Here is a 112,253-nt window from a genome sequence, read left to right as displayed (position 1 = left end):
CTCGATCAGTTGCGCAGCATGGGCGGCACCCGTTTTGTGGTGACGCTGAATGACAAACCGCTGGGCATGGAGGTGTTGCCGGTTACACCGCGCAAGGCAGCGGTGCTTCAAGCCGTGGATGAAGTGCTGCGTCAGTCCCTGGGCCAGGACACCGACATTCTGGTGACCTTCGTCAGCCCCGATGACCTGCGTATCTTCAACGCCGGGTTGAAACTCGACGAGTTGCCACGCTCCTGGGCGCATTACGCGCTGACCCTGGAACCGGTGAATCCGCCGGTGCTGGTGACCCAGATCCAGTTGGCACCCGGTGAATGGCTGTACATCGCCTCGCTGTTGCCCGAGCCCTACACCAGTCTTGAAGAGCAGGGCCTGCCGACCCAGCAGGTGTGGTTCATCGTGTTCACCAGCGGTTTTCTGTTGCTGTTCATCGGTCTGCTGGTGCACTGGCAGAGCCGGCCGCTCAAGCGTCTGGCGCGGGCGGCGCGGGACTTGTCGCTGGGCGCCGACGTCGAGCCGGTGGCCGAGGGTGGTGGCAGTGAAGTGGTGGAAGTGGGCCGCGCCTTCAACACCATGCGCGAGCGCATCAGCCGTTACCTGACCGAGCGCAGTCAGTTGTTCAGCGCGATTTCCCATGACCTGCGCACGCCGATCACCCGTCTGCGTCTGCGGGTCGAACTGCTGGAAGACGAACAGCTGCAAACCAAGTTCGGCCGTGATCTGGATGAGCTGGAGCTGCTGGTCAAAGGCGCGTTGCAATGCGTCAAAGACACCGACATCCACGAGAACATCGAGCCGGTGGATCTGAACCATGTGCTCGACTGTCTGGTGGAGCCGTATCTGGCGCCCAACGGCAATGGTCGCGTGACCCAGCAAGGGCGGGCGCTGGCGGCGTATCCGGGCAAGCCATTGGCGCTCAAGCGCTGCATCGGCAACCTGATCGACAATGCGCTGAAGTACGGGCAGAACGCTCATTTGCATATCGATGACGACGAGAGTGCGTTCGTGCTGCATGTCGACGATGAAGGGCCAGGTGTGCCGGAGCAGCGGCTGGAGCAGGTGTTCGAACCGCACTTCCGCTTGGCGGGGCAGCAGCAGGGGTATGGGCTCGGGTTGGGGATTGCCCGCAACATTGCCCATAGTCATGGGGGGGAAGTGACGTTGCAGAATCTGCGTGAGGGTGGATTGCGTGTGACCCTGCAATTACCGCGTTCGGCGGATTGATCTGAATGTCACCGGTCGGTGACAAAACCTGCCCCCTTCGTTACAAGCCAACCCCGGCCCGTTGTTTAGACTGCCAGCAGTCATAACAACAAAAAAGGCCTTCCATGGATCACTTCAATCCGGGCTTCAGCAGTTGGCTGAATGCCCCTGCCCACCAGCAATGGCTCGCCGACGAAGGCCTGCGCCTGCTGGCATTTGCCAAGGCTTCACGGTTGCCCGAAGGCTTCGGCAATCTCGATGAGCGCGGCCAGCTCCAGGCCGGCGCACAAGCCGAAACCATGAACACCGCGCGCATGACCCACAGCTTCGCCATGGCCCACATTCAGGGCCTGCCGGGGTTTGCCGAACTGGTTGATCACGGCATTGCGGCCCTGCGTGGTCCACTGCGTGATGCACTGCATGGCGGCTGGTTCGCCGTCGCCGAACACCGCGACGGCAACACCGGCAAGAACGCTTACCTGCATGCTTTCGTGGCCCTTGCGGCCAGTTCCGCTGTGGTCGCGCAACGTCCCGGCGCGCAGGCGTTGCTGGATGACGCCATCGACATCATCGACACGTATTTCTGGAGCGAAGAAGAGGGCGCCCTGCGCGAATTCTTCAACCGCGACTGGCGCGAAGAAGAAGCCTATCGCGGTGCCAACAGCAACATGCACGCCACCGAAGCGTTCCTCGCGCTCGCCGACGTCACTGAAGACCCACGCTGGCTGGTGCGCGCGCAACGCATCGTCGAGCGGGTGATTCACGGTCACGCCGCTGCCAACGATTATCTGGTGATCGAGCACTTCGACCGCGACTGGCAGCCGCTGCGCGAATACAACCAAGACAATCCTGCCGACGGTTTTCGTCCCTACGGCACCACGCCGGGCCACGGTTTCGAGTGGGCGCGGCTGTTGCTGCACCTCGAAGCGGCGCGGGTCCGGGCCGGCATGCTCACGCCGGGCTGGCTGGCCACCGATGCGCAGAAGCTGTTCGAGAACAACTGCCGTCATGGCTGGGACGTCGATGGCGCCCCGGGCATCGTCTACACCCTCGATTGGGACAACAAGGCCGTGGTGCGCCATCGCCTGCACTGGACCCACGCCGAGGCCAGCGCCGCCGCCAGTGCGTTGCTCAAACGCACCGGCGATGCGCAGTACGAATCCTGGTACCGGCTATTCTGGGAATTCTGCGAAGCGAATTTCATCGACCGCTGCGACGGCAGCTGGCATCACGAACTCGATCCGCAGAACCGTCCAAGTGCCGATATCTGGGCGGGCAAACCGGATCTGTATCACGCCTGGCAGGCGGTACTGATCCCGCGTCTGCCGCTGGCGCCGAGCATGGCGACGGCGCTGGCACAGTTGTCCCGGCCCGTTCCTGTGTAACCATGCGGTGACATTTGCGCGTCCCTTCGTTACCTGCGAGGGGAAACGTCCTGTTTAAACTCGTGTGCAGCGCAAGCACCAGACTTGCATGCATAACAACAAGAAAGGTACATCTCAGATGAATGCGATTTCTCGCCTCGCTACTGTCATTTCTGTCGCCTCCCTGTTCCCGCTCGCTGTGCTGCCCCTGAGTGTTTCCGCTGCCGAATCCAAAGGTTCGGTGGAAGTCGTGCATTGGTGGACGTCCGGTGGCGAAAAAGCCGCCGTCGATGTACTCAAGGCACAAGTGGAAAAAGACGGTTTCACCTGGAAAGACGGCGCTGTCGCCGGTGGTGGCGGTGCGACTGCCATGACCGTGCTGAAAAGCCGTGCCGTCGCCGGCAACCCGCCGGGCGTCGCCCAGATCAAAGGCCCGGACATCCAGGAATGGGCATCCACCGGTCTGCTCGACACTGATGTGCTGAAGGACGTTTCCAAGTCCGAGAAGTGGGACAGCCTGCTCGACAAGAAAGTCTCCGATACCGTGAAGTACGACGGTGATTACGTAGCCGTGCCGGTGAACATTCACCGGGTGAACTGGCTGTGGATCAACCCGGAAGTCTTCAAGAAAGCCGGTATCGCCAAAGCCCCTAACACCCTCGAAGAATTCTACGCCGCCGGCGACAAGCTCAAGGCTGCGGGCTTCATCCCGCTGGCCCACGGCGGTCAGCCTTGGCAGGACAGCACCGTGTTCGAAGCGGTCGTGCTGTCGGTGATGGGTGTTGATGGTTACAAGAAAGCCCTGGTCGATCTGGACAACGCTGCCCTGACCGGTCCGGAAATGGTCAAGGCCCTGACCGAGCTGAAGAAAGTCGCGACCTACATGGACGTCGACGGCAAAGGCCAGGACTGGAACCTGGAAGCGGCCAAGGTCATCAACGGCAAGGCCGGCATGCAGATCATGGGTGACTGGGCCAAGTCCGAATGGACCGCCGCCAAGAAGGTCGCCGGCAAGGATTACGAGTGCGTAGCCTTCCCGGGCACCGACAAGGCGTTCACCTACAACATCGACTCGCTGGCCGTGTTCAAGCAGAAGGACGCGGGCACCGCGGCCGGTCAGCAGGACATCGCCAAAGTCGTGCTGGGTGAAAACTTCCAGAAAGTCTTCAGCATCAACAAGGGCTCGATCCCGGTGCGCAACGACATGCTCGCCGACATGGGCAAGTACGGTTTCGACTCCTGCGCCCAGACCGCTGCCAAGGACTTCCTGGCAGACGCCAAGACCGGCGGCCTGCAGCCGAGCATGGCGCACAACATGGCGACCACGCTGGCCGTACAGGGTGCGTTCTTTGATGTCGTGACCAACTTCATCAACGACCCGAAAGCCGACCCGGCCGATGCTGCGAAGAAACTCGGCACCGCCGTCAAGGCTGCCAAGTAACACCGGCGTAGAGCAGCTGCCAGCTTCAAGTCGCGCATCGGCTTGAGGCTGGCAGCTTGCAGCGGTCCTTCATCTTTTTACTGGATCTTCCCATGAGTTCTGTTGCTGTGTTCAGCAAGGCCTCGCCGTTCGACGCATTGCAGCGCTGGCTACCGAAACTAGTGCTGGCGCCGAGCATGTTCATCGTTCTGGTGGGCTTCTATGGCTATATCCTCTGGACGTTTGTCCTGTCGTTCACCACGTCGACTTTCCTGCCGAACTACAAGTGGGCAGGGCTGGCGCAATACGCGCGGCTGTTCGACAACGACCGCTGGTGGGTGGCGAGCAAGAACCTGGCCGTGTTCGGCGGCATGTTCATCGCCATCACTCTGGTGATCGGCGTGACGCTGGCGATTTTCCTCGACCAGAAAATCCGTCGCGAAGGCTTTATCCGCACCATTTACCTGTACCCGATGGCGCTCTCGATGATCGTTACCGGTACCGCGTGGAAATGGCTGCTCAACCCGGGCATGGGCCTGGACAAATTGCTGCGGGACTGGGGCTGGGAAGGCTTTCGTCTCGACTGGCTGATCGACCCGGATCGCGTGGTGTATTGCCTGGTGATCGCGGCGGTCTGGCAAGCTTCGGGCTTCATCATGGCGATGTTCCTCGCCGGTCTGCGTGGCGTCGATCAATCGATCATCCGCGCCGCCCAGATCGACGGCGCGAGCATGCCGCGCATCTACTGGAAAGTGGTGCTGCCAAGCCTGCGTCCGGTGTTCTTCAGTGCGGTGATGATCCTGGCGCACATCGCGATCAAGAGCTTCGACCTGGTAGCGGCCATGACGGCCGGCGGCCCGGGTTATTCCTCCGACCTGCCGGCGATGTTCATGTACTCGTTCACCTTCAGCCGTGGGCAGATGGGCATGGGCTCGGCCAGTGCGATTCTTATGCTCGGTGCGATCCTCGCGATCATCGTGCCTTACCTGTACTCCGAGCTGAGGACCAAGCGTCATGACTAGTCTCGCCTCCAAACCGGCCATCAGCCTGAGCCGCATCGCGATCTACGCGGTGCTGATCCTCGCGGTCCTGCTGTATCTGGTGCCGCTGGTGGTCATGCTGTTGACCAGCTTCAAGACCCCGGAAGACATCTCCACCGGCAACCTGCTGAGCTGGCCGACCGTGGTCAGCGGCATCGGCTGGGTGAAAGCCTGGGCCACCGTTGACGGCTACTTCTGGAACTCGATCAAGATCACCGTTCCGGCCGTCATCATCTCTACCGCCATCGGTGCGTTGAACGGCTATGTGCTGTCGTTCTGGCGTTTCAAGGGTTCGCAGCTGTTCTTCGGCCTGTTGCTGTTCGGCTGCTTCCTGCCGTTCCAGACCGTGCTGCTGCCGGCGTCGTTCACCCTCGGCAAGATGGGCCTGGCGAGCACCACCACCGGCCTGGTGTTTGTGCACGTGGTCTACGGCCTGGCGTTCACCACGCTGTTTTTCCGTAACTACTACGTGAGCATTCCGGATGCACTGATCAAGGCCGCACGCCTGGACGGTGCCGGGTTCTTCACGATCTTCCGGCGGATCATCCTGCCGATGTCGACCCCGATCATCATGGTCTGCCTGATCTGGCAGTTCACCCAGATCTGGAACGACTTCCTGTTCGGCGTGGTGTTCTCCAGCGGTGATTCGCAACCGATCACGGTGGCACTGAACAACCTGGTCAACACCAGCACCGGGGCCAAGGAATACAACGTGGACATGGCAGCGGCGATGATCGCCGGGCTGCCGACCCTGCTGGTCTATGTGGTCGCAGGCAAGTATTTCGTGCGCGGGCTGACGGCCGGCGCAGTCAAGGGGTAATCATGGCTACGCTCGAACTTCGCAATGTAAACAAGACCTACGGTGCCGGCCTGCCGGACACCCTGAAGAACATCGAACTGTCGATCAAGGACGGTGAGTTCCTGATCCTTGTCGGGCCATCGGGCTGCGGCAAGTCGACCCTGATGAACTGCATCGCCGGCCTCGAAACCATCACCGGCGGCGCGATCATGATCGGTGACCAGGACGTCAGCGGCATGAGCCCGAAAGATCGCGACATCGCCATGGTGTTTCAGTCCTACGCGCTGTACCCGACCATGAGCGTGCGCGAGAACATCGAGTTCGGTCTGAAGATCCGCAAGATGAGCCAGTCGGCGATCGACGAAGAAGTCGCCCGCGTGGCCAAGCTGCTGCAGATCGAGCACCTGCTCAATCGCAAGCCGGGCCAGCTCTCCGGTGGTCAGCAACAGCGCGTGGCGATGGGCCGTGCGCTGGCGCGTCGGCCGAAGATCTATCTGTTCGACGAACCGCTGTCCAACCTCGACGCCAAGCTGCGCGTCGAGATGCGCACCGAAATGAAACTGATGCACCAGCGCCTGAAAACCACCACGGTCTACGTGACCCACGACCAGATCGAAGCGATGACCCTGGGCGACAAGGTGGCGGTGATGAAGGACGGCATCATCCAGCAGTTCGGTACGCCGAAAGAGATCTACAACGACCCGGCCAACCTGTTCGTGGCGAGCTTCATCGGTTCGCCGCCGATGAACTTCATCCCGCTGCGCCTGCAACGCAAGGACGGCCGTCTGGTGGCGCTGCTCGACAGCGGCCAGGCCCGTTGCGAATTGCCGATGGCGATGCAGGACGCCGGTCTCGAAGACCGCGAAGTGATTCTCGGCCTGCGCCCGGAGCAGATCGCTCTGGCCAACGGCGAGGGCAATGGCCTGCCGAGCATCAAGGCTGAAGTGCAGGTCACCGAACCGACCGGTCCGGACACCCTGGTGTTCGTCAACCTCAACGACACCAAGGTCTGCTGCCGTCTGGCGCCGGACGTGGCGCCGCAGGTGGGCGAGACCCTGACCCTGCAGTTCGATCCGTCGAAAGTGCTGCTGTTCGACGCCAAGAGCGGCGAGCGTCTGGGTGTGGCGGGGCTGCCGAAGACCGAAGCGCACAGCGCCAATGTCGCTCAGTTCAAGGGTCGGTAAGAAATCAATGTGGGGATGAGCCTGCAACAGGCTCATTTCCGCAGGGGATGTAAACCGCGTTGGAAAAAAACAGTTAATAACAATAAAGACGAGGATGTAGGGATGAAAAAGAAACACGTCAATGCCCGGTTGATCTGCCAAGTGTCAGCCGCGGCCGCATTGGTCATGGCCGGCAATGCCATGGCCGCCGATGCATTCAGCTCCGATTCCAAGTGGATGACGGGCGACTGGGGTGGTGAGCGGACCAAGCTGATCGAGCAAGGCATCGACATCAAGGCTGACTACGTCGGGGAAATGGGCGCCAACCTGCATGGCGGCTACAACGACGACAAGACCGGCCGCTACAGCGACCAGTTCGGTCTGGGCGTGGCCCTGGACCTGCAAAAACTCTGGGGCTGGGACAACACTCAGGCCAAGATCCAGCTGACCAACCGTAACGGTCAGAACATTTCCAACGACCGCGTTGGCGACCCGCGTGCCGGCACCCTGTCTTCCTCGCAGGAAGTCTACGGTCGTGGCCACATGGTGCGTCTGACCCAACTGTGGATTCAGCACCAGTTCTTCGACAACAAGCTCGACGTCAAGGCCGGTTACTTCGGTGAAGGCGAAGACTTCAACACCTTCCCGTGCGAATTCCAGAACCTGGCGTTCTGCGGCTCGCAGGTCGGTAACTGGGCGACCAACATCTGGTACAACTGGCCCGTCAGCCAGGCCGCGATCCGCGTGAAGTACAACATCAACGACGAGCTCTACGCGCAGATCGGCGCGTACAACCAGAACCCGTCGCAGCTGGAACACGGCAACGGCTTCAAGCTCAGCGGCAGCGGCACCGCCGGTACGGTGCTGCCGGTCGAGCTGGTCTGGTCGCCGAAGGTCAACAGCCTGCCGGGCGAATACCGCGTCGGTTACTACAAGAGCACGGCTGATGCCGCCGACGTCCGCGAAGACATCAACGGCAACGACGCAGCAACCACCGGCAATGCCTACCGCACCCACAGCAGCAAGCACGGCTACTGGTTCGTTGCGCAACAGCAACTCACCAGCCACAACGGCGACGCTTCCCGTGGTCTGAACATCGCGGCCAACGCCACGTTCCACGACAAGGACACCAACTTCATCGACAACTACCAGTCGGTGATGTTTGTCTACAAAGGCCCGTTCGACGCCCGTCCGAAGGATGACGTCGGCATCGGCGCGGCGCGTATCCACGTCAACGACGACGTGAAGAAAAACGCCGAGCTGCTGAACGCTTCCAACGGTGTTTCGGACTACGACAATCCGGTGTTCTCGCCGATTCGCGAGACCGAATACAACTACGAGATCAACTACGGCTTCCACGTCACCAACTGGCTGACCGTGCGTCCTAACCTGCAATACATCACTCACCCGGGTGGCGTGGATCAAGTGGACAACGCTTTGGTCGCTGGCCTGAAAATTCAGTCTACGTTCTAACGCGTCTGCGATAAGCTCCTCTCTATGTGCGCATATTTGCGGACAGCCCAGGCTGTCCGCTTTTTTTTGGAAAGGGGTGTCGCAGCCCATGAAAGTTGAATCTGGAACCGTGGCCCATGCATGAGCATCCGCTGCAACGCTTCTTCAAATCCCTGCGCGAACGGCCGGTGTTCGCCTGGGAGCGCTATCAGATGCGCGATGTGCTGGTGATTGACCATCCGCTGTGTCAGGCGGTGTTCAGTCGTCAGGGTGCGCAGTTGCTGCACTTTCAACCGCGCGGGCAAAAACCGTGGCTGTGGTGCGCGGCGAAGTGGCCGCATGTCGGCGCGATCCGTGGCGGTGTGCCGGTTTGCTGGCCGTGGTATGGCCGTCACCCGAGTGAAAACGCATGGCCGTCCCATGGCTGGGCGCGACTGCTGGACTGGAAACTGCTCGACAGCAGCGCCGCCGATGACGGCGTGCGCCTGCATTGGCAATTGCAGCTGTGCGACTGGCAGGTGGACCTGCACGCGCACCTTGGCGAACGCATGGAATTACGCCTGAGCACCGAGCATCAGGACGACATGCCGTGCCAGCTGAGCCAGGCTTTACACGCTTACTGGCGTATTGGCGACGTGAGTGAGATAGCGCTGTCTGGGCTCGAGGGGGCGCAGGGTTACGACCAGTTGAACCGTGAAGTCTGTCAGCAGGAAGGCGAGTTGCGGGTCGACGGCGGCTGTCAGCGCGTGTTCCAGCACGACGGCGAATTGCAGCTGAAAGATCACGCCTGGCAGCGCGAGTTGTGCATCGATACCGGTGAGAGTGCGGACACGGTGGTCTGGCACCCGGGGGCGCGGCCGTTGTTGGGCGTGACCTGGGATGAGATCTCGGAATTTGTCTGTGTTGAAGCGGCGGCGGGGGGGACCGACAGCCTGCATCTGGCACCGGGGGAGAAGGCGCATTTGAGTTTGCAGGCGTGGGCTGCTGCTTAGTCATCGCTCCCACGCGCAAGCGTGGGAGCGATCAGTGCGAACTAGTTGAACTCGTCACCCACCGGATACCGGCTAGCATTCAAGCTCTCTTTGATCTTGCGCAAATGCGGCTGGAAATCCACCCCACGACGCAAGGTCATCCCCGTCGCCAGCACATCCAGCACCGTCAACTGAATGATCCGCGAGGTCATCGGCATGTAGATGTCGGTGTCTTCCGGCAGCGGAATGTTCAGGCTCAGGGTGCTGGCCTTGGCCAGTGGCGAGTTCTCGGCGGTCAGGCCCAGTACCGAAGCGCCGTTCTCCCGGGCGATGCGCGCCACTTCCACCAGCTCGCGGGTGCGGCCGGTGTAGGAAATGATCACGAACAACTCGCCGGTGTGCGCCACTGAAGCAATCATGCGCTGCATCAGCACGTCGGCGTGAGCGGTGACCGCCAGATTGAAGCGGAAGAACTTGTGCTGCGCATCCAGAGCCACCGGGGCCGAGGCGCCGAGGCCGAAGAAGTGGATCTGCCGGGCCTGGATCAACAGGTCGACGGCGCGGCTGATCAGGTTCGGGTCCAGCGCCTGGCAGGCGCTGTCCAGCGAGGCGATGGCGCTGCCGAAAATCTTCTGGGTGTAGGCTTCGGGATTGTCGTCGGCTTCCACTGCGCGGCTGACGTAAGCCGCGCCGCTGGCCAGGCTCTGGGCCAGTTGCAACTTGAGTTCGGGGTAGCCGCTGACGCCGAACGAACGGCAGAAACGGTTGACCGTCGGTTCACTGACCGAGGCGGCCTGGGCGAGGGCGGCGATACTGAAGCGGGTGGCCTGCTGCGGGTTGAGCAGGATCACTTCGGCGACTTTGCGTTCGGCCTTGTTCAGCTCTTCAAGGCGACTCTGGATCTGTTCCAGTAAATTTCGCACGCGGTCCATAAGAATTCCTAGATTCACCGGCGCCGATAAGCGCGCGGCTATGCAAATTGGGCCTTTGATGTGGCCCGTGACGGTGGCCTATCCTACTGATGGCTCCGACCGACCACCACTCGGAATCTGTATTTTGCGAAAATGTTGTGGTTATTACTACATTTTCCCTTGAGTGATGCCTTGAAAAAAGGTATTTGTAGCTTAACTTGATAAAAGAACAAACATCATGCCTTCGATTACGGTAGAACCGTGCACCTTCGCCTTGTTCGGCGCCTTGGGCGATCTGGCCCTGCGCAAGCTGTTTCCTGCCCTTTATCACCTGGATGGCGCCGGCCTGCTGCACGAGGACACGCGTATTATCGCGCTGGCCCGTGAAGAAGGCACCGAGCAGCAGCACATGGCATTCATTGCCGCCGAACTGCGTCGCTATGTGGGCAAGGAACTGGACGAGGTCGTGGCCGAGCGCTTTCTGGCGCGCCTGACCTATCTGCACGTCGACTTCCTCAAGGCTGAAGATTACGCGGCGCTGGCCGATCTGGCCGGCACCAAACAACGCATGATTGCCTACTTCGCCACCCCGGCGGCGGTGTACGGCGCGATCTGCGAGAACCTGGCGAAGGTCGGTCTGGCGGAAAACACCCGAGTGGTGCTGGAAAAACCGATCGGCTCGGACCTCGAATCTTCGCGCAAGGTCAACGACGCCGTGGCGCAGTTCTTCCCGGAGAACCGCACCTACCGCATCGACCATTACCTGGGCAAAGAGACGGTGCAAAACCTGATCGCCCTGCGTTTCGCCAACAGCCTGTTCGAGACTCAGTGGAACCAGCATTACATCTCCCACGTGGAAATCACCGTGGCCGAGAAGGTCGGCATCGAAGGCCGCTGGGGCTATTTCGACAAGGCCGGCCAGCTGCGCGACATGATCCAGAATCACCTGTTGCAACTGCTTTGCCTGATCGCCATGGACCCGCCGGCCGACCTGTCCGCCGACAGCATCCGTGACGAAAAAGTGAAAGTGCTCAAGGCCCTGGCGCCGATCAGCCCGGAAGGCCTGACCACTCAGGTAGTGCGCGGTCAGTACATTGCCGGCCACAGCGAAGGCAAATCCGTACCAGGCTACCTCGAAGAGCCGAATTCCAATACCCAGAGCGACACCGAAACCTTCGTCGCCCTGCGTGCCGACATCCGCAACTGGCGCTGGGCCGGCGTGCCGTTTTACCTGCGTACCGGCAAGCGCATGCCGCAGAAGCTGTCGCAGATCGTCATCCACTTCAAGGAACCGTCGCACTACATCTTCGCCCCGGAGCAGCGCCTGCAGATCAGCAACAAACTGATCATCCGCCTGCAACCGGACGAAGGGATTTCCCTGCGGGTGATGACCAAGGATCAAGGCCTGGACAAGGGCATGCAGCTGCGCAGCGGCCCGTTGCAACTGAATTTCTCCGACACCTGGCGCAGCGCGCGGATCCCCGACGCCTACGAGCGGTTGTTGCTGGAAGTGATGAACGGCAATCAGAACCTGTTTGTCCGTAAAGATGAAATCGAAGCCGCGTGGAAGTGGTGTGACCAGTTGATCGCCGGGTGGAAAAAATCCGGTGACGCGCCCAAGCCGTATGCGGCCGGGTCGTGGGGGCCGATGAGCTCCATTGCATTGATCACGCGGGACGGGAGGTCATGGTATGGCGATATCTGATGTGAAACTGCCCGAGGGCGTGAATGCCCACGAGTTCAAGAGCCCGGTGCTGCTCGCCGAAGGCCTGGCGCTGAATGTCGCCAAGCAGTTGAGCGACGCACTGGCGGCGCGCGGTAACGCGGTGCTGGTGGTGTCCGGCGGTCGCAGCCCGGTGGCGTTTTTCCAGCACCTGGCCAAGCAGGAGCTGGACTGGTCGAAGGTCGTCGTGACCCTGGCCGACGAGCGCTGGGTGCCAGTCGAGCACGCCGACAGCAATGCCGGGCTGCTCAAGCAGTATCTGCTCAAGGGCCCGGCGGCCAAGGCGCAGTTCCTCAGCCTCTACAGCGCGGCGGCCAACGTCGAGCAGGCGGCGGAGCAGGCCGATCGTTTGCTCGCCGAGTTGCCGCCGATCGACGTGCTGGTGTTGGGCATGGGCGATGACGGTCACACCGCGTCGCTGTTCCCGGACAGCCCGAACCTGGCTGAAGCCCTGCAAGCCGACGGCACCCGTCGTTGCTGGCCGATGCTGGCGCCGAGCGTGCCGCGTCAACGCCTGACCATGAGCCGGGCGCTGCTGGCTTCGGCGAAGCACAAGATTCTGTCGATTTCCGGTCAGTCGAAACTGACCACCCTGAATGCCGCACTGGCATCCAACGACGTCGCCGCCATGCCGGTTCGCGCGTTTCTGCAACCTACGTTAGAGATTTACTGGTGCCCATGAGCCAAGGAACAGCCGCTATGACAACCCCATCCCCGACCGTTTCCATGGCGGACAAAGTTGCCCTGATCGACAGCCTCTGCGCCAAGGCGCGGATCCTGCCGGTGATCACCATCGCCCGTGAACAGGACGTGCTGCCGCTGGCCGACGCCCTGGCCGCCGGTGGTCTGACTGCGCTGGAAGTGACCCTGCGTTCGCAGTTTGGCTTGAAAGCAATCCAGATCCTGCGCGAGCAGCGTCCGGAACTGGTGACCGGTGCCGGCACCGTGCTCGACCGCAACATGCTGGCTGCGGCCGAAGCGGCCGGTTCGCAATTCATTGTCACCCCGGGCATCACTCGTGATTTGCTGGAAGCCAGCGTCGAAAGCCCGATCCCGCTGCTGCCGGGCATCAGCAACGCCTCCGGCATCATGGAAGGCTATGGCCTGGGTTATCGCCGCTTCAAGCTGTTCCCGGCTGAAGTCAGCGGTGGCGTCGCAGCCATCAAAGCCCTCGGCGGCCCGTTCGGCGAAGTGAAATTCTGCCCTACCGGCGGCGTAGGCCCGGCCAACATCAAGAGCTACATGGCGCTGAAAAACGTCATGTGCGTGGGCGGTAGCTGGATGCTTGATCCGGAGTGGATCAAGAACGGCGACTGGGCCCGCATTCAGGAATGCACCGCCGAGGCGCTGGCGCTGCTGGACTGATCGCTTCACCTGACACTTCGTTGTGTGTTCTACGGCTTTAACGGTGCGCTTGGTCGGTGCACCGTTTTTTTTTGCCCAAAAAATCCTTCGTTATCTCGAGATACATAGTTACCGCACCCGGCTTGGCGTGTGGCGTTAACCTGCGTTCATCTTATGGAAGAGAGAACGCGTCATGGACAACCAGCCTTCAGCTCCATCGGTGTATCAACTGGCCCCCGAGCAAGTCGCCGGGCCGTATTTTCGCAATCCCAAACTGCTGCGTCGCAACATCAGCGAAGGCGCCGAGGGCTTGCCTTTGCTGCTGCGCCTGACCATCGTCGATGCCATGACCGCCGAACCGGTCAGCGGCGCACTGGTGGATATCTGGCACTGTAACGCACGTGGTGCTTATTCCGGGTGGAGCCGGGTCAACCCGGATCAGGAAGTCGACGTTGAAGACATCGGCTCGATCCCGCGAACCGACGACGACACGTACCTGCGCGGTGGTCAGTTCAGCGATCACAAGGGCAGGGTGCGCTTCACCACGATCTATCCGGGGTTTTATGCCGGGCGCGCCCTGCACATTCACGTGGCGGTGCGCATCGTCGCCGGCAATGAATACCTCGATGAGCGCAATGTGGCCTGGGTCGGACAGTTGTATTTTCCTGAGGTGGTTTCTCGCGGGGTGCTCAACGCCAAGGCTTATCGTGGGCGGGCGTCCTCACCGCTGAACAACTGCCAGGACCACTACTACACCCGGATGGGCGGGGAAGACTCGACGCTGACGGTCTGGCCGATCGGCCGGGACTCCCACGAGGACGGTTACTTCGGTCACCTCACGATCGGCATCGACACCTTTGCGGTGTCGTCGCAGATCAAGCCCGAGGATTTCGACAAGTACACGGTTTAACGCAGTTCATTCAGCGCCAGAACCAGCGACTGAATCTCCGCCGCCGTCGTGGTCAACGACGGCGTGATGCGGATGCACGGCCCGCAGGCCGCGCCGTTGCGCACCACGGTGAACAGGTTGTAGTCGTTGAGCAGGCGCTCGACCATCGCTTGCTGGTCGGCATGTCGGGTAAAGCGCATCGAGGTGATGCCGCAATACAGACGAGGATCGTCCGGGGTGGTGACCTCGATACCAGGCAGGTTGCGTACGGCGCTGACCCACAGGTTGCGCAGGTAGTTCACCCGTGCACCCTTGGCCGCCGCGCCACCGAGTGCACGGTGTTCCTCGAATACCAGCGGCAGGGTCATCAGCGCCGGAATGTTCGGCGTGCTGTAAGGCGTGCGCGAGCGAATGTCGTTGAGCGGGAAATGCATCTCGCCCATGTCCGGATCGATGTCGGCCAGACGCTGCGGAGCGATATACAGAAAGCCCAGGGTCAGCGGCGAGCCGATCCATTTGTGCAGGTTGTACCCGGCGAAGGCGATGCCCAGCGCTTCCAGATCGAACTCCATCTGGCCGAGGGCGTGGGCACCATCGAGGATGATATCGACGCCATGCTCTTTGGCCAGCGCGGCGATGGCCTGCACCGGCATCACCAGTCCGGTGCGGTGGGTGACGTGGGTCAGCGCCATCAGCTTGAGCTTTGGATAGCGAATGAAGGCTTCGCGGTAAGTCGCCAGCAGGCTGTCGAAGCTGGCCGGGTGCGTGTGTTCGATCTCGATCACCTCGACCCCGCGATGGCGGGCCAGCCAGCGCATCGCGCCCTTGACCGTGTCGTATTCCAGATCGCAGATCAGCACCTGATCGCCAGGCTCCAGACGGTTGTAGTTGCGGATCAGCGACTGCAGGCCGGCGGTGGCGTTCTGGGTGAAAGCGATGCTTTGCGCGCGCACGCCGATCAGCTCGGCCAGTTGCGCGCGGATGTCGAGGCTGTCGTGCTGTTCGAAACGCTGGCGCACATAGATCGAGTTGCTGTTGTTGATCTGTTCGATATGGCGCTGATAGTCCTCGACCACGGTGCGCGACATGCGTCCGAAGTAGCCGTTTTCCAGGTTCACGGGGCCCGGATGGCGGTCGTAACGGTCGGCGAAGGTTTGCCAGAAGGCTTCGTCTCGGGCGCGGCGGGTGTTATCGGGCATGGTCGACTCGGATCAGGATGCGCCTCAGTGGCGCGGGGCGGGTTTGCCATGTTTGGCGCGCAGCGGTTCCAGCAGCTCCGACAGGCCGTTGTGATCGATTTCCTGCATCAGCGCCAGCAGGCCGCCGAGTTCGCCGTGGGGGAAACCTTCCCGGGCGAACCAGTTCAGGTACGGCCCGGGGAGGTCGGCAATGATCCGTCCCTTGTACTTGCCGAAGGGCATTTCGCGGGTGATCAGCAGTTCGAGTTTTTCGGGGTTCATCGCAAGGGTCGTCTGAGTTCGTAACGGTCTGGAAAATACAGGCATTCTGCATGCAGGCCAAATGACAGATCATGCAAATAACAGGCATACAGATTTCTGCTTTGTTTGTAACTCATTGAAAATTAACGAATAAATTCTTTTTAAGAAGCTGGCACGACCACTGCAACACTCCTTGCATCTTTCACCCACGCAAGGAATTGAAAAATGACTGACATGAATAAAGAAGCCATCTCCGTCCTCAACGACCTGATCGAAACCAGCAAGGACGGTCAGGAAGGGTTCAAGACCTGCGCTGAAGACATCAAGCACCCTGAACTGAAAACCCTGTTCGTGAAACGCTCCGCCGACTGCGCTACTGCTGCCGCAGAATTGCAGGCGACCGTGCGCTCGATGGGTGGCGATCCGGAAACGTCCACCAGCGTCAGCGGTGACCTGCATCGTCGCTGGGTCGATGTCAAAGCCATGTTCACCGGCAAGGACGAAGAGGCAGTGCTCAACGAAGCCGAGCGCGGTGAAGACCACGCCCTGAAGGCCTATCGTGAAGCGATCGAGAAGATCAACAAGCACAACCTGGTCGGCATTCGCGATCTGGTCGAGCGCCAGTACCACGGCGTGCAACGCAATCATGATCAGGTGAAAGCGCTGCGTAATCAGGCGCGTGCCCGCTCGTAAGCGATCAACGCCCACAAAAAACGCCAGCTAGTCTGGCGTTTTTTATGTCGAGGACAATCAGCCGATGCTGATGGCCGGCAAGGTCGGCAGGGTAACGGTCTGTTGTTTACGCGGCGCCAGGATTTCGGCCTCGCCATCCACCACCAGCTCATCGCGCTGGTTGAATACGCGAGTGGCAATACGCACGCGGAACTTCGGCAGTTTCTCGAGGATTTCCAGGCGCACGGTCAGGGTGTCGCCGATCTTCACCGGCTTCTGGAAGCTCATCTGCTGGCCGATATAAATGGTGCCCGGCCCAGGCAGCTCGCACGCCACCGCTGCACTGATCAGCGCGCCGCTGAACATGCCGTGGGCGATGCGTTCCTTGAACATGCTGGCGGCGGCGAACTCGGCGTCCAGGTGCACCGGGTTGTGATCGCCGGACATCGCGGCGAACAGCTGAATGTCGCGCTCTTCGACAGTCTTGCTGTAGCTGGCGGTCTGGCCGACTTCGAGGGCTTCGTAAGGGATGTTGGTAACCTGGGTCATCGGTCTTGATTCCTGTGACGGATTAAATGAATCCACAAAAAATTATTCGCTGCGGTGAGGGCGGCGATGGCTGAGCGCCTGGTCAATCCAGGTCAGCACATCGGCGGTCACTTCGTCGCGGTTGGTCTCGTTGAACAATTCGTGCCGCGCCTGCGGGTAGATCTTGAGTTGCAGGTTCTGACTGCCGGCCGAGCGCAAGGCATTGGCCAGATCAGTCAGACGCTTGCCTTCACTCACCGGATCACATTCGCCGCCAATCACCAGCAACGGCAGGCCCGGGTCGATCTGGGCGAGATTGGACGCTTTGCTGATTTGCTGCAACCCGCCGAGCAGGTCGATCCATAGCTGGTTGGTGCAGCGAAAGCCGCACAGCGGATCGCTGGCGTACTTGTCGACTTCGGCCGGGTCGCGACTCAGCCAGTCAAACGCAGTGCGCGCCGGTTTGAATTTATTGTTGAACGAGCCGAACGACAGCCATTCGATCAGCGCGCTGCGACCCTTGGCGCCCTGGCGCAGCTTTTCGAACCGGGCGATCTGCCGGGCTGCGCGGTACAGCGCAACCGGCTGGAAATTCGAGCCGCTGAGAATCGCCCCGTGCAGGCTGGCGCTGTGATGCAGCAGATAAGCCTGCGCGATGTAGCTGCCCATGCTGTGCCCGAGCAGCACGATCGGCACGCCGGGATGGCGCTGGCCGATGTGCTGGTTGAGGTTCGCCAGATCACCGACCACCTTGCACCAGCCATCGTCGTCGGCGAAATGCCCGAGCGTCCCATGATCGGCAGTTTTGCCATGGCCGCGTTGATCGGGCGCATATACACCGTAGCCTTCGGCGCAGAACGATTCGGCCAGTCGCGCGTACCGAGCGCTGTGCTCGGCCATGCCGTGGGCCAGCAGAATCACCGCCTTCAGCGGCGCGTTCGGCAGCCACTGGTTGACGAAGAGGCGACTGCGGTCACTCGCGTCCAGCCAGAAAGTGTCGTGGATCATGGCGATTCCTTTTGCGGCATGCTTTTGTTGCAGGGGATTGCAGAGATTGCATTGTATAGCGCGTCCGATCAGCTCACGCCACGGCAGGAAGATTCACACGATCAATGAGGACGCTGCCCATATTTGCCTGATTGACCATAGCTGCTAGTGTCCGTGAAGCCCCGCTTTTTGCTTTCGGCTTTTTCAAGGACAAGAGAAAAATGACAGCGAAGCGGCCCCGGATCGGCTCAGGTAAAGAGGACAAGAACAATGCAACCTGATTTCTGGAATGACAAACGCCCGGCGGGCGTACCCCTGGACATCGATGCGAATGAATTCAAGTCGGTGATCGAGGTGTTCGAGCGTTCCTGCAAGAAATTCGCTGACCGCCCGGCGTTCAGTAACATGGGCGTGACCCTGACCTACGCCGAACTCGAGCGCCAGAGCGCCGCGTTCGCCGGGTATCTGCAAGCCCACACCGATCTGGCACCGGGGGATCGCATTGCGGTGCAGATGCCCAACGTCCTGCATTATCCGATTGCCGTGTTCGGTGCCCTGCGCGCCGGGCTGATCGTGGTCAACACCAACCCGCTGTACACCGCGCGGGAGATGCGTCACCAGTTCAAGGACTCAGGTGCCCGGGCGCTGGTATACCTGAACATGTTCGGCCAGAAAGTCCAGGAAGTGCTGCCGGACACCGACATTCAATATCTGATCGAAGCGAAGATGGGCGACCTGATGCCCACCGCCAAGGGCTGGCTGGTCAACACCGTGGTCAGCAAAGTGAAGAAAATGGTGCCGGTGTATTCGCTGGCCCAGGCCATTTCCTTCAAGAGCGCGTTGCGCATGGGCCGGGGCCTGGGCATCAAGCCGCTGAAGGTCGGCCTGGACGACATAGCCGTGCTGCAATACACCGGCGGCACCACCGGCCTGGCCAAGGGCGCGATGCTCACCCACGGCAATCTGGTGGCCAACATGCAGCAGGTTCGCGCCTGTCTCGGTCAGTTCGGCAGCGACGGGCAGCCGTTGTTGCGCGAAGGTCAGGAAGTGATGATCGCGCCGCTGCCGCTGTACCACATCTATGCCTTCACCGCGAATTGCATGTGCATGATGGTGTCCGGCAACCACAACGTGCTGATCACCAATCCGCGGGACATCGGCGGCTTCATCAAGGAGCTGAAGAACTGGAAGTTCTCGGCACTGCTGGGGCTCAACACCCTGTTCGTCGCGCTGATGGATCATCCGGACTTCAAGACCCTGGATTTCTCCACGCTCAAACTCACCAACTCCGGCGGCACTGCGCTGGTCAAGGCCACCGCCGAACGCTGGGAGCAGCTCACCGGTTGCCGCATCACCGAAGGTTACGGCCTGACCGAAACCTCGCCGGTGGCCTGCACCAACCCCTACGGCGAGCTGTCGCGGATCGGCACGGTCGGCCTGCCGGTGCCGGGCACCCGTCTGAAAGTCATCAATGACGACGGCGTCGAGCAGCCTTTGGGCGAGCGCGGCGAACTGTGCATCAAGGGCCCGCAGATCATGAAGGGCTACTGGCAGAAACCCGAGGCCACCGCCGAAGTGCTGGATGCCGAGGGCTGGTTCAAGTCCGGCGACATTGCGGTGATCGACCCGGACGGTTTCGTGCGCATCGTCGACCGCAAGAAAGACATGATCATCGTCTCCGGTTTCAACGTGTACCCGAATGAAATCGAAGACGTGGTGATGGCCCATCCGAAAGTCGCCAACTGTGCGGTGATCGGTGTGCCGGACGAGCGTTCCGGGGAGGCGGTGAAGCTGTTTGTGGTGGCGCGGGAAACCGGGGTCAGCCTGGAAGAGCTGAAGGCCTACTGCAAAGAGAATTTCACGGCGTACAAGGTGCCCAAGCACATCGTGCTGCGTGAGTCGTTGCCGATGACGCCTGTCGGGAAGATTCTGCGGCGGGAGCTGCGTGATATCGCATAGGTCAGCTTGAAGTAAAAAGATCGCAGCCTGCGGTAACGCCTCCAGGAAACACGTTTCCGGTTCCGGAGCTGCCGCAGGCTGCGATCTTTTGCTTTGAAGGCCCGGTAAACCGGGACTTTCAGGGTGTTATAGGATTTTTGCTCTAAAATGACTGCCAATAGTTCTTGAGTCATTAAAGTGACCATGCGGGCCACTTTTGGCTCTGGTCGACCCTTGGCAAAGCTGCTACTCTCGGCGCGCTTTGTGACTTCTCGGCCTGATAAAAAGCCAGATTCACCAATACAAAACAAACACCAATAATAATCGCATCAAATGCGGTGCTGAATTCGCGTTGCTGAGGAGTGGGCTTCCATGATCGAAGACTTTTGGAAGGATAAGTACCCCGCTGGAATTGCTGCCGACATCAATCCAGACGAGTACCCGAATATTCAGGCAGTGTTGAAGCAATCCTGCCAACGCTTCGCCGACAAACCGGCGTTCAGCAACCTGGGCAAGACCATCACCTACGGTGAACTGTACGAATTGTCCGGTGCGTTTGCCGCTTATCTGCAACAGCATACCGATTTGCAGCCCGGTGATCGAATCGCCGTGCAACTGCCCAACGTGTTGCAGTATCCGGTCGCCGTCTTCGGTGCCATCCGTGCCGGGCTGATCGTGGTCAATACCAACCCGCTGTACACCGCGCGGGAAATGGAACACCAGTTCAATGACTCCGGTGCCAAGGCACTGGTGTGCCTGGCGAACATGGCGCACCTGGCCGAAGCCGTGGTACCGAAAACCGGCGTCAAACACGTTATCGTCACCGAAGTCGCCGACCTGCTGCCGCCGCTCAAGCGCCTGCTGATCAACAGCGTCATCAAGTACGTGAAGAAAATGGTTCCGGCCTATCACCTGCCAAAAGCCGTCAAGTTCAACGACGTGCTGAGCAAGGGCCAGGGCCAGCCGGTCGCCGAAGCCAACCCGAACAGCGGCGACGTCGCCGTGCTGCAATACACCGGCGGCACCACCGGCGTGGCCAAGGGCGCGATGCTCACTCATCGCAACCTCGTCGCCAACATGCTGCAGTGCAAGGCGCTGATGGGCTCCAACCTCAATGAAGGTTGCGAGATCCTGATCACCCCGCTGCCGCTGTACCACATTTATGCGTTCACCTTTCATTGCATGGCGATGATGCTGATCGGCAACCACAACATCCTGATCAGCAACCCGCGCGACCTGCCGGCGATGGTCAAGGAACTGTCGAAGTGGAAGTTCAGCGGTTTCGTCGGCCTCAACACGCTGTTCGTGGCCCTGTGCAACAACGAAGGTTTCCGCAAGCTGGATTTCTCGGCGCTGAAAGTCACCCTGTCCGGCGGCATGGCCCTGCAATTGGCCGCCGCCGAACGCTGGAAAGCGGTCACCGGTTGCCCGATCTGCGAAGGCTATGGCATGACCGAAACCAGCCCGGTGGCCACGGTCAACCCGATCCAGAACATCCAGATCGGCACCATCGGCATTCCGGTGCCGTCGACCCTGTGCAAAGTCATCGACGATGCCGGTGTCGAGCAGCCGCTGGGCGAAATCGGTGAGCTGTGCGTCAAGGGCCCGCAAGTGATGAAAGGCTACTGGCAGCGTCAGGAAGCCACCGACGAGATGCTCGACAGCGACGGCTGGCTGAAAACCGGCGACATCGCGGTGATCCAGCCGGACGGCTACATGCGCATTGTCGATCGCAAGAAAGACATGATCCTGGTCTCCGGTTTCAACGTGTACCCGAACGAGCTGGAAGACGTACTGGCGACCCTGCCGGGCGTGTTGCAGTGCGCAGCCATCGGTATTCCGGACGAGAAATCGGGCGAGGCGATCAAGATCTTCATCGTCGCCAAGCCAGGCGTCACGCTGACCAAGGAAACGGTGATGGAGCACATGCGCGCCAACGTCACCGGCTACAAGGTGCCGCGTTCGGTGGAATTCCGCGATGCGCTGCCGACCACCAACGTCGGCAAGATCCTGCGCCGCGAACTGCGCGACGAAGAACTGAAGAAGATCAAGGCGAAAAGCGCCGCATAAAACAAAAAGCCCCGCAGATGCGGGGCTTTTTGTTGGTACAGAGCCAGGCTTGAATTAAGCGGTGAACCTGCCCCTCACCCCAGCCCTCTCCCGAGGGAGAGGGAGCTGATCGCGTGTAATTCAAAACCTGAGTTCGACTCGAAATTTCAGGTCGGCGTAACTTGCCCACGCGCCTCGGTCGGTCCCCTCTCCCCTGGGAGAGGGCTAGGGTGAGGGGGAAAAGCGGCTCCGCAATCTTACTGGCGGAACGGCGCAAAGTTCACATTGGTCCCCGCCGGACGCATGTCCTGCAGGTACGAGTCCTTGTCGGCGCTCAGTTCCAGGCTCAGGGCTGCCTTGCGCTTACCTTCGTTGCGGATCACCAGGCCTTCGAGTTTCTCGCGCAGAAACACCGTCGGCACTTTCAGGTGCAGCAGTTCGTCGGTGGCCGGGGTGTGCATCAACAGGTGAATCCACTCGTACTGACCGATGGCCAGACGCGACACCGGCAAGTCGAACCACCAGATGTTGCGGTTGCGGTTCAGTTCGGCGAAGTGGCAGTTGTTGGTGCCGAGCACGGCACCGCCCAGTTCCTGGTTGCGACGGGCGATGGCCTGCTTTTTATCGAGTTTCATAACATTCCTGCGGGATCGGTTCTGTGGCGCCTGGCGCCCTTATGGTGGGCATTCTCGGGGCTACGCTCGCAAACATAAAGCGCAACCTGCACGCCGCGACGAAATGAAGCCCTGAAAATAAATGAAACTTGGCGCAAACCGGGCCAGTCAATCATTACGTACTGACTTTTCCCCTTCAATGCACCAAGGAGAAACACCATGAGTAGCACAGGCGATAAAGTAAAAGGCATGGCCAACGAAGCAGTCGGCAACATCAAGCAAGGTGTCGGTAAAGCCACCGACAACACCAAGCTGCAAGCCGAAGGCAAACTGCAAGAGAAGAAAGGCGAGGCCCAGCAAGCGGTGGGCAAAGCCAAGGACGCGATCAAGAAAGGCGTCGACAAGGCTTGATCCAGCCTTGAACGAAACACCGAAGCGGCCATCCAAGGATGGCCGTTTTTGTGTGTCGTTCACATGCAGTCACGGATCACAGTGTTTCAGAGTCGCCAAGTAGGCTACTTTGATGAGAGAAAACGGCCCCTGAGTCGCCACGACTTCAACCTGTTTTGCGGCGAAAGGAGACGCGAATGATTTTCCCCGACATGAAAGGCCTGCCCCTGCACCGGGTCATCGTGCGTACCGTCACCGAGTTCATGGAAGACGAGATGTCGACCTATGCCTCGGCACTGGCCTACCAGATGCTGTTCTCGCTGTTCCCGTTCATTCTGTTCCTGATTGCCCTGATCGGTTTCCTGCACCTGCCGGACTTCTTCTCCTGGCTGCGCCTGCAATCGGAGCTGGTGTTGCCGCCCCAGGCGCTGGAGCAGGTCAATCCGGTGATCGACCAGTTGCAACAGTCCAAGGGCGGCCTGCTTTCCGTGGGTATCGTCATCGCCCTGTACACCGCATCCGCTGGTGTGCGCCTGATGATGAGCGCCATGAATGCCGCCTACGATGTGGTCGAGGGCCGGCCGATCTGGAAGCGCTTCCCGCTGTCGATTTTCTACACCGTCGGCATTGCCGGCATGTTGCTGGCCGCTGCCGCGCTGATGGTGCTTGGGCCGCAGGTGATGGGCTGGATCGCCGGGCAGTTCGGGCTGGAAGATTTCATCGTCACGGTGTGGACCATCGCCCGCTGGCCGGTGATCGTGATCCTGATGATGGTGGCGGTCGCGTTGATCTACTACGTGATGCCCGACGTCAAACAGGAGTTCCGTTTCATCACCCCGGGCTCGGTGCTGGCGGTGGTGGTGTGGATTGTCGCGTCCCTAGGGTTCGCGTTCTACGTCAAGACGTTCGCCAACTACAACGCCATGTATGGCAGCATCGGTGCGATCATTGTGCTGCTGCTGTATTTCTACATTTCCGCCGCGGTGCTGTTGCTGGGCGCGGAAATGAATGCGGTGATCGAACATATGTCCAGCGAGGGCAAGGACCCGGGCGAGAAAGTCCCCGGCGAACTCGATGAACATCCCAAACAACACGTTTCCGGCCTGGGGCGCGATCAGTCGCTCAAGCCGAACACTGACGAAGCCTGACCATGATCCGTGAAATCCTGAAGATGGGCGACGAGCGCCTGCTGCGCATTGCCCCGCCGGTGCCCGCCGAAATGCTCGACGGCCCGGAGCTGTGGCAACTGATCGACGACATGTTCCAGACCATGGAAAGCGTCGGCGGTGTCGGCCTGGCCGCGCCGCAGATCGGTGTCGACCTGCAACTGGTGATCTTCGGCTTCGAGCACAGCGAACGTTACCCGGACGCCGAAGCCGTTCCGCAGACGATCCTGATCAATCCGCTGATCACGCCGCTCAGTCCGCTGATGGAAGAGGGCTTCGAAGGCTGCCTGTCGGTACCCGGCCTGCGGGGCGCGGTGGATCGTTATCAGCAGATCCGCTACGAAGGCGTCGACCCCAAGGGCGAGCCGATTGTGCGTGTGGCCTCGGGCTTTCACGCGCGGGTGGTGCAGCATGAATGCGATCACCTGATCGGGCGCCTGTACCCGTCGCGCATCACCGATTTCAGCAAGTTCGGTTTTACTGAAGTGATGTTCCCGGATCTCGATCCCAACGCTGACGACTGATCAGCCAGTGCGCGGCGCCAGCTCCATGGCAATCATCGGCTTGCTCCGCGCGTAACGGCTCAAACGCTCGGCCATGGCCTGGGGCAGGGCGGGGTCGAAGGTGAACCCGCGCCGCTCGTAGAAACCACGCAGGTCCGGGTGGCAGAACAGCCACACCGGCGTCTCCACATCTTTCACCGCCGCCGCAATCAAATGCGCGGCAATGCCCTGTTCGCGACAGGCCGGATCAACGAAAAGCCCGGTCAGCCAATGCCCGCCGAACACTGGCCGAAGGCACAGCGCAGCCACGATCTCCTCGCGCCGCGCCACCCACAATTGCGCCTCGCGCACCGCTTTCATCGACGATTGATGCTGGCGGTAGAACTTGTTCATCAAAGGCCAGGACAGGTCGTCGAGCTGGCTGTAGCGGGTGTCGGTCATGAATCGGACTGCCGGTGCAAAAGTCGCGGATTATAAAACAACGTACTCGCCGGGATAGGTGTATACCTGATCTCACATCCCCTTCAGAGGAGTACGCGTCATGTCCAAAAGTATGGATGCGAAGAAAGCTGCGAAGAAGAAACCGGCCAAGACCGCCATCGAGAAACGCCATGAGAAAAGGGCGAAAAAAGTCGACATTTTTGGCCATTGATACCGTTCCTCGGGAGCCCGCTTTTCGGGCTCCTTTCTTCTCTGCAAAAAATAATCTGCAAGATTTCCCACTGGTGTTGCACAGAACGATCAGACCTTCGTTCCGAGCCACGCCATGCCCCACTATTTCGACGATGCCCATCGCCAACAGATCGAAACCCTGTGTCAACGCTTCACCGCCCGTACCGAGTGGCCGACCTGGCTGTTGCTGATTGGCGTGTATGCCGGTTGGTTCTCCGTAATGCTCGGCAGCGAATGGCTCGGTCTCTGGTGGAGCACACTGCTGCTGATTCCGTTGCTGGTGTTGTGGCTGTCGGTGCAGCACGAATTGCTCCACGGGCATCCGACGCGCTGGACCTTCATCAACAAAGTCCTCGGCTACGCGCCGTTTGCGGTGTGGTATCCCTACACCCTCTATCGCGACAGCCATCTGCAGCACCATCGCGACGAAGACCTGACAATCCCCGGCGTCGACCCCGAAAGCCGCTACCTGAGCGCCGAGCGCTGGCAGGGCAGTTCGCTGTTCAAACGAAACCTGCATTGGCTGAACAAGACCGTGCTTGGCCGATTCATCCTCGGCGCGCCGCTGGCGTTGCTGGCGCTGGCCGGTGAGGAACTGCAACGCCTGAAAAGCGGTGAACGCCAGGCCTGGCTGATGTGGTTGACCCACGGTGCCCTGACTGTGCTGATGCTGGTGTTCATCGCCCGCTACAGCGTATTGCCGGTCTGGCATTACCTGCTGCTGATCAGCATCCCGGCGCTGTCGATTGCGATGGTCCGTTCTTACTATGAACACCGGCCGCACACACAACCGGAGCAACGCACGGTGCTCAACGAAGCCGGATGGCCGTGGCGCTGGCTGTTCCTGAACCTGAATTTCCATCTGGTGCACCACGATCTGCCGAAGCTGGCGTGGTATGACTTGCCCAAGGCCTACCGCATGCGCCGGGAGCAATGGATTGAACGCAGCGGCGGATTTCTGGTGCAGGGCTATGGGCAATTGTGGCGCCGGCACGGCATCAAGCCGATCGACAGTCCGCAGCATCCGTTTATTTGAGGCGACCATGACGTCAGGTTACGCAGAGCTGTTGATGTACATCGCACCTGAGACGATCCGCGCGGCGAACGAACAGTGGCTGGCGCGGATTCTCGAACACCTGGGCCATTCGCGGCTCAGTGCCGAAGGCTTGTCGCTGCCGGAACTCTGGCTGTCGCCGCAACTGCTGCTGACCCAGACCTGCGGCTATCCGCTGATGACCGCGTTGCGCGGGCAGGTCAGGCTTGTCGGGCGCCCGCGCTACGAATTGCCGGACGCCACGGCCGGCAATCATTGCAGCCTGATCCTTGCCCGCGCCGATGATCCGCGCCGCAGTCTGGCGGAGTTCTTTGACAGTCGCGGGGTGATCAACAGCGAGGACTCCAACAGCGGCATGAACCTGTTGCGCCAGCGTCTGGCACCGTTGCAGCGGGACGGCCGTTTTTTCGCTTCGGTCGGCCTCAGTGGCGGTCACCGCGAGAGCCTGCGCTGGTTACGCGAAGACCGCGCCGATCTGGCGGCCATCGACAGCGTGACCTTTGCCTACCTGGCGCAACACGCACCCGAAGAGGTCAGCGGCGTGCGGGTGGTGGCGCGCAGTGCGTTCAGCCCGACCTTGCCCTTCATCACCGCTGCCTGCACGACGGACCGGCAGATCGAGCAACTGCGCCGGGCCATGAACCGCAGCCTGCAAGACTTGCCGGATGTGGCCCGTGTCCTCGGTCTGCCCGAAGTCTTGCCGGCCAGCGAAAGCGATTATCTCGTCCTGCTGGATTACCAGCGCGAGGCCGAAGAATTGGGTTATGGCCGCTTGCGCTAGCGGCTTCGGCTAATTCACAAATGGAATATAAAAATTCTTTTTAAGTATTTTTAACGCATAAGGCACCTTGCTAGGATCGCGCCACCGGACGACCGGACATTCAGCGACCCTTTTCCAAGGAGCCCCCATGTCCGGCGCCGACGCATCCCATCGCAATCATGTAAACACGTTGTTTCGCGACCATTACCAGTGGTTGTGCGCACGCCTGCGCCGGCAATTGAATGATGCAGCCAGCGCCGAAGACATCGCCGCCGAAACCTTCGCGCAACTGCTCGAAGCACCAGGCCTGACCGCCATCCGCGAACCTCGCGCCTTGCTCACCACCATCGCCCAGCGCCTGTTGTATGAACGCTGGCGGCGGGGCGATCTGGAGCGTCGGCATCTGCAACAACTGCAACAGAGTGACCTCGATCACGCGCCGTCCCCCGAAGAACTGGCAGACCTGTCGCAGAGCCTCAAGCACCTGGACCGGACGCTCCAGCGCCTGCCGGGCAAGGTGCGCTCGACCTTTCTGCTGGCCCGCATCGACGGCCTGACCTACCCGCAAATCGCTGCCGAACTGGGTATCTCCCAGCGTTCGGTGAGCCTGTACATGACCCGTTCCCAGGCCCTGTGCAACCGCCACAGCGCCAACCAAACCCTGATTTCCTCCCAGAACAAGAGGTCCGCATGAGATCGATCAAAACCCTGCTCGGCAGTTCGCTGCTGGCCCTGACCCTGACTGCCGGCCACGTTGTCGCTGCGGAAACAAAAGCGCCGATCCACTTCGGTGACATCACCTGGGAAAGCGGCAGTTTCATCACCGAAGTGCTGCGCCTGATCGTCGAGAAAGGCTACGGCTACCCGACCGACACACTGCCGGGCAGCACCGTCAGCCTCGAAGCGGCGCTGGCGAAAAACGATATTCAAGTGATCGGCGAAGAGTGGGCCGGGCGCAGTCCCGCGTGGGTAAAGGCCGCTGCCGAAGGCAAGGTATTCGGCCTCGGCGACACGGTGAAGGGCGCCACCGAAGGCTGGTGGGTGCCGGAGTACGTGATCAAGGGCGACCCCGAGCGCGGGATCAAACCGCTGGCACCGGAGCTGAAATCGGTGGCCGACCTGCCGCGTTACAAGGATGTATTCAAAGATCCGGAAGACCCGAGTCGCGGGCGTTTCCTCAACAGCCCGACCGGCTGGACTTCGGAAATCGTCAACAGCCAGAAGCTCAAGGCCTATGCGCTGAACGACAGCTTCGTCAACTTCCGCACCGGCTCCGGCGCGGCGCTGGATGCCGAGGTGGCGTCGTCGATCAAGCGCGGCAAACCGGTGCTGTTCTACTACTGGTCGCCGACACCGTTACTCGGTCGCTTCAAACTGGTGAAGCTGGAGGAGCCGCCGTTCGACGCCGAAGCCTGGAAAACCCTGGCCGACGCCAACAACCCCAACCCGAAAGGCACCCGCTCGATGCCGGCGAGCCTGGCGATTGGCGTGTCGGCGCCGTTCAAGGCGCAGTACCCGGAACTGGTGACGTTCTTTGAGAAAGTCGACTTGCCGATTGATCTGCTGAACCAGACCCTGGCCGGGATGAGCGAAAAGCGCCAGCAGCCACGTCAGGTGGCCGAAGCATTTCTGCGCGATCAACCACAAGTCTGGAAACCATGGGTACCGGGTGAGGTGGCGAATAAAATCAGCGGCAGTCTGTAGTTCTTTTCCGATTATTGTGTCGCTTCAAAAGTTGCCATTGCGAGTCGGTCGCAATGGCAACAAACAACCCGCCCGCTGAACCGATTCTTGTCCGTTTTTTGTCCTTAATCCCCGTGGTACTGGCCGACTAGTGGCCTTGCGCAAGGCTTTGCGCTGTCTATGCTCACACGTAACTAACTATGTCGACCGCCATCCAAAGCGCCTCGATGGCAATCGGTTAGCCGAGAACAAAGCTGCCAGAGTGCGCAATCCAAGGCACCGACACTTAACCGGCAAGGAGCATGTTTTTTAAATGGAAGTTCTTCTACACGTTAGGAATGGCCCGTTCGCGGGCTATCAAGAGAAGGATGTCTTGATTAGAGCGTCGCTGCATGGACTCTTTGATTAATCATCGTTTATCACCTGACAACTTCCTCCCGTGGAGGAATGCGTGTGCCTGTTCTGTGGAACGTAGTGGTGGATTCTGAAAGACCTGAACTTTCATCAAATCAAAAGACCGCGCTCAAGGTGATAGAGACATGTTCAACCTACATCACAAGGCTGACCTGCAGGAAATCGAACGCTTCAGCTGTGCCCTGACCGAAGCCAATGCCAAGCTGGAGGCGATCAGCCGTTCGATGGCGATGATCGAATTCACCCCAGACGGCATCGTGCTGGATGCCAATGACAACTTCTGCAAGACCATGGGCTACAGCGCCGAGGAAGTACGCGGCAAACATCACCGGATCTTTTGTGAGGAAGAGTTCTATCGCAGCGAGGAATACGCCAAGTTGTGGCGTGACCTGGCCCGAGGCGACCCCCTCAGCGGGACATTCCTGCGCCTGAACAAGCGTGGCCAGGAGATCTGGCTGGAAGCGAGTTACATGCCGGTGTACGGCCCGGACAAACAGGTTCGAAGCGTGATCAAAGTGGCCTCGGACATTACCGCGCGAGTGAACAAGGAAAAAGAAGAGGAAAGCATGCTCGCGGCCATCAGCCGTTCGATGGCGGTGATCGAGTTCACCCCGGAAGGCAATGTGATCTCGGCCAACGATAACTTCCTCAAGACCATGCAGTACTCGCTCAACGAAATTGTCGGCCATCACCACAGTCTGTTCTGTCACCGTGCGGAAGCCGAGTCGGCGCAGTACAAGGCATTCTGGGCTTCGCTCAATCGCGGCGAATATCACTCGCACCGCTTCGAACGCAAGAACAAGTCCGGGCAGACCGTGTACCTCGAAGCCTCGTACAACCCGTTGTTCGATGCCAAGGGCCGCTTGTACAAAGTGGTGAAGTTCGCCAGCGACATCACCCACCAGATGACGACCTTGCAGACCGCTGCGGAATCGGCCCACAGCACCTCGGTACAAAACGACGCCTGCGCGCAAAAAGGCTCACAGGTCGTGCAGCAAACGGTGCAGATCATTCAGGACATTTCCCGCGACCTCAACGAAGCGGCGCTGAGCATCGATGCGGTGAGCAAGCAGTCGGACATCATCGGCACCATCGTCCAGACCATTCGCGGGATTGCCGACCAGACCAACCTGCTGGCGCTCAACGCGGCCATCGAAGCGGCGCGGGCGGGTGAACACGGACGTGGTTTTGCGGTGGTGGCGGATGAGGTGCGCAGCCTCGCGGCGCGAACCAGTCAGGCGACCCTGGAGATTGTCGATGTGGTGCGCAAGAACCACGAGTTGTCATTGAGTGCGGTGTCGAGCATGCAGTCGAGCCTGAGCCGCACCGGGCTCGGGGTGGAACTGGCGAACGAGGCGGGGGACGCGATCCGCGAGATTCAGCAGGGCTCGCGGCATGTGGTGGATGCGATCAGCCAGTTCAACGAGACGTTGCAGTTGAACTGACGGCTTTACGGCTGAAAAAAAAGGATCCCCGTGGGGATCCTTTTTTCATTGCGCCGTTCGTTAGAGCGAGGCGAGGAACTTGTCAGCCGACTGGTCACTGAGCTTGACCGAGTTGGCGTCCTGTTTGTTCTGCTTCTCGGCTTCGGCCAGCTTCATCTTGTCCTGCAGGCGATCGGCGATCTCTTTGCCGATGGCCAGTTGTTTCTCCGGCGGCATGGCTTTGATGTCGTCCTCGGTCAGACCCATTTCCTTCAGGATACTGTCGCGCAGGCGCTGTTCCGGCGACTTGCTCATGTAGTCCTTGAATTCGTCCGTGGCGGAAGTGCCGGTGGTCTTGGTCGACGTGGCATCGGTCGCTTGCAGGTTTACACGCGTCTTGGCGAACGCCTCGTCGACGTTGTCGCTGATGCGCGTGGCTTCGCTGACTTGCTGGGTGGCGAGTTGCGTGGCCGAGCTCTGCACCTGATTGGTGGCGTCGGTGGTTTGCGCCTGCGCCTGGTTCTGCAGGGTTTGCAGCATGGCGCCGTGAAGCCCGCCTTGCAGGCCGGCCGCCGCCGTGGCGGTTGCGTCATCGGTGATGCGCTTGGGCAGATGAATCAGATCCGCTTGTTTCGAGCTGACCAACATGATGGAGGACCTTGTGGTAATTGCTGTCGGCGGTAAAACAGCAATTACCGTGCCTGAAGGCTAAACCCCATAAATTCAACAGGTTGACGCCATATGAACTCTGGTAGCGGTCATCCTTTGCCGTCCGGCGGCAGAAGATGACCGTTGTCCGTCAGCGATGGGCGATGTTTTCCAGCGCCAGGTTGCGGGTTCGAGGACCGAAGTAGCCGATGGTCAGCATCACGATCAGCATGCTGGCGACGATGAACGCCAATACGCCCGGCGTGCCGAAGTGGTCGAGGAACAGGCCGATCAACAGGCTGCTGAACACCGTCGACAAGCGACTGAACGAATAGCAGAACCCCACCGCCCGGGCGCGGATGTTGGTGGGGAACAGTTCGCTCTGATAGGAGTGATAACTGAAGCTCAGCCAGGCGTTGCAAAAGGTGATCATCACGCCGCAGAAGATCAGGCCGAAGGCGCTGGTCTGCAACGCGAACAAGGTGCCGAAGGTCATGGCACCCAGGGCTGAGCCGACGATCTGCCATTTATTCTCGAAGCGGTTGGCGAACTTCACGAACAACAGCGGCCCGAGCGGGTAGGCGAGGGTGATGATGAACGCGTACATCAGGCTGTGAGTGACACTGACACCCTGACCGGAAAGCAGCGCCGGCAGCCAGTTGCCGAAGCCGAAGAAGCCGATGGCCTGGAAGATGTGGAAGACGATCAGCATCAAGGCCCGACGACGGTAGGGCGGCTGCCAGATGTCGGCAAAACGGCCCTTGCCTTCGACATCCACCGCTACCGCTTCCGGTGCGTCCAGTGGTTGACGATGATCCTTCTCGCAGCGTGCCTCGATGCCGTCGAGAATCCGGTTCGCCTCGTCGAAGCGACCATGCTGGGCCAGCCAGCGCGGCGACTCCGGCAGGCGTTTGCGCAACCACCAGATGAACAGCGCAAACACTGCACTCGCCAGCACCACCCAGCGCCAGCCGGACACCCCGAATGGCGCCTGCGGCACCAGCCACCAGGACATCAGCGCCACTGCCGGTACTGAAAGAAACTGCACGAAAAACGCGAAGGCAAACGCCGAACTGCGCATGCGTTTGGGCACCAGTTCCGAGAGGTAGGCGTCGATGGTCACCAGCTCGATGCCGAGGCCGATGCCCACCAGAAAACGCATGCAGATGATCCCCAGTGCCGAACTCTGCACGCCCATCAGCACCGTGGCCACGGTGTACCAGACCAGCGCGAAGGTGAAGATCGCCCGTCGCCCGAAACGATCCGCCAACGGACTGAGCAGACTGGCACCGAGAAACAACCCGAGGAACGTCGCCGAGGCGAACGCGGCCTGATCGGAGAAACCGAACACGCCCTGATTGCCGGTGGCGAAGATGCCGTCACGGATCAGGCCGGGGCTGATGTAGGCGGTCTGGAACAGGTCGTAGAGTTCGAAGAAACCACCAATCGACAGCAACGCCACCAGCCGCCAGATCGTGGCGACTGCCGGCAGGCGGTCGATGCGGGCGGAAATCTGTGCGGCGCGTATCGGGTCGATGCCGTCGCGTTGCGCGGCGGCGGGGGCGTGTGCAGTCATGGGCCGATCCATTTTTTTATGATGGAAAAGCTTAGCCTGCTATCGGAAATCAAGGATTGCTTATATCGGCGGCTTACGCAGGAAAACCGCCGATTTCTTGCAATATCCGCTTACCAATCAGCGATTCATGCTGCGGGTGCCGGATCCGGCAGCGCCGAGGCCGGCAAACCGAACACCTTATCGAACAGCCAGTTGAAGGCGAAGGTGTAGCAGGGGATGAACACGATCAGCGCCAGATCCAGCAGAAAGGCCTGCACCAGGCTGATGCTCATCCACCAGGCAATCAGCGGAATCAGGAACACGATCAGCGTCAGCTGGAAACCGACGGCGTGGGCGATGCGCCGTTTGACCGTGCGGGTGCGCGAGACCTGACGGCTTTCCCAGCGCTCGAACAGCGAGGTGTAGATGAAGTTCCAGGTCACGGCGATGGTGGTGATGATCACTGCCAGCGGGCCGGTGCTCCCTGGCGAGGTGCCCGACAACAGGGCCAGGCCGAGGGCCGAGAAGGTCATGCCGATCACTTCATAGAGCGACACGTAGACCAGTTTACGTTTGACGCCTTGCATGGGGAATTGCCTCTTTCTTGCGACTTGTGGCCAACGGGGCTGGCGAAGGCGACGAAAGATAGCTTCAATGGAGGTGACAGAAAAAGTCAGCAGCTTTCAGTTTTATTGATAGGTAGAAGATGTGAATTTCAACAGCGAAAGCATCGAACTGTTTCTCGCCGTAATCGAGCGCGGTTCTTTTTCCGCCGCTGCCAGGGCGTTGGGCAAAGTCCCGTCAGCGGTAAGCATGGCCATCGGCAATCTGGAGGCCGAACTCGGCTACCCGCTGTTCGACCGCAGTCACCGCGAACCGCAACCCACGGCCATGGCGCTGTCGCTGGTGCCCCATGCGCGATTGATCGCCGATCAGCTCAAGCAATTGCAGGTGCATGCGGTGCAGTTGTCGTTGGGGCTGGAGAGCAAGTTATCGATCGGCGTGGCGACGGATATCGATCGCCGACGGTTACTGGCGGCCATCAAGGAAATCAGTGAGCGCCATCCGCTGCTCGACATCGAAGTACTGACCGCGCCGCAGGATGACGTGTTGGCGATGCTTCACAGCGGTCGGGTCAGCGTGTGCCTGGCGTTCGCCGGGTTGAGCGTGAATGTGCTGGAGCGCTTTCAGTTTGTCGGTAGTGAACGGATGATCGCCACGCTGGCGGCGGACAGTCCGCTGTTGCAGGGGCAGGATCTGTTTCTCGAAGATCTGGTGCATGTGCGGCAGATTGTCGTCGGCAGTCGCGACTTGCCGATCAGCGAAACCCGGCCGCTGGTAGCCGAATCCCACTGGCGCACCGACAGCCTGGAGACGGCGCTGGAGATGGTCGAGGCGGGGCTGGGCTGGGGCAATTTTCCGCTGTCGGTGGTGCAGCCATGGCTCGATAGCGGACGATTGAAGCGGCTGAATTTCCGCAACATCGAAAACGGCCTGGTGCTGCCGGTGCACGCGGTGTGGCTCAAGAGCCAGCCGTTGCAGAAGGGGGCGCTGGCTCTTGTGGAGTTGCTGGGCGGTTGAGTCAGGTGCTTTCGCGGATTTTCAGTTCGAAGCCCATGTCCTCCACCGGACGCGCCACGCTGTTGCCGGCCATCAGCGTCAGCATCTGCTCCGCCGCACGCCGTCCGATGGCCTCGCGCGGGGTGTTGATGCTGCTCAGGCGCGGCACCATGTGCTCCGACATCGGCAGGTCATTGAAGCCGAGGATCGCCACTTGCTCGGGGATCCGGATCCCGTTGCGCAGCGCCTCGAGCAGGGCGCCCTGGGCCAGGTCGTCGTTGCCGAAGAAGATCGCATCGACGTCCGGATGCGCCGCCAGCAGTTGCAGGAACAACTCGCCACCCAGGCCCACGGACGAAGAGCGCGGGGTCAGCACTTCCAGATCCGGGTCGTAGCGACCGGCCTTCTGCAGTGCCTTGCGAAAGCCTTCACCGCGCAGCAGGGTGCGCTGATCGAGCTGCGCGCCGATATAGGCCAGACGCTTACGGCCACGGGACAGCAAATGCTCGGCGGCGGTTTCCCCGGCGCTGAGCTGGGAGAAGCCGACGCAATTCACGCCGGCGGCGCTGTCCAGTTCCATCATGTACACGCAGGGAATGTTGCTGGCCTCGATCATCCGCCGCGAGGTTTCGGTACGGTCGAAGCCGGTCAGCAGCAGACCCCGTGGCTGATAGGCCATGTAGTTGCGCAGCAGGTTTTCTTCTTCATCGCGGGAATAGTGGAAGTTGCCGATCAGCACTTCGAAGCCCTTGGGCGTGAGCACCCGATGAATGGCTTCCAGGGTGTCGATGAACAACAGGTTGGCCAGCGAAGGCACCAGTACCACCACCGAATGGCTCTGGGCCGAGGCCAGGGCGCGGGCGGCGGGGTTGACCACGTAGTTGAGTTCCAGCGCGGCTTTCTGGACTTTTTCCACCAGTTCGGTGGCGACGGTGCTGACCCCGCGCAAGGCGCGAGATGCGGTAATCGGACTGACGCCGGCCAGCCGGGCAACTTCATTGAGGGTGGGACGGCCGGTGGTGCGGGTGTTTTTATCGTTTTTAGGGGTGGTCATCGGGCGGCTTGCCAAACAAAAATCAAGGCACTAAGGTAGCGCTGTCCTTATGCAGCTGCAAATGCGTGAGCGAGGTCCTGCCTGATCCTCGCTTTTTGGCGTTGGGACAAAACCTGCTGCAACCCAAAAAAACGACAAGAAGGCGTCGGCAACTTCTGCCTGTGCACTAGAGTCATAGCTAGCAAAGGTAGCGCTGTCTGCGCGCTGAGGTGTTACATGAATCATCCCATCACCGCCCTGGTCATCATGGGCGTTGCCGGTTGCGGCAAGACGTGCGTCAGCGAGGCCCTGTGCCAATTGAGCGGCGCCACTGCCATTGAAGGCGATACTTTCCATCCGGCCGCGAACATCGAAAAGATGAGCGCGGGGATCCCCCTGAACGACGAAGACCGTGCCGGCTGGCTCGACAGCCTGTGCGATGAGCTGCGTCGTGTTGACGCTCTGGGCGAACGCCCGGTGCTGACCTGCTCGGCCCTCAAGCACATTTACCGCGAACGTCTGCGCAGCGCTTTGCCGGGCCTGGGCTTCGTGTTTCTCGAATTGACGCCGGAAGTTGCCGCCGACCGCGTGTCCCATCGCCCGGGCCACTTCATGCCGGCGACGCTGATCGAAAGCCAGTTCGCCACCCTCGAATCGCCGGTCGGCGAGCCGTTGACCCTGGCCCTGAACGCCTCGATCCACAGCGTTGAAGAACTGGCGTCGCAAGCCCACGTCTGGTGGCAGGCCCATGGCCTGAAACAGGCGGTATGAGTGTGATTGTGAAGATAGCGCTGTCCTTTCGACTTCTGATTAACCCGCTTTAATAACAACAACAAACCAGGAGACACCCCCAATGTTTGGCATGTCCCATGACGCCTACCTGCTGCTTGATGCAGTAGTCACGGTGATCGGGCTTATCGTCCTGATCACCAAGTTCAAGATTCACCCCTTCATTGCCCTGACCATCGCCGCCGCGTTCCTCGGCCTGACGTCCGGCATGCCGATCGGCACCATCATCAAGGCGTTCCAGGACGGCTTCGGTGGCGTGCTCGGTTTCGTCGGCATCATCCTCGCGCTGGGCACCATGCTCGGCAAGATGATGGCCGAATCCGGCGGTGCCGATCAGATCGCCCAGACTCTGATCCGCGCGTTCGGCAAAGAGCGCGTGCAGTGGGCCATGATGTTCGCCGCGTTCCTGGTGGGCATTCCGCTGTTCTTCGAAATCGGCTTTGTATTGCTGATTCCGCTGGTGTTCATCGTTGCTCGCCGCACCGGTGTGTCGATCATCAAGATCGGCATCCCGCTGCTCGCCGGCCTGTCCGCCGTGCACGGTCTGGTGCCACCGCACCCGGGCCCGCTGCTGGCCATCGGCGTGTTCGGTGCCGACATCGGCAAGACCATTCTCTATGGTCTGATCGTCGCGCTGCCGACCGCCATCATTGCCGGTCCGATCTTCGGTACGTTCATCGCCAAGCACATTCCGGGCACGCCGAATCAGGAACTGGTCGATCAACTGGCCCGTGAAACCGATTCGACCAAGCTGCCAAGCTTCGGCATCACCCTGGTCACCGTGCTGCTGCCGGTGTTCCTGATGCTGCTGAAAACCTTCGCCGACGTGGCGCTGCCGGACGGTCATTTCTTCCGCACCTGGATGGACATGATCGGTCACCCGATCTCGGCGCTGTTGCTGGCGTTGCTGCTGTCGCTGTACACCTTCGGCCACAAGCAGGGCATCGGTTCCCAACAGATGCTCAAGTGGCTGGATGCGAGCCTGGCGCCTACCGCCGCGATCATCCTGATCATCGGTGCCGGCGGCGGCTTCAAGCAGATGCTGGTGACCAGCGGCGTGGGTGACGTGATCGGCCACATGGCGGTCAGCGCGCAGATCTCGCCGATCTTGCTGGCATGGCTGGTGGCGGCGGTGATCCGCATCGCGACCGGTTCGGCCACCGTGGCGACCATTACTGGCGCAGGCATTGTGGTGCCGGTAGTCGGGATGATCCCGGGCGTGAACCGTGAGCTGCTGGTGCTGGCCACCGGTGCTGGTTCCCTGATCCTGTCCCACGTCAACGACGCCGGTTTCTGGCTGGTGAAGCAGTACTTCAACATGACCGTGGCCGAGACCTTCAAGACCTGGACCGCGATGGAAACCATCCTGTCGGTGGTTGGCCTGGGTTTCATTCTGTTGCTGTCGCTGTTCGTCTAACGGCGAATCGCAGGCACAAAAAAACCGCAGCGATGCGGTTTTTTTGTGGGTGATGACTTTTCACGGAATCCACAAATCTTTGTGGGAGCGAGCTTGCTCGCGATAGCGGTGGTCCAGTCGACGTCTTTGTTGCAGTGACGACCTCATCGCGAGCAAGCTCGCTCCCACAGGTTTTGCGTCAGCCGCTTGTTTTCTGTACCAGGCCATCCGCCCGGAACATCCCGCGAATCCCGCGTACCGCCTGACGAATCCGGTCCTGGTTTTCGATCAGCGCGAAGCGCACGTGATCGTCGCCGTATTCACCGAAACCGACACCCGGCGAGACGCAGACCTTGGCCTCGGCCAGCAGCTTCTTGGCGAATTCCAGCGAACCGAGGTGCGCGTAGGCTTCGGGAATCTTCGCCCAGACGTACATCGAAGCTTTCGGGTTCTCGACCATCCAGCCCAGCTCATGCAGCCCTTTGACCAGCACGTTGCGGCGCTGGCGATACTGCTCGGCGATGTCGCGCACGCATTGCTGATCGCCTTCCAGCGCAGCAATCGCGGCCACCTGCAGCGGGGTGAAAGTGCCGTAGTCGTGGTAGCTCTTGATCCGCGCCAGGGCGCTGACCAGCTCCGGGTTGCCGACCATGAAACCGATGCGCCAGCCCGCCATGTTGTAGCTCTTGGACAGGGTGAAGAACTCCACCGCGATGTCCTTGGCGCCCGGCACCTGCATGATCGACGGGGCTTTCCAGCCGTCGTAGACGATGTCGGCGTAAGCCAGGTCGTGGACCACCAGTACGTCGTACTGTTTGGCGAGGGCGATCACCCGCTCGAAGAAATCCAGCTCCACGCACTGTGCGGTCGGGTTGGACGGGAAGCCGAGGATCATCATCTTCGGCTTCGGGATCGAACCGCGAATCGCCCGTTCCAGCTCATCGAAGAAGTCCACGCCCGGCACCAGCGGCACCGACCGCACCTGGGCGCCGGCAATCACGGCACCGTAGATGTGAATCGGGTAGCTCGGGTTCGGCACCAGCACGGTGTCGCCCTGATCCAGGGTCGCCAGCATCAGGTGCGCCAGGCCTTCCTTGGAACCGATGGTGACGATGGCTTCGCTTTCCGGGTCGATATCGACCTCGTAGCGGTCCTTGTACCAGTTGGAAATCGCCCGGCGCAGGCGCGGAATGCCTTTGGACGTGGAGTAACCGTGGGTGTCTTCGCGTTGTGCAACCTGCACCAGTTTTTCAACGATGTGCGGCGGCGTGGCGCCGTCGGGGTTGCCCATGCTCAAGTCGATGATGTCTTCGCCACGACGTCGGGCGGCCATCTTCAGCTCGGCAGTGATGTTGAAAACGTAAGGGGGGAGTCGATCTATGCGCGCAAAGCGGCGCGGCGAACCTTGTTCAGCCATTGTTGCCTCGGATAACGTAAGCGCCCGGAACCGTCCGAGCGACGCTGGTCACTGCGGTGACCTGTGGCGGAAGATAAGGGCAGCGATGGCAGACTGTCCAGCGTGCACGACAACAATTTTTTCCCAAGGAAAACGGTCAATGGAATTCACCAGCGGCTTCTTGCTGAGCCTTTCGCTGTGCCTGGACATCGGCGTGGCCAACATCGCGATGATCACCCTGGCCATGCAACGCGGCTATTTTCAAGGCTTTGCCCTGGGCCTCGGCACCTGCGTCGGTGACCTGATCTACGCGGTGCTGGCCCTGGCCGGAATGACCGTTCTGCTGCAATACGAAACCGTGCGCTGGGTGCTGTGGATTGGTGGTTCGGCGCTGTTGATCTACTTCGCGGCGAAGATGATCTATTCGGCGATCCACCACGAAGCGCAACTGGCAGCGACGGCAGAAGTCGGCCAGAACTCCCATCGCAAGGAATTCTTCCGCGGGATTTTTCTCGCCATGTCTTCGCCGAGCGCCATCCTCTGGTTCGCGGCGGTGGGCGGCACGTTGATCGCCCGTTCCGGTGGCGGCGGTCCGCTCAGTTCAGCGTTGTTCCTCGGCGGCTTTCTGTGTGCCGGGCTGCTGTGGTCGGCGGGGCTGTGCTTTGCCGCAAGCCATGGCGGCAAACTGCTGGGCGACAAGCTGTTGCGCTATTCGTACATGGCATCTGCAGCGATCTTCTGCTATTTCGCGGTCTACGTGATCGTATCCGGCTATAACGAGTTCGTCGGCTCCGGCGCCGCCGAGGCCCTGCATACGCTGTAAATGTGCGAATCGGGTTTGGCTTCTATACTCCCAGCCGAACCCACTTTTTTCGTTCCAAGGAGTCGAGTCATGGATGAGCAAAAACGCGTCGAAGTGGCTGAACCTCGCTTCGAACATGGACACTTCCTGCTGATTGCAGGTTTTCGCGATCGCTTTACCAAAGAGACCGTCCAGGACATCCCTGCGCTGTGGGAAAAACTCATCCCGCACATCGGAAATATTCCGGGGCAGAAGGGCGAAGTGACCTACGGCGTGTGCAGCAATTTCGACGGCAACGGCGGTTTCGATTACATGGCCGGGGTCGAAATCAGGAAGCTGGATGACTTCCCACAGGAAAAGTATCCGTGGATCGAAATCCTTCCGCGCCAGTACGCGGTGTTCGAACACAAGGGTTCGCTCGACCTGCTGCCGAAGACCCTTGAGTACATCTACAAGACCTGGCTGCCGGCCTCCGAATACAAGGGGCTGAATGCCCCGGAGCTGGAACGCTACAGCGCCGATTTCAATCCGAAGCTCAAAACCGGCAAGCTGGAAATCTGCGTCCCGGTCGAAAAGAAAACCTGATGGGCACCCGGCAGCGCGAACCTGTTTCGCGCTGCCGCTCGAGCCCTATTTGCCCTTGATCCGTCGTGCCCGCAACAGGTCGATGCCCAGGGTGATGAAGCCGAAAAAGCTGATACCCAACACCATCAACAAACCGATTTCCATGCTGCTCATAAACTGTTCCCCTTCGGGTGATCAGAGACAATGCTCAGGAATAGACCGTCCCGAATCCGAAGAAAAGCGCTTATACGCAGGCTTTACGCCGCCCATGCGGATCGATATGAACACCTTATTCCTTTATCCTTGGCGGCCCTGTTTCCACTGATTTCGAGCTGCCATGAACACCGTCATCCGCCACGTCACCGCCGCCGACCTGGATCGCTGCTACGCCATCGAAACCCTCGCCTATGAAGGCGACGAAGCCGCGACCCGCGAGAAGATCGCCACGCGTATCGCCACCTGGCCGGACGGTTTCATCGTCGCCGAGGTGGACGGGCAGGTGGCCGGCTTCATCAACTCCGGCGCGGCGTTTGAAGTGCAGATGTCCGACGAGGCGTTCAAGGAACTGATCGGCCACGACCCGGCCGGGCCGAACGTGGTGATCATGTCGGTGGTGGTTCACCCGGACTATCAAGGCCTGGGTCTGGCCAAGCGTCTGCTGGGCGAGTTCATCGAGCGCATGCGCGCCCAGGGCAAGGCGACGATTCACCTGATGTGCAAGGAACGGCACATCCCGCTGTACGCCGGATTCGGTTTTGCCTACATCAAGCCGTCCGAGTCCGACCACGGCGGGATGGCGTGGCACGAGATGATCCTGACCCTCTAAAGACTTCAGTAGAGCGTTTCACGCACCCGCGCCGGGGCCTCTCGGTCATAGGCCTCGGCATCGAACTGACCTTCGTTCAGACGCTTGTGAAACGCCCCCGCCGTCGGCAGTGCCGAGCGCGGTAGATGAGTTTGCGGATTCCACGCATCCGAACGCACAAACGCTTTCGAGCAATGGAAGAACGCCGCGTCCACCTTAACCAGCAACACCGTGCGCGCCGGTTTGCCGTTGACCGCGAAGCTTTCCAGCAACTCCGGATCAGCGCTGATAGTTGCGGTGCCGTTGACCCGCAACGTCTCGCCAATCCCCGGAATGATGAACAGCAGCGACACTCGCGGATCGTGCAACACGTTGCGCAAGGTATCGATGCGGTTGTTGCCCGGACGGTCCGGCAAAGCCAGGGTGCGTTCGTCAATGATCCGCACAAACCCCGGCGCATCACCGCGCGGTGAGCCGTCAATGCCATCGGCGCCCACCGAACTGACAATCACCAGCGGCGAGACCCGGACCATCGCCTGATAGTCCTCGTTGAGAAAACCGATCTGCTTGCGCACCGCCCGCTCGTGGGGCAATCCGTAAATGGCTTCCAGTGCTTCGATTGAATCGATCATCGTTGCTCCCTCGACGATTAGAAGAACAGGCCCATGCGCCGCTCGTAACCGATGCGACCCTTGTACGCTTCGCCGCTGTCGACGAAGCCATATTTGGCGTACAGCGCAATCGCGGCGTCGTTGTCGGCGTCCACCGACAGTTCCAGCCCTTTGATCTCCGGCCAGGCCTGACGCGCAACGTCCGCCAACGCCAGCAGACAGGCCTTGCCATAACCCTTGCCCTGGGCGCGGTGATCGACCTGCAATGCATGCAGGGTTGCGCTGTGCTCATCGGCCCATTCCGGCAACACCGGCGGGCGCTTGAGCAGCAAGAAGGCCACCGGCACTTCTTCGGCCAGCAGGGCAAAACCTTTCACGCCGGGGCCGGGTTTCGACAGCAGCGTGTGCAGGGCGCCGTGGATGTCGCCGGAGAACTTGATCTGCTCGGCGTGGATTTCAATGGCCTCGACCTGCAGGCGTTGGGCGGCGTTCAGGCTTTCGTAAGGCACGAGTCGGGCTGACACGGGAATTTCCTTTTTCCTACAAAGATGAGTCCCGGATTCTAGCGATTTTGTTCTCTTCGGAATTTTTTTGTTTCCGCTGTCGATCCGGCCAGTCGCCGAACGACAAAGGGTGTCTTCACAACAAAAACCAGGGAGAAAACCCATGAGTACGCAAGCGCAGATTCAAGCCATCATCGACACCTACCGTCAGGCCGTCATGACCAAGGACGTGGAAAAGGTCATGACCCTTTACGCCGACGACATCCTCTCGTTCGATGCGATCAAGGCCCTGCAATTCAAGGGCAAGGAGGCCTACCGCGCCCATTGGATCGCCTGTATGGAAATGTGCCCCGGCCCGCACATTTTCGAATTCCACGAAATCGCCATCGAGACCGGGGAAAACATCGCCTTCGCCCACTGGGTCGCCAACTGCGGCGGGATCAATGACAAGGGCGAAACCCAGAGTTGCTGGATGCGTGCCACTGCCTGCTATCGCCTTGTTGGCGGGACGTGGAAGATTGCCCACGAACACTGGTCGGCACCGTTCGATCCGATGACCGGTTCGACGCTGTTCGATGCGAAACCCTGATCTTCAGCCATAGTTGATCCGTCCGATTCAGGAGAACGCCATGAAGTATTTATGCCTGGTCTACAGCGATGAGCGCCTGCTGCATTCGTCGCCCGACAGCCCGGAAGACGCCGAGTGCTGGGCCTACGCCGAGTCGATCCAGGGCAGCGGCCGGATGGTCGCCGCCGAGGCGCTGGAATCGGTGCAGACCGCCACCACGGTGCGCATGCGCAACGGCAAGTTGTCGATCACCGACGGCCCGTTCGCCGAGACCAAGGAGCAACTGGCCGGTTTCTACCTGATCGACGCGCGGGACCTCAACGAAGCGATCCAGGTCGCCGGCAACATTCCGGCGGCCCGGGTCGGCAGCGTCGAAGTGCGTCCCGTGCGGCAGTTGAATGTCTGAGGTCGCGGCCCGGGTCGCGCAGGTCTACCGCGAAGACTCGCGGCGGATCCTCGCGACCCTGATCCGTCTGCTCGGCGATTTCGACCTCGCCGAAGAAGCCTTGCACGAGGCGTTCTTCGTCGCGGTCGAACGCTGGCAGCAGGATGGCGTGCCGGACAATCCACGGGCGTGGCTGGTGTCCACCGGGCGCTTCAAGGCCATCGACGTATTGCGTCGTCGCGCACGGTTCAAGGCCTCGCAGCCGTTGCTGCTGGCGCAACTGGAAGAGCTGGAACAGTCCGAATGGGACGTTGAAGACGTGGAAGACGATCGCCTGCGCCTGATCTTCACCTGCTGCCACCCGGCGCTGGCGGCGGACGCGCAAGTGCCGCTGACCCTGCGCGAAGTCTGCGACCTCACTACCGAAGAAATCGCCCGCGCATTTCTCTCGGCCCCGGCGGCGATTGCCCAGCGCATCGTGCGCGCCAAGGCGAAGATCCGCGACGCGAAAATCCCTTATCAAGTCCCGAGCCTGAACGAATTGCCCGAACGCCTCGACAGTGTGTTGCGGGTGATTTATCTGGTGTTCAACGAAGGCTACTCGGCGTCCGGCGGCACCCAGGTGACCCGCGAAGATTTGACCCGTGAGGCGATTCGCCTCGGGCGTCTGCTGCTGGAGTTGTTGCCGGATCCGGAAGTCATGGGCTTGCTGGCGTTGATGCTGTTGCACGAGTCGCGGCGTTCGGCTCGTTCATCGGCGGATGGGGAATTGATTCTGCTGGATGATCAGGATCGCAAATTGTGGAATGCCGAGCTGATTGCCGAAGGCTGCAATCTGGTGGAGCGGGCGCTGACCACCGGACGCTTCGGGCCGTATTGCCTGCAAGCGGCGATTGCGGCAGTGCATGCCGAGGCGCCGACGGCGGGGGAGACCGACTGGGAACAGATTGTCGGGCTGTATGACGTGTTGCTGCGGGCAGTGCCGTCGCCGGTGATCGAGTTGAACCGGGCGGTGGCGGTGGCCAAGCGTGACGGGGCGTTGGCCGGGTTGACCTTGATTGAAGGGATTCTGGATCGGGGGGAATTGCAGGATTACCACCTGGCGCATTCGGCGCGGGCGGAGTTTTGTCGGCAGTTGGGGCGGGTTGAGGAGGCGAGGGTGGCTTACCGGCGAGCCCTGGAACTGACCCGGCAGGAGCCGGAACGCAGGTTTATCGAAGGACGATTGCAGGAACTCACTCCGAGCAATCGCCCTTGAAAAAATGGGATCAGGCCTGTTGCCGCGTAGCAGCCATCACAATCTCCCGGATACAAACCCCCTGCGGCTGCCCATACGCATAGGCAATCGCCGTCGCCACATCCTCGGCGCTCAATACCGTGCCACCCATGTCCTGTTTCCACGCCTGATACCCGGTCTTGATCGCCTCATCCGTGGTATGGCTCAACAATTCGGTCTCGACCGCCCCCGGCGCAATCGTGGTCACCCGCACGTTATGCGGCGCCAGTTCTTCACGCAGGTTCTCCGACAACCCGTGCACCGCAAACTTGGTCCCGACATACGCCACATGGTTCGGGAAGGTCTTGCGCCCGGCCACCGAGCTGACGTTGATGATGGTGCCGTGCTTGCGCTCGATCATCCCGGCGACCACCGCGTGCACGCCGTTGAGCAGGCCCTTCACGTTGACGTCGAGCATCTGGTCCCACTGCGCCGGGTCCTGTTTGCTCATCTCGCCCAGCAGCATCACCCCGGCGTTGTTGATCAGCGCATCGGCCGGGCCGAACTGCGCTTCAGCCTCGGCTACAGCGGCCAGCAAGGCGGCGCGGTCGGTGATGTCGACGCGGCGGCTGAGGGTGTTCGGCAGTGCCAGCGCTTCGAGGCGTTCGATGCGGCGCGCCAGCAACAGCAGCGGATGGCCGGCAGCGCTCAAGCGGCGGGCGGTGGCTTCGCCGATGCCCGAGCTGGCGCCGGTGATGATGATCAATGGCTTGCCCATGGTTGGACTCCTGAAATAAGAAAAACAAATAACCAGATTCGGGACGCAGTATATTTAGCCCGCTGGAGGCTGAAAAATGCCTTATTCCTCTGTCTGCCATCGGAATCTCCTATGGATATCCGCCATCTCAAAGCCTTCCTCGCGGTGTTCGAGGAACGTAACATCACCGCCGCCGCGCAACGGCTGTTCATCAGTCAGCCCACGTTGTCGGTGACCATCAAACAGCTGGAAGAAGAACTCGGCGCGACGCTGTTCGTGCGTCAGCCCCGTGGTGTGGAGGTCAGCGACGAAGCGCGGTTGCTGTACCCGCAGGCGCGACGGATGGTGGCCGAGTCCGAGGCGTTGAGCCGGATGTTTCGCGGCCGCGAAAACCGTGCACCGCTGACCCTCGGCATTGAGGGCGACATCGCCGCCAGCCACATCGAAGCCTTCGTGCGCATGGCCCATCAGGCGTTGCCCAATCTGCTGTTGACCCTGGAGGAGGGCTGTCACGGCGAGGGTCGATTGGCGGTCGAGGAAATGTGCTGCGAGGACGAACTGTTCCTGCCGCTGTGGGAAGAGTCTTACGTGATGGCGCTGCCCCTCGATCACCCGATGGCCAACGCGCAGGCCGGCTGGGCGCCCGTCGAAGACTGGATCACCTGTCCGCAACATCCTTCGCATCAGCGGTTGATGGCGCTGTACGGACGTTCGCCGGAAGCGGTGGCGGGGCATGCCGGTTCACTGCAACAGGCGTTGCACATGGTGGCAGCGGGTGTCGGCGTGGCGATGTTGCCGCAGTCGCTGGTAAGCGGGCACGAGCGAATCGTCGTGCGAGCGCTGCACCTGCCGGCGCCCACCCGGCGGGTGGGGTTGTGTTATGCGGCGCAGGCGCTGGAGTTGCCGACGATGCGCGGGTTGCACGAATATTTTCAGGTGAACCGCCCGGCAGCCATCGAAGCCGCCTGAGCTATTCCAGCATCTTGCTCAATAACCAACTCCCCGCCGGCCCCGGCGGGTACAGCCGCGACCACAGGGCATCGACGAATACCGGTTTAGGCCAGCCGCGCACGTTCAGTTCCACCAGCAAACCGTTGCCGAAACGCTCCACCAGCCAGCGTGGCAGCGGTGCCCAGCCGAAGCCTTTTTCGGCCATTTCCAGCAGCATCAGATAACTCGGCGCCGACCACACTCGGCCTTTGCCGCGACTGTCATAGGGATTGACGATGGTGGCCAGACGCAGCTCGCGGTGCTGTTCAAGGACTGTTTGATCGATGGATTCCTGTATCGCCAATGGATGGTTTCGACCAACGAACAAGGCGATTTCAGTGCGCTCGGCGACAGTCGCGGTCGCCAGGTCCGGCGGGTAGTTGTCCTGCATCTCGGCGAATGCCAGATGCGCCCGACCGCGCTGCACCAGTTCGATCAGGTCATCGCACTCGGCGATCAGGCATTCCAGCTCCAGATCCGGATAGCGCTGCTCGAAGCCCACCAATGCGGCTTCGAAACGGTCGGACTGATAGGTGTCGGAAATCGCCACCGTGAGTTTCGGCTCGACGCCCTGGGCCAATTGCCGGGCGGTCATTTCCAGGCGGCTGGTGGCTGACAGAATCGCCTCGGCCCGTTGCAGCATCACGTGGCCGGCCGGGGTCAGGGTCGGTTTGCGGCTGCTGCGGTCGAACAGCACCAGATCCAGATCGATTTCCAGACTGGCGACGGCCGCGCTGACGGTGGACTGACTGCGCCCGAGTTTGCGCGCCGCTGCCGAAAAAGAACCCTGAGTCGCGGCCTGGACAAACGCCAGCAACACTTCCTGAGAAGCCATGAGCTATCGCCTTGATCGATGGTTATTGGTTATGAAGTATCGGTTCGGTGCTGGATCATGGCAACCATCTTCACAGAGGACTTCGGCCATGACTGCCAACAAATCCATCACTGAACGTATCTTCCAGGCCATCGGTTTCGAACTGCTGGCGATCCTGATCTGCACGCCGTTGCTGGCGTGGATCATGGGCAAACCGCTGGTCGAAATGGGCGCCGTCACCATGGCCATCGCGTTGCTGGCCCTGGGCTGGAACGTGGTGTTCAACGGCTTCTTCGACCGCATGCTCAAGCGCTGGAACATCGCCCACAACGCCTGGGTGCGGGTGGCACATGCGCTGCTGTTCGAGGGCGGGTTGATCGTGATGGGCGTGCCGCTGATTGCCTGGTGGCTGTCGGTCAGTCTGTGGCAGGCGTTCCTGCTCGACATCGGCGTGCTGCTGTTCTTCCTGCCGTACACCTACATCTACCACTGGGGTTATGACGTGGTGCGCGAGCGGCTGGTGATGCGCAGCGTCTGCCAGAACTGAAAACAAAAAATCGCAGCCTGCGAGGGCTGCGATTTTTTTTGTCCGGACTTTTTCGGGCTTAAAGAAACATCCCGCCCGACGCTTCAATCCGCTGACCGTTGATCCACTGTGCCCCCGGCGACAGCAACAAAGCCAGTGCGCCGCCGATGTCATCCGGCTGCCCGGCACGGCCCAGTGCGGTGTTGCTGGCGACCATGGCGTTCAGCGCCGAGTTGTCGCGCACCGCGCCGCCACCGAAGTCGGTTTCGATGGCGCCCGGTGCCAGGATATTCACGGCGATCTGCCGCGCACCCAGTTCCTTGGCCTGATAACGGGTCAGCACTTCCATTGCGCCTTTCATCGCCGCGTAGGCTGCGTAACCCGGCAGAGTGAAACGGGCCAGGCCGCTGGAAATGTTGATGATCCGCCCGCCATCGTTGATCAGCGGCAGCAGTTGCTGAGTCAGGAAAAACGGCCCTTTCAACTGCACATTCATCAGCAGGTCGAACTGCTCCGGCGTGGTGTCGGCGAAGGAGGCATGCACACCAATCCCGGCGTTGTTGATCAGGAAATCGAAGCGCGGCTGTCCGAGCTGTTGCAGTGCTTGTTCCACTCGCACGGCGAAATCGGCAAAACCTTCGCTGCGACCGACATCCAGCTGCAGCATCACGGCGTTGGCGCCGAGTGTTTTCAGCTCCTCGACCAGCGATTGCGCTTCATCGGCGCGGCTGTTGTAGGTGCCGATGATATCCACTCCTTGCGCGGCGAGGTGCAGGGCGGCGTTCTTGCCGAGGCCACGGCTGGCACCGGTGATCAATGCGATTTTGCGGTTCATGGGTCTTCCTCGAGAGCAGTGACGGTTGATGCAACAAAGTTTATTTATCCGCCATGGGGTGATAAACAGACTGAAACCGGAATCACTGGTCGGTCATGCCGAACAATCAACAGGTGGCCCATGAACAAACTGGAACTGCTGCGCACCTTCGTCCGGGTCAGTGAATTGTCGAGTTTCACGATGGCGGGGGAGAGTCTGGGGCTGCCGCGTTCGACGGTGTCCGAACAGGTGCAGGCACTGGAAACCTTGCTCGGCACGCGCTTGCTGCAACGCACCACGCGCCGGGTGCAGGCGACTCAGGACGGTCTCGCGCTGTACGAGCGCAGCAAGGATCTGCTGTCGCACATGGACGAAATCGAGAACCTGTTCCGTCAGGACGAAGCGTCGCTGACCGGGCGGATCCGGGTCGATATGCCGAATATTCTGTCGCGGCGGCTGATCATGCCGAAGCTGCCGGAATTCATGGCCCGTCATCCGAACCTGGAACTGGAAATCAGCAGCACCGATCGCCGGGTCGATCTGCTCGCCGAAGGCTTCGATTGCGTGGTGCGCATCGGTGCGCAGCCCGACCAATCGGTGGTCGCACGGCATCTGGGGGATTTCAGCATGATCAACTGCGCCAGCCCTGCGTATCTCGAGCGTTACGGCGTGCCGCAGACTCTTGAAGATCTGGCGCAGCATCGGCTGGTGCACTACGTCGGTGTGCTGGGTTCGCGTTCGGAGGGATTTGTCTACGAGCAGGACGGGCAGGTCCATCGCGTGCCGATGGCCGGCAGCGTGACGGTCAACAGCACCGATGCCTATGAATCGGCGTGCCTGGGGGGATTCGGTCTGATCCAGGTGCCGCGTACCGGCATGAACACCTATCTGGACACCGGAGAGGTGGTGACGGTGCTGCCGCAATACACCGCGCCGGCGATGGGCATTTCACTGTTGTACGCGAGGCAGCGGCATCTGCCGTTGCGGGTGCGGGTGTTCATGGACTGGCTGGGGGATTTGATTCGTTCGACGCTCTGATTCCTGCCGCAAATCCCTGTGAGAGCCAAGACTCTCACAGGGATTCGGGTCGATCAGAAGATCTGGGTGAACAGCCAGTACAGACTGCCCGACAGCAGAATCGCTGCCGGCAAGGTCAGCACCCACGCCATCAGCAGATTGCGGATGGTCTTCATCTGCAGGCCGCCACCGTTGGCGACCATGGTCCCGGCCACGCCCGAAGACAACACATGAGTGGTCGACACCGGCAGGCCGAACATGTCGGCGGCGCCGATGGTCAGCATCGCCACGGTTTCCGCCGAAGCGCCCTGGGCGTAGGTCAGGTGGGTCTTGCCGATCTTCTCGCCGACCGTGACCACGATCCGCTTCCAGCCGACCATGGTGCCCAGCCCCAGTGCGATCGCCACGGCGATCTTCACCCACAGCGGAATGAACCGAGTGGCGTTGTCGATCTGTTGCTTGAACAATTGCAGCTTGCCGGTGGTGTCGGCGTCGAAGGTGCCGACCTTGTTCTTGTCCATCAGGCGAATGGTTTCGCTGGCCAGGTACATGTCGTTACGCACGTTGCCCATGGCCTCGGCCGGGACCTTCGACAGCGAACCGTAGCCTTTCACTTCTTCACCGATATGGCCGGTCAGCGCAGCAAGGGCCGGGATCAGTTGCGGCGTGGCTTCTTTGCTGCGCACGTAATCCGAGAGCACTGGACGCGGATCGGCCGGGGCCGGCAGCGGGGCGCTTTTCACCAGCGCCTGCTGGGTGACTTCGGCCACCGCCGCGAACTGTAACGTCTGATCGGCAGGCATGGTGCGGTTCAGCGCGTAGGCCATCGGCAGGGTGCCGACCAGAATCAGCATGATCAGGCCCATGCCTTTCTGGCCGTCGTTGGAACCGTGGGCGAAGGACACGCCGGTGCAGGTGGCGATCAGCAGACCGCGAATCCACCATGGCGGTGGGGTGTTGCCTTCCGGTGCCTTATACAGCGAACGGTTCTTCACGAACGCACGCAACGCCAGCAGCAACAGCGCCGCGCAACCGAAACCCACCAGCGGCGACAACAGCAGCGCGTAACCGATCTTGGTGGCCTGGGCCCAGTCCACACCGCTGGTGCCGTCACGGCCGTGCATCAGGGCATTCGCCACGCCGACGCCGATGATCGAACCGATCAGCGTGTGCGACGACGAGGCCGGCAGGCCCAGCCACCAGGTGCCGAGGTTCCACAGGATCGCGGCGATCAGCAGGGCGAAGATCATCGCGAAACCGGCGGACGAGCCGACCTGCAGAATCAGCTCAACCGGCAACAGCGCGATGATGCCGAACGCCACCGCGCCGCTCGAAAGCAACACGCCGAGGAAGTTGAAGAAACCCGACCAGACCACGGCCACATTCGGCGGCAGCGAGTGGGTATAGATCACCGTGGCCACGGCGTTGGCGGTGTCGTGGAAACCGTTGACGAACTCGAAGCCCAGCGCAATCAACAGCGCCACGCCGAGCAGCAGGAACGGCGTCCAGGTGGTGACCACCGTGCCGAGTTCGTGCATGTCGTGCATCAGGCTGTAGGCGGTGAACAGCATCCCCATGGCCAGCACGGCGAAGAACACCACGTAAGTGAAGGGGCCGGTTTTTTTGTCGAGCGCCGGCCTGCCGCTGGAAGCGGGGGCCGGGCTGGCGGTCAGGGAGGGAGTAGCCATGGGAGGACAATCCTGAGCGAGGGAAGGAGTGTCGCCCATGATCGTTGCTAAATATTACAGAGAGACTGCGGCAGATCAGTGTTCGGTGGATTAGCCGCGCCGCCGGTCCTAATAATCCCCGCGTTTGCGAAACGCCCAGCGCCCGGCGATCACGGTGAACGTGGCCACCAGCGCCACCAGAATCCAGAACCCTTCAGGATCGGTGGCCAGCGGCACGCCGCCGACGTTCATGCCGAAGAAGCCGGCAATGATGTTGATCGGCAGCGCCAGCACCGTCACCACGGTCAGGGTGAACAGGGTGCGGTTGCTCTGCTCGTTGAGGTTGGCGGCGATCTCTTCCTGCAACAGCTTGATCCGCTCGCCGAGGGCCGTAAGGTCGTTGATGATCAGCGCGAATTCCTCGGTGGATTTGCGCAGCTCCTTGACGTCTTCCTTCTGCAACCACGATGGCGGTCGGTTGAGCAGACGCAACAGCGAGCCCGGCTCCAGCGCCAACAGCCGTTGCAGACGCACCAGCACCCGGCGGTTGGCGCCGAGTTCGGCGCGGTTGGTCGACAGCCGCGATGACAGCAACTCGTCCTCGACCTGATCGACGCTCATGCTGGTCTTGCGCACGATCTGGGTCAGCACTTCGCCCTGGTCGCGCAGCAGGTGCACGAGCAATTCCGACGGCGAGCGAAAGCACTCGCCGGCCTTCACCGATGAACGCAGCTTGTCCACCGAGTGCAGCGGTTGCAGGCGTGCACTGACAATCAGTTTGCTGCGCACGCAGACCCACAGCGTCGACACGTCCGACGACACCATGCTGCTGAGGTTGAACACCACGTCGTTGACCACCGCCAGCAACGCCGAATCGACATGCTCGATGCGGGTCGAGCGCGAACCTTCGTGCAGCGCTTCGAAAAATTCCTGAGGCAATTGCAGATGACTTTTCATCCAGCGCTCGCACGCGGCGTGGGCCAGGTTCAGATGCAGCCAGAGGAATTCGTCGCTGTCGCTGTCGTCCTGCAGGCAGCGCAGGGCGGTCGCCGAATCCACTTCGCGCCCGCGCTCGCCCGGGCGAAAACGGAAGCCGTAAAGCAGGCCAAACAGATCAGGATCGCGATGGCTGATATCCAGGCTGTGGTTCATGAAGTCTCGCTGCAAGGAAGGCGTCTGTTGCGGGATTTGCAGATTCACCTGAGCCGCATCATTGCAATGCCGTGTGACGTTTTGGTGACAGTGAAATGACGTCAAAATCAATGCCTTACCGGCGGTCGGAATTTTCTCAAGAAGTGCTCTGGCACGCCGATCACGCATGAGTTAGGTTGCGCGCCTTCGGCCAAGAGCCAAGGTCCGCCGACACGGATGTCCGGCCACAATTCACGTCTTACCGGACGTGCCTCATCCCTGTCATGAGTACCTGCGATGCTGCAAAAATCCCTGAGAGCGCAAATTCTCGCCCTGCTGAGCGGCAGCCTGTTGGCGATGCTGTTGATCGCGTTGGCCTGCTTTCATTTCCTGTCCAACGGCGTGCAAAGCTACAGCCAGTTGATCGCCGGTCCCTTGCACACCTCGCAACTGATCGACGAAGCCAACCTGCAATTCAAGGTGCAGGTGCAGGAGTGGAAAAACGTCCTGCTGCGCGGCAAGCAACCGGCGGACCTGGCCAAATACTGGGGCCAGTTCGAAGACCGTCAGCGCGATGTGCAGAATATCCTCGGTGAACTGGCCAATCAGAAAGGCCTGGAGCCTTCGCTGAAAACCCGCATCGAACGTCTGCGTGAAGAACATCGCCTGCTCGGCGCCGCGTACCAGAAAGGTCGCGATGCCTACGTAGCCGCCGGTGCCGATCCGACGGCGGGTGACGTGGCGGTCAAAGGCGTCGACCGTGCCGCCAGCGACCAGATGAGCGAACTGGTGGCCGAGCTGCGCAAGCAGGGCACCGAGCAGTCGGCACTGATCAGCGCCAGCGCCGATCGCACCGTGATGCTGGGGATTCTGGTGATGCTCGCGTCCGGTCTGTTGATCGGTCTGCTGAGCTTGTGGCTGGTCAACCGTAATCTGGTCGAACCGATCCGCAAACTCATCGACTACGTCACTCAGTTGAGCAAGGGGCGGCTGGTCGAGCGTGTGGCCAGCGACCGTCAGGACGAGCTGGGCAATCTGGCTGCCGCGGCCAACACCCTGCGCGATTTCCTCGCCGAAACCTTCAACCACCTGCAGCGCAGCGCCAAGGATCTGGACAGCGCCAGCGGCGAGTTGAACGCCATCGCCACCGTGATGGCCGGCGGCACCAACGAGCAGTTCAACCGCACCGATCAGGTGGCCACGGCGATGAACGAAATGTCCGCCACCGCCCAGGAAGTCGCCCGTCACGCGGCCGACGCGGCGCGTGCTGCCGACGATGCCGACCAGTCCGCCCAGCAGGGTGAAAAGGTCATGCAGAGCACCATCCACAGCATCACCCAGATGCGCGGCGAAATCGCCAACACCGCCACGGTCATCCGTCGTCTGGAAGCCGACAGCGGGCGCATCGGCAAGGTGCTGGAAGTGATTCGCGGCATCGCCGAGCAGACCAACCTGTTGGCGCTCAACGCCGCCATCGAAGCGGCTCGTGCCGGTGAAGCGGGGCGTGGTTTTGCGGTGGTGGCCGATGAGGTGCGCAACCTCGCGCAGCGTACGGCGGAGTCGATCATCGAGATCAACCAGATCATCCAGAGCGTGCAGACCGGTGCGGTGGATGCGGCCCACGCCATCGACAGCGGCCAGACCCGCAGCGACGAAAGCGTCGAGCAAGTAACCCAGGCCGGCGCCATGCTCGAGCGCATCACCCATGCGGTGGAAGCGATCCGCGATATGAACCGCCAGATTGCCACTGCTGCCGAAGAGCAGACCTCGGTGGCCGAAGACATCTCGCGCAACCTGACCGAGATCACCTCGATCGCCAGCACCAACCTCGACAACGTGCAGCGTACCGAAAGCGCCAGCCAGAACTTGCACGGCCTGTCCGGGCAACTCAACGACGTCACCGCTCGCCTGAGCGTCTGACCCGCCAGCGACTGTGTACCGACGCGGTTACCGAGTCGGTACACAGTCGATCTCAATTCCTGCAGGCCGCCGCCGATGGCCGGTTATTCATAACCGTCATTGGAGAATTTCCATGGTCAGCATCACGTCTGTTTCGATCAATCAGACCGTCACCACATCTACCAGCAAAACATCGATTGCCGACACGGGCGACGATACCTCGACCACAGCGGCGGCCAGCACAGGTGTGAAAGCTGACACCAGCAAAGTGGCGGCGGGCGGTGGTGCGGCGCCATCGGGTGACAGCAGCTCCAGCAATGATGAGTCGGATACCGTGAAGGAACTGCGCAAGCAGATTGCCGAGTTGCAGAAGCAATTGCAGGAACAGCAACAGGCGCTGCAAGCGGCTCAGGCCAAGCAGGAAAGTCAGGATGCCAAGGCGGCGGATGTTGCGGCTGCGCAATCGCAGATCGCGACAACTTCGGCTTCATTGCAGACGGCGACGGCGGCGTTGTTGGCGGCGTTGCAGGAGTCGGATTCGAGTACGTCGGGGGCGTTGGTCAGTACTTCTGCATAAGTCGCAGACACAAAAAAGCCGCACGATCCGAAAATCGTGCGGCTTTTTCGTATGGGGCAATCAGTGATCCTGCTTGTTGCTCAGAACCTTGCCTGTTGCCGCATCCAGATCCACGTCCCATTCCTTGCCATCGGCAGTACGCAGCTCGACTTCGTACTCATAACCGTTGAAATGGTTGTCCAGATCGGTGTCGACGATGGTCGCGCCCGGGTGCAGGGCCAGGGCAATCTTGTTCAGCTCTTCCAGTGGCTTGATCTTGCCGGATTTGACCAGCTCAGGGATCTGATCGACACGAACATCAGCCTGGGCCAGGCCAGCGGTGAGGGTCAGGGCAGCAGCGGTAAACAGGGCAGTCAGGGTTTTCATCGGTTATTCCTTTGGGTGATTCGTTCAAGTGAGTTCAGGTTAGCCACCGCAACTTAATTCACCCTTAAAAAGCGCCGCCGGTGTTTGCGTCGTTTGTTCAATCGCCGTTCGCGGGCAACTTTCATGCTCGGCCTTCGATCAAGGGAGGTGGACATGAAACGCATTTTTTCGTGGTTGTACGCGCCGGTATTCTGGGTTGGCTTCATCGGCGGCGGTGTTGGACTGGCGGGGCATTCGCTGCTGTGGTTGATGCCGCTGTTTGTTGTGGCGCTGGCGGTGTCGTTCGCGGCCGAGTGGATGCTGCCTTATGAAGTGAACTGGAATCGCCCGGCCGGCGATCGTCGTCGCGACATGCTCCACGCACTGGTCAACGAAGCGCTGAACGCTGTCGGCCTGTTGGCGTTACCGGGGCTGGTGACGTTGCTGGCGATTGACGGTGCATGGCCGTCGAACTGGCCGCTGTGGCTGCAAGTGGGCCTGGCGATTTTCATCGCCGATGCCGGCGTGAGCCTGATGCATTACGCCAGCCATCGCGTGCCGTGGATGTGGCGGTTGCACGCGATTCATCACAGCGTCGAGCGGCTCTACGGGTTCAACGGTTTGATGAAACATCCACTGCATCAATTGCTGGAAGCGACGGCAGGGTTGTTGCCGTTGCTGGTGTTGGGCATTCCGTCCGAAGTGGCGGTGTTGCTGGCGTTCGCCATTGCGATCCAACTGTTGCTGCAGCATTCGAACGTCGACATGCGCGTCGGCCCGTTGCGCTGGATCTTCGCCTGGGCGCCGCTGCATCGCTTTCATCACATGAAGTACGGGCGCGCCGGTGACGTCAATTTCGGGCTGTTCTTTACCTTGTGGGACTGGCTGTTGGGGACCGGTTTTTACACGGCGCATTACCGGATCGGCGAGGGTGATCTGGGCATCGGCAGTCGCCCGGATTTTCCACGGGACTATGTGGCGCAATTGCTCGATCCGTTCGAACCGGCAACGCTGGGCAAGGAACCGAAAGTGCCGGACGGCTTGCGACGTTGAGTCAGTCCAGCAGGCGCAATTCGATGTGCTGCAACGCCTGGCGGGCGGTGACGCCGAAGAGTTTTTTCAGGCTGCGGGAGAAATGCGCGGAGTCGGCAAACCCGGCGGAGTGGGCGGCGTTGGTCACCGGGCTGCCGGCCAGAATCGCCGCCATCGCCAGCCGTAGTCGGCGCCACAGCACCAGCCGTCGCACCGGCAAACCGATCTGGCTGACGAACAACCGCTGCAACTGGCTCAGCGACACATGGGCGGAATCGGCCACGGCACTGGCGGCGACTTTGTTCGACAGTGAGGCATCGACAGTGGCGAGGGCGCGTTCGATTCGCGGGTCATTCAGCGGGCGGCGTGGGCATTGGCCAATGGCGTGATCCAGTGCCGACAACGACAGCTCACTGTCGAACAGCGCATCGCGCAACACTTGGGCGTCGAACCGCAAGGGTTCGGCGTACACGGTGAACACGGGATCCGGCGCCTCGACAATCGCATGGCGAGTCTGTGAGGCAATCAGCAGGCGGGCAGCGGTGACGGTTTCGCCCTCGACCAGCACAGTCACTGGCCGGTCAGGCGCAAGAATCAGTTGATGCGCATAGTGGGAGTGGGGCGCAGTGCGCCCCGACATCCCGTGGATCAGGCCATGGTCGTGCCCCAGCCAGAGGCGGCCTGTCCACGGGGTGTCCGGTTGCATCAGAAACCGTTGTTCTTCAACACCTGATCCACACTGGCGGCGGCCGGGCGTTTGTAGAACTTCAGCAGTTCGCTGGCGCGGTTGGTGAAGATGCCGTCGACGCCGGCAGCCATGACTTTCTCGTAGTCCACCGGCTCATCGACGGTGTAGACGTGTACCAGAAGGCCCTTGTCGTGGGTGTATTTGTTCATCCATGGCTGCACCAGATCCGAATAGCTCTGATCGCCGCCATGGGTCAGCTTGGCCGAAGGACCGGTGCCGATGGCGCCCTGAGCCTTGGCGTAGTCGATCCATTGCTTGAATTCAGCTTCGGATTTCGGCTCTTGCTTGCCGTAGAAAACGTTCTTGTCCTTCTCGCCGGATTCGGCAAAGGTCACTTTCGATTTTGGTTCGATGCTGCCTTCGCCGACCCACAGCAACAGGATCTTCGGCACCTGCGGCATTTCCTTTTGCAGCAGTTCGAGACTGTTTTTCTCGAAGGTCTGCAGGATCACCTTGCCGTTGCTTTCGCCGACGCTGGCGACGTTTTTCGCCGGTTTGGCGCCGGCCGGGATCAGCAGGCCGCGAGCCTGGAGTTTTTCCTTCAGGTCATGCTCGATACCCGGGAACAGTTGCGGTTCCTTGGTCTCGATGTACAGGCCCGGTTTGTGCTGCGGGTTGGCCTGGGCGATGTCAATGATTTCGTCCAGGGTCAGAATCTGCAGGCCGACGTAGGAAGGACGCGCGCGATCCGGGTAGGCCTTGTTGTACCAGCTGCCGGCATCGAGGGTTTTCAGTTCGGCCATGGTGAAGGCGTTGGCCGGGCTGTCCTTGCGATCCGGGAACTTGGTGGCGACGTCGGTGGTGCGTTGCAGATTGTTGTCGTGCAGGGCGAACAGCACGCCGTCCTTGCTGCGCTGCAGGTCCATTTCCAAGTAGTCGGCGCCGAGGTCCCGGGCCAGTTTGTAGGAGGCGGCGGTGGATTCCGGTGCGTCGAAGGACGCGCCACGGTGGGCGATCACCGCCGGGTGCGGAATGCCCTCGGAGGCAGCGAGTGCAACAGGGCTTGGCTGGGCGGCGGCATGGGCCTGGCCGAGGCCGAGCATCAGGCTCAGCAGCAGAGCGCTTTTGGTAAACGTGGCGGGCATGTCGAGGTCCTTTCGCAGGTATTTTCGAAGATGTCCCTTTTAGCAACTCAAACGAAAACGTGCTATCGCAAGACCGACATAAACGTACTGAAAGCGAAAATTTCCGCACTTTTGTGCATTTGTTTGCAGTACGCTTGGCCACGGCAACCACCCCGGCAGAGGGTGTGCCTCAATGCCCTGCGTGTAAACCTTCGATCACTCTTGTGAGGTTTACCATGCGCATCACATCCCAACTCATCTGCCAGGCGGCCGACGACCTCAAGGGCTTTGTCGGCCTCAACCGCAAGACCGGCCAGTACATCGTACGTTTCAGCGAAGATTCGTTCGGCATGGACGTGGCCGATGACGGCATCATTCCCGCCAGCGAATTCGTCTGGGCCCCCGCGACGGAACAGACCATGACGTTGAAGCGCGAGCTGATCCAGTTGCTGCTCGATCAGCACATCGACGACCGGATCAACATCACCGAACCGTTGCGGGTTTACATGAGCAAGCGCGAAGTGCCGGAGATTGAGGCGGTGCGCAGTCTGGTGAAGGGCTGAGGCTTCGGTAATTCATTTGCCGCCATCGCTACCCTGTTGACGATGGCGGCCGATCAGCCCTCACTTCCCGAACCGATACTCCCGCTCAACCCGGCACACCCGCGTATGAAACGCCGAATACCATTCGGCCCGCCCACGCGCCTGAATTACCCGGTGCTCCGGATGCTCGCGCCAGGCCAGAATCGCCGCCTCGCTCTCCCAGTACGAAATCGTGATCCCCACCCCGTCTGCACCCCGAATCGAATCGATGCCGAGAAATCCCGGTTGCTCGGCCACCAATTGCATCATGCGCTCGGACGCCTCGGCGTAGCCGTTGTCGCCCTCGGTGCGAGTCGAGGTGAAGATCACGGCGAAACACTCAGTGTTTGATTTCATCGAGGTTGCTCCGCGCAGGCTTCGACAAATGCTCGCACCAGCGGTGGCATTTGCCCTTTGAGCGCGGCACGTTCCGGCTGAAACAACGTCGCGACGAAGAACACATGGCTTTTCAGTTCGATGGCGCGCAGATCGCCTGCAGAATCGTGGCCCATGGCGTGCAGGTCATGGGTCAGCAATTCCCGTTCGAACTGCGGATTCACCCCAAAACGGCAGCGATAGCCTTCACGAATCTCGGATGTTTCGTACGCCTTGGCAATCAACGAACCGGGTACCAGATGGATGCTGTCCACCGCTTCCACCAGCGAACAGCTCAGCGGCGAGAGCACGGCACGGCTGGAATCGGGCGAGGTTTCGCCATGCTCGGCATCGGCCCAGCCCAATACGTGGCGGGAAAACTCCAGTACCGCATGTTGAAAACCGCCACAGGTGCCGAGGAACGGTCGCTGCTGTTCACGGGCAAAACGGATGGCCCGCAGCGCGCCTGCTTCACTCTTGTAAGGGCTGGCCGGGACGCACCAGAAACCATCGAAGCCGTCGAGCGGTGTGTCGAGGTGAATCCGGTCGGTGGCCAACCATTCGAAATCGACGGGTCGGCGCATGTGTTCCGCTGCCAGGCCGAGGGCGACGGGGATAGCTTGATGGGCGGTGACTTGTGGATCGTAGTCACCGATCAGGGCGATGCGCAGGGCTCTGGATTCCATGAGTGCTCGCTGTGCTTGTTGAGGGATGACGCTCACTATAGATTGGCGTTCACGCACTCAATATGGGCGTTTCCCCAAGTGATTAATGCAGCGACGCACTATCGACTCGACTTCCCGGATCTGGCGCTGATTCTTGCCCTGGTGCGCGGCGGCTCTCTGGCCCGGGCCTCACAGTTGTTGAAGGTCGATGTGTCGACGGTGTTCCGCGCCGTGCGCCGACTGGAAGCCGCACTCGGTCAGCAACTGTTCGAAAAAAGCCGCGCCGGCTACCTGCCCACCAGCCTTGCGCAGACCCTGGCCGAGCAGGCCGAACGCGCCGAGCAGGCACTGGAAGCGGCGCGCATCGGTGTGGAGCAGGGCGGCGAAGTGGTCAGCGGCACGGTGCGCCTGACCTGTACCGATTCGGTGCTGCAAGGTCTGCTGCTGCCGGCGCTGGCGCAGTTCATGCCGAACTTTCCGGCGCTGACCATCGAGCTGAGCACCTCCAACGATTTCGCCAACCTCAGCCGCCGCGATGCCGACATCGCCCTGCGCCTGACACGCACACCACCGGAGCATCTGGTCGGACGAGAACTGGCGAAGATTTCCTACCGGGTCTGTGCCAGTGAGCGTTATCTGCAAAACATCGATGCATCCGATCTGGCCGCCATGACCTGGATCGCCCCGGATGATTTCCTGCCCGATCACCCGACCGTCGTCTGGCGCCGCCAGCACTTGCCCGGCGTGACACCGGGCTATCGCTGCAACAGCATGCTGTCGGTGACGGAACTGGTGCGTGCCGGGTTAGGCGTCGCGGCGTTGCCGGACTTTTTGATCACTGAAGGTCTGCAAGCCTTGAGCGAACCGCTGCACGGTTACGACACCGCACTGTGGCTGCTGACCCGCCCGGACTGCCGCGCGTTGCGCTCGGTGGTCACGTTGTTCGATGAACTCGGGCGGGCGCTGCGGTTGCCGTGATCAGGCCTGAGGGTTCTGGCGCATGTGATCGTGCAATTCGCGGGTCAGGCCTTCGATGCGTTCGGTCAGGTTCTTGGTCATTTCGGTGAGCCGGGTGTTCTGCTCCAGCAGCTCCAGCAATTGCGCAGTGTTCTTCGCGGCCTGGACCTGACGTTCGCTGTTGGCCACGGCCAGGGCTTCCCGGTGCTGGGCGTCGGCGTCCGATTGCGCTTTGTCCCGTGCGGCCTGACGGGTCTGGGCCAGCAGAATCAGCGGTGCGGCATAGGCCGATTGCAGGCTGAACGCCAAGTTCAACAGGATGAACGGATAGACGTCGAAGGTCGTGACGCCAGACATGTTCAGGCACACCCACAGCACCACAATCAGGGTCTGCGCGCCAAGAAAGGTCGGCGTACCGAAGAATCGCGCAAACGCCTCGGCCCGCAAGGCGAACTTGTCGTTGCCGAAAGTGGTGTTGAGGTGGGCGTGGGGGCGGTGGAAGCGCAGGTGATCGACAGGTGCGGCGGGGGATTCGTTTTTTTCGGTGGTCATGACGGGCTCGGCAGGGCTTGGGACGTTGAGTCACTATAGCCCTGCGTCGCCCGTGTCGGCCTATCCCGGCGCACGCTCGTTGGCAAACATGCTCACGGCGTCCACCGCTTCGCTGGCGCCATCGCGAATCTGCAGAATCACCGTCCCCGCCTGATCCGCCAGCTCGACGCCTTGCGCCGCACGGCCACGGGTGCCGTCCATGCTTTTGATCGCCTGACGGGTTTCGCTCTGGATCAGGCCGATCATGTTGGAAATCTCTGCCGTCGAACCGCTGGTGCGTGCTGCCAGTTGCCGCACTTCATCGGCCACCACGGCAAAACCACGCCCTTGCTCACCGGCCCGCGCCGCCTCGATTGCCGCGTTGAGTGCCAGCAGATTGGTCTGGTCGGCAATCGCGCGGATGGTGTTGACGATGGCGGTGATCTGCTCGGAGCGCTCGCCGAGCTGGGCAATCAGGGTCGACGACTCGGCGATGTCATCGGCAATTTCGCGCATCTCGCTGGCCGCTTGCTGGATGACTTGCGTGCCTTGCTCGGCGACTTTTCGGGTGGCGACCGAGATGTGATAAGCGGCGCTGGCACTGCGGGCATCCTGCTCGTGCTGCTCGACCCGGGCGGTGACGTCCGAGGCGAATTTCACCACTTTGCACAGGCGCCCGGCGGCGTCGTAGACCGGGTTGTAATTGGCTTCCAGCCAGACGGTTCGCCCGTGTTTGTCGATGCGCTCGAACTGCCCGTGGAAAAACTCGCCCTGATTGAGCCGGCGCCAGAAGTCCTGGTAAGCACTGCTGTTGACCAGATGTGCGGGGCAGAACAAACGGTGATGTTTGCCCTTGAGTTCGGCCTGGGTGTAGCCCATGCGCGTCAGAAAATTCTGATTGGCCGTAAGAATGTTGCCGTCAAGGTCGAACTCGATCACCGCCATGGCCCGGTCAATGGCCTGCAATTTGGCGTTGGCTTCACTTTCCTGCTGCACCTTGGCGGTGACGTCCATGGCGTACTTGACCACTTTGACCACGCGGCCCGAGGCATCCTTGATCGGGTTGTAACTGGCTTCAAGCCAGATCGGCCGGCCCTGGCTGTCGACGCGCTCGAAGGTGCCGGACTGTAACTGACCGTTTTTCAGTCGCGACCACAGTTCGGTGTACTGGCTGCTGCGGGCAAATTCCGGTGGGCAGAACTGGCGGTGGGACTGACCAATCACCTGTTCGGCCTTGTAGCCCGTGGTCTTCAGGAAGTTGTCGTTGGCGCGCAGGACCACGGCGTCGAGATCGAACTCGATCACCGCCATGGAGCGGTCGATGGCTTCGAGCAAACCGGATTGCTCGGTGATGGTGTGTTGCAGCTCACTGATGACGGACTGATGGCGATTGAAAAACATGCGGGGTGCGCTCCGGAAATAGGGCTGAGGTGTTGTCCCTGTTCCTGCGCTGGCCGGCCGAACGAGCTGACGACATTGGGCAATGACCACTAAAGTGCCAGCATCCAGGCTGGCGATCTGATCTTATACAAAGTTATTAAACTTGTACAAGAAAGTGCGGTGTCACTTTGTCGTACAAGTCTTGTCAGGCATTGGAGCGGCTCAGCGCGACGCTGATCGTGTTGCGGCCCGTGTGTTTAGCGGTGTACAGCGCCTTGTCGGCGTCATCCAGCCAGTGCAGTGCATCCGGGTAGGTCGGGTGAAAACGTGCCAGCCCGATGCTCAGGCTGACCCGCAACTCCGGCACATCGGGATGACGGTATTGCTGCAGGGACTGGCGCAGTTGTTCCATCAGCGCTTCGGCTCTGCTCAGTGGCAGGTTGGGCAGGATCGCGCAGAATTCGTCACCGCCGTAACGGCCGGCCAGTTCACTTTCAGTCAGCAAGGATTTGAGTTCACGACTGAGTTGCTGGAGCACCGCATCGCCGACGATATGTCCGTAGCTGTCGTTGATCACCTTGAAGTGATCGACGTCGATCAGCGCGAGGGTGGCCTGGCTGTTGTGATCGCGGCACTGCTGGAACTTGAGGTGCAGCAGGTCTTTCCAGGCACCGTGGTTGAGCAGGCCGGTCAGGCTGTCAGTGCGGCTCAGGGCACTCAAGGTGCGTTTGTGTTCGGCGAGTTTGATCGCCAGCCGATAGCAGACCATGCCCAGCGCCAGCGGATAAAGAGTGAGCATCGGCAGGCACGCCCAGACCTGGGTCTGCGTCGCCGTCAGGGTGAACTTGACCCCGAACAGCGACCAGCCCAGCAAAACGCCGATCACTTGGGCGAGGGCGCCGAGCAGGAACAAACGTCTGCCGCCGGCGGCGACATTGTTCATGGTCATCATCGAGAGAATGGTCACGGTGACCAGCGGGTTGAACTGGAAACACGCGGTCCAGAAACCGCCGAACACCGAGTCATAGAGCAGATTGCGGCGCTCGGCACGGTAGGGGAAAGCCGAGCGGGTCGACCATTGATAGGCGACGTGGGGCCAAAAAAAACCATTGAACAGTAGCAGCGCCCAGAGCCACGCCGGCACATTCAATGGATACAGCGCGGCGCCGACGCTGAAGAAACCGATCCCCAATCCAATGGCACGTGGCAAGTAAATACGTCTGGCGAATGACAAGCCTTTGCCGCGTTGGTTTTCCATGATGTTCTTCGCCAGATTCATTCTGAAACACTTTGCAGTGTAATTCTTCAGAGCGACCGTTCATCGGTCAATGACAGACATTGTCATTTATTCCAGCGGGAAAATTCAGTGTCCTTGTGAGCCATTTACGCGGCGCAGACGTGATCTAGAGCTGGTAGCAGGCCAGGAACATGTCCAGTGCCGAATCGACCACGGCATTTTGCGTGGCGCTGTCGAGCGAGGGCTGGCCCATGGAAATCTGTGGCCAGAAGGCGAAGGTTTTGAGCAGCCCCTGTACCTGATGCGCGGCGAACTCCGGATCGACTGGTTTCAATCGGCCGTCGACCTGAGCGGCGCGGATCCACACGGTCACGCTTTCCTCACGTTCGCCCATGCGCGCCACCATGTTCTGCGCACGCTCGGGCGAGTGGATCGCGGCGGCGATGGCGACCCGGGCCAGATCCATGAAGTTGTCGTCCGCCATCATCTGCAGTTTGGCCAGCAGCATCGTTCGCAGTTGATCGCGCAAGGGCTGGTCGGGTTGATACGACACGGCTTGCTCGGTGCTGATCCGTGCCCACAACTGGTTGAGAATTTCGGCGAACAGCTCTTCCTTGCTCGGAAAATGGTTGTACACCGTGCGCTTCGACACCCCGGCGGTGGCCGCGATCTTGTCCATGCTGGTGACTTCGAAGCCGTTGGTTCGGAATTCGGAAATGGCCGCCAGGATGATGGCTTCGCGTTTGCGGTCGGTGAGGCGCGTTGGAGCTGTCATAAATTCGATTCGGCAGGAAAAAGGAGGAAATTACACTCGGCAGTTTACTTGTCATCCGGATTCATGCAACCTAGAAAGTACACCGATCAGTGTAATGTTGCGTTAATCGGTGCAACCTAAAACCAGATGTCCGGCTGATGCGTGCGTGCCTTGGCCGTTTATCGTCCCACCGTGGAAAACCGTGAATTGCGCGGTTTTTCTGGAGTCATTCAGTCATGGCCAAATCAATTTCTTCCGCGGTCAGTCCTGTACCTGAAGCTTCGCGCCAGGCCGAAGGGACGTTCCGCAACCACACGCCGGTGCAGCGCGAAGGTGTGCGCAAGATGCTGCGCATCATGTGGAACATGATCTTCCACAAACCGCGCAACACCCGTCCGGCATCGGCTATTCCGGTGCAGCCACTAACCCGCGCCGACTTGATCGCTGCGCCGAATCACAGCGTCTATCGTCTCGGTCACTCGACCCTGCTGCTGAAGCTGCAGGACAAGTTCTGGATCACCGACCCGGTATTCGCCGAGCGCGCTTCGCCGGTGCAATGGGCCGGCCCGAAACGCTTCCACCAACCACCGATCAGCATCGACGAGTTGCCACCGATCGAAGCGGTGATCCTGTCGCACAACCACTACGACCACCTCGACTACGAAGCGGTGTTGAAACTCGCGGACAAGGTCAACGTGTTCCTCACGCCGCTGGGCGTCGGTGACACGTTGGTCAAATGGGGTATCGATGCCAGCAAGATCCGCCAGTTCGACTGGTGGCAGGGCACCGAAGTCGCCGGCATCCGCTTCATCGCCACCCCCTCGCAGCACTTCTCCGGCCGTGGCCTGTTCGATGGCAACCAGACCCTGTGGGCTTCGTGGGTGATCATCGACGGCGACACGCGGATCTTCTTCAGCGGTGACAGCGGCTACTTCGACGGCTTCAAACGCATCGGCGAACAGTTCGGCCCGTTCGACCTGACCCTGATGGAAACCGGCGCCTACAACGTCGAATGGCCTTACGTGCACATGCAACCGGAAGAAACCCTGCAAGCTCACATCGACCTCAAGGGCCGCTGGTTATTCCCGATCCACAACGGCACGTTCGACCTGGCGATGCATGCGTGGCATGAACCGTTCGATCGCATTCTTGCACTGGCCTGGGAGCGCAGCGTCTCCATCACCACTCCGCAAATGGGCGAGGTGTTCAACCTGGCACAACCGCAACGCGGGAATGCGTGGTGGCTGGCGGTTGAAGGGGAGAGTGAGGCGGTGGTGCAAGGGGCGTAGTAGGGTTTCGCGTTATGCGAACACCACCTCAATTCGGCCCTCTTTGCGAGAGCGGGGGGCTGACTTGACCACAATCTGCACATCTCGGCCGAGGTGAGAAAGGCATTCCATCATCTTGGCTTCACTGATGCCGCGGAATTTTCCTCTCAGCATTTCGGACAGCTTGGGTTGTGATAGCCCCAGGATTTCAGATGCTTGAGATTGAGTGAGATGACGCGCTTTGATGATTTCGCCGATCTTTGCGGCTAGCTGTGACTTGACCTGCATTTCACTGGCATTTGGCAAGCCAAGGTCTTGATAGACGTTTCCGCTGCCTTCTTCGATTTCATTCATTTCTATGTTCCTTTCGCGTGATCCTGAGCGGCTTGAAGTCTCTTTCGGATCAGGTCGATATCGCATTGCGCGGTTTTGATACCTGCGGTCGACTTTTTCTGAAAACAATGCAGGACGTAAATCGCATTGCCAAAACGGACTGTGTAAACGGCGCGGTAGGTATTCGTATCAAAGTCCTCAATCAACTCAAGGACACCCGCGCCTCCAAACCCCTTCAGAGGTTTTGCATCCGGATGCCTGAGACCACTTTGGGCCAGGTCCAGTGCGTAACCAAAAACATCCTGTACATCTGTGGGCATCTGCTTGAGATCTTTCTTGCTACTGCTAACCCACAGGAGTGGCTTCCTTGTACTCATGCGAAAAATATACCTATATTGGAATAATCACAATCAATCCTTTCAGTCAGCCATCGCGTAATCTCCATGACCCACTGATTCCGGCATCGTAGCTCTGACATTCCCCCCACGCCCCGGCGCAAACCCCGGAAAGAACACCAACCCCTGCGCCTCGAACCGATAGGTCAACGCCAGCCGCGCCGAATCCGCCACGTCCTGCTGCGCTTCGAACCGCTGAATATCGTCTACCGAAACCCCTGCCTCCCGCGACAGTTGTTCCACGCTCCAGCCCAACATCCCTCGGGCCTGGGCGCAGTGGGTCGGGGTGAACTGGAAAAGGGCGATACGTTCGAGGATGAGGTTCATCGCTGAAGAGGCCATGGTGTGCTCCGGGCTCGAGAGTGCTGATGGAAAATATACTGTGTTTTTGTACAGTTGTTTTCAGCCGGGATCAAACGCATTTTTTGATTTGCCCTAGTTCGCCGCCTCCAACCAGACGGACGGTGCCTGACCGAGGATCCGACGGAACATCGTCGAGAACGCCGCCGGGCTGTCATAACCGAAATCCAGGGCAATCCGCGTCACCGCTTCACCCGCCGCCAGCCGTGCCAGCGCCAGTACCACGCAGGCGCGTTGACGCCATTGACTGAAACTCAGGCCAGTTTGCTGACGAAACAGTCTGTTGAAAGTGCGCAAGCTTACGTGCAGCTGATCGGCCCAATGCTGGGGGGATTGGTGGGCATTCGGCTGATGCAGAAAGGTCTGACACAGTTCGAGCAGTCTTCCGTCAGACGGCAGCGGGATATGCAGCGGCAACGGTGCACTGCGCAGCAATTCATACAGCAACAAATTGATCAGCACGCCGTCACGCCCGGTCAAGTCATAGGTCAGCGGCAGCTCCACGGCTTCCATCAGCAATTGCCGCATCAACGACGACACACTGATCACCTGACAACGTTCACCCAGATCCACCGCCCCCGGCTCGATATACAAACTGCGAGTGCTGACCCCCAGCATCAACACCTCATGCGCCACCCCCGGCGGAATCCACACCGCCCGCTGCGGCGGCACCACCCAGTTGCCGTCATGCGTGCTGACCTGCATCACCCCGGTCGCGCCGTACAACAATTGCGCGCGCCGATGCGTATGACGTGGCAGCAGATAGCCGTGGGAATAATCCGTACCGATAGCCACCACCGGGCGCGGCGTGTCATCCAGCAGATTGATCGAAACATTGCGCATCGAGCGGCACCCGGCAAGTTGGCGTAAACGCAAACATTATTGGCTGACTTGCTGAAGCAGGCCAAGCGCTGAGGCTCTATCGTCGACCGCTCCCAAACAACGGACGACGCGCCATGTTCTACCTCCTGCTGACACTCTTCGGCTGCCTGACCGGCGTCACCGCCGTGCTCTTCGGCTTCGGCGGCGGCTTCGTCGTCGTGCCGCTGCTGTACCGTATGCTCACCGCCAGCCACGGCGCTGACGACCCGATTGGCCTATCAGCCATGCACATCGCCGTCGCCACCTCGACCTGCGTGATGATCGTCAACGCCCTGGTCGCTACCGGCAAACATCGCCGCGCCGGCAACCTCATCCGGGATTACCTGTGGCCCTTGGGCGGGTTCATCGGATTGGGCGCAGTCGTCGGCGCAATCGCAGCGGTTTGGGTCAGCGGCGAAGTCATCCGCTATGCCTTCATCGCTTACCTCGGCGTGACGATTGTTGATTGCTTGCTGCGACGCGGGTTTCTCACACAGTCCGAAGGCGTCATCCCACGTCGATTGGGAACAGTGGAAACGTCCGGCGGTGGTGTAGGCATTGGCGCCATCGCGACGTTTCTCGGCGTGGGAGGAAGCGTCATGACCGTGCCGTTATTGCGGCGTTGCGGGTTGAGCATGTCGCAGGCCACTTCCATGGCCAATCCCTTGAGCGTGCCGGTGGCGCTGGCGGGGACGCTGACTTACATGTTGATGGCGGGATTCAGCGAGGCAGACGTCGGGCCATGGTTTATCGGGTATGTGGATCTGCTGGCGTTCGCGGTGCTGACGCTGGGCTCGATGCTGGGGATTCGACTGGCTACGCCGTGGATCGGGCGGATACCGGATCGGGTGCATGCGTGGGTGTATATCGGGTTGCTGGTGATTGTGATGAGCAGCATGTGCGTAAGTTGATCCCGACGAAGCTCGATTCCCCGTTACAACATCGACATAATCCGCGGTCACTTTTTGCGGCATTTGCCCGCTTGCTCAAGGAAGAATTGATGTTCCACGGATTGTTGCGCCTTACCGGCATTTTGGTACTCGCCGTTTTCTTCCATCCCCTGGCATGGGCGGAAAACGCTACGCAGGTTTACACGGGAACGCTAGGCAAGACGGCGATCGTTCTGGAGATGAATACCCGAACGGGAGAGGGGCGTTACTTCTACCAGAAGTACCGCAAGGATCTGGAACTCGAAGGTTCCAGGGATGGGGACACGCTCGAACTCAGCGAAGGTTCGATGATGGACGGAGACTCCCGTCCAACGCTTCGTTTACACGCGATCGGGAGCAATTGGTCCGGTGAGTGGAGTAATCCGGCCGGGAAAACCCTCAAGGTTGAGTTGCAGCCCGCAATGATTCCGCAAGCCCCCGTCGACTCATTGCCCTATATCGTCAGCCTGCGTGAGACGGCCCCTTACGAGTTTCTGCGGCTGCAAGGAATGAAACTGCAAAAGGGCAAAACCGAAACTTTCATGGGCTACACACTGCAATGGTGGAGCGAGCCCAAATCACAGGCTTCGCTTTTTGAAGTGGTGTCCGGTTATTCCTCAGAAGTGCGTCAACGCATCAACCAACAATTGATGGGCCGATTGTGGGGGGAGGTGATCGCGTATTTCGGTTGCTCGGGTGATTACTCTCAATCCAGCCAACCTCTGTGGATGACGCCTTCGGTAATGAGTGTGCGGATTTCAACGGATTATTACTGTGGCGGCGCCTACCCGGACCAAAGCAACGACGCGCTCAACTTCGATGCCTCAACCGGTCAGACACTGACGCTCGAGGACGTTTTGTGGGTAGGGCAAGGTCAGCCGTTGCACTATGAACAACACGATGATTTCAATGCGGGCTCACCCGGTTCTTCTGATGCCTGGTCGAAATACCGTACTACAGAGTTGGCACCCTGGCTGGTCGCACAGTTGCTGAAACTGTATCCCCGGCAAATGACCGTCACGGCAGAGGGCGATAACGACTGTCACTACGACGAGAGCGATCCCTGGCAATTCATGGGGTGGTACTTCACGGAGCAGGGCATCAAGTTTGATCCGTCGTATCCGCATGTCGCGGCAGTGTGCGGATTCGTAGACTGGAGTGTTCTTCCGTACAACATTGTCAATCAGCATCCGGGTGGTGTTGCGCTGCAACTGCCATGACGCATCGTTGCATCTCGAATTACATTTCTCGATTACCGGGCTCAACCTCGCCATAATCCACCGCGATTTTTTCAGCGCCGGCAACTACGTCCCGGCGCAACTTCCGACTCATTCAGGGATCGATCCATGCTCAAGGGACTGTTACGCCTGGCACCATATGCCGTGGCGTTGTTCACACTGATTTCCACCGCCAATGCCGAAGATGGCCGGCGCGTGTTCACCGGCACGCTGGGCAAGACGCCGATTGTGGTCGAGCTCAATACCCAGAACCCGGATGAAGTGACCGGTCGTTACTTCTACGAAAAATACCATCGGGACCTACCCCTCAGCGGGTCATTGCAGGACAGCACCCTGACGCTGGTTGAAGGCAACAATCGCTACGGTGACGACAAGCCACTGCCGACTTTGAAACTGGAAGAAACTGCCACTGGCTGGCAGGGCGAGTGGCAAAGTCCGAAGGGCAAGAAGCTTACAGTGCAACTTTCCGAGGCCGGGCTTCCAGCGCCGACAACTTCTACGCTGCCCTTCATCGCCGCGTTGCCAAACGGCGAGCCGTATGAGTATTTGCGACTACAGGGACTCAAGCTCAAACCGCTGAAGAAACAAGACTTCATGGGTTACACCCTGCAATGGTGGACAGAGCCGGAGTCGAAGATTTCGCTGTTCAGCGTAGAGTCCGGTTTGCCAAAAGATGATCTGCAACGGGTCAACCAGCAGTTGCTTGGACGATTGTGGAATGAAGTCATCCGCTATCACGGTTGCCAACTACAGGGCGGGGAAAACGTCGACTTCATGCAGGACGCAGAACCCAAAATGATTTCGCCTGCCGTGGTCAGCCTGAACATCTCGACCAGCTATTTCTGCGGTGGCGCGCATCCGGACTTCGGTGATTCACCCCTCAATATTGATGTGAACACTGGTCATCCGTTGTCGCTCGAAGATGTGTTGTGGGTAGGTGAGGGCAAGCCACTGCTGCATGCCGAACGAGACAGCCTGGGTGACAAGCCTTTGAGCCCGGCTGAAAGTAACGCGCGTTATCAGTATGAAAACAAGGAGCTGGTGCCTTGGCTGATCAAGCAACTCACTGCCCTATACCCCGCAGAAATGAAGAAGCCGACGCAAGATGATGATTGCGACTTCACGGAAGAAAGCGTTTGGGGTTCTTCGCCGTGGTACTTCACTGCGAACGGCTTATACTTGGGCGCTTACTTCGCCCGCGTACAACGTTCTTGCGATAGACCAGACTGGTCGATCCTGCCGTACTCCCTCGTCAAACAACACCCCGGCGCCGTCAAACTGCAACTGCCCCAGGGCTGACCATCACGCCAGCCCCGGCGCTTCACGAATGATGAAGTGATCCAGGTTCTCGATATTGGCATTGAAGACCTCGAAAGGCTTTTCGGGGTTCTTCTTGCCCGGCACCTGCTTCAACTCCGGCGTCACACCATAGAAAAAGCAGAACAACTCCTTATCACTGTCGATGGCGTGCTTGATCTCTTCCAGAAACGCCTTGCGCTTGCGGTAGTTGTCGATCAGCTTTTTGTTGAGATAGACACTGACCGGATAAGGCTTCTTCTTGCTCTCATCCGGCTTCTTGAACCAGACCTTGTCCTCGAAATCGATCCGGAAACTGGCGCTGTGGAAGTCCTCGATCTTCTTGATCCGGCCCCAGTAAATCAGCCCCTTGTTGTCCATCAAATATTCGATCTTCTTGAAGAACGAACTGTACGGCGCCGTATGCTCGCCAATCTTCAACGGCATGCGCTTGAGCAAATCCTTGTCCGCGAAGTTCGACACAAAACACTCCACGGGGTGAGCGAAGACACTGGTCTTGTCCGGCGCCGTCTCACGACTCGGCGACTCTTTTGAAGGGGCAGTCGCCACCCGCACCGGATCATCCCGCAACACATCCGCCGCCCCCGCTGGCGCAGCGGGCTTGCGCACATACTCACGGCGCGTCAGTAACAACTCCGACGGGAAATGCTCCTCCCGCCCGTCATCCGTTTCCCCATCCGCCGCCTCAACCCCCGACGCCGACGTCTTCACACTCACATACGGACAACCCGCCACATGCTGCGTACCGGGCAAATTCTTGAAGTGCGGCGTACGCACGTAATTCACGTTCTTGGCGTTGAACGTACCCAACTCGTTGGATGCATCGAATGCCGCACGACAGGCGTCGTTGGGGCACTGAAAGTGTTCCTTCGCAGAATCGAACGCCACCGTCTCATCGAAATTGAGATCGCGAACGTCATAGATCGACAGTTTGTCGTCGAGGCTGAGGCAGTAGGCGAGGTCGAATTTCATGGTGGGGCTCGGGTCCTTGAGTGGGGGAGGGGTATTAATAGCGGGAGGTCAGTTATGGCGCACGTTTGAGCGTCTATAAATAGTGGCTTTTTGCTCTGTTACGCATTGAAACCCTTTTGCACTTTGGCGACTATAGGAATTTTCCTACAGCTAAAGTCGATAAAGGGCAGCATCCGTGGTGATCAAAGCGGTTTCGAAGGAACGAATAAACAGCGCGATGCTGGAGTTCGATCATAAATTTCGGAGTAGGCCTGAGTGGCAAAGCTGGGAAAACGACCAAGCTCATCGATATGCCATTAATGCGGATGGTGAGCTGTATCCAACGAAGAAAATCATCTCTTTGGCGACTGGTATTGCTGTAAGCGCTTTTTCGGGCGGGCATCCAACCAACAATTACCTTAAAAAGCGAGGCTTCACCATTGTGGAACTGCCTCGCGGGGAAAGCGAGCTTGTGTTGCAGTTCACTCCGGGGGCTGTTTACGACCGAAAAACTGAAATTAATGGGCCATTTGGCGGGAGTCGGCAAAGCGGCATTGCCGCGTCAGCTATCCATCCAGTGATTTTTTTGTTCACTGGCGAGAGCGGTGAACAATATGGTTATGCCGACCGTTGTGAAGACGGCGTCTACTTTTATACCGGTGAAGGCCGACGTGGAGCGATGACTTTAACTCGTGGCAACCGTGCTATTGCTGAGCATGCTGTCGATGGCCGGGCACTGCATTTGTTTAAGTTGCTCGGCAAAGGCAAAGGTTGCGCTTACGTAGGGGAGTTTTCTTGTGCTGATATGTTCACGCGGACTCGACCGGATGTAATTGGCCAGGACCGTAAGGCAATTGTTTTTCGGCTAGTCCCGGTCGGTATCCCTGACGGAATGATTGATGAAGAGGACGAGGATAAGGCTGATCTCCCCGATTCTCTGGCTGCTGCGCGGATGGCTGCATTGGCCGCATGTAAGCTTGCAAGTGGTGGGGTAGGGCAATCTGCCTCACGTAAGATTTATCAGCGTAGCCGAAAGGTTGCGCACTACGTACTGATGCGTGCCCAGGGAGCATGTGAAAGCTGTGAGAGGCCAGCTCCATTTTTGAAAAAAGATGGCACACCCTATTTAGAGCCGCATCACGTGAATCGGCTCTCCGATGGTGGTTTAGACCACCCTCGATATGTGGCTGCAGTGTGTCCAAGTTGTCACCGGGAAATTCATTCTGGTGTGCATGGAGCATTGCTGAATCGAAGGCTGAAGCAGCGTTTGGAAGTCATAGAGGGCTAAGCGTTCCAATCATGTTTGCTTTCTTCGTACCCCTTCAACAGCCGAGGGGGGGGGGCCAGACCCTCGACTGATAATAAGTGGTTGTTATGAGCCCCATGCGAAGGGTTAGATCTCGCAAGCGGTCCTATAAAGATGTCACCTAGCCCATAGAGTGCTTCGAAATTTGGAGCATCTGAGCCACTCGCCGCCACCAAGGCTTAATTACAGGGGCACTCTGCTGCGGTTGATCATTCAAAAGAAACGGCATATCCCGCAGCCGAATCCAGCCTTCATCCTGCCAATGCAGCAGGCTCAACGACATCTCCGGCCAATCCAACAAGCTCAACATCGGCCGATCTGAATGCCCCGAGTGTTCTGCATCACGCAAGGCCGGCACCACCTGCTGAGTTAACCACTCCCGCAACAACCGGTTCCCTGGGACGTAGTGATACACCAGCAACGCATACACACCAGACTCGCTGAGCATCAGTTGCTTTTCGGGTTGCCGAAAATACTCAATCCACAAAACGCGACGTTGATCATTATCTAGCTTGTTGACCATGCGTTCGCACAGATGGACACCCATCAAACGACCCATATCGCGGGCGCAGAACCAAGGTTGGTTTTCGAGCAAGAGGGCGTGTAGTGCGAGGTTGTGACGCGAGAAGACTGTTACAGAAAAAGGATCGGGCATATCCATTACCTCTACGTTTAGATTTTTGGAGGGCCTGAACCCAACGTAGAGTGGACTTAAGAAATCCCAACGAGCGAGGCAGCTCCACTGACGACATGTGCGTCTGTGTGACTGACCAAGCTTTCTACGTTGGGTGTTTCTTAGGCACCTGCAATTGAGCTTAGAGGTGCTTGCAGTTGGCTTCAATGCGAAGCGGCTGTAAGTGCTGTAGGAGATTGAGCGCTGCAACGTAGGGATGGAAAAGGACAACCAGCCGCCCATAAAAAAGCCCCGATAAAATCGGGGCTTTTTGCTTTCTCAATTCAACGATTCAAGCAGCAATCGTCAAACCATGGCGAGCGAGACGATTAGTCCCAGCTCAACGCACCACCAGTCTGATACTCAATAACCCGAGTCTCAAAGAAATTCTTCTCTTTCTTCAAGTCCATGATCTCGCTCATCCAAGGGAACGGGTTAGTCGTCCCTGGGTACTCTTCCTTCAAACCGATCTGCGACAGGCGACGGTTGGCGATGAACTTCAGGTAGTCCTCCATCATCGCCGCGTTCATGCCCAGTACGCCGCGAGGCATGGTGTCACGCGCGTATTCGATTTCCAGTTGGGTGCCCTGCAGAATCATCTGCGAAGCTTCTTCCTTCATTTCGGCGTCCCACAGGTGTGGGTTTTCGATTTTGATCTGGTTGATCACGTCGATGCCGAAGTTCAGGTGCATGGATTCGTCGCGCAGGATGTACTGGAATTGCTCGGCGACGCCGGTCATTTTGTTGCGGCGGCCCATGGAGAGGATCTGGGTGAAGCCGCAGTAGAAGAAGATGCCTTCCAGAACGCAGTAGTAGGCGATCAGGTTGCGCAGCAGTTCTTTGTCGGTCTCTACGGTGCCGGTGTTGAATTCCGGGTCGGAGATGGCGCGGGTGTATTTCAGGCCCCAGGCGGCTTTTTTCGCGACCGACGGGATCTCGTGGTACATGTTGAAGATCTCGCCTTCATCCATGCCCAGCGATTCGATGCAGTACTGGTAGGCGTGGGTGTGGATCGCCTCTTCGAATGCCTGGCGCAGGATGTACTGGCGGCATTCCGGGTTGGTGATCAGGCGGTACACGGCCAGGGCCAGGTTGTTGGCAACCAGGGAGTCGGCGGTGGAGAAGAAGCCGAGGTTGCGCATCACGATGCGGCGCTCGTCGTCGGTCAGGCCTTCCGGGTTTTTCCAGAGGGCGATGTCGGCGGTCATGTTGACTTCTTGCGGCATCCAGTGGTTTGCGCAGCCGTCCAGGTATTTCTGCCAGGCCCAGTCGTACTTGAATGGCACGAGCTGGTTGAGGTCGGCGCGGCAGTTGATCATGCGCTTTTCGTCAACGGCGACACGGGCGGCGGAGCCTTCGAGTTCGGCGAGGCCTTCGGCGACGTCGAGGGAATCCAGTGCAGCCTTGGCGCGGGCCACGGCGGCCGAGTCTTCGGCGGTCACGGCGCGGGCTTCGAGGGCGGCGGCACCGCCGGCGCTGTCGAGGCGGTCCATGTTGGCTTCGGTAGCGTGGCCGGCGTTGGCGCCTTTTACTGCTACTTCACTGTCTTCTTTGTCGAATTCGTCCCAGCTCAGCATGACGTGTCGTCTCCTGCGTGAGGGCCTGTGCCCGTGTGAAAACTGATTGGTTGGTTTTTCACACGGCCGTACAGGCCGCGTTGGATGTCGTTTTTTGCAGCGGTGCAACGCAGGCAATAAACAGAAAATTTTTACGGGTTTCCGAGAGCCTCTGACGGGCGCGAGTCAGCGTGGACGCTGCTGCGGGGCTTCAGAATGGCTTTGATCCCTGTAAGGGAATATTGCTGACCCGATTGGGCGGCATTATAGGGAAAAAAACACGGGCGTGGGGGAGGGCGAAACAGCGCAGGGCGGTCGAGCGGGAGGGTGATTTCGTTTGGAGCGAGGGTTTACAGGGCTTTCGCCGGGATTGGCCCCGGAGAAATTTTTTTCATTAATTTTTCTGCGTGTGATTGGTTGCTCAAAAAACGAGCAAAAAACCGCGTTTTTCACTATATCTTGTGTTTTGCAACCCTTTTACGTCCCTTCAAACACAACTGAGCCCGACCGAAGCCGGGCTGGAATCGACCCTCGATGTTGCGCTGAGCGATCCGATTCGGTGCAGTCTCAAACCATCAATTGGTGCAGCCGTTACCCATCACGCTGTAACGCAGGATGTGGCGCTGGCCTGTGGAGTCGTCGTACTCCATTTTCATCGGTACCACTTCGCAGACATTTGGTACTTCGCTCATCGATACAACTTTGGCGATGTCCAGGTGAGTGGAGTAAGTGTATTCCTCGATGGCCGGTTGTTGCTGTGCGACATCAGTCGGGACCTCGTCTGCCATGGCGGTTGCGCACAGACTGCTGAGGGCCAGAACCAATAAAGCTTTCATTTGAAATTTACCTTCTTGAGGTCGAGTGGGGTCACGCAACCTTTTTGGGGTTGCGTGTGGAACTTCATCGTTTGGTTTGTTACTTCAGAGCTGGATTAACGGCCTTCGTGGGGGCTGTAACGTTGTTAATCACTTTGCCTTGTCGGCGAGGCAGATTTTAGGGAGGCGGGGTGGGTGTAAACAGATGGGGTTTTGATAAACACCTTTGGCAGATTTGGTAACAATCGCTGCCAGGCCAGTAGATTCAAGGTCTGCGAGGTCATCGGCGGCGAGCATCGGGATTATCGCCACGACCTGTAGGGGCTTGTTACTACCATCGTCGAATGGTTCTATACGGTCGCCCCGGCTACAACAGGGTCATACAAAAACAACTATTACACCGAGGTAGGAAAGATGAGTGCGGCTTCTCTGTATCCCGTTCGTCCCGAGGTTCTGGCCAATACGCTGACCGACGAGGCGACCTACAAAGCCATGTACCAGCAGTCGGTCGTCAACCCTGACGGCTTCTGGCGCGAACAAGCCAAGCGCCTCGACTGGATCAAGCCTTTCACCACGGTGAAACAGACTTCGTTCGACGATCACCATGTCGACATCAAGTGGTTTGCCGACGGCACCCTGAACGTTTCCTACAACTGCCTCGACCGTCATCTGGCCGAGCGCGGCGATCAGGTCGCCATCATCTGGGAAGGCGACGATCCTTCCGAAAGCCGCAACATCACCTACCGCGAACTGCACGAACAAGTCTGCAAGTTCGCCAACGCCCTGCGTGGTCAGGACGTGCACCGCGGCGACGTGGTGACCATCTATATGCCGATGATTCCCGAAGCCGTGGTCGCCATGCTGGCCTGTACCCGGATCGGCGCGATTCACTCGGTGGTGTTCGGCGGTTTCTCGCCGGAAGCCCTGGCCGGTCGCATCATCGACTGCCGCTCGAAAGTGGTGATCACCGCTGACGAAGGCATCCGTGCCGGCAAGAAGATTTCCCTCAAGGCCAACGTCGACGACGCCCTGACCAACCCGGAAACCAGCAGCATCCAGAAAGTCATCGTGTGCAAGCGCACCGGCGGCGACATCAAGTGGAACCAGCATCGCGACATCTGGTACGAAGACCTGATGAAAGTGGCGGGCACCGTTTGCGCGCCGAAAGAGATGGGCGCTGAAGAAGCGCTGTTCATCCTTTATACCTCCGGCTCCACCGGCAAGCCGAAAGGCGTGCAGCACACCACTGGCGGTTATCTGTTGTACGCGGCCATGACCCACGAGCGCGTGTTCGACTACCGTCCGGGTGAAATCTACTGGTGCACCGCCGACGTCGGCTGGGTTACCGGCCACTCCTATATCGTTTACGGCCCGCTGGCCAACGGCGCGACCACGCTGCTGTTCGAAGGCGTGCCGAACTACCCGGACATCACCCGGGTGGCGAAGATCGTCGACAAGCACAAGGTCAACATCCTCTACACCGCGCCGACTGCGATCCGCGCGATGATGGCCTCCGGCACCGCCGCAGTCGAAGGCGCGGACGGCAGCAGCCTGCGTCTGCTCGGTTCGGTGGGCGAGCCGATCAACCCGGAAGCCTGGGACTGGTACTACAAGAACGTCGGCAAGTCCCGTTGCCCGATCGTCGATACCTGGTGGCAGACCGAAACCGGCGGCAACATGATGAGCCCGCTGCCGGGCGCCCATACCCTGAAGCCAGGTTCGGCCGCACGTCCGTTCTTCGGTGTGGTGCCGGCGCTGGTGGACAACCTCGGCAACATCATCGAGGGCGAGGCCGAAGGCAATCTGGTGATTCTTGATTCGTGGCCAGGACAGGCGCGCACCCTGTACGGCGACCACGATCGTTTCGTCGATACCTACTTCAAGACCTTCCGTGGCATGTACTTCACCGGTGACGGCGCCCGTCGCGATGCCGACGGTTACTACTGGATCACCGGTCGCGTGGATGACGTGCTCAACGTGTCCGGCCACCGTATGGGCACTGCCGAGATCGAAAGCGCGATGGTTGCTCACCCGAAAGTCGCCGAAGCGGCGGTGGTCGGTGTGCCGCACGACATCAAGGGCCAGGGCATTTATGTCTACGTCACCCTGAAGAATGGCGAAGAGCCGAGCGAGCAGCTGCGCCTGGAATTGAAGAACTGGGTGCGCAAGGAGATCGGCCCGATCGCTTCGCCGGACGTGATCCAGTGGGCGCCGGGGCTGCCGAAGACCCGTTCGGGCAAGATCATGCGCCGCATCCTGCGCAAGATCGCCACCGCCGAGTACGAAGGCCTGGGCGACATCTCCACTCTCGCCGATCCGGGTGTGGTGCAGCATCTGATCGATACGCACAAGACCATGAACGTCGCGTAAGCGACGGGTCTGAAGGCTGAAAAGCCCCGTCCGGCATCGCGCCGGGCGGGGCTTTTTGTTTTCCAATAATTATCGAATTGCTCCGTCAGCCCATTCCCGTTGTTACCCGCCCGACTTCAAGTAACCGAATGTGTAACCGCCCGCCCCGCAACGGGGCAATGAGAAACGCATCGCCCCGTTTTAGAGCCTCAAAACGACCGGTGAAAAATAAGACATCACCCCGCGCTTGCCGGATTAGAAGGGTTTGCGAATAATAGGCCCGCAATTTGCAGCATAGATCGGTTCACCGTCTTTCGCTCTTGCATGAAATTGCGGAGCTGTCAATGTGCTCAAGCGGGTTTCTCGGTGCTTCTGTAATTAGTTGTCGCATTGAAGAAATATCGGCTTCGGGCCTGTCGTTAGAATGCCGATCACTCGCTCGTCGTGGCTCGCGTTGAAGCCTTCAGGGTTTGTTCGGAAATATCCCACGCACGCAGCAACCGCTTTCGTTCCACCCATTCGCATATTGGGCTGTCGCTCACTCTGCCGTTTTTGCCCTTTACCGATGGAGTCCCAAGATGAAGAAACTTGTGCTGCTTGGCGCCCTGGCACTGTCCGTGCTGTCCCTGCCGACATTCGCCGATGAAAAGCCTCTGAAGATCGGTATCGAAGCGGCTTACCCTCCATTCGCATCCAAAGCCCCGGACGGCAGCATCGTCGGTTTCGACTACGACATCGGCAACGCACTGTGCGAAGAAATGAAGGTCAAGTGCCAGTGGGTCGAGCAAGAGTTCGACGGTCTGATCCCGGCACTGAAAGTGCGCAAGATCGACGCGATCCTCTCGTCCATGTCGATCACTGAAGACCGCAAGAAGTCCGTGGACTTCACCAACAAGTACTACAACACTCCGGCCCGCCTGGTCATGAAGGAAGGCACCGTGGTCAGCGACAAGCTGACCGAGCTCAAGGGCAAGAACATCGGCGTGCAGCGTGGTTCGATCCACGAGCGCTTCGCCCGTGAAGTCCTGGCTCCGCTGGGTGCCGAGATCAAGCCATACGGCTCGCAGAACGAAATCTACCTCGACGTGGCCGCCGGTCGCCTCGACGTGGCCGCCGGTCGCCTCGACGGCACCGTGGCGGACGCCACTCTGTTGAACGACGGCTTCCTGAAAACCGACGCCGGCAAAGGCTTTGCGTTCGTCGGCCCGCAGTTCACCGATGAAAAATACTTCGGCGACGGCGTAGGCATCGCGGTACGCAAGGGCGACGCCCTGAAAGACAAGATCAATACTGCCATCGCGGCCATCCGCGAAAACGGCAAGTACAAGCAAATCCAGGACAAGTACTTCGACTTCGACATTTACGGCAAGTAAAGACGTCGCTCGACCCGTCCGAAATGGCGCAAGCAACAGGATCTCTGCGGTTTGCGCCATTTTTTCATCCCAACTTTCGAGGACCTGAATCATGTTGAAAGGCTACGGGGCTGTCATCCTCGATGGCGCTTGGCTGACGCTTCAGCTCGCCTTGTCGTCCATGGCCCTGGCCATCGTTCTCGGGCTGATCGGTGTCGCATTGCGCCTGTCGCCAGTGCGCTGGCTGGCCTGGCTGGGCGATCTGTATTCCACGGTGATCCGCGGGATTCCCGACCTGGTGCTGATCCTGCTGATCTTCTACGGCGGTCAGGACCTGCTCAACCGTGTCGCCCCGATGCTCGGCTATGACGAGTACATCGACCTGAACCCGCTGGCCGCCGGCATCGGCACCCTCGGTTTCATCTTCGGTGCGTACCTGTCGGAAACCTTCCGTGGCGCGTTCATGGCGATCCCCAAAGGTCAGGCCGAAGCCGGCATGGCGTACGGCATGAGCAGCTTCCAGGTGTTCTTCCGGGTGCTGGTGCCGCAGATGATCCGTCTGGCGATTCCGGGTTTCACCAACAACTGGCTGGTACTGACCAAGGCCACCGCGCTGATTTCCGTGGTCGGTCTGCAAGACATGATGTTCAAGGCCAAGCAGGCGGCCGATGCCACCCGCGAGCCTTTCACCTTCTTCCTCGCAGTGGCGGCGATGTACCTGGTGATCACCAGTGTCTCGTTGCTGGCGCTGCGTCACCTTGAGAAGCGCTACTCGGTAGGCGTAAGGGCGGCTGATCTATGATCTTCGACTACAACGTCATTTGGGAGTCGCTGCCGCTGTACCTCGGCGGCCTGCTGACCACCCTCAAGTTGCTCGCGCTGTCGCTGTTTTTCGGTCTGCTCGCGGCGTTGCCGCTGGGGCTGATGCGCGTCTCCAAGAACGCCGTGGTCAATGGTGCGGCGTGGCTCTACACTTACGTGATTCGCGGCACGCCGATGCTGGTTCAGCTGTTCCTGATCTACTACGGTCTGGCCCAGTTCGAAGCGGTGCGTGAAAGCTTCCTCTGGCCGTGGCTGTCCAGCGCAACGTTCTGTGCGTGCCTGGCGTTCGCGATCAACACCAGCGCCTACACCGCCGAAATCATCGCCGGCAGCCTGAAGGCCACGCCGAACGGTGAGATCGAAGCGGCCAAGGCCATGGGCATGTCGCGGGTCAAGATGTACAAGCGCATCCTGCTGCCATCGGCCCTGCGTCGTGCACTGCCGCAGTACAGCAACGAAGTGATCATGATGCTGCAGACCACCAGTCTGGCGTCCATCGTGACCCTGATCGACATCACCGGCGCGGCCCGTACCGTCAACGCGCAGTTCTACCTGCCGTTCGAGGCGTACATCACCGCCGGCGTGTTCTACCTGTGCCTGACCTTCATTCTGGTGCGCCTGTTCAAGCTGGCCGAGCGTCGCTGGCTGAGCTACCTGGCCCCGAGGAAGCACTGATATGGAACGCATCGACCACGTTCTGCCGTGGAGCCACCTGGGCAGCGAACGCCGGATTTCGGTGTTTCGCTTCGGTAGCGGCGAGCGCAAGGCCTACATCCAGGCCAGCCTTCACGCCGACGAACTGCCCGGCATGCGCACCGCCTGGGAGCTGAAAAAACGCCTCGGCGAACTCGAAGCCAAAGGCCTGCTCAACGGCGTCATCGAACTGGTGCCTGTGGCCAACCCGCTGGGTCTTGGCCAGTTGCTGCAAGGCAACCATCAGGGGCGTTTCGAGGCCGGCAGCGGCAAGAATTTCAACCGTGATTTCGTCGAGCTCAGCGCCCCGGTGGCCGCCAAGCTGGAAGGACAGCTCGGTGATGACCCGCACGCCAACATCCGTCTGATCCGTCAGGCAATGGCCGATCATCTGGCCGCATTGCCCGAGGCCAGCAGCCAGTTGCAAGGCATGCAGCGCATCCTGCTGCAACATGCCGCCACTGCCGATGTGGTGCTGGATCTGCATTGCGACTGCGAAGCCGCGCTGCACATGTACGCCTTGCCGCAGCACTGGCCGCAGTGGCGTTCGCTCGCCGCGCACCTGGATGTGAAGGTCGGCCTGCTGGCGGAAGATTCTGGTGGCAGCTCGTTTGATGAAGCCTGTTCGTTGCCGTGGCTGCGTCTGTCGCGCCTGTTCCCGGACGCGCAGATTCCACTGGCGTGCCTGGCAACCACCGTTGAACTGGGTGGTCAGGCTGACACCACACCTGCGCAGGCCGAAGCCTGGGCCGAAGGGATTCTGGCGTTCCTCGCCGAGCAGGGCCTGATCCGTGGCGAGTGGCCAAGCGCCGTGCGCGAACCGTGCGAAGGCATGCCGTTCGAGGGCACTGAACTGCTCCTGCCACCGCATCCTGGCGTGGTGAGTTTCCTGCGCAAGCCCGGCGAGTGGGTTGAAGCCGGTGACAAGATTTTCGAAGTGATCGATCCGCTGTCGGATCGGGTCAGCACGGTGTGTGCTGGTACGTCCGGGGTGCTGTTTGCCATTGAGCGGCTGCGTTACGCCCAACCCGGTTTCTGGCTGGCCAAAGTGGCGGGGCGCGATGCGCTGCGCGACGGCCCTTTGCTCAACGACTGACTGTTTTTGTGAGAACCGACCGCATGTACAAACTTGAAGTCCAAGACCTGCATAAACGCTATGGCAGTCACGAAGTGCTCAAGGGCGTTTCCCTGAAAGCGGCCGCCGGCGATGTGATCAGCATCATCGGCTCCAGTGGCTCCGGCAAAAGTACTTTCCTGCGTTGCATCAACCTGCTCGAGCAGCCGCACGCGGGCAAGATCCTGCTCAACAACGAAGAGCTGAAACTGGTGGCAAACAAGGACGGCGCGCTGAAAGCCGCTGATCCGAAACAGCTGCAACGCATGCGTTCGCGCCTGTCGATGGTGTTCCAACACTTCAACCTGTGGTCGCACATGACCGCGCTGGAAAACATCATGGAAGCGCCGGTTCACGTGCTGGGTGTGTCCAAGGCCGAAGCCCGCGAGAAAGCCGAGCACTACCTGAACAAAGTCGGCGTGGCCCATCGTAAAGACGCGTTCCCTGGGCATATGTCCGGTGGCGAGCAGCAGCGTGTGGCAATCGCCCGTGCGCTGGCGATGGAACCTGAGGTGATGCTGTTCGACGAACCGACTTCGGCCCTCGACCCGGAACTGGTCGGCGACGTGCTGAAAGTCATGCAGGCCCTCGCTCAGGAAGGCCGCACCATGGTGGTGGTGACTCACGAAATGGGCTTCGCCCGTGAAGTGTCGAACCAGCTGGTGTTCCTGCACAAAGGCGTCGTGGAAGAAAGCGGCAACCCGCGCGAAGTGCTGGTCAATCCGCAGTCGGAACGTTTGCAACAATTCCTCTCGGGCAGCCTCAAGTAATCGCTCCCGTTATGCACCAAATTAGGTCATGCTGCGCAGCGCGCCAGATGGTCTAATTTGGTTGCAGCCGATTTCGGTTTTTCCCTCTGTTTACGTTTCGGATCGCCCGCCATGACTGCCCATCGAATTGGTTTCCTGATTTGGCCCAGCACTAAAGCTCTGACTTTGGCGCTGGCAGAGGAGGCCTTGCGTGTCGCCCAGCGTGTGCATCCGGACGTGGTTTACGAGTTGTCGTTCCTGCAGGCCGAAGCACCGACCGAAGGTGAATGGCAACTGCCCGGCGAACCCTGGGCCGGCAAGCTCGAAAACTTCCAGAAACTGTTCCTGCTCGCTGACGAGCCACCGACGACTTTGGCGCCGGCACTCAGCAGCGCGCTCAAGCAGCTGGTGCGCGCCGGTTGTGTGATCGGCGGTCTATCGGCCGGTGTGTACCCGCTGGCGCAACTCGGTCTGCTCGACGGTTACCGCGCGGCGGTGCACTGGCGCTGGCAGGACGATTTCGCCGAGCGCTTCCCGAAAGTCATCGCCACCAGCCATCTGTTCGACTGGGATCGCGATCGTCTGACCGCGTGCGGCGGCATGTCGGTGCTCGATCTGTTGCTGGCGGTGCTGGCCCGGGATCACGGTGCGGAACTGGCCGGTGCGGTCTCCGAAGAACTGGTGGTCGAGCGCATCCGCGAAGGCGGCGAGCGTCAGCGGATTCCGTTGCAAAACCGTCTCGGCTCCAGCCATCCAAAACTCACGCAAGCCGTGCTGCTGATGGAAGCCAACATCGAAGAGCCGCTGACCACCGACGAAATCGCCCAGCACGTGTGCGTGTCCCGTCGCCAGCTGGAGCGGATCTTCAAGCAATACCTCAACCGCGTGCCGAGCCAGTACTACCTGGAACTGCGCCTGAACAAGGCCCGGCAGATGTTGATGCAGACCAGCAAGTCGATCATTCAGATCGGCCTGTCGTGCGGTTTCTCCTCGGGACCGCATTTCTCCAGCGCCTATCGCAACTTCTTCGGCGCCACGCCAAGGGAAGACCGCAACCAGCGGCGCAGCAGCAGCCCGTTCGAACTGTCGTCAGTGCCGCCCGAGCGCGGTTGATCCTTCAAGCACAGCGCCATACTTCATGGCGCTGTTGATTCTCGCGTTGTTAATCCTCGATCTCGACACTGGGGCGACCGCGCACCGGCGGATGCTCGAGCACGCCGTCAACGTTCAGCGTCATACCCGTTTCCTGGTAATAAGCCCGGATTCGCTGCATGGCCTGAACGGAGAAGGGATTGCCGCGCAGGTCATAGCGATCACCGACATAGGCCGGTACCTCCATCAGTTCGTCCGGCATTTCGGTGATTTCATTGCCTGAAAGATCCAGCTCCATCCAGTTGAAGTTACCGAGTACCCCCTTCGGGATTTCGCGAATGCCGGTGGTGCTCAGGTCCAGATCGGTAAGCCCCTGCAGGTCGCTGAGGTCGGGCGTCAGCCCGAGCGGATTGTCATGCAGGTGCAGCAGGTCGAGGCTGTCCAGGCTCGCCAGTCCTGCAACGTCCTGAGGGGACAGGGTGAGGCCGCACGCTGGCAGACTCAGTGTGTTGAGTCGCTTCATCCGGAAGATGGCCTCGGGGATACCGGTCAGTTCATAGCCTTGAATGTCGACGCTGACGAGCTGAGGGAATGCCTCGAGAAATCGCCCGATCCGTGGCGAGTCATCGCGGGTGTTGACCAGATGCAGGTCCGAAACATGGTCGAAGCCGACGCTCAGTGTCGGCAGATCGCCCAGGATCGGTAGCCGGAAAGTGAAAGTGTGATCGCCGGTGTCCGAGCCTTCCACGGGTATTCTGCGCCAGCAGGACAGCAGCGCTTCGCTGAATGCCGTTCTGTTTTGTTCCTCTATCAGTCGTTCGTCATGCGTGAGTGGCTGACCGGGCAAGCGATGGTCCGGTATATCGCTTTCCCAGGTGGCCAGATCGCCCAGTAACCGGCCGAGTTCCGCTTCCCGGCGGGCCAGTTCTCTGCGGCCATCGGTCAGTGAACCTTCAAGTTGATAGATGAGCGTGCTGGCCTGTTCATCGTCCAGCGCCGGATAGAGTGTTTGGGTGCGTGCGATGTCCGCCGGTTCGGCCAGTACACCGAGGTTCTCCCCGGTCTCGCGATAGTAGGTCTTGATGCGCTCCCGGGTGGGCGCGTTCAGCGGATTGCTGCCGAAGTCAAAGCCGTTGGTGACAGAGGCGGGCAGCTCGAAGAGTTCCGGGGGGAGCTCGGTGAGATGATTGCCACTGAGGATCACCGTTTCCAGTCCTGGTGCCTCCAGCAAACCTGGAGGAAGACTGGAAATTCCGGTGTTCGAAAGGTCGAGAAACTCCAGAGACGGCAGCCTGCGGACGTCGGGCGAGCGGCCCAGTGGATTGCTGTAGAGATCGAGCCGGACCAGTTGCTTCAGCGAATGCAGCGCGGCGCTGCCTTCGTCATCCAGTACGATTTTGCAGTGACTCAGAGCCAGTTGTCGCAAGTCCGGCATTCCGGTCAGCGCCTGCGGAATCTCTGACAGTGCCAGGTTACCCAGTTCAAGCGAATCGAGACCGGTGAAGCCGCGCAGGAACTCCGTGCCCACCCGTAACTGGTGATCGCCGATGATCGACAGTGCCGTGACGTGCGCGAAGTCTGCGCTCAAGGCCGGCAGCTCGCCGATGAATCCCGGGTCCAGGTTGAGGATTGCAGCTCTTGATTCCGGGTTTTCCGCAGACCTTTGGCGCCAGAACGATTCCAGCTCCAGGCGAAATGTCGTACGGCTGGCAAACTCTGCGGCGCGGTCGCTTTCGGTCAGTACAAGGCCACTGCCCGGATAGCGTTCCGGAATGTCGGTTACCCACTGTTCCAGATCTTGCTCCAGCTGCTGCAATTCGGCCTCCCAGCGTTCGATCCGCAACCGGCCGTCATCGATGTTTCCCTCCAGCAGATACAGCACTCGATTGGCGTCATTATCGTCCAGGGACGGGAACAGCTCGCGGACTCGCTCGATGTCCTCCCGAGGCATCGCAACGCCAAAGTTCAACCTGAACTGCCGGTAACAATGCTTGATTCGCTCAAGCATGGCGGGTGAGAGCGGGTTGTCGGCAAGGCTGAGCTGTCTGGGCGGCCGGGCGTCGACTTCGAAGAGGATGTCGGGCAGTTCACGGATCTGGTTGCGATCGAAAAAGGCTGCGAGCAGACGAGGATGGTCGAACAGGCCGTCGGGCAGGCTCGAAATGCTGCTATCGACCATATGCAGTTGAAGCAGCGCCGGCAGCGTTTTGAGGTTGGGCGATTGCCCCAGTGGATTTCGGTTCAGATTCAGGTACTGAAGGGCGTCAAGTGATGACAGGGTCGCGTGGCTTTGTGGGGTAAGCGTCAAGCCGCAGTTTTCCAGAGTCAGACGTTCCAGAGAAGGAATTTGCAGGGCTGAAAGCGGGTTTTGCCCAAGACTGAAATCTCGCAGTTCCAGATGATGCAGAGTGGAGAAGGGCTGAAGAAATCCGTCAAGGTCGCTCAGTGCCGGATTGCCTGTTAGTGAAAGGATGCGGATGTGGCCGAAGTCGGTTGTCAGCCTTGGCAGCTGCCCGCTGAACGCCAGGTTGGCGACCAAAGAGTCGCCTCGTTGCCTGGGGTTTTCCGGTAATCGGGCACGCCACAGTGCCTGCAGTCGTTCGGCAAAGGCTGCTCTTGCCGAGTGTTCCGCGAGGAACTCCGAAGTAGTGAAGGGGCGTTGAGTGGCGGGATGCGTCTGGGGGATCGCCATTTTCCATTGCGCCAGATCGGCGGTGAGTTGCTCGAATTCCGCTTTCCAGTGCCTGAGTTGACCGCGCCCATGCTCCAGGTCGCCGGGTAAGCCATAGAACACATCGCTGGCCTCTTCGATATCCAGGGCGGGAAACAGGGCCTGTGTGGCTTTGATGTCCGGCTGCTCGGCGAGTACCGCGAAATCCACACCGGTTTCCCGGGAATGACGTTTGATCCTTTCACGAGTATCGGCGGTCAATGGATTGCCGGAGAAATCGAACCCTTCGCTGGCCGGCGCGGGCATGTCAAACAAGGCTTCGGGCAGCTCGCTGATCCGGTTGTCACTGACGATGGCCGTTCGCAGTTTCGGGTGACAGGACAGACCGGTCGGCGCATGCCTGATGCCGGTGCGAGAGATGTCGAGGTAGGTCAGTTCGGTCAGGCTGCCGACATCGGGTGTGTTGTCCAGCGGGTTGTCCGGCATCTCGAGCGATTCAAGTTCGCGCATTGACGCCAGTGCGATCTGTAGCTCGCCAGTGAGCCGCACACCGCAATTTTTGAGCAGCAACGTCTCAAGCATGGGCAAGGCGCTGAGTGTCTGTGGCAGTTGATCCAGTGCAAAGTCATGCAGGATCAGGCGCTTCAATCGGGGGAAGCTTCGGAGGAAGGCTGAGGTGGCATTTATCTGTTTGTTTCCGTTCAGGGATAGCGTTGTGATGTGGTTGAAGTCTGCCGTCAGCACGGGCATGTCGCCGATGAACGTGGCTTGCGCCGAGAAGACGTCCGCTCTTGTCAGCGGGTGTGCGGTCGAGCGGTGGCGCCATAGCCGTTCAATCCTTCCGGCAAATATTTCCCGCTCGTAAAACTGACTGGAATGTTCCTGGGGTGTCAGCATCTCCCCTGTGGACGGATTGCGATTCGGCGTGTTCCGCGCCCATGTCGCCAGGTCGGCGGTCAGCCGGGTGATTTCGCTTTCCCATCGCTCCAGTTGAAGTCGGCCTTGCGCCAGCGAGCCCGGCAGGCTGTAGATCAGTTCGCTGGCCTGACGGTCGTTAAGATCGGTAAACAGTGCCTTGGTCCGGCTTATTTCCGTTTGCTCGGGGCGAACTCCCAGATCGCTGCCGGTCCGGTTGTAATAGATCTTCACTTTTTCCCGGGTCGCACTGGAAAGCGGATTGCCGAAAAAATCGTATCCGGCGGTAGAGGCGGCAGGTCGCTGGAAAAAAGGATCGGGGAGCGTGGTGATCTGATTGTCGGTAAGCCACGCGCTGATGAGGCGAGGATGGTTCAGAAGTCCCGGCGGGACTTCGGAGATTCCAGTGCTGGAAAGATTCAAGTGAGTCAGGTTTGGCAAGGCGCTGAAATCGAACGTCACGCTCAGCGGATTGTGTTCCAGATTCAGTGCGGTCAGCCCGTTGAGTGACGACAGCAGCGACTGGTTTCCCGGTGTCAGGACGACACCGCAATTTTGCAGCGTCAGCTGTTGCAGTTGCGGGAGGTTCGATAGGCGCTGCGGCAGATCGCGCAGGTCGAAATCGAGCAGATCCAGGCGTACCAGCCCCGGAAAACGCTCGAGAAAGGTATTCATGGCGCCAGGCGTGTTATTGCCGATCAGCTCCAGCTCGACGACGTGGCCAAAGTCCGATGTCAGGGCGGGTAGATCGCCTACGATCGGCTGCGAAAAGCGCATTTCGTAACCATTGAGGCCGCGCATCTCTCTGCGCCAACAGTTGCGCAGCGCGTGGGCGAACATCTGGCGATCGCGGATGGCCGACATCCGCTGGTCGTCCGATATTAGGATGCCGTTTGCCGGGTTGATATCCGGGAGGTCGAATATCCATTGATTGAGGTCGCTATCGAGTTGTGCATATTCAAGCTGAAGCCGGGACAGCTCGGCGATTGCTCCGCCCGGGTGGTTTTCAAGGCGCCGAGCCATGGCGAGCCGATCGGTCTCGGACATTCTCGGGTAGATCTGTCTGATCCGGTTTTCCAGCGTGCGGGGTGCTTGCAGAGATGGTGGTGCGTTGCGTGAGTAACCATCGGTACCCAGCAGACGCAAGGCATCCACGGCAGGTGTCGGGCCAGGGTCGGGCAAGATCGCCATTCGCAGTTCGGAGCGGGGCAGTGGATTGTCACGGATGGCTTGCCTGAGCTTTTCACCTTCGCCGATCTGCAGGTTCAGTGCTTGCCGTTGTGTGTCCGGCAGGGCTTGCAGAACGGCGGTGTAGAAATCGGTGGTGCCATGCAGCTCCAGTCCCTGTTCGTCGTATGGCTGCCAGAGACCATCGGGTTTGAGGACCAAAACTTTCTGGATGGGGGCTTCGATGGGGCCGGTGCTGTCGAGTAACTGTCCTGCCCGGGACTGCGCACGGACTTCAAGACGTACGTCTGTTGGCCAGCCCGGCAATTGTTGAAGGCTATGGAGGGCCAGGGTATCGGAATCGGGGTTGCGCACCGAGTCCAGCTCAAGTCCCTCGTAAGCACGGGTGATGCGCAGTTCGTGTGTGGCTTGTTCTGTCAGGGCCTGCTGCCGTTCAGGCCAGTGTCCCTGGCTGATCTCCAGCAGCTCTGAACCGGTCGCCGTACTCAGCAGTTCTTCGGTGATTCTGATGGGCAGTTGCGGTGCATGCAAAGCCACATGCCTGGCCAAGGGATCAACGCTCTGTTGCAGCGCCTGATAGCGTGCCTCGAAAAGCGAAGGGCGCTGTTGTCGGGCGAGTTGCGCAAGCATGGCTCTGAGCTTGCGGGTGCGGGCATCGAGGGCGTACCGCTCGCCGAACTCTTCGCCCAGCAGCGTTTTGATTTCCGGTTCGTCGAGGGCCTGGATCAGTGTCTTGAGCAGGTCACCCTCGGCGAGGCTGTCCTGGCGGAGCTCCGTCAGAGGAGGCGATTGGTCGGTCGTGGACTGCCATGCGATTTCACCTTGCTCGTTGATGAATCGCAGCCTTTTGTTGGCCGGCCACAGATTCTGTTCCTTGAGAAGCTGGAGCTGGATCAGCGGATCCGCATTCAGGTATTCCTCGGGTCTGTCGCTGGCGGTCCGGTCTATGAAGTCCTGCAGGTCCTGATCGATCCGAAAGCGCTGGATGCTGTCGGCCAGCAGCGGCGGCAGGCGTTCCTGGTCGACGTGCATTTTGCGCAGCGCATCTTCCGGATAGCCGCTGACCTTGAGGATCCGCTCGCGTTTGGCGGATGAAAACGCTTCAACGCTATGACCGATGCGTTGCAATGCAGTCGGGGCGTCCCACTCGAGCGGTCGTTCAAGCTCGGTGTGGAAAGCCCCTTCACCGTTATGACGCACGATGGGGCGGTAGGCGTCCGTACGGGTCGGATGCTCGATGTACAGTTTTCCGGGATGCTCGTGATCGCTGACTTCGTAGTGGGTCTGGTCTACGGGGAACAGCCTTTTCCCTTGGTGCAAGTGCAGTCCCTGTGGGTCGGGCCCGGACCCCTTGGGTAGTTGAATCCGGCGAGCGTACGGTTGCAGATCCGGTTTCCAGTACAGCGTCTTGCCGTTGCGCAATTTCACGGGCTGGAAACGGTCGATCAGTGCGATGAACTCGGCCGGCAATACGGTCGGCAGCTCCTTGATGACGATGGCACCACCGAGGCCGAAGGCGCCGAGCTGGATCAGCGACTCCAGTGCGCCGAACATGTGCTCGGCAACTTCTGTGCTCAGCCCTTCGGCCCAGTCGACGACCCCTTCGAACACTTCGTCGAGAAACTGATAGGCCATGTACGCCATCATCATTTCGCCCAGGAAGGGGACAAAGGGCATCAGCGCGAACGAGGCGATTTCAAGAATCGAAGAGGCAATCCGGCTGAAGGCGTCCCATGTCGCCCAACGGGCGTTGCAGTCGACGGTGGCGGTCGGGACAGCGATCGTCGCCGCGTCATTGAGGATCTTGTTCAACTTTCGTTGATAAAGCTGATCCAGCAGCGGACCCTCGATGGGCGTGGTGGCAAATTGCAGATCGGGGTTGTCGACGGGCGTGTCTCGCCAGGCGGGCAACGAGCTACCGGTTTCCGTTGGGTGCCATTTCACCCGACTCAGGCGCTGTCCGAGGTCGGCGAAAAAGTACCCGCGCTGGTCATGGGCCACGAAGCGGCTGAAGAATTTCTGATACTCCAGGTTGCGCAGCTGACGTGTCAGCTCGCGCATCATGTCTACAGTCGAGGCGTATTCCTTGACCGGATGCTCGGGATCGTCCGGCACATAGGCCACCACCCTGACCGGGGTACGTGCCTGCTGCAGATCCGGCGCGAAAAGAACGATGCCGGTCAGCTTCGACGACATCATGCTCAGGTCATGGCAAAGCAGCGCCTGACCATTGACTCGCATGCCTTGCAAATCGTCGAGCAAACCGCCGATCAGGCGCACGTACAGCTCGCTGACATCGCCATTCATTTTTGCCATGTGCAGGGCGGCCTGGATGGCGGCTTTTTCGCTGGCGTTGATGCGCTGATGCAGCACCGCGCCGGCGACGGGGTCGTTGATAGCCAGGTTTTCTTCAAGATACGTCTTGTAGCGGACGCCGATGTCCAATTCCCGACACAGGCGGGCGAACGCCGCGATGCTCATGCGTGCCTTTATCTGCGGCAGGGTTTCGAACCGACCTGACGGTGATGGTCTGGTCGTGAAGGTCGACTCGCTGGAGTAAGCGTCAGCTTCGGTTTCGTCTTCTTCGAAGTTGTGCAGCGCTGCATCGAGCAGTGACACCGTCCAGGTCCGGCTGCCGGTGGTGATCGGGAATCCGGGCGTTTTCACCGGGATGTAGAGGTGCAGGAATGTGTTCCTGAGATCCACGTCCAGACTGAATCTGCTCTTCAGCGCCTGGTTCAGGATCGGCTCGGCATAGGCGTAGGCGTCCTGCAGTTGCTCCAGTGTCCGGTCGATGTCGTTCTGCACGCTCATGCGCTGGGCGATGAGGGCTCTCAATTCAGCATGCTGCGCCTTCGGTGCTTTCTTGAGTTTGTCGGAGAGCTTACGGCGATTGTGCTTCAGGGCCTGGCGCCGGGCGGCCGAGGCTTTGCCGAGCCATTCCGGGAAAGCATTTCTGAGAGGTTCGTAGTGCTCGGGGGGATTGAGCGCTGTGTGGGCTGCAATCTGTCCGGTGGATGCCTGCATCGGGTCTGTCCATGTCCGTCGGGAAACCGTCAGCAAACCAGAGATCTCTGCAACGGATGCGGTACATATGTATGACAGACCGGCACATGCCAATTGATATGCTCACAGGCCTGCTGCAATTGCCGGCGACGGTTTAAACTGCGCCTTTGCGACGCTATATGTCGCATTGCCGTAAACCCGGGAAAATCCGGGGTTTGCGCTATAAGAAGTTGTCGCTTGGCGACAAGGCCGGGCTGAAAACTGTCCTTACAATCCCCCCATCGCTCGCCAGTTTCAGGCGGGTGGCCCTCATCAGGAGACTCCGATGTCCGTTGAGCACGCTGCGGTAGAACGCGCCGATTTCGACCAGGTAATGGTTCCCAACTACGCGCCTGCCGCTTTCATTCCGGTGCGTGGCGCCGGTTCCCGCGTCTGGGATCAGGCCGGCCGCGAGCTGATCGACTTTGCCGGCGGCATCGCCGTCAACGTATTGGGCCACGCACATCCGGCGCTGGTCGGTGCCTTGACCGAGCAGGCGAACAAGCTGTGGCACGTGTCCAACGTGTTCACCAACGAACCGGCCCTGCGTCTGGCGCACAAGCTGATCGACGCCACCTTTGCCGAGCGCGTGTTCTTCTGCAACTCCGGCGCCGAAGCCAACGAGGCCGCTTTCAAGCTGGCCCGTCGTGTCGCGTTCGACCGTTTCGGCACCGAGAAGTACGAAATCATCGCTGCGCTCAACAGCTTTCACGGCCGTACGCTGTTCACCGTGAACGTCGGCGGCCAGTCGAAGTACTCCGACGGTTTCGGCCCGAAAATCACCGGCATCACCCACGTGCCGTACAACGATCTGGCGGCACTGAAAGCCGCTGTTTCGGACAAGACCTGCGCGGTCGTTCTCGAACCGATCCAGGGCGAGGGCGGCGTGCTGCCGGCCGAGCTGGCTTACCTGCAAGGCGCCCGTGAACTGTGCGACGCGAACAACGCGCTGCTGGTGTTCGACGAAGTGCAGACCGGCATGGGCCGTACCGGCAACCTGTTCGCCTACCAGCATTTCGGCGTGGTTCCGGACATCCTGACCAGCGCCAAGAGCCTGGGCGGCGGTTTCCCGATCGCCGCGATGCTGACCACCGAAGCGCTGGCCAAGCACCTGGTCGTCGGCACTCACGGCACCACTTATGGCGGCAACCCGCTGGCGTGCGCCGTGGCTGAAGCGGTGATCGACGTGATCAACACCCCCGAGGTTCTGAACGGCGTCAACGCCAAGCACGACAAGTTCAAGACCCGCCTGCAACAGATCGGCGAGAAGTACGGCCTGTTCACCCAGGTGCGTGGTCTCGGTCTGCTGATCGGTTGCGTGCTGAGCGATGCCTGGAAAGGCAAGGCCAAGGACATCTTCAACGCCGCTGAAAAAGAAGGCCTGATGATTCTGCAGGCCGGTCCGGACGTGATCCGTTTCGCCCCGAGCCTGGTGGTTGAAGACGCGGACATCGACGCCGGTCTGGATCGCTTCGAACGTGCCGCAGCGAAACTGACCCAAGCCTGATTCATGCAAGACCGCCCGGCGCCTGTCTTCATCGACAGGCGCCGGGACAAATTTCCTGTGCCGGGCCTGCCCGGCATTTTTTTCCCGAGTCGGCGCTTTCGCCGACCTGAAGTAGAGAAAGGAGTGACACCATGCTGGTGATGCGCCCTACGCAAATGGCTGATCTGGGCGAGGTACAGCGTCTGGCTGCGGACAGCCCGATTGGTGTCACTTCCTTGCCGGATGACGTTGAACGCCTGAGCGACAAGATCGCCGCGAGCGAAGCCTCGTTTGCCGCCGAAGTGAGCTTCAACGGTGAAGAAAGTTATTTCTTCGTCCTCGAAGACACTGCCACCGGCAAACTGGTGGGCTGCTCGGCGATCGTCGCGTCGGCCGGTTATTCCGAGCCGTTCTACAGCTTTCGCAACGAGACCTTCGTGCACGCCTCCCGCGAGCTGAAGATCCACAACAAGATCCACGTGCTCTCGCAATGCCACGACCTGACCGGCAACAGTCTGCTGACCAGTTTCTACGTGCAGCGCGAGCTGGTGGGTTCGCCTTGGGCCGAACTCAACTCCCGTGGCCGTCTGCTGTTCGTGGCCAGCCATCCGGAGCGTTTCGCCGATTCGGTGGTGACCGAGATCGTCGGTTACAGCGACGAGAACGGCGACTCGCCGTTCTGGGACGCCATCGGTCGCAACTTCTTCGACCTGAACTACGCCGAGGCCGAGCGTCTGTGTGGCCTGAAAAGCCGCACGTTCCTCGCCGAACTGATGCCGCATTACCCGATCTACGTGCCGCTGCTGCCGGACTCCGCTCAGGAAGCGATGGGCCAGGTGCACCCGCGTGCGCAGATCACCTTCGACATCCTGATGCGCGAAGGCTTCGAGACCGATCACTACATCGACATTTTCGACGGTGGCCCGACCCTGCATGCGCGCGTTTCGGGGATCCGTTCGATCGCCCAGAGCCGTGTGGTGCCGGTGAAGATCGGCGAGCCGGTCAAAGGTGCCGGGCGCCAGTATCTGGTGGCCAATGCCCAGTTGCAGGATTACCGCGCGGTATTGCTGGAATTGGATTACGCGCCAGGCAAACCGGTGACCCTGGATCTGGAAGCGGCCGAAGCCCTGGGCGTCGGTGAAGGTGCCAGCGTGCGCCTGGTGGCGGTTTAACGCCTTAGCGAGTTTCACGGGTGGCCACGGCGGCCCGTTTGAGGAGATAGCATGATTGTTCGTCCCGTACGCAGCAGCGATTTGTCCGCTCTGATCGACCTGGCCCGCAGCACCGGCACCGGCCTGACCACTTTGCCGGCCAACGAAGAGCGCCTGACCCACCGGGTCGGCTGGGCCGAGAAGACCTTTCGCGGTGAAGCCGGCCGTGGCGACGCGGACTACCTGTTCGTGCTCGAAGACGACAACGGTCGCGTGGTGGGGATTTCCGCCATCGCCGGCGCCGTCGGTCTGCGCGAGCCGTGGTACAACTTCCGCGTCGGCCTGACCGTCAGCGCCTCGCAGGAACTGAACATCTATCGTGAGATCCCGACGCTGTTCCTGGCCAACGACCTGACCGGCAACTCCGAGCTGTGCTCGCTGTTCCTGCACGCCGATTACCGCACCGGCCTCAACGGTCGCATGCTGTCCAAGGCGCGGATGCTGTTCATCGCCGAATTCCCGGAACTGTTCGGCAACAAGATCATCGCCGAGATGCGCGGCGTGTCCGATGAAGCCGGCCGTTCGCCGTTCTGGGAAAGCCTGGGCCGTCATTTCTTCAAGATGGAATTCAGCCAGGCCGATTACCTGACCGGCGTCGGCAACAAGGCGTTCATCGCCGAACTGATGCCGAAATTCCCGCTGTACACCTGCTTCCTGTCGCCGGACGCACGCAACGTCATCGGCCAGGTGCACCCGGACACCGAGCCGGCGCTGGCGATGCTCAAGAGCGAAGGCTTCAGCTATCAGGGTTACGTCGACATCTTCGACGCCGGTCCCGCCATCGAATGCGAGACCAGCAAGATCCGCGCGGTGCGTGACAGCGAGGCGCTGGTGCTGGCCATCGGCACGCCGGGCGACGATGCGACGCCGTTCATCATCCATAACCGCAAACGCGAAGACTGCCGCATCACGGCTGCGCCGGCCCGTCTGGCCGCCGGTACGCTGGTGGTCGATCCGCTGACCGCCAAACGTCTTCAACTCAACGCTGGCGATCAGGTTCGCGCCGTGGCGTTGTCTGCTGCCCGGGAGTCGAAATAATGAATTCGCTATACATCGCAGGTGAGTGGCTGGCCGGTCAGGGCGAGGCCTTTCAATCGCTGAACCCGGTGACCCAGCAAGTGCTGTGGTCGGGAGAGGGCGCCACTGCCGCTCAGGTCGAGTCGGCCGTGCAGGCTGCGCGTCAGGCGTTCCCGGGCTGGGCCCGTCGCACCCTGGAAGAGCGCATCAGCGTGCTCGAAGCTTTCGCCGCCGCGCTGAAAAACCACGCCGACGAATTGGCCCACACCATCGGTGAGGAAACCGGCAAGCCGCTGTGGGAAGCCGCGACCGAAGTCACCAGCATGGTCAACAAGATCGCGATCTCGGTGCAGAGTTACCGCGAACGTACCGGCGAAAAGAGCGGCCCATTGGGCGACGCCACCGCCGTGTTGCGCCACAAGCCCCACGGTGTGGTGGCGGTGTTCGGCCCTTACAACTTCCCCGGCCATTTGCCGAACGGCCACATCGTGCCGGCGCTGCTGGCCGGTAACAGTGTGCTGTTCAAGCCAAGCGAGCTGACCCCGAAAGTCGCCGAGCTGACAGTCAAGTGCTGGATCGAAGCCGGTCTTCCGGCTGGTGTCTTGAACCTGCTGCAAGGCGCCCGGGAAACCGGTATCGCGCTGGCGGCGAACCCGGGCATCGACGGTCTGTTCTTCACCGGTTCCAGCCGTACCGGCAATCACCTGCATCAGCAGTTCGCCGGTCGTCCGGACAAGATCCTTGCGCTGGAAATGGGCGGCAACAACCCGCTGGTGGTCGATCAGGTCGCGGACCTCGATGCTGCGGTGTACACGATCATTCAGTCGGCATTCATTTCCGCCGGTCAGCGCTGCACCTGCGCCCGTCGTCTGCTGGTGCCGCAAGGCGCGTGGGGCGACAGCCTGCTCAAGCGTCTGGTGGACGTCAGTTCGACCATCGAGGTCGGCGCGTTCGATCAACAGCCTGCTCCATTCATGGGCTCGGTGGTTTCCCTCGGCGCGGCGAAAGCGTTGATGGATGCCCAGGCGCATCTGTTGGCCAACGGCGCTGTGTCGCTGCTGGCAATGAATCAACCACAGGCCCGGTCGGCGCTGCTGACCCCGGGCATCGTTGATGTGACGGCGGTTGTCGATCGCTCCGACGAAGAACTGTTCGGCCCGTTGCTGCAAGTCATCCGCTACGCCGATTTCGCGGCGGCGATTGCCGAAGCCAACGACACCGCATTTGGTCTGGCCGCTGGCCTGCTGTCGGATTCCGAAGAACGCTACCAGCAGTTCTGGCTGGAAAGCCGTGCCGGGATCGTCAACTGGAACAAGCAGCTGACTGGTGCTGCGAGCAGTGCGCCGTTCGGCGGTGTCGGCGCTTCGGGCAACCACCGCGCCAGCGCCTACTACGCGGCGGATTACTGCGCGTACCCGGTGGCCTCGCTGGAAACCCCGAGCCTGGTTTTGCCGGCGGCCCTGACACCTGGCGTGAAGATGGCGTGATGCCCATCGCTGGCAAGCCAGCTCTCACAAGGGCGATGAGATCCCTGTGGGAGCTGGCTTGCCAGCGATGGCCGCGCCGCGGTCTTACTGAATAGTTACTGAAGCCTATAACAACAGATTCTCGTGGAGCCTCGCTGATGAAATCCTATGAAGTCAATTTTGACGGTCTAGTGGGGCCGACCCATAACTACGGTGGTCTGTCCTACGGCAACGTTGCGTCCCAGAGCAACAGCCAGCAGTCCTCGAACCCGAAGGAAGCGGCGCTGCAAGGCCTGGCGAAAATGAAAGCGCTGATGGAAATGGGCTTTCAGCAAGGCGTTCTCGCACCCCAGGAACGTCCGGACGTGGCTGCTCTGCGCCGTCTGGGTTTCAGCGGCACCGACGCCCAGGTCATCGAGCGCGCCGCAAAAGAAGCGATGCCGCTGCTGGTCGCCAGTTGCTCGGCGTCGAGCATGTGGGTGGCCAACGCCGCCACGGTCAGCCCGAGTGCCGACACTGCTGACGGTCGCGTGCACTTCACCGCCGCCAACCTGAACTGCAAATACCACCGCAGCATCGAGCACCCGACCACCAGTCGTGTGCTGGGTGCGATGTTCGCCGACCAGCAGCACTTCGCTCACCACGCCGCATTGCCGGCAGTGGCGCAGTTCGGCGACGAAGGCGCAGCGAACCACACGCGTTTCTGCCGTGAGTACGGTGAGGCCGGTGTCGAGTTTTTCGTGTTCGGTCGCAGTGCCTTTGACACCCGTTACCCGGCGCCGCAGAAATATCCGGCGCGTCAGACCCTTGAAGCGTCGCAAGCGGTCGCCCGTTTGCACGGCCTGCGTGATGACGGCGTGGTCTACGCGCAGCAGAACCCGGCGGTGATCGATCAGGGCGTGTTTCACAACGACGTGATCGCGGTGGGCAACGGCGAGGTGCTGTTCTATCACGAGGACGCGTTCCTCGACACCGAGAACATGCTGGCCGAGCTGCAAGCCAAGCTGGCCAAGGTCGGCGGCAAGTTCCAGTCGGTCTGTGTGCCGCGTTCGGCGGTTACCGTGGACGACGCGGTGCGTTCCTACCTGTTCAACAGCCAGTTGCTGTCGCGTCCTGACGGTTCGATGCTGCTGATCGTGCCGGAAGAGTGCCGTGGCAACGAGCGCGTGTGGAATTACCTGCAAGGCCTGACCAGCTCCGGCGGCCTGATTCGCGAAGTGAAAGTATTCGACCTCAAGCAAAGCATGCAGAACGGTGGTGGCCCGGCGTGCCTGCGACTGCGCGTCGCGCTCAACGAAACCGAGCTGGCGGCCGTCAACCCAGGGGTTATCATGACCGCCCCGTTGTACGGTTCGTTGACCGCATGGGTTGAAAAGCACTACCGCGACCGCCTGAGCGAAAGCGACCTGGCGGACCCGCAATTGCTGCTTGAATGCCGGACGGCACTGGATGAACTGACGCAAATCCTTAAACTGGGCGCGGTTTATCCATTCCAGATCAATTGATGGCCGGCGCGCCGCCTGAACGCGGCGCGCGGCTTGTCACCCCAACAGAGCGTAAAAAAGACATGAGCGATTCCCTGCGGCTGATCCTTGAAGACACCGACGGCAAGCAACTGGAAACTTCCTGCACCCGCGTCGCGGTCATGTGGCAAGGCAAAGAGCTGTGGATCCAGCAGGACGGCCGCGGCCAGCTGCTGATTGGCGTGGACGTCGAAGAAGGCGACGAAGAGTACGCCAATCTGCTGCTGCGCCCATTGGCGACTAATCTGGTAAGTCTGCAACTGGAGATGGAACCGGCTGACCTCGGCGACGATGACGGTCACGTGCACGGCCCGGATTGCAACCACGACCACTAAGGAAACCGCTCTATGCTCGCCCTCGGCAAACTGCTTGAACTGACCCTCGCCGGCCGCGAACCGGCGGAGAAGACTCAACTGACTGTCGAAGGCGTGCGCATGCGCTGGCTGAGCGAGGGTGCGCTGGAAGTCCGGCCACCCGAAGCGCGCGACAATGGCCTGGACCTGCTGCTGTCGGCAGGTATCCACGGCAACGAAACGGCACCGATCGAATTGCTCGACCGGCTGCTGCATGACATCGCCCGCGGCGACTTGAAGCCGCGCGCACGCATTCTGTTCCTGTTCGGCAACCCGGAAGCGATTCGCAAGGGCGAGCGTTTCATCGAGCAGGACGTCAATCGGCTGTTCAACGGCCGTCACGAACAAAGCAGCGGTTCCGAAGCCCTGCGCGCCTGCGAACTGGAACGCCTGGCCGCGAGTTTCTTCAGCGTGCCGGATCGTCAGCGTCTGCACTACGACCTGCACACGGCGATTCGTGGTTCGAAGATTGAGCAGTTCGCGTTGTATCCGTGGAAGGAAGGTCGTCAGCATTCCCGTCTGGAGCTGGCCCGCCTGCGCGCCGCCGGCATGGAGGCGGTGCTGTTGCAGAACAAACCGTCGATCGTCTTCAGTTCCTACACCTACGACAAGCTCGGTGCCGAGTCCTTCACCCTGGAACTGGGCAAGGCGCGGCCGTTCGGGCAGAACGCCGGGGTCAATGTGTCGCTGCTGGAAACCCGTCTGAAGCAGATCATCGAAGGCACCGAGCCAGAGATGGCCGGGCAGGGCCTGGACGGTCTACAACTGTTCAGCGTGGCGCGGGAAATCATCAAACACAGCGACTCGTTCCGCCTGAACCTGCCGGCGGACATCGAAAACTTTTCGGAACTGGATGTGGGTTATGTGCTGGCCGAAGATCTGGCCAATACCCGCTGGATCATCGAAGAGCAGGGCGCGCGGATTATTTTCCCGAACCCCAAGGTCAAGAACGGCCTGCGGGCAGGCATTCTGATCGTGCCGACCACTGACGAAAATCTCGCCTGAAACTGAATCGCCCCCACGCGGTGCATGGGGGCGATCGTTATTGCATCAGACCGCTACAGCACGCGGCTCGGTGCGGCGCAACGCACGCACTTTCTGCAGTGTATCCACGCAAGTCTTCGCCGCTTCCTGACCCTTGTGCACGAAATGCTCGAAGAAGAACTTGTAGTGTTCTTCGCCGGCATGGAAGTGGTGCGGGGTCAGGGATACCGAGAACACCGGCACTTCGGTTTCCAGCTGAACCTGCATCAGGCCGCTGACCACCGACTGGGCGACGAATTCGTGACGGTAGATCCCGCCGTCTACCACCAGAGCGGCCGCGACGATGCCGGCATAACGACCGGTCTTGGCCAACAGCTTGGCGTGCAGAGGCATTTCAAAGGCGCCGCCGACTTCGAAGAAATCGATGTCCGATTCCTGATAACCCTGGGCGATCATTTCGGCGAGGAAGCCTTTGCGGCTCTGATCGACGATTTCCTTATGCCAGCAGGCCTGGATGAACGCGACGCGCTCGCCGTGAGGGTGTTTGCTTTTGCTGTCGATAGCGGTGGGTTGCATGTTCTGACTCCTGTTTGTGTGAAAAACAGGGCGTTATGAATCGAAAGGGATTCAAGGGTACGCACGCTCGCGCGAACGCGGCGGACGGCCCTTTGGCGTCAATCCCGTTCTCTCTTCATCCGGACTGTGACCGTCGGCCCCGGAATCACACCGGGTCTGCTGACCTTGCCGCCGTTCACGGTGTTTTGCCGTGTCCGTCACCAAGCGCTCGCGGGCTATGCGCATTGCGCGCAATTACCGCCGGTGGGGAATTGCACCCCGCCCTGAGAACGTTTCGCCGCCCTTTATCGGGCGGCGCAGCGTTTTTAACACAGATCGGCGGGCTGTGCATCGCGCCTTTGTGATGATTGCCATCGGATTTTTCGAAGCGTGGAAACGACTTTTCCTTGCGCAAGGGTTGATTAATCCGCGCCATGCCCGCAGTAATTCCTCTACGAAAAGGGATTTCCCCTGCTGACCAGAGGCCAGGTTCATGAGCGTTATCGATCTTCGCAGCGACACCGTCACCCAACCGACTCCCGCCATGCTCGACGCGATGACCGCGGCGGCCACCGGGGATGATGTGTATGGCGAAGATCCGACGGTCAATCGTCTGGAAACCGAACTGGCAAAACGGTTGGGTTTTGCCGCTGCGCTGTTCGTCCCGACCGGCACCATGAGCAACCTTTTGGGTTTGATGGCGCACTGCGAGCGCGGTGACGAGTACATCGTCGGCCAGCAGGCGCACACCTATAAGTACGAGGGCGGCGGCGCAGCGGTGCTCGGTTCGATCCAGCCACAGCCGCTGGAAGTGCAGGCCGATGGTTCGCTGGATCTGGATCAGGTGGCAGCGGCGATCAAGCCTGACGACTTTCACTTCGCCCGCACCCGCCTGCTGGCACTGGAAAACACCATGCAGGGCAAGGTGTTGCCGATGGCGTATCTGGCCCGGGCACGTCAGTTCACTCGAGACAATGGCCTGCAGCTGCATCTGGACGGTGCGCGGCTGTACAACGCCGCCGTCAAGCTTGGGGTTGATGCCCGTGAGATCACGCAGCATTTCGATTCGGTGTCGGTGTGCCTGTCCAAAGGCCTTGGCGCGCCGGTCGGCTCCGTGCTGTGTGGTTCGGCCGAGTTGATCGGCAGGGCACGGCGCCTGCGCAAGATGGTCGGAGGCGGCATGCGTCAGGCCGGCCTGCTGGCGGCAGCGGGGCTGTATGCGCTGGATCACAACGTCGAGCGCTTGGCGGATGACCATGCCAACGCGCAGTTTCTGGCTGAAGGCCTGCGCGAGGCCGGTTTCACCGTCGAGCCGGTGCAGACCAACATGGTTTACGTGCAGATGGGTGACCGTGCCGAAGCGATCAAGGCGTTTGCCGCCGAGCGCGGGATCAAACTGAGCGCTGCCGCCCGTCTGCGGATGGTCACGCACATGGACGTCAATCGCTCGCAAATCGAGCAAGTGATCGCGACATTCGTCGAGTTTTCGCGCAAGTGACAGCGTTAGCCCCTCAATTGACCGTTTCTATCGTATAAACACGCTGTACCCCGCGCGCAGGGCCGATATAATGCGGCCCTTTGCCGTCGTTTCGTCTGTTGACGTTTCGTACAGGCCTTTGGCCGCAGCCTCCGTGGAAGAACCTAATGAAAAGCGCAGAAATCCGTGAAGCCTTCCTTCGCTTCTTCGAAGAGCAAGGCCACACCCGTGTAGCCTCCAGCTCTTTGATTCCGGGCAACGACCCAACCCTGCTGTTCACCAACGCGGGGATGAACCAGTTCAAGGACTGCTTCCTGGGCCAGGAAAAGCGCGCGTACACCCGCGCCGTCTCCAGCCAGAAATGCGTGCGCGCCGGCGGCAAGCACAACGACCTGGAAAACGTCGGTTACACCGCCCGTCACCACACCTTCTTCGAAATGCTGGGTAACTTCAGCTTCGGCGATTACTTCAAGCGTGATGCCATCACCTACGCCTGGAACTTCCTGACCTCCGAGAAGTGGCTGAACCTGCCGAAGGAAAAGCTGTGGGTCACCGTCTACGCCAGCGATGACGAGGCTTACGACATCTGGACCAAGGAAGTCGGTGTGCCGGCCGAGCGCATGGTGCGCATCGGCGACAACAAGGGCGCGCCATACGCCTCCGACAACTTCTGGACCATGGGCGATACCGGCCCGTGCGGTCCTTGCACCGAGATTTTCTACGATCACGGCGCCGACATCTGGGGTGGCCCACCGGGCTCGCCGGAAGAGGACGGCGACCGTTACATCGAAATCTGGAACAACGTGTTCATGCAGTTCAACCGCACCGCCGATGGCGTGTTGCACCCGCTGCCAGCGCCGTCGGTGGACACCGGCATGGGCCTGGAGCGGATCAGTGCCGTGCTGCAGCACGTTCACTCGAACTATGAAATCGACCTGTTCCAAAGCCTGTTGGCCGCTTCGGCCAAGGCCATCGGTTGCAGCAACGATAATCAGGCGTCCCTGAAAGTCGTGGCTGACCACATCCGTTCCTGCGGCTTCCTGATTGCCGACGGCGTGCTGCCGTCCAACGAAGGCCGTGGCTACGTGCTGCGCCGGATCATTCGTCGCGCCTGCCGTCACGGCAACAAGCTGGGCGCCAAGGGCAGCTTCTTCTACCAGATCGTTGCTGCACTCGTGGCCGAGATGGGCGAAGCGTTCCCTGAGCTGAAATCCCAGCAGGCGCACATCGAGCGCGTACTGAAAGCCGAAGAAGAGCAATTCGCCAAGACCCTGGAGCAGGGCCTGAAGATCCTCGAGCAGGATCTGGCCGAGCTCAAAGGCGACGTGGTTCCGGGCGACGTAGTGTTCAAGCTCTACGATACCTACGGTTTCCCGATGGACCTGACCGCGGACATCGCCCGCGAGCGCAGCCTGACCATCGACGAAGCCGGTTTCGAGCGTGAAATGGAAGCCCAGCGCGTCCGTGCACGTTCCGCCAGCTCCTTCGGCCTGGACTACAACAGCCTGGTCAAGGTTGATGTCGATACCGAATTCACCGGCTACCACGCCACCAGCGGTTCGGCGAAAGTCGTTGCTCTCTATAAAGATGGCCAGTCGGTGGACGTCTTGAGTGAAGGGCAGGAAGGTGTTGTGGTATTGAACCAGACGCCGTTCTACGCCGAATCCGGCGGCCAGGTTGGCGATTGCGGTTACCTGCAGGCCGGCAACAGCCGTTTCGACGTGCGCGACACCACCAAGACCGGCGGCGCATTCCTGCACCACGGTGTGCTGGCTTCGGGCAGCCTGATTGTTGGCGCGCCGGTGGAAACCCATGTCGAAGCCGACGTACGTCACGCCACTTCGCTGAACCACTCGGCCACGCACTTGCTGCATGCAGCATTGCGCAAAGTGCTGGGCGATCACGTTCAACAGAAAGGCTCGCTGGTTGACAGTCAGCGTCTGCGTTTCGACTTCAGCCACTTTGAAGCGATCAAGCCAGAGCAATTGAAAGCGCTGGAAGACATCGTCAACGCCGAGATCCGCAAGAACTCCGCCGTTGAAACCGAAGAAACCGACATCGAAACCGCCAAGCAGAAGGGCGCCATGGCGCTGTTCGGCGAGAAGTACGGCGACAACGTACGCGTGCTGAGCATGGGCGGCGATTTCTCCGTCGAGCTGTGTGGCGGTATCCACGCCAACCGTACTGGCGACATCGGCCTGCTGAAAATCATCAGCGAAGGCGGTGTGGCATCGGGTGTGCGTCGTATCGAAGCGGTCACCGGCGCTGCGGCGCTGGCTTACTTGAACGCTGCTGAAGAACAACTCAAGGAAGCGGCCAGCCTGGTCAAGGGCAGCCGCGAAAACCTGATCGACAAGCTGTCGGCTGTACTGGAGCGCAACCGCGCGCTGGAGAAGCAGCTCGAGCAGTTGCAGGCCAAGGCCGCTGCTGCCGCCGGCGACGATCTGTCGGCTTCGGCTGTGGACGTCAAAGGCGTGAAGGTGCTGGCCGTGCGACTGGATGGTCAGGACGGCAAGGCGCTGCTGGCGCTGGTCGATCAGCTGAAAAACAAACTCGGTCGCGCAGTGATCCTGCTCGGCAGTGTCCATGAGGAAAAGGTCGTACTGGTTGCAGGCGTGACCAAGGACCTGACTGGCCAACTCAAAGCCGGTGATTTGATGAAACAGGCTGCTGCGGCAGTGGGCGGGAAGGGCGGTGGTCGTCCGGACATGGCGCAGGGCGGCGGTGTCGACGCCGGCGCACTGGATAGTGCACTGGCGCTGACCGTTCCATTCGTCGAGCAGGGTTTATAAGACGGTCTGTCGGGCCCGCAGTCTAGTGGCGGGCCCGGCGGCTGTTCGAGTGATTATTGGGCGCCCTTCATGGGCAGAGGCGGCTTTGAAATGGCTTTGATCGTACAGAAATTTGGAGGCACCTCGGTCGGCACTGTCGAGAGAATCGAGCAGGTCGCCGACAAGGTTAAGAAATTCCGCGATGCCGGCGATGACCTGGTGGTTGTGCTGTCTGCAATGAGCGGCGAAACCAACCGTCTGATCGATCTGGCCAAGCAAATCAGTGGCGAAGATCAACCGGTTCCACGTGAACTGGACGTGATCGTCTCCACCGGTGAGCAGGTGACGATCGCCCTGTTGGCCATGGCGCTTATCAAGCGCGGTGTGCCGGCGGTGTCGTACACCGGCAACCAGGTGCGGATCCTGACGGACAGTGCGCACAATAAAGCGCGTATCTTGCAGATTGATGACCAGAAGATTCGCGGTGACCTGAAGGCTGGCCGTGTGGTTGTGGTCGCCGGTTTCCAGGGCGTCGACGAGCACGGCAACATCACGACCCTGGGGCGTGGCGGTTCCGACACTACCGGCGTGGCGCTGGCCGCTGCGTTGAAGGCTGACGAGTGCCAGATCTACACCGACGTCGATGGTGTCTACACCACTGACCCGCGTGTGGTATCGGTTGCTCAGCGTCTGGACAAGATCACCTTCGAAGAGATGCTGGAAATGGCCAGCCTCGGTTCCAAGGTGTTGCAGATCCGTGCCGTGGAGTTCGCCGGCAAGTACAACGTTCCGCTGCGCGTACTGCACAGCTTCAAGGAGGGTCCGGGCACCCTCATTACTATTGATGAAGAGGAAACCATGGAACAGCCGATCATTTCCGGCATCGCTTTCAACCGCGATGAAGCCAAGCTGACCATCCGTGGCGTGCCAGACACCCCGGGCGTGGCGTTCAAGATTCTCGGCCCGATCAGTGCCGCGAACATCGAAGTCGACATGATCGTGCAGAACGTCGCGCACGATAACACCACCGACTTCACCTTCACCGTGCACCGCAACGACTACCAGTCCGCGCAGACCGTACTGGAAAACACCGCTCGCGAGATCGGTGCCCGTGAAGTCGTCGGCGACACCAAGATCGCCAAGGTCTCGATCGTCGGCGTCGGCATGCGTTCCCACGCAGGCGTGGCCAGCCGCATGTTCGAATCCCTGGCGAAGGAAAGCATCAACATCCAGATGATCTCGACTTCGGAAATCAAGGTTTCCGTCGTGATCGAAGAGAAATACCTGGAACTGGCCGTGCGCGCCCTGCACACGGCTTTCGAACTGGATGCTCCAGCCCGTCAGGGCGAGTAATCCTGGTCAATAAAGGGCGCGGTCTGACCGCGCCCTTTATTTTTTGAATGGCGCGAGCCCTGAACTGTTCTTTTGCTCGCGCTGGTCAATACTCAGGCATGTAGGGCTACGATCGCTCCGGTTGTAGGTCGGGTGCCTTTTTTTTGCAGACTGTTGTCCCTGAAATGATTCGCGTGAGGAGAAAGGTATGCTGATTCTGACTCGTCGGTGCGCAGAAAGCCTGATTATCGGTGATGGCGAAATCACCGTGACCGTGCTCGGCGTCAAAGGAAATCAAGTGCGTATCGGCGTCAATGCCCCGAAAGAGGTCGCCGTGCACCGTGAGGAAATCTACCTGCGTATAAAGAAAGAGAAGGACGAAGAACCAAGTCATTAATTTTTATTGATTTTTATGTTTGCAAACGGGGAAAAGGTTGGTTAAGATACGCCCCGTGTTGCGGAGAGCTGGCCGAGTGGCCGAAGGCGCTCCCCTGCTAAGGGAGTACACCTCACAAGGGTGTCGGGGGTTCGAATCCCCCGTTCTCCGCCATTATTTGCTTAGTACGTTGTAATCTGGCTTTTTCTGTAAGTTGTTGAAATTAATAGAAAAAGTGGTTGGAATAGAGATTAGACGGGCTATAATGCGGCGCAACAAATGCACTCGTAGCTCAGCTGGATAGAGTACTCGGCTACGAACCGAGCGGTCACAGGTTCGAATCCTGTCGAGTGCACCATTTAAGAGTCAGCTACAGCAATGTAAATGACTCGGCTTCAACCAGGTGTGATCTGGTCTAACAAACACAAATGCACTCGTAGCTCAGCTGGATAGAGTACTCGGCTACGAACCGAGCGGTCACAGGTTCGAATCCTGTCGAGTGCACCATTTAAGAGTTAGTTGCAGCAATGTAAATAACTTGGCTTCAGCCAGTTGTGGTCTGGTCTAAAAACACAAATTGCACTCGTAGCTCAGCTGGATAGAGTACTCGGCTACGAACCGAGCGGTCACAGGTTCGAATCCTGTCGAGTGCACCATATACCAAAAAGCCCGCGTTTAACGCGGGCTTTTTGCTGTCCGGGATTTGAGTTTTCCAGTCACGCATCCTTTCTCATCAAAATCGACCTGAGCACTGCGGCCTCGCTTGAGGTCGTAACGATAAGTCGTTGCCGAATTGCGGATGCTGATCTTGTCAGGCTTTCCCAGAGCGCTTTCAACATCCTGTTGGCTCATTCCGGCGATGATTCGTTGATTGATGATTGCTTCGCGCTTCTGTCGCGCGTCGATCAGATCTCCGCATTTGTCTTGGGTGCGTCCTACGACGGCCATTTCTCGCTTTCTGATATTCATACCGGATATTTCTTCGTGTCGGGCTTCGGGCATCAGTGCCACTGTCGAGCCGGGCGAGTAGGGGCGTACCTCCTGGAGTAAAAGGCGCTCATTGTTCGCGCAACTCAGCGTTGTGAATGTGAGGCTACCGTCGGCAGCTTCGCAGCGGTGAATTGTCGTTGTGTTCCCTGTGGACGGGAGGCAGAGCAGGGTGGTCAGCATGAGTCGGGATGTTTTCGATGGCATTCGGCGTCCTCCATGACGATCCCTTTCAAGCGTAGTCGGCAGTTTTTTCGCTGCCGGTGTGTTTTCTTTTCAGGATGAGTCGTCGGAGTCTGAAGAGTCAGGACAGTGCTCAGCTTTGTCTCGCAAGCGCTTGTTTCAGCCTAGATTTTTAACGTTTAAAACCGTCAGGCGGTGTATCATTGCGCCCGTCAGCCCCGCCGGGGCTTATGGAAAACCTCCATGGACTTACCCAGTAGTTACTCAGTACCCCGTTTTACCAATCATGAATTGACTGATTGATCCTTCCGGCGTGCCCCGCTGCTGGGAGTGGAGTTCGCCTATGTCCGAAATCGAAGTAAAGAAAACACAGGAAAGCCTGCAGGATCGCCTGGCTCAGGTCGTTGAGCTGCTGCAGCGCCAACGAGTCGTCGAAGACCTGACTCACCGCCAGGAAGGCGCACATCATGACCGGGTCGAGAACCTGGTCCACCGGCAAAATCTCGTCGAGCTGCAACGCAAGCTCGATGATCTGCACTCCGCCGACGTTGCCTACATTCTTGAAGCCCTGCCGCTGGACGATCGTCTGACGCTCTGGCAGTTGGTCAAGGCTGATCGCGACGGCGACATTCTTCTCGAAGTATCCGACTCCGTCCGTGAAACCCTGATCGCCGACATGGACGATCACGAGCTCCTGGCTGCTGCCAAGGACATGGATGCCGACGAACTTGCTGACCTGGCCTCCGAGCTGCCGCGAGACGTCGTCCATGAGCTGATGGAGACTCTGGATCAGCAGCAACGCGAGCGTGTGCGTTCGGCCCTCTCCTACGACGAGGAGCAGGTCGGTGCGCTGATGGACTTCGAGATGGTGACTATCCGTGAGGATGTCAGCCTCGAAGTGGTCCTGCGTTACCTGCGCCGTCTCAAAGAGCTGCCGGGTCATACCGACAAGCTGTTCGTGGTCGATTACGACGGTGTGCTCAAGGGCGTGCTGCCGATCAAGCGATTGCTGGTCAATGATCCGGAGAAACAGGTTTCCGAAGTGATGGCCAGCGATCCGGTGAGTTTCCACCCGGACGAAGACGCCTACGACGCCGCGCAGGCGTTCGAGCGTTACGACTTGATCTCGGCACCGGTGGTCGACAAGAACGGCAAGCTGATCGGCCGTCTGACCATCGACGAAATGGTCGACCTGATTCGTGAGGAGAGCGAAAGCGAAGTCCTCAACATGGCGGGTCTGCGGGAAGAGGAAGATATTTTCGCTTCCGTCTGGAAATCCCTGCGCAACCGTTGGGCGTGGCTGGCGATCAACCTGATCACGGCGTTCGTTGCGTCGCGGGTGATCGGCCTGTTCGAAGGGTCGATCGAGAAGCTGGTGGCGCTGGCTGCTCTGATGCCGATTGTGGCGGGTATCGGTGGTAACTCCGGTAACCAGACGATCACCATGATCGTTCGCGCCATGGCGCTCGATCAGGTCAGCACGGGCAACACTTCGCGTCTGATGCGCAAGGAGCTCGCCGTTGCGTTGATCAACGGCCTGGTCTGGGGTGGGGTGATTGGTGTTGTGGCTTACATGCTCTACGGCAGTTGGTCGCTTGGTGTGGTGATGACGGCAGCGATGACGCTCAACCTGTTGCTGGCGGCTTTAATGGGGGTGTTGATCCCGATGACGTTGGCCAAGATGGGGCGAGACCCGGCAATGGGGGCCAGTGTGATGATTACGGCCATGACCGATAGTGGCGGCTTCTTCATCTTCCTGGGGTTGGCGACGATTTTCCTGCTCTGATTTCCTGTATCGAACAGCCCGCCAATTGGCGGGCTTTTTTTCGTCCTTGAATTCCCGAATTGCGGGCAAAAAAAAGCCAGCATTCATGCTGGCTTGAGATATTCGATTTGACTCAGGATGCGTCTGCGGCCATTTCGGCGTCGTGGGCGATCAGAGAAACCAGTGCGTTCTGCTGGCGATGGGAGAGTTGGCGGAAGCGTTGCAGTAACTCGCGTTCGTGCAGCGAAAGCTCCGGGCTGTCGAGGCGCATGCTCAGCTCTTCGCCCAGTGCGCCTTCCTGAATAAGACTCTGCTCAAGGCGCGCAATGATCTCGGAGTTCATGCTGCGATGATGATTGCGAGCCACCTCGGCAATGCGTTCACGCATTCCGTCTGGCAGGCGTACGACGAACTTGTCAGCCGTACGGCTGGAATAAATTGCCTGTTTCAATGGGCGCATATATTTAACCGGTTAGTTCAGGGGAGCGGTTCTCGGGATTGGCCGCAGGATGAGTCGTAGGACAAGCATCCGCGCCAAATGGTTCAACCTGAATTGTTAAGAGGCTCGCATCATGCCTCAAAATTGCCAGATCATTGGCGTCAATTCTGTGACAAATATTGATCCGGGTAAAGGCGTAATGCCAGCACCAATTATCAGAAATGCGGACTGGTTTGAAAAGAATGCGTCGGCCCGTATCGCTGACCGCGTCCTGATGTGCAGGAGCTGATGCCCGAAGGCGTCAGACCGTGCATGCTATGCGGCTAGAATCCTTGTTCCTTACCTTGTACAGGATAGTGGCAAATGGCCGATTTACTAGGGGCGTGCACCTGCTGGGGGGCGTTTTCAGGATGGATGGCAAGCTTATTTATCTGATGGGGCCATCCGGCTCGGGCAAGGACAGTCTCATCGAGGCTGTGCGTGAGCGTTTGCATCTGCTGGATTGTGAGGTCATGCGTCGCGTCATTACTCGGTCGGCGGAATCTGTGGGGGAGGATGCGCTCAGTGTCACTCCTGAGGAGTTTGATCGACGCCGACGCGCCGGTGAGTTTTCATTGTCATGGCAGGCAAACGGACTCTCCTATGGTATTCCTGCTGAAATAGACCAATGGTTGAAAGCAGGGCGCCACGTATTGGTAAGCGGATCGCGCGCGAATCTGCGTCAAGCGCTGGAGGATTATCCGACGTTGTTGCCGGTTTTGTTGACAGTCAGGGAAGAGGTGTTGCGGGAGCGTCTGCTTAAGCGTGGACGAGAGACGCTTGAGCAAATCAATGCCAGGCTTGCTCGCAACACCTTGTTCCTGGAAAGGAGGTCAATCAGCAGACCTGTGTTCCAGCTCGATAACTCTGGCGAGTTGGCGGTGGCCGCTGATCACTTTGTGGAGTGGGTGAAGCTCAACGTAGTACCGGATCAAATTTGAACTTGCGGCCGGCTGCCAGTGCAAGCAAGAACAACACTGCAAAAACGGCGCAACCGATCAGGGGCGGGGTGACTTCGGTTTGTTCGAATAGCGAAAAATGCAGGGCGCCGCTCATTAAGGCGAGGATCAAAAAACCTGCCGCTGACTTGGACATGCTGTACTCCTGAAGATGAATCAAAACACCAGGCGATCGATCGATTTGGCTTGCGACGTCTCGAGGGGCGCGCTGACTTCCTGTGAGTGGCTGCCCTGGTCACTCAGCACTGCCCACTGTGGCGCCTTTTGTACCTGCAAGTAATGCGGCATACGCTGTGCAACCGGTTCAGTGCTCTCGGGGGCAAAGTGAAAAGCCACCAGAATCGCTAAAGCGATCGCGTTTGCAAGCAAGAGGGTGCGGTTCATGAGACTGATCTCCGATCGTTCTTCTGCAGAACAGGCGAAGCAGTCGTCATGCCAACAGTTTAACCGCTGTTAAGTCCTTTAAAAACAAGCATTTAAGAGGCGTCTTAAAAAATGGCGCATTGCAATGTGCAATGACGGTTATTTTGAGATGATGCAAATTGCACGGTAAATTGCCCTTCGAGATTGCGGGGCGCCTGCCTACACTTAAAATGCCCTACGGACGACATGACAAATCAGGGTTCGGCCGTTAACATGCTCGCCGTCTGTCGCGCAGCGTCTGCAAGCGACAACGCGTGTGTCTCAGTAGCTCAATTGGATAGAGCATCCCCCTCCTAAGGGGAAGGTTGGCAGTTCGAACCTGCCCTGGGACACCATCTATACAAAACCTTCTTTGTTGATGTCCGCCGGCCTCACGGTTGATTATCGCTTTCTGTTGTTTTCATACCTCTTTGAGTTGCTGAAGCGGCGCAGGCTGGTTGTGTCTCGTGGATGGCTCATTGCTTCTGAACCGATCCTCAGCTTCCTGTCTTGCAATGCAGTCGGTTCGATGGGTATTGCTTGGCTTTGCGTTTTCATGGAGCCCGAATGTTCTTCTATCTATATAGAGGAGCATGAGTGAGGTTGCATTGGGTACAGTTGCTCGTTGCGCTGAATGCGCGCTGATATTTGGATCTTTCGACGGTACTGAGCTTC

107 protein-coding genes, 5 tRNA genes, 1 pseudogene and 1 riboswitch (1 of these 114 running past the window's edge) are annotated in these 112,253 nt (G+C 59.9%); of the genes and pseudogenes, 71 read left to right on the top strand and 42 right to left on the bottom strand.

Annotation, left to right across the window (positions count from 1 at the left end; genetic code table 11):
* The 8 genes from M5B98_RS09310 to M5B98_RS09275 all read left to right on the top strand — a co-directional run.
* Positions 1–1,221, top strand: the 3' portion of a protein-coding gene (locus M5B98_RS09310) for an ATP-binding protein (protein ID WP_162803532.1). Its footprint begins 207 nt before the window's first position; only the last 1,221 of its 1,428 coding nucleotides appear in the window; its start codon lies off the left edge, out of view; its stop codon occupies positions 1,219–1,221.
* Positions 1,222–1,325: 104 nt separating this feature from the next.
* Positions 1,326–2,585 (top strand): AGE family epimerase/isomerase, encoded by a 1,260-nt coding sequence (locus M5B98_RS09305; protein WP_248742543.1) that lies wholly within the window; start codon positions 1,326–1,328, stop codon positions 2,583–2,585.
* A gap of 118 nt (positions 2,586–2,703) precedes the next feature.
* Complete coding sequence (locus tag M5B98_RS09300) at positions 2,704–4,005, top strand: ABC transporter substrate-binding protein (protein ID WP_248742542.1); 1,302 nt, start codon at positions 2,704–2,706, stop codon at positions 4,003–4,005.
* A gap of 92 nt (positions 4,006–4,097) precedes the next feature.
* A complete protein-coding gene (locus tag M5B98_RS09295) occupies positions 4,098–5,006 on the top strand; it encodes a carbohydrate ABC transporter permease (protein WP_085709653.1) in 909 nt (302 codons plus the stop codon).
* Positions 4,999–5,844, top strand: a complete 846-nt coding sequence (locus M5B98_RS09290; protein WP_085709654.1) for a carbohydrate ABC transporter permease — start codon at positions 4,999–5,001, stop codon at positions 5,842–5,844. The genes M5B98_RS09295 and M5B98_RS09290 overlap by 8 nt, the downstream gene beginning before the upstream one ends.
* Positions 5,845–5,846: 2 nt before the next feature.
* Positions 5,847–7,007: an ABC transporter ATP-binding protein gene (locus M5B98_RS09285; RefSeq protein WP_085709655.1), complete on the top strand. Its 1,161-nt coding sequence runs from the start codon at positions 5,847–5,849 to the stop codon at positions 7,005–7,007.
* A gap of 102 nt (positions 7,008–7,109) precedes the next feature.
* Entirely contained in the window at positions 7,110–8,459 is a 1,350-nt protein-coding gene (locus M5B98_RS09280) for a carbohydrate porin (protein WP_085709656.1), read from the top strand.
* A gap of 116 nt (positions 8,460–8,575) precedes the next feature.
* Positions 8,576–9,430, top strand: coding sequence for a D-hexose-6-phosphate mutarotase (locus M5B98_RS09275; protein WP_248742541.1), 855 nt, complete (start codon positions 8,576–8,578; stop codon positions 9,428–9,430).
* Between the two features lie 41 nt (positions 9,431–9,471).
* Here M5B98_RS09275 and M5B98_RS09270 read toward each other — a convergent pair whose 3' ends face one another.
* Entirely contained in the window at positions 9,472–10,332 is an 861-nt protein-coding gene (locus tag M5B98_RS09270) for a MurR/RpiR family transcriptional regulator (protein ID WP_169842436.1), read from the bottom strand.
* Between the two features lie 226 nt (positions 10,333–10,558).
* Here M5B98_RS09270 and zwf point away from each other — a divergent pair, with 226 nt between their 5' ends.
* The 4 genes from zwf to M5B98_RS09250 all read left to right on the top strand — a co-directional run bounded on the left by zwf (position 10,559) and on the right by M5B98_RS09250 (position 14,297).
* The gene (gene zwf, locus M5B98_RS09265) at positions 10,559–12,025 is read left to right on the top strand and encodes a glucose-6-phosphate dehydrogenase (RefSeq protein ID WP_248742540.1); all 1,467 of its coding nucleotides are present in this window, start codon (positions 10,559–10,561) and stop codon (positions 12,023–12,025) included.
* Positions 12,012–12,725, top strand: coding sequence for a 6-phosphogluconolactonase (gene pgl, locus M5B98_RS09260; RefSeq protein ID WP_134827869.1), 714 nt, complete (start codon positions 12,012–12,014; stop codon positions 12,723–12,725). Before zwf ends, pgl begins: the two co-directional genes overlap by 14 nt.
* A gap of 17 nt (positions 12,726–12,742) precedes the next feature.
* The gene (locus M5B98_RS09255) at positions 12,743–13,408 is read left to right on the top strand and encodes a bifunctional 4-hydroxy-2-oxoglutarate aldolase/2-dehydro-3-deoxy-phosphogluconate aldolase (protein ID WP_011335602.1); all 666 of its coding nucleotides are present in this window, start codon (positions 12,743–12,745) and stop codon (positions 13,406–13,408) included.
* A 172-nt stretch (positions 13,409–13,580) separates the two neighbouring features.
* The gene (locus tag M5B98_RS09250; RefSeq protein ID WP_248742539.1) at positions 13,581–14,297 is read left to right on the top strand and encodes an intradiol ring-cleavage dioxygenase; all 717 of its coding nucleotides are present in this window, start codon (positions 13,581–13,583) and stop codon (positions 14,295–14,297) included.
* On the opposite strand, the gene M5B98_RS09245 is transcribed toward M5B98_RS09250, so the two are convergent.
* Entirely contained in the window at positions 14,294–15,475 is a 1,182-nt protein-coding gene (locus tag M5B98_RS09245) for an aminotransferase class V-fold PLP-dependent enzyme (RefSeq protein WP_248742538.1), read from the bottom strand. The two genes, M5B98_RS09250 and M5B98_RS09245, sit on opposite strands and share 4 nt — an antisense overlap.
* Before the next feature lie 24 nt (positions 15,476–15,499).
* Positions 15,500–15,736, bottom strand: a complete 237-nt coding sequence (locus M5B98_RS09240; protein WP_003213031.1) for a DUF3820 family protein — start codon at positions 15,734–15,736, stop codon at positions 15,500–15,502.
* Positions 15,737–15,940: 204 nt separating this feature from the next.
* Between M5B98_RS09240 and M5B98_RS09235 the strand changes: the two genes are divergently transcribed.
* The gene (locus M5B98_RS09235) at positions 15,941–16,408 is read left to right on the top strand and encodes a ferritin-like domain-containing protein (protein WP_085709662.1); all 468 of its coding nucleotides are present in this window, start codon (positions 15,941–15,943) and stop codon (positions 16,406–16,408) included.
* A 57-nt stretch (positions 16,409–16,465) separates the two neighbouring features.
* On the opposite strand, the gene M5B98_RS09230 is transcribed toward M5B98_RS09235, so the two are convergent.
* Both M5B98_RS09230 and M5B98_RS09225 read right to left on the bottom strand, forming a co-directional pair.
* On the bottom strand, positions 16,466–16,936 hold the full coding sequence (locus M5B98_RS09230) for a MaoC family dehydratase (RefSeq protein WP_003227420.1): 471 nt from the start codon (positions 16,934–16,936) through the stop codon (positions 16,466–16,468).
* A 42-nt stretch (positions 16,937–16,978) separates the two neighbouring features.
* On the bottom strand, positions 16,979–17,923 hold the full coding sequence (locus tag M5B98_RS09225) for an alpha/beta hydrolase (RefSeq protein ID WP_248742537.1): 945 nt from the start codon (positions 17,921–17,923) through the stop codon (positions 16,979–16,981).
* 249 nt (positions 17,924–18,172) lie between these two features.
* Between M5B98_RS09225 and fadD2 the strand changes: the two genes are divergently transcribed.
* Both fadD2 and fadD1 read left to right on the top strand, forming a co-directional pair.
* Positions 18,173–19,861 (top strand): long-chain-fatty-acid--CoA ligase FadD2, encoded by a 1,689-nt coding sequence (gene fadD2 / locus M5B98_RS09220; RefSeq protein ID WP_248742536.1) that lies wholly within the window; start codon positions 18,173–18,175, stop codon positions 19,859–19,861.
* A gap of 351 nt (positions 19,862–20,212) precedes the next feature.
* Positions 20,213–21,910 carry a long-chain-fatty-acid--CoA ligase FadD1 gene (gene fadD1, locus M5B98_RS09215; protein WP_248742535.1) on the top strand — a complete coding sequence of 566 codons (1,698 nt, stop codon included), beginning with the start codon at positions 20,213–20,215 and terminating at the stop codon, positions 21,908–21,910.
* A 236-nt stretch (positions 21,911–22,146) separates the two neighbouring features.
* On the opposite strand, the gene M5B98_RS09210 is transcribed toward fadD1, so the two are convergent.
* Complete coding sequence (locus M5B98_RS09210; RefSeq protein WP_007951149.1) at positions 22,147–22,524, bottom strand: hypothetical protein; 378 nt, start codon at positions 22,522–22,524, stop codon at positions 22,147–22,149.
* Positions 22,525–22,722: 198 nt separating this feature from the next.
* Between M5B98_RS09210 and M5B98_RS09205 the strand changes: the two genes are divergently transcribed.
* The 3 genes from M5B98_RS09205 to def all read left to right on the top strand — a co-directional run bounded on the left by M5B98_RS09205 (position 22,723) and on the right by def (position 24,583).
* Complete coding sequence (locus M5B98_RS09205; protein WP_248742534.1) at positions 22,723–22,914, top strand: CsbD family protein; 192 nt, start codon at positions 22,723–22,725, stop codon at positions 22,912–22,914.
* Between the two features lie 176 nt (positions 22,915–23,090).
* Entirely contained in the window at positions 23,091–24,041 is a 951-nt protein-coding gene (locus M5B98_RS09200; protein WP_085709666.1) for a YihY/virulence factor BrkB family protein, read from the top strand.
* 2 nt (positions 24,042–24,043) lie between these two features.
* Positions 24,044–24,583 (top strand): peptide deformylase, encoded by a 540-nt coding sequence (gene def / locus M5B98_RS09195; protein WP_248742533.1) that lies wholly within the window; start codon positions 24,044–24,046, stop codon positions 24,581–24,583.
* On the opposite strand, the gene M5B98_RS09190 is transcribed toward def, so the two are convergent.
* Positions 24,584–25,003 (bottom strand): GNAT family N-acetyltransferase, encoded by a 420-nt coding sequence (locus M5B98_RS09190; RefSeq protein ID WP_248742532.1) that lies wholly within the window; start codon positions 25,001–25,003, stop codon positions 24,584–24,586.
* 325 nt (positions 25,004–25,328) lie between these two features.
* Here M5B98_RS09190 and M5B98_RS09185 point away from each other — a divergent pair, with 325 nt between their 5' ends.
* From M5B98_RS09185 to M5B98_RS28785, 6 genes and pseudogenes are all read left to right on the top strand, one after another.
* Positions 25,329–26,270 (top strand): fatty acid desaturase, encoded by a 942-nt coding sequence (locus tag M5B98_RS09185; protein ID WP_248742531.1) that lies wholly within the window; start codon positions 25,329–25,331, stop codon positions 26,268–26,270.
* Between the two features lie 7 nt (positions 26,271–26,277).
* Positions 26,278–27,069: a phosphate/phosphite/phosphonate ABC transporter substrate-binding protein gene (locus M5B98_RS09180; RefSeq protein ID WP_248742530.1), complete on the top strand. Its 792-nt coding sequence runs from the start codon at positions 26,278–26,280 to the stop codon at positions 27,067–27,069.
* A 127-nt stretch (positions 27,070–27,196) separates the two neighbouring features.
* The gene (locus M5B98_RS09175) at positions 27,197–27,742 is read left to right on the top strand and encodes a sigma-70 family RNA polymerase sigma factor (RefSeq protein WP_248742529.1); all 546 of its coding nucleotides are present in this window, start codon (positions 27,197–27,199) and stop codon (positions 27,740–27,742) included.
* Positions 27,739–28,752 carry an ABC transporter substrate-binding protein gene (locus M5B98_RS09170; protein ID WP_248742528.1) on the top strand — a complete coding sequence of 338 codons (1,014 nt, stop codon included), beginning with the start codon at positions 27,739–27,741 and terminating at the stop codon, positions 28,750–28,752. The genes M5B98_RS09175 and M5B98_RS09170 overlap by 4 nt, the downstream gene beginning before the upstream one ends.
* 518 nt (positions 28,753–29,270) lie before the next feature.
* Positions 29,271–30,041 (top strand): annotated as a pseudogene (locus M5B98_RS28790) (PAS domain-containing protein); the annotation flags it as partial.
* 9 nt (positions 30,042–30,050) lie between these two features.
* Positions 30,051–30,590: a methyl-accepting chemotaxis protein gene (locus tag M5B98_RS28785; protein WP_371320920.1), complete on the top strand. Its 540-nt coding sequence runs from the start codon at positions 30,051–30,053 to the stop codon at positions 30,588–30,590.
* A gap of 60 nt (positions 30,591–30,650) precedes the next feature.
* Here the strand turns inward: M5B98_RS28785 and M5B98_RS09160 are convergent, their stop codons facing one another.
* The 3 genes from M5B98_RS09160 to M5B98_RS09150 form a co-directional block, all read right to left on the bottom strand.
* Complete coding sequence (locus tag M5B98_RS09160; protein ID WP_248742526.1) at positions 30,651–31,217, bottom strand: hypothetical protein; 567 nt, start codon at positions 31,215–31,217, stop codon at positions 30,651–30,653.
* A 151-nt stretch (positions 31,218–31,368) separates the two neighbouring features.
* Positions 31,369–32,793, bottom strand: coding sequence for an MFS transporter (locus tag M5B98_RS09155; RefSeq protein WP_114885010.1), 1,425 nt, complete (start codon positions 32,791–32,793; stop codon positions 31,369–31,371).
* Positions 32,794–32,918: 125 nt separating this feature from the next.
* On the bottom strand, positions 32,919–33,359 hold the full coding sequence (locus tag M5B98_RS09150) for a PACE efflux transporter (RefSeq protein WP_248742525.1): 441 nt from the start codon (positions 33,357–33,359) through the stop codon (positions 32,919–32,921).
* A gap of 121 nt (positions 33,360–33,480) precedes the next feature.
* Here M5B98_RS09150 and M5B98_RS09145 point away from each other — a divergent pair, with 121 nt between their 5' ends.
* Complete coding sequence (locus M5B98_RS09145; protein ID WP_248742524.1) at positions 33,481–34,353, top strand: LysR family transcriptional regulator; 873 nt, start codon at positions 33,481–33,483, stop codon at positions 34,351–34,353.
* Between the two features lies 1 nt (position 34,354).
* Here the strand turns inward: M5B98_RS09145 and M5B98_RS09140 are convergent, their stop codons facing one another.
* Positions 34,355–35,386, bottom strand: coding sequence for a LacI family DNA-binding transcriptional regulator (locus M5B98_RS09140; protein ID WP_065259320.1), 1,032 nt, complete (start codon positions 35,384–35,386; stop codon positions 34,355–34,357).
* Positions 35,387–35,602: 216 nt separating this feature from the next.
* Here M5B98_RS09140 and M5B98_RS09135 point away from each other — a divergent pair, with 216 nt between their 5' ends.
* Entirely contained in the window at positions 35,603–36,136 is a 534-nt protein-coding gene (locus M5B98_RS09135; RefSeq protein ID WP_085730316.1) for a gluconokinase, read from the top strand.
* 82 nt (positions 36,137–36,218) lie between these two features.
* Entirely contained in the window at positions 36,219–37,571 is a 1,353-nt protein-coding gene (locus M5B98_RS09130; protein WP_085709678.1) for a GntP family permease, read from the top strand.
* Positions 37,572–37,749: 178 nt separating this feature from the next.
* On the opposite strand, the gene alaC is transcribed toward M5B98_RS09130, so the two are convergent.
* Positions 37,750–38,967: an alanine transaminase gene (gene alaC, locus M5B98_RS09125; RefSeq protein ID WP_248742523.1), complete on the bottom strand. Its 1,218-nt coding sequence runs from the start codon at positions 38,965–38,967 to the stop codon at positions 37,750–37,752.
* A gap of 139 nt (positions 38,968–39,106) precedes the next feature.
* Here alaC and M5B98_RS09120 point away from each other — a divergent pair, with 139 nt between their 5' ends.
* The 3 genes from M5B98_RS09120 (at position 39,107) to M5B98_RS09110 (ending at position 41,138) form a co-directional block, all read left to right on the top strand.
* Positions 39,107–39,769 (top strand): LysE family translocator, encoded by a 663-nt coding sequence (locus M5B98_RS09120; protein ID WP_039766147.1) that lies wholly within the window; start codon positions 39,107–39,109, stop codon positions 39,767–39,769.
* A 69-nt stretch (positions 39,770–39,838) separates the two neighbouring features.
* Positions 39,839–40,333 carry a GyrI-like domain-containing protein gene (locus M5B98_RS09115; protein ID WP_248742522.1) on the top strand — a complete coding sequence of 165 codons (495 nt, stop codon included), beginning with the start codon at positions 39,839–39,841 and terminating at the stop codon, positions 40,331–40,333.
* A 316-nt stretch (positions 40,334–40,649) separates the two neighbouring features.
* Complete coding sequence (locus tag M5B98_RS09110; RefSeq protein WP_085730321.1) at positions 40,650–41,138, top strand: GNAT family N-acetyltransferase; 489 nt, start codon at positions 40,650–40,652, stop codon at positions 41,136–41,138.
* Positions 41,139–41,143: 5 nt separating this feature from the next.
* Here M5B98_RS09110 and M5B98_RS09105 read toward each other — a convergent pair whose 3' ends face one another.
* Both M5B98_RS09105 and M5B98_RS09100 read right to left on the bottom strand, forming a co-directional pair.
* Positions 41,144–41,749 carry a pyridoxamine 5'-phosphate oxidase family protein gene (locus M5B98_RS09105; RefSeq protein ID WP_248742521.1) on the bottom strand — a complete coding sequence of 202 codons (606 nt, stop codon included), beginning with the start codon at positions 41,747–41,749 and terminating at the stop codon, positions 41,144–41,146.
* Between the two features lie 17 nt (positions 41,750–41,766).
* Positions 41,767–42,252, bottom strand: coding sequence for a GNAT family N-acetyltransferase (locus M5B98_RS09100; protein ID WP_248742520.1), 486 nt, complete (start codon positions 42,250–42,252; stop codon positions 41,767–41,769).
* A 142-nt stretch (positions 42,253–42,394) separates the two neighbouring features.
* Here M5B98_RS09100 and M5B98_RS09095 point away from each other — a divergent pair, with 142 nt between their 5' ends.
* Genes M5B98_RS09095 through M5B98_RS09085 form a run of 3 tightly spaced genes read left to right on the top strand, consistent with a single transcriptional unit; the run spans position 42,395 to position 44,442 of the window.
* Positions 42,395–42,820 (top strand): YybH family protein, encoded by a 426-nt coding sequence (locus M5B98_RS09095; RefSeq protein ID WP_248742519.1) that lies wholly within the window; start codon positions 42,395–42,397, stop codon positions 42,818–42,820.
* A gap of 40 nt (positions 42,821–42,860) precedes the next feature.
* The gene (locus M5B98_RS09090) at positions 42,861–43,205 is read left to right on the top strand and encodes a YciI family protein (RefSeq protein ID WP_007951101.1); all 345 of its coding nucleotides are present in this window, start codon (positions 42,861–42,863) and stop codon (positions 43,203–43,205) included.
* Entirely contained in the window at positions 43,198–44,442 is a 1,245-nt protein-coding gene (locus M5B98_RS09085; RefSeq protein WP_248742518.1) for an RNA polymerase sigma factor, read from the top strand. Before M5B98_RS09090 ends, M5B98_RS09085 begins: the two co-directional genes overlap by 8 nt.
* A 10-nt stretch (positions 44,443–44,452) precedes the next feature.
* Here the strand turns inward: M5B98_RS09085 and M5B98_RS09080 are convergent, their stop codons facing one another.
* Complete coding sequence (locus tag M5B98_RS09080; RefSeq protein ID WP_248742517.1) at positions 44,453–45,178, bottom strand: SDR family oxidoreductase; 726 nt, start codon at positions 45,176–45,178, stop codon at positions 44,453–44,455.
* A gap of 111 nt (positions 45,179–45,289) precedes the next feature.
* Here M5B98_RS09080 and M5B98_RS09075 point away from each other — a divergent pair, with 111 nt between their 5' ends.
* The gene (locus M5B98_RS09075) at positions 45,290–46,126 is read left to right on the top strand and encodes a LysR family transcriptional regulator (protein WP_248742516.1); all 837 of its coding nucleotides are present in this window, start codon (positions 45,290–45,292) and stop codon (positions 46,124–46,126) included.
* Between the two features lies 1 nt (position 46,127).
* On the opposite strand, the gene M5B98_RS09070 is transcribed toward M5B98_RS09075, so the two are convergent.
* Positions 46,128–46,982, bottom strand: coding sequence for a LysR family transcriptional regulator (locus M5B98_RS09070; protein ID WP_248742515.1), 855 nt, complete (start codon positions 46,980–46,982; stop codon positions 46,128–46,130).
* An 88-nt stretch (positions 46,983–47,070) separates the two neighbouring features.
* Between M5B98_RS09070 and M5B98_RS09065 the strand changes: the two genes are divergently transcribed.
* Entirely contained in the window at positions 47,071–47,508 is a 438-nt protein-coding gene (locus M5B98_RS09065) for a multidrug/biocide efflux PACE transporter (RefSeq protein ID WP_119427909.1), read from the top strand.
* 58 nt (positions 47,509–47,566) lie between these two features.
* On the opposite strand, the gene M5B98_RS09060 is transcribed toward M5B98_RS09065, so the two are convergent.
* Positions 47,567–48,322 carry an SDR family NAD(P)-dependent oxidoreductase gene (locus M5B98_RS09060; protein WP_085709691.1) on the bottom strand — a complete coding sequence of 252 codons (756 nt, stop codon included), beginning with the start codon at positions 48,320–48,322 and terminating at the stop codon, positions 47,567–47,569.
* 120 nt (positions 48,323–48,442) lie between these two features.
* Here M5B98_RS09060 and M5B98_RS09055 point away from each other — a divergent pair, with 120 nt between their 5' ends.
* Positions 48,443–49,339: a LysR family transcriptional regulator gene (locus tag M5B98_RS09055; RefSeq protein WP_248742514.1), complete on the top strand. Its 897-nt coding sequence runs from the start codon at positions 48,443–48,445 to the stop codon at positions 49,337–49,339.
* A 53-nt stretch (positions 49,340–49,392) separates the two neighbouring features.
* Here the strand turns inward: M5B98_RS09055 and M5B98_RS09050 are convergent, their stop codons facing one another.
* Positions 49,393–51,006: an inorganic phosphate transporter gene (locus M5B98_RS09050; protein ID WP_134827847.1), complete on the bottom strand. Its 1,614-nt coding sequence runs from the start codon at positions 51,004–51,006 to the stop codon at positions 49,393–49,395.
* 108 nt (positions 51,007–51,114) lie between these two features.
* Positions 51,115–52,137 (bottom strand): transporter, encoded by a 1,023-nt coding sequence (locus M5B98_RS09045; RefSeq protein ID WP_085709746.1) that lies wholly within the window; start codon positions 52,135–52,137, stop codon positions 51,115–51,117.
* A gap of 276 nt (positions 52,138–52,413) precedes the next feature.
* Between M5B98_RS09045 and M5B98_RS09040 the strand changes: the two genes are divergently transcribed.
* On the top strand, positions 52,414–54,036 hold the full coding sequence (locus M5B98_RS09040) for a methyl-accepting chemotaxis protein (protein ID WP_085709694.1): 1,623 nt from the start codon (positions 52,414–52,416) through the stop codon (positions 54,034–54,036).
* A 112-nt stretch (positions 54,037–54,148) separates the two neighbouring features.
* Entirely contained in the window at positions 54,149–54,592 is a 444-nt protein-coding gene (locus tag M5B98_RS09035; protein WP_248742513.1) for a hypothetical protein, read from the top strand.
* 60 nt (positions 54,593–54,652) lie between these two features.
* On the opposite strand, the gene M5B98_RS09030 is transcribed toward M5B98_RS09035, so the two are convergent.
* Positions 54,653–54,958 (bottom strand): PepSY domain-containing protein, encoded by a 306-nt coding sequence (locus M5B98_RS09030; RefSeq protein WP_065259299.1) that lies wholly within the window; start codon positions 54,956–54,958, stop codon positions 54,653–54,655.
* Between the two features lie 153 nt (positions 54,959–55,111).
* Here M5B98_RS09030 and M5B98_RS09025 point away from each other — a divergent pair, with 153 nt between their 5' ends.
* Positions 55,112–55,990: a sterol desaturase family protein gene (locus tag M5B98_RS09025; protein WP_248742512.1), complete on the top strand. Its 879-nt coding sequence runs from the start codon at positions 55,112–55,114 to the stop codon at positions 55,988–55,990.
* A gap of 1 nt (position 55,991) precedes the next feature.
* On the opposite strand, the gene M5B98_RS09020 is transcribed toward M5B98_RS09025, so the two are convergent.
* Positions 55,992–56,675: a helix-turn-helix domain-containing protein gene (locus M5B98_RS09020; protein ID WP_248742511.1), complete on the bottom strand. Its 684-nt coding sequence runs from the start codon at positions 56,673–56,675 to the stop codon at positions 55,992–55,994.
* Positions 56,675–57,802, bottom strand: coding sequence for a glycerophosphodiester phosphodiesterase (locus tag M5B98_RS09015; RefSeq protein ID WP_248742510.1), 1,128 nt, complete (start codon positions 57,800–57,802; stop codon positions 56,675–56,677). Before M5B98_RS09015 ends, M5B98_RS09020 begins: the two co-directional genes overlap by 1 nt.
* A 215-nt stretch (positions 57,803–58,017) precedes the next feature.
* Between M5B98_RS09015 and M5B98_RS09010 the strand changes: the two genes are divergently transcribed.
* Positions 58,018–58,344 carry a DUF2025 family protein gene (locus M5B98_RS09010; protein ID WP_085701605.1) on the top strand — a complete coding sequence of 109 codons (327 nt, stop codon included), beginning with the start codon at positions 58,018–58,020 and terminating at the stop codon, positions 58,342–58,344.
* A 60-nt stretch (positions 58,345–58,404) separates the two neighbouring features.
* Here M5B98_RS09010 and M5B98_RS09005 read toward each other — a convergent pair whose 3' ends face one another.
* Entirely contained in the window at positions 58,405–58,719 is a 315-nt protein-coding gene (locus M5B98_RS09005) for an antibiotic biosynthesis monooxygenase family protein (RefSeq protein ID WP_248742509.1), read from the bottom strand.
* Positions 58,716–59,423, bottom strand: a complete 708-nt coding sequence (locus tag M5B98_RS09000; protein ID WP_248742508.1) for a CTP synthase — start codon at positions 59,421–59,423, stop codon at positions 58,716–58,718. The genes M5B98_RS09005 and M5B98_RS09000 overlap by 4 nt, the downstream gene beginning before the upstream one ends.
* Before the next feature lie 15 nt (positions 59,424–59,438).
* On the opposite strand from M5B98_RS09000, the gene M5B98_RS08995 reads away from it, so the two are divergent.
* On the top strand, positions 59,439–60,380 hold the full coding sequence (locus tag M5B98_RS08995; protein ID WP_248742507.1) for a LysR family transcriptional regulator: 942 nt from the start codon (positions 59,439–59,441) through the stop codon (positions 60,378–60,380).
* On the opposite strand, the gene M5B98_RS08990 is transcribed toward M5B98_RS08995, so the two are convergent.
* The 4 genes from M5B98_RS08990 to M5B98_RS08975 form a co-directional block, all read right to left on the bottom strand.
* Positions 60,381–60,911: a DUF1003 domain-containing protein gene (locus tag M5B98_RS08990; protein WP_248742506.1), complete on the bottom strand. Its 531-nt coding sequence runs from the start codon at positions 60,909–60,911 to the stop codon at positions 60,381–60,383. It abuts the gene before it with no gap.
* Positions 60,912–60,971: 60 nt separating this feature from the next.
* Positions 60,972–62,291 carry a methyl-accepting chemotaxis protein gene (locus M5B98_RS08985; protein WP_248742505.1) on the bottom strand — a complete coding sequence of 440 codons (1,320 nt, stop codon included), beginning with the start codon at positions 62,289–62,291 and terminating at the stop codon, positions 60,972–60,974.
* 184 nt (positions 62,292–62,475) lie between these two features.
* Positions 62,476–63,528: a diguanylate cyclase gene (locus M5B98_RS08980; protein ID WP_248742753.1), complete on the bottom strand. Its 1,053-nt coding sequence runs from the start codon at positions 63,526–63,528 to the stop codon at positions 62,476–62,478.
* Positions 63,529–63,673: 145 nt separating this feature from the next.
* Positions 63,674–64,282: a TetR/AcrR family transcriptional regulator gene (locus M5B98_RS08975; RefSeq protein WP_248742504.1), complete on the bottom strand. Its 609-nt coding sequence runs from the start codon at positions 64,280–64,282 to the stop codon at positions 63,674–63,676.
* Positions 64,283–64,497: 215 nt separating this feature from the next.
* Between M5B98_RS08975 and M5B98_RS08970 the strand changes: the two genes are divergently transcribed.
* Positions 64,498–65,550 (top strand): MBL fold metallo-hydrolase, encoded by a 1,053-nt coding sequence (locus M5B98_RS08970; protein WP_248742503.1) that lies wholly within the window; start codon positions 64,498–64,500, stop codon positions 65,548–65,550.
* A gap of 12 nt (positions 65,551–65,562) precedes the next feature.
* Here the strand turns inward: M5B98_RS08970 and M5B98_RS08965 are convergent, their stop codons facing one another.
* The 4 genes from M5B98_RS08965 to M5B98_RS08950 all read right to left on the bottom strand — a co-directional run bounded on the left by M5B98_RS08965 (position 65,563) and on the right by M5B98_RS08950 (position 67,460).
* Positions 65,563–65,883 (bottom strand): helix-turn-helix domain-containing protein, encoded by a 321-nt coding sequence (locus M5B98_RS08965; RefSeq protein ID WP_134827836.1) that lies wholly within the window; start codon positions 65,881–65,883, stop codon positions 65,563–65,565.
* Positions 65,884–65,885: 2 nt separating this feature from the next.
* Positions 65,886–66,239 (bottom strand): type II toxin-antitoxin system RelE/ParE family toxin, encoded by a 354-nt coding sequence (locus tag M5B98_RS08960; protein ID WP_065259289.1) that lies wholly within the window; start codon positions 66,237–66,239, stop codon positions 65,886–65,888.
* Between the two features lie 42 nt (positions 66,240–66,281).
* Positions 66,282–66,599: a helix-turn-helix domain-containing protein gene (locus tag M5B98_RS08955; RefSeq protein ID WP_248742502.1), complete on the bottom strand. Its 318-nt coding sequence runs from the start codon at positions 66,597–66,599 to the stop codon at positions 66,282–66,284.
* 93 nt (positions 66,600–66,692) lie between these two features.
* Positions 66,693–67,460, bottom strand: coding sequence for an AraC family transcriptional regulator (locus M5B98_RS08950; protein ID WP_248742501.1), 768 nt, complete (start codon positions 67,458–67,460; stop codon positions 66,693–66,695).
* Positions 67,461–67,573: 113 nt separating this feature from the next.
* Here M5B98_RS08950 and M5B98_RS08945 point away from each other — a divergent pair, with 113 nt between their 5' ends.
* From M5B98_RS08945 to M5B98_RS08935, 3 genes are all read left to right on the top strand, one after another.
* Entirely contained in the window at positions 67,574–68,389 is an 816-nt protein-coding gene (locus tag M5B98_RS08945; protein WP_248742500.1) for a sulfite exporter TauE/SafE family protein, read from the top strand.
* Positions 68,377–69,627 carry a hypothetical protein gene (locus M5B98_RS08940; RefSeq protein WP_248742499.1) on the top strand — a complete coding sequence of 417 codons (1,251 nt, stop codon included), beginning with the start codon at positions 68,377–68,379 and terminating at the stop codon, positions 69,625–69,627. Before M5B98_RS08945 ends, M5B98_RS08940 begins: the two co-directional genes overlap by 13 nt.
* A 126-nt stretch (positions 69,628–69,753) precedes the next feature.
* Positions 69,754–70,944, top strand: coding sequence for a hypothetical protein (locus tag M5B98_RS08935; protein WP_248742498.1), 1,191 nt, complete (start codon positions 69,754–69,756; stop codon positions 70,942–70,944).
* 3 nt (positions 70,945–70,947) lie between these two features.
* On the opposite strand, the gene M5B98_RS08930 is transcribed toward M5B98_RS08935, so the two are convergent.
* Positions 70,948–71,934 carry a hypothetical protein gene (locus M5B98_RS08930; RefSeq protein WP_248742497.1) on the bottom strand — a complete coding sequence of 329 codons (987 nt, stop codon included), beginning with the start codon at positions 71,932–71,934 and terminating at the stop codon, positions 70,948–70,950.
* A gap of 175 nt (positions 71,935–72,109) precedes the next feature.
* Here M5B98_RS08930 and M5B98_RS08925 point away from each other — a divergent pair, with 175 nt between their 5' ends.
* On the top strand, positions 72,110–73,201 hold the full coding sequence (locus tag M5B98_RS08925; RefSeq protein WP_248742496.1) for an HNH endonuclease signature motif containing protein: 1,092 nt from the start codon (positions 72,110–72,112) through the stop codon (positions 73,199–73,201).
* A gap of 139 nt (positions 73,202–73,340) precedes the next feature.
* Here M5B98_RS08925 and M5B98_RS08920 read toward each other — a convergent pair whose 3' ends face one another.
* The 3 genes from M5B98_RS08920 to M5B98_RS08910 all read right to left on the bottom strand — a co-directional run bounded on the left by M5B98_RS08920 (position 73,341) and on the right by M5B98_RS08910 (position 76,284).
* On the bottom strand, positions 73,341–73,874 hold the full coding sequence (locus M5B98_RS08920; protein WP_248742752.1) for a Bro-N domain-containing protein: 534 nt from the start codon (positions 73,872–73,874) through the stop codon (positions 73,341–73,343).
* 347 nt (positions 73,875–74,221) lie between these two features.
* Positions 74,222–75,469 (bottom strand): ribonucleotide-diphosphate reductase subunit beta, encoded by a 1,248-nt coding sequence (locus M5B98_RS08915; RefSeq protein WP_085709714.1) that lies wholly within the window; start codon positions 75,467–75,469, stop codon positions 74,222–74,224.
* A gap of 554 nt (positions 75,470–76,023) precedes the next feature.
* Positions 76,024–76,284 (bottom strand): DUF2790 domain-containing protein, encoded by a 261-nt coding sequence (locus M5B98_RS08910; protein ID WP_085709715.1) that lies wholly within the window; start codon positions 76,282–76,284, stop codon positions 76,024–76,026.
* Between the two features lie 393 nt (positions 76,285–76,677).
* Here M5B98_RS08910 and acs point away from each other — a divergent pair, with 393 nt between their 5' ends.
* The 7 genes from acs to argR all read left to right on the top strand — a co-directional run bounded on the left by acs (position 76,678) and on the right by argR (position 84,455).
* Positions 76,678–78,633, top strand: coding sequence for an acetate--CoA ligase (gene acs, locus M5B98_RS08905; RefSeq protein WP_114884931.1), 1,956 nt, complete (start codon positions 76,678–76,680; stop codon positions 78,631–78,633).
* Positions 78,634–79,190: 557 nt separating this feature from the next.
* A complete protein-coding gene (locus tag M5B98_RS08900; protein WP_248742495.1) occupies positions 79,191–79,985 on the top strand; it encodes an ABC transporter substrate-binding protein in 795 nt (264 codons plus the stop codon).
* Between the two features lie 91 nt (positions 79,986–80,076).
* Complete coding sequence (locus tag M5B98_RS08895; protein ID WP_065261785.1) at positions 80,077–80,766, top strand: ABC transporter permease; 690 nt, start codon at positions 80,077–80,079, stop codon at positions 80,764–80,766.
* Entirely contained in the window at positions 80,763–81,461 is a 699-nt protein-coding gene (locus M5B98_RS08890; protein WP_248742494.1) for an ABC transporter permease, read from the top strand. Before M5B98_RS08895 ends, M5B98_RS08890 begins: the two co-directional genes overlap by 4 nt.
* A 1-nt stretch (position 81,462) precedes the next feature.
* A complete protein-coding gene (locus M5B98_RS08885; protein ID WP_248742493.1) occupies positions 81,463–82,575 on the top strand; it encodes a succinylglutamate desuccinylase/aspartoacylase family protein in 1,113 nt (370 codons plus the stop codon).
* 23 nt (positions 82,576–82,598) lie between these two features.
* Entirely contained in the window at positions 82,599–83,363 is a 765-nt protein-coding gene (locus tag M5B98_RS08880; protein WP_003227281.1) for an ABC transporter ATP-binding protein, read from the top strand.
* Positions 83,364–83,474: 111 nt separating this feature from the next.
* Positions 83,475–84,455 (top strand): transcriptional regulator ArgR, encoded by a 981-nt coding sequence (argR, locus tag M5B98_RS08875; protein WP_085709719.1) that lies wholly within the window; start codon positions 83,475–83,477, stop codon positions 84,453–84,455.
* A gap of 49 nt (positions 84,456–84,504) precedes the next feature.
* Here argR and M5B98_RS08870 read toward each other — a convergent pair whose 3' ends face one another.
* Positions 84,505–92,235 carry a dermonecrotic toxin domain-containing protein gene (locus tag M5B98_RS08870; protein ID WP_248742492.1) on the bottom strand — a complete coding sequence of 2,577 codons (7,731 nt, stop codon included), beginning with the start codon at positions 92,233–92,235 and terminating at the stop codon, positions 84,505–84,507.
* Positions 92,236–92,539: 304 nt separating this feature from the next.
* Here M5B98_RS08870 and M5B98_RS08865 point away from each other — a divergent pair, with 304 nt between their 5' ends.
* The 7 genes from M5B98_RS08865 (at position 92,540) to astE (ending at position 100,314) form a co-directional block, all read left to right on the top strand.
* Positions 92,540–93,760 (top strand): aspartate aminotransferase family protein, encoded by a 1,221-nt coding sequence (locus tag M5B98_RS08865; protein WP_248742491.1) that lies wholly within the window; start codon positions 92,540–92,542, stop codon positions 93,758–93,760.
* Positions 93,761–93,891: 131 nt separating this feature from the next.
* A complete protein-coding gene (aruF, locus tag M5B98_RS08860) occupies positions 93,892–94,911 on the top strand; it encodes an arginine/ornithine succinyltransferase subunit alpha (RefSeq protein ID WP_248742490.1) in 1,020 nt (339 codons plus the stop codon).
* 51 nt (positions 94,912–94,962) lie between these two features.
* Positions 94,963–95,988 carry an arginine N-succinyltransferase gene (gene astA, locus M5B98_RS08855; protein WP_027612638.1) on the top strand — a complete coding sequence of 342 codons (1,026 nt, stop codon included), beginning with the start codon at positions 94,963–94,965 and terminating at the stop codon, positions 95,986–95,988.
* Entirely contained in the window at positions 95,985–97,454 is a 1,470-nt protein-coding gene (gene astD / locus M5B98_RS08850; RefSeq protein WP_248742751.1) for a succinylglutamate-semialdehyde dehydrogenase, read from the top strand. The genes astA and astD overlap by 4 nt, the downstream gene beginning before the upstream one ends.
* A gap of 137 nt (positions 97,455–97,591) precedes the next feature.
* Entirely contained in the window at positions 97,592–98,938 is a 1,347-nt protein-coding gene (gene astB, locus M5B98_RS08845; RefSeq protein WP_248742489.1) for an N-succinylarginine dihydrolase, read from the top strand.
* Positions 98,939–99,000: 62 nt separating this feature from the next.
* Complete coding sequence (locus M5B98_RS08840) at positions 99,001–99,291, top strand: hypothetical protein (RefSeq protein WP_064598799.1); 291 nt, start codon at positions 99,001–99,003, stop codon at positions 99,289–99,291.
* Positions 99,292–99,303: 12 nt separating this feature from the next.
* Positions 99,304–100,314, top strand: a complete 1,011-nt coding sequence (gene astE, locus M5B98_RS08835; RefSeq protein WP_119427938.1) for a succinylglutamate desuccinylase — start codon at positions 99,304–99,306, stop codon at positions 100,312–100,314.
* 45 nt (positions 100,315–100,359) lie between these two features.
* Here the strand turns inward: astE and M5B98_RS08830 are convergent, their stop codons facing one another.
* Positions 100,360–100,869: a 6,7-dimethyl-8-ribityllumazine synthase gene (locus M5B98_RS08830; RefSeq protein ID WP_248742488.1), complete on the bottom strand. Its 510-nt coding sequence runs from the start codon at positions 100,867–100,869 to the stop codon at positions 100,360–100,362.
* A 102-nt stretch (positions 100,870–100,971) separates the two neighbouring features.
* Positions 100,972–101,144, bottom strand: a riboswitch (FMN riboswitch).
* A gap of 197 nt (positions 101,145–101,341) precedes the next feature.
* On the opposite strand from M5B98_RS08830, the gene ltaE reads away from it, so the two are divergent.
* The 8 genes from ltaE (at position 101,342) to M5B98_RS08790 (ending at position 107,460) form a co-directional block, all read left to right on the top strand.
* Positions 101,342–102,346, top strand: coding sequence for a low-specificity L-threonine aldolase (gene ltaE / locus M5B98_RS08825; RefSeq protein ID WP_248742487.1), 1,005 nt, complete (start codon positions 101,342–101,344; stop codon positions 102,344–102,346).
* Positions 102,347–102,492: 146 nt separating this feature from the next.
* A complete protein-coding gene (gene alaS / locus M5B98_RS08820; protein ID WP_085709726.1) occupies positions 102,493–105,117 on the top strand; it encodes an alanine--tRNA ligase in 2,625 nt (874 codons plus the stop codon).
* A 90-nt stretch (positions 105,118–105,207) separates the two neighbouring features.
* Positions 105,208–106,449, top strand: a complete 1,242-nt coding sequence (locus tag M5B98_RS08815) for an aspartate kinase (RefSeq protein ID WP_007951048.1) — start codon at positions 105,208–105,210, stop codon at positions 106,447–106,449.
* Between the two features lie 187 nt (positions 106,450–106,636).
* Positions 106,637–106,825, top strand: a complete 189-nt coding sequence (csrA, locus tag M5B98_RS08810) for a carbon storage regulator CsrA (RefSeq protein WP_002554426.1) — start codon at positions 106,637–106,639, stop codon at positions 106,823–106,825.
* A gap of 62 nt (positions 106,826–106,887) precedes the next feature.
* A tRNA-Ser gene (locus tag M5B98_RS08805) sits at positions 106,888–106,978 on the top strand.
* Between the two features lie 107 nt (positions 106,979–107,085).
* Positions 107,086–107,162, top strand: a tRNA-Arg gene (locus M5B98_RS08800).
* A gap of 72 nt (positions 107,163–107,234) precedes the next feature.
* A tRNA-Arg gene (locus M5B98_RS08795) sits at positions 107,235–107,311 on the top strand.
* A gap of 72 nt (positions 107,312–107,383) precedes the next feature.
* Positions 107,384–107,460, top strand: a tRNA-Arg gene (locus tag M5B98_RS08790).
* A gap of 19 nt (positions 107,461–107,479) precedes the next feature.
* Here M5B98_RS08790 and M5B98_RS08785 read toward each other — a convergent pair.
* Complete coding sequence (locus M5B98_RS08785) at positions 107,480–107,998, bottom strand: cell envelope protein SmpA (RefSeq protein WP_248742486.1); 519 nt, start codon at positions 107,996–107,998, stop codon at positions 107,480–107,482.
* Positions 107,999–108,317: 319 nt separating this feature from the next.
* Between M5B98_RS08785 and mgtE the strand changes: the two genes are divergently transcribed.
* Complete coding sequence (mgtE, locus tag M5B98_RS08780; protein ID WP_085709728.1) at positions 108,318–109,760, top strand: magnesium transporter; 1,443 nt, start codon at positions 108,318–108,320, stop codon at positions 109,758–109,760.
* A 112-nt stretch (positions 109,761–109,872) separates the two neighbouring features.
* Here the strand turns inward: mgtE and M5B98_RS08775 are convergent, their stop codons facing one another.
* Positions 109,873–110,199 carry an Arc family DNA-binding protein gene (locus M5B98_RS08775; protein ID WP_003178899.1) on the bottom strand — a complete coding sequence of 109 codons (327 nt, stop codon included), beginning with the start codon at positions 110,197–110,199 and terminating at the stop codon, positions 109,873–109,875.
* A 389-nt stretch (positions 110,200–110,588) separates the two neighbouring features.
* Here M5B98_RS08775 and phnN point away from each other — a divergent pair, with 389 nt between their 5' ends.
* Positions 110,589–111,158 (top strand): phosphonate metabolism protein/1,5-bisphosphokinase (PRPP-forming) PhnN, encoded by a 570-nt coding sequence (phnN, locus tag M5B98_RS08770; RefSeq protein ID WP_248742485.1) that lies wholly within the window; start codon positions 110,589–110,591, stop codon positions 111,156–111,158.
* On the opposite strand, the gene M5B98_RS08765 is transcribed toward phnN, so the two are convergent.
* Complete coding sequence (locus M5B98_RS08765) at positions 111,133–111,312, bottom strand: PA3371 family protein (RefSeq protein WP_248742484.1); 180 nt, start codon at positions 111,310–111,312, stop codon at positions 111,133–111,135. The genes phnN and M5B98_RS08765 overlap by 26 nt on opposite strands.
* 20 nt (positions 111,313–111,332) lie before the next feature.
* Complete coding sequence (locus M5B98_RS08760) at positions 111,333–111,560, bottom strand: hypothetical protein (protein ID WP_248742483.1); 228 nt, start codon at positions 111,558–111,560, stop codon at positions 111,333–111,335.
* A gap of 297 nt (positions 111,561–111,857) precedes the next feature.
* Between M5B98_RS08760 and M5B98_RS08755 the strand changes: the two genes are divergently transcribed.
* A tRNA-Arg gene (locus M5B98_RS08755) sits at positions 111,858–111,934 on the top strand.
* The last annotated feature ends 319 nt before the right edge of the window (positions 111,935–112,253 follow it).

The organism is Pseudomonas sp. MWU12-3088 (assembly GCF_023242405.1).
Lineage (GTDB): Bacteria > Pseudomonadota > Gammaproteobacteria > Pseudomonadales > Pseudomonadaceae > Aquipseudomonas > Aquipseudomonas kribbensis.
The sequence above is the reverse complement of the archived record's forward strand: the minus strand, read 5'-3'. Positions and strand labels throughout refer to the sequence as shown.

Excerpts from the sequence above, each read along its gene's own strand:
- M5B98_RS09305 (WP_248742543.1), top strand. The coding sequence starts at position 1,326 with ATGGATCACTTCAATCCGGGCTTCAGCAGTTGGCTGAATGCCCCTGCC.
- M5B98_RS09300 (WP_248742542.1), top strand. The coding sequence starts at position 2,704 with ATGAATGCGATTTCTCGCCTCGCTACTGTCATTTCTGTCGCCTCCCTG.
- M5B98_RS09295 (WP_085709653.1), top strand. The coding sequence starts at position 4,098 with ATGAGTTCTGTTGCTGTGTTCAGCAAGGCCTCGCCGTTCGACGCATTG.
- M5B98_RS09290 (WP_085709654.1), top strand. The coding sequence starts at position 4,999 with ATGACTAGTCTCGCCTCCAAACCGGCCATCAGCCTGAGCCGCATCGCG.
- M5B98_RS09285 (WP_085709655.1), top strand. The coding sequence starts at position 5,847 with ATGGCTACGCTCGAACTTCGCAATGTAAACAAGACCTACGGTGCCGGC.
- M5B98_RS09280 (WP_085709656.1), top strand. The coding sequence starts at position 7,110 with ATGAAAAAGAAACACGTCAATGCCCGGTTGATCTGCCAAGTGTCAGCC.
- M5B98_RS09275 (WP_248742541.1), top strand. The coding sequence starts at position 8,576 with ATGCATGAGCATCCGCTGCAACGCTTCTTCAAATCCCTGCGCGAACGG.
- zwf (WP_248742540.1), top strand. The coding sequence starts at position 10,559 with ATGCCTTCGATTACGGTAGAACCGTGCACCTTCGCCTTGTTCGGCGCC.
- pgl (WP_134827869.1), top strand. The coding sequence starts at position 12,012 with ATGGCGATATCTGATGTGAAACTGCCCGAGGGCGTGAATGCCCACGAG.
- M5B98_RS09255 (WP_011335602.1), top strand. The coding sequence starts at position 12,743 with ATGACAACCCCATCCCCGACCGTTTCCATGGCGGACAAAGTTGCCCTG.
- M5B98_RS09250 (WP_248742539.1), top strand. The coding sequence starts at position 13,581 with ATGGACAACCAGCCTTCAGCTCCATCGGTGTATCAACTGGCCCCCGAG.
- M5B98_RS09245 (WP_248742538.1), bottom strand. The coding sequence starts at position 15,475 with ATGCCCGATAACACCCGCCGCGCCCGAGACGAAGCCTTCTGGCAAACC.
- M5B98_RS09240 (WP_003213031.1), bottom strand. The coding sequence starts at position 15,736 with ATGAACCCCGAAAAACTCGAACTGCTGATCACCCGCGAAATGCCCTTC.
- M5B98_RS09235 (WP_085709662.1), top strand. The coding sequence starts at position 15,941 with ATGACTGACATGAATAAAGAAGCCATCTCCGTCCTCAACGACCTGATC.
- M5B98_RS09230 (WP_003227420.1), bottom strand. The coding sequence starts at position 16,936 with ATGACCCAGGTTACCAACATCCCTTACGAAGCCCTCGAAGTCGGCCAG.
- M5B98_RS09225 (WP_248742537.1), bottom strand. The coding sequence starts at position 17,923 with ATGATCCACGACACTTTCTGGCTGGACGCGAGTGACCGCAGTCGCCTC.
- fadD2 (WP_248742536.1), top strand. The coding sequence starts at position 18,173 with ATGCAACCTGATTTCTGGAATGACAAACGCCCGGCGGGCGTACCCCTG.
- fadD1 (WP_248742535.1), top strand. The coding sequence starts at position 20,213 with ATGATCGAAGACTTTTGGAAGGATAAGTACCCCGCTGGAATTGCTGCC.
- M5B98_RS09210 (WP_007951149.1), bottom strand. The coding sequence starts at position 22,524 with ATGAAACTCGATAAAAAGCAGGCCATCGCCCGTCGCAACCAGGAACTG.
- M5B98_RS09205 (WP_248742534.1), top strand. The coding sequence starts at position 22,723 with ATGAGTAGCACAGGCGATAAAGTAAAAGGCATGGCCAACGAAGCAGTC.
- M5B98_RS09200 (WP_085709666.1), top strand. The coding sequence starts at position 23,091 with ATGATTTTCCCCGACATGAAAGGCCTGCCCCTGCACCGGGTCATCGTG.
- def (WP_248742533.1), top strand. The coding sequence starts at position 24,044 with ATGATCCGTGAAATCCTGAAGATGGGCGACGAGCGCCTGCTGCGCATT.
- M5B98_RS09190 (WP_248742532.1), bottom strand. The coding sequence starts at position 25,003 with ATGACCGACACCCGCTACAGCCAGCTCGACGACCTGTCCTGGCCTTTG.
- M5B98_RS09185 (WP_248742531.1), top strand. The coding sequence starts at position 25,329 with ATGCCCCACTATTTCGACGATGCCCATCGCCAACAGATCGAAACCCTG.
- M5B98_RS09180 (WP_248742530.1), top strand. The coding sequence starts at position 26,278 with ATGACGTCAGGTTACGCAGAGCTGTTGATGTACATCGCACCTGAGACG.
- M5B98_RS09175 (WP_248742529.1), top strand. The coding sequence starts at position 27,197 with ATGTCCGGCGCCGACGCATCCCATCGCAATCATGTAAACACGTTGTTT.
- M5B98_RS09170 (WP_248742528.1), top strand. The coding sequence starts at position 27,739 with ATGAGATCGATCAAAACCCTGCTCGGCAGTTCGCTGCTGGCCCTGACC.
- M5B98_RS28785 (WP_371320920.1), top strand. The coding sequence starts at position 30,051 with ATGACGACCTTGCAGACCGCTGCGGAATCGGCCCACAGCACCTCGGTA.
- M5B98_RS09160 (WP_248742526.1), bottom strand. The coding sequence starts at position 31,217 with ATGTTGGTCAGCTCGAAACAAGCGGATCTGATTCATCTGCCCAAGCGC.
- M5B98_RS09155 (WP_114885010.1), bottom strand. The coding sequence starts at position 32,793 with ATGACTGCACACGCCCCCGCCGCCGCGCAACGCGACGGCATCGACCCG.
- M5B98_RS09150 (WP_248742525.1), bottom strand. The coding sequence starts at position 33,359 with ATGCAAGGCGTCAAACGTAAACTGGTCTACGTGTCGCTCTATGAAGTG.
- M5B98_RS09140 (WP_065259320.1), bottom strand. The coding sequence starts at position 35,386 with ATGACCACCCCTAAAAACGATAAAAACACCCGCACCACCGGCCGTCCC.
- M5B98_RS09135 (WP_085730316.1), top strand. The coding sequence starts at position 35,603 with ATGAATCATCCCATCACCGCCCTGGTCATCATGGGCGTTGCCGGTTGC.
- M5B98_RS09130 (WP_085709678.1), top strand. The coding sequence starts at position 36,219 with ATGTTTGGCATGTCCCATGACGCCTACCTGCTGCTTGATGCAGTAGTC.
- alaC (WP_248742523.1), bottom strand. The coding sequence starts at position 38,967 with ATGGCTGAACAAGGTTCGCCGCGCCGCTTTGCGCGCATAGATCGACTC.
- M5B98_RS09120 (WP_039766147.1), top strand. The coding sequence starts at position 39,107 with ATGGAATTCACCAGCGGCTTCTTGCTGAGCCTTTCGCTGTGCCTGGAC.
- M5B98_RS09115 (WP_248742522.1), top strand. The coding sequence starts at position 39,839 with ATGGATGAGCAAAAACGCGTCGAAGTGGCTGAACCTCGCTTCGAACAT.
- M5B98_RS09110 (WP_085730321.1), top strand. The coding sequence starts at position 40,650 with ATGAACACCGTCATCCGCCACGTCACCGCCGCCGACCTGGATCGCTGC.
- M5B98_RS09105 (WP_248742521.1), bottom strand. The coding sequence starts at position 41,749 with ATGATCGATTCAATCGAAGCACTGGAAGCCATTTACGGATTGCCCCAC.
- M5B98_RS09095 (WP_248742519.1), top strand. The coding sequence starts at position 42,395 with ATGAGTACGCAAGCGCAGATTCAAGCCATCATCGACACCTACCGTCAG.
- M5B98_RS09090 (WP_007951101.1), top strand. The coding sequence starts at position 42,861 with ATGAAGTATTTATGCCTGGTCTACAGCGATGAGCGCCTGCTGCATTCG.
- M5B98_RS09085 (WP_248742518.1), top strand. The coding sequence starts at position 43,198 with ATGTCTGAGGTCGCGGCCCGGGTCGCGCAGGTCTACCGCGAAGACTCG.
- M5B98_RS09080 (WP_248742517.1), bottom strand. The coding sequence starts at position 45,178 with ATGGGCAAGCCATTGATCATCATCACCGGCGCCAGCTCGGGCATCGGC.
- M5B98_RS09075 (WP_248742516.1), top strand. The coding sequence starts at position 45,290 with ATGGATATCCGCCATCTCAAAGCCTTCCTCGCGGTGTTCGAGGAACGT.
- M5B98_RS09070 (WP_248742515.1), bottom strand. The coding sequence starts at position 46,982 with ATGGCTTCTCAGGAAGTGTTGCTGGCGTTTGTCCAGGCCGCGACTCAG.
- M5B98_RS09065 (WP_119427909.1), top strand. The coding sequence starts at position 47,071 with ATGACTGCCAACAAATCCATCACTGAACGTATCTTCCAGGCCATCGGT.
- M5B98_RS09060 (WP_085709691.1), bottom strand. The coding sequence starts at position 48,322 with ATGAACCGCAAAATCGCATTGATCACCGGTGCCAGCCGTGGCCTCGGC.
- M5B98_RS09055 (WP_248742514.1), top strand. The coding sequence starts at position 48,443 with ATGAACAAACTGGAACTGCTGCGCACCTTCGTCCGGGTCAGTGAATTG.
- M5B98_RS09050 (WP_134827847.1), bottom strand. The coding sequence starts at position 51,006 with ATGGCTACTCCCTCCCTGACCGCCAGCCCGGCCCCCGCTTCCAGCGGC.
- M5B98_RS09045 (WP_085709746.1), bottom strand. The coding sequence starts at position 52,137 with ATGAACCACAGCCTGGATATCAGCCATCGCGATCCTGATCTGTTTGGC.
- M5B98_RS09040 (WP_085709694.1), top strand. The coding sequence starts at position 52,414 with ATGCTGCAAAAATCCCTGAGAGCGCAAATTCTCGCCCTGCTGAGCGGC.
- M5B98_RS09035 (WP_248742513.1), top strand. The coding sequence starts at position 54,149 with ATGGTCAGCATCACGTCTGTTTCGATCAATCAGACCGTCACCACATCT.
- M5B98_RS09030 (WP_065259299.1), bottom strand. The coding sequence starts at position 54,958 with ATGAAAACCCTGACTGCCCTGTTTACCGCTGCTGCCCTGACCCTCACC.
- M5B98_RS09025 (WP_248742512.1), top strand. The coding sequence starts at position 55,112 with ATGAAACGCATTTTTTCGTGGTTGTACGCGCCGGTATTCTGGGTTGGC.
- M5B98_RS09020 (WP_248742511.1), bottom strand. The coding sequence starts at position 56,675 with ATGCAACCGGACACCCCGTGGACAGGCCGCCTCTGGCTGGGGCACGAC.
- M5B98_RS09015 (WP_248742510.1), bottom strand. The coding sequence starts at position 57,802 with ATGCCCGCCACGTTTACCAAAAGCGCTCTGCTGCTGAGCCTGATGCTC.
- M5B98_RS09010 (WP_085701605.1), top strand. The coding sequence starts at position 58,018 with ATGCGCATCACATCCCAACTCATCTGCCAGGCGGCCGACGACCTCAAG.
- M5B98_RS09005 (WP_248742509.1), bottom strand. The coding sequence starts at position 58,719 with ATGAAATCAAACACTGAGTGTTTCGCCGTGATCTTCACCTCGACTCGC.
- M5B98_RS09000 (WP_248742508.1), bottom strand. The coding sequence starts at position 59,423 with ATGGAATCCAGAGCCCTGCGCATCGCCCTGATCGGTGACTACGATCCA.
- M5B98_RS08990 (WP_248742506.1), bottom strand. The coding sequence starts at position 60,911 with ATGACCACCGAAAAAAACGAATCCCCCGCCGCACCTGTCGATCACCTG.
- M5B98_RS08985 (WP_248742505.1), bottom strand. The coding sequence starts at position 62,291 with ATGTTTTTCAATCGCCATCAGTCCGTCATCAGTGAGCTGCAACACACC.
- M5B98_RS08980 (WP_248742753.1), bottom strand. The coding sequence starts at position 63,528 with ATGGAAAACCAACGCGGCAAAGGCTTGTCATTCGCCAGACGTATTTAC.
- M5B98_RS08975 (WP_248742504.1), bottom strand. The coding sequence starts at position 64,282 with ATGACAGCTCCAACGCGCCTCACCGACCGCAAACGCGAAGCCATCATC.
- M5B98_RS08970 (WP_248742503.1), top strand. The coding sequence starts at position 64,498 with ATGGCCAAATCAATTTCTTCCGCGGTCAGTCCTGTACCTGAAGCTTCG.
- M5B98_RS08965 (WP_134827836.1), bottom strand. The coding sequence starts at position 65,883 with ATGAATGAAATCGAAGAAGGCAGCGGAAACGTCTATCAAGACCTTGGC.
- M5B98_RS08960 (WP_065259289.1), bottom strand. The coding sequence starts at position 66,239 with ATGAGTACAAGGAAGCCACTCCTGTGGGTTAGCAGTAGCAAGAAAGAT.
- M5B98_RS08955 (WP_248742502.1), bottom strand. The coding sequence starts at position 66,599 with ATGGCCTCTTCAGCGATGAACCTCATCCTCGAACGTATCGCCCTTTTC.
- M5B98_RS08950 (WP_248742501.1), bottom strand. The coding sequence starts at position 67,460 with ATGCGCAATGTTTCGATCAATCTGCTGGATGACACGCCGCGCCCGGTG.
- M5B98_RS08945 (WP_248742500.1), top strand. The coding sequence starts at position 67,574 with ATGTTCTACCTCCTGCTGACACTCTTCGGCTGCCTGACCGGCGTCACC.
- M5B98_RS08935 (WP_248742498.1), top strand. The coding sequence starts at position 69,754 with ATGCTCAAGGGACTGTTACGCCTGGCACCATATGCCGTGGCGTTGTTC.
- M5B98_RS08930 (WP_248742497.1), bottom strand. The coding sequence starts at position 71,934 with ATGAAATTCGACCTCGCCTACTGCCTCAGCCTCGACGACAAACTGTCG.
- M5B98_RS08920 (WP_248742752.1), bottom strand. The coding sequence starts at position 73,874 with ATGCCCGATCCTTTTTCTGTAACAGTCTTCTCGCGTCACAACCTCGCA.
- M5B98_RS08915 (WP_085709714.1), bottom strand. The coding sequence starts at position 75,469 with ATGCTGAGCTGGGACGAATTCGACAAAGAAGACAGTGAAGTAGCAGTA.
- M5B98_RS08910 (WP_085709715.1), bottom strand. The coding sequence starts at position 76,284 with ATGAAAGCTTTATTGGTTCTGGCCCTCAGCAGTCTGTGCGCAACCGCC.
- acs (WP_114884931.1), top strand. The coding sequence starts at position 76,678 with ATGAGTGCGGCTTCTCTGTATCCCGTTCGTCCCGAGGTTCTGGCCAAT.
- M5B98_RS08900 (WP_248742495.1), top strand. The coding sequence starts at position 79,191 with ATGAAGAAACTTGTGCTGCTTGGCGCCCTGGCACTGTCCGTGCTGTCC.
- M5B98_RS08895 (WP_065261785.1), top strand. The coding sequence starts at position 80,077 with ATGTTGAAAGGCTACGGGGCTGTCATCCTCGATGGCGCTTGGCTGACG.
- M5B98_RS08890 (WP_248742494.1), top strand. The coding sequence starts at position 80,763 with ATGATCTTCGACTACAACGTCATTTGGGAGTCGCTGCCGCTGTACCTC.
- M5B98_RS08885 (WP_248742493.1), top strand. The coding sequence starts at position 81,463 with ATGGAACGCATCGACCACGTTCTGCCGTGGAGCCACCTGGGCAGCGAA.
- M5B98_RS08880 (WP_003227281.1), top strand. The coding sequence starts at position 82,599 with ATGTACAAACTTGAAGTCCAAGACCTGCATAAACGCTATGGCAGTCAC.
- argR (WP_085709719.1), top strand. The coding sequence starts at position 83,475 with ATGACTGCCCATCGAATTGGTTTCCTGATTTGGCCCAGCACTAAAGCT.
- M5B98_RS08870 (WP_248742492.1), bottom strand. The coding sequence starts at position 92,235 with ATGCAGGCATCCACCGGACAGATTGCAGCCCACACAGCGCTCAATCCC.
- M5B98_RS08865 (WP_248742491.1), top strand. The coding sequence starts at position 92,540 with ATGTCCGTTGAGCACGCTGCGGTAGAACGCGCCGATTTCGACCAGGTA.
- aruF (WP_248742490.1), top strand. The coding sequence starts at position 93,892 with ATGCTGGTGATGCGCCCTACGCAAATGGCTGATCTGGGCGAGGTACAG.
- astA (WP_027612638.1), top strand. The coding sequence starts at position 94,963 with ATGATTGTTCGTCCCGTACGCAGCAGCGATTTGTCCGCTCTGATCGAC.
- astB (WP_248742489.1), top strand. The coding sequence starts at position 97,592 with ATGAAATCCTATGAAGTCAATTTTGACGGTCTAGTGGGGCCGACCCAT.
- M5B98_RS08840 (WP_064598799.1), top strand. The coding sequence starts at position 99,001 with ATGAGCGATTCCCTGCGGCTGATCCTTGAAGACACCGACGGCAAGCAA.
- astE (WP_119427938.1), top strand. The coding sequence starts at position 99,304 with ATGCTCGCCCTCGGCAAACTGCTTGAACTGACCCTCGCCGGCCGCGAA.
- M5B98_RS08830 (WP_248742488.1), bottom strand. The coding sequence starts at position 100,869 with ATGCAACCCACCGCTATCGACAGCAAAAGCAAACACCCTCACGGCGAG.
- ltaE (WP_248742487.1), top strand. The coding sequence starts at position 101,342 with ATGAGCGTTATCGATCTTCGCAGCGACACCGTCACCCAACCGACTCCC.
- alaS (WP_085709726.1), top strand. The coding sequence starts at position 102,493 with ATGAAAAGCGCAGAAATCCGTGAAGCCTTCCTTCGCTTCTTCGAAGAG.
- M5B98_RS08815 (WP_007951048.1), top strand. The coding sequence starts at position 105,208 with ATGGCTTTGATCGTACAGAAATTTGGAGGCACCTCGGTCGGCACTGTC.
- csrA (WP_002554426.1), top strand. The coding sequence starts at position 106,637 with ATGCTGATTCTGACTCGTCGGTGCGCAGAAAGCCTGATTATCGGTGAT.
- M5B98_RS08785 (WP_248742486.1), bottom strand. The coding sequence starts at position 107,998 with ATGCCATCGAAAACATCCCGACTCATGCTGACCACCCTGCTCTGCCTC.
- mgtE (WP_085709728.1), top strand. The coding sequence starts at position 108,318 with ATGTCCGAAATCGAAGTAAAGAAAACACAGGAAAGCCTGCAGGATCGC.
- M5B98_RS08775 (WP_003178899.1), bottom strand. The coding sequence starts at position 110,199 with ATGCGCCCATTGAAACAGGCAATTTATTCCAGCCGTACGGCTGACAAG.
- phnN (WP_248742485.1), top strand. The coding sequence starts at position 110,589 with ATGGATGGCAAGCTTATTTATCTGATGGGGCCATCCGGCTCGGGCAAG.
- M5B98_RS08765 (WP_248742484.1), bottom strand. The coding sequence starts at position 111,312 with ATGTCCAAGTCAGCGGCAGGTTTTTTGATCCTCGCCTTAATGAGCGGC.
- M5B98_RS08760 (WP_248742483.1), bottom strand. The coding sequence starts at position 111,560 with ATGAACCGCACCCTCTTGCTTGCAAACGCGATCGCTTTAGCGATTCTG.